Consider the following 115343-nt stretch of genomic DNA (forward strand, 5'->3'; position numbering starts at 1 on the left):
GCCACCAGCGCGAGCGCGTGACCGGCGCGGTCGCCGGGATCGCAGGCGAGGTCGGCCGCGAGATCGTCACCGCGGTGCAGGACCAGCAGCTCGGGACCGGCGACGCGGTGCGCTGCGGGCTCGGCCCGCTGCCCGCCGACCTCGACGGCACAGTGCTGGTCACCTACGGCGACGTCCCGCTGCTCGACACCGCCACGCTGACCGGCCTGGTCGAGTCGCACGAGGACGCCGACGCCGCCGTCACGCTGCTGACCTGCGAGGTCGACGACCCCACCGGGTACGGCCGGATCGTGCGGCAGGACGGCGCGGTCACCGCGATCGTCGAGCACAAGGACGCGACCCCCGGGCAGCGCGCGATCACCGAGGTGAACTCCGGGGTCTACGCGTTCGACGCGCGGTTCCTGCGGGAGGGCCTCGGCCGGCTCTCGACCGACAACGAGCAGGGCGAGCTGTACCTGACCGACCTGATCGGGATCGCCGTCGCCGACGGCCGCACGACCCTCGCCGTGGTGTGCGACGACGAGATGGTGCTGCGCGGGGTGAACGACCGGGTGCAGCTCGCGGAGCTGCGGGGCGAGCTGAACCGGCGGGTGCTGCGGCGCGCGATGCTCGCCGGCGTCACCGTCGTCGACCCCGGCACGACGTGGGTGGACGTCCAGGTGGAGCTGGGCCGCGACGTCGTCCTGCACCCCGGTACCCAGCTGCACGACGCCTGCACGGTCGCCGACGGCGCCGAGATCGGCCCGGACACCACGCTGAGCGCCTGCACGGTCGGTGCGGGCGCCCGGGTCGTCCGCACGCACGGCGCGGGCGCGGAGATCGGTGAGAACGCCTCGGTCGGCCCGTACGCCTACCTGCGCCCGGGCGCCCGGCTCGGCACCGGCGGGAAGATCGGCACCTTCGTCGAGGTCAAGAACTCCGACATCGGGGCGGGCAGCAAGGTGCCGCACCTGACCTACGTCGGCGACGCGACGATCGGCGAGATGAGCAACATCGGCGCCTCGTCGGTGTTCGTCAACTACGACGGCGTCCGCAAGCAGCGCACGACCGTCGGTTCGCACGTGCGCACCGGATCCGACACCATGTTCATCGCACCCGTCACGGTCGGGGACGGCGCCTACACCGGGGCCGGGACCGTGCTGCGGTCCGACGTCCCGCCGGGGGCGCTGGCGGTGTCGGGTGGGACACAGCGCACGATCGAGGGCTGGGTGACCCGCAAGCGTCCGGGCACCCCGGCCGCCGAGGCGGCCGAACGGGCGGGCACCACCCCGCCCGACACCACCCCCGCGGGTTCCGCCGGCAACGGCACCGACCCGCACCAGCGCCGGTCCTCCGGACCGGCCGAGGACCTCAGCCGAGGAGGCACCGCACGGTGAGCGCGATCGCAGGCACGCCGAAGAAGAACATGATGATCTTCTCCGGACGCGCCAACCCGGAGCTGGCCGACCAGGTCGCCAAGGAGCTCGACGTCACGGTCACGCCGCAGTCGGCGTACTCGTTCGCCAACGGCGAGATCTTCTGCCGCTTCGAGGAGTCGGTGCGCGGCAGCGACGCGTTCGTCATCCAGTCGCACTCCGCGCCGATCAACGATGCGATCATGGAGCAGCTGATCATGGTCGACGCGCTCAAGCGCGGGTCGGCCAAGCGGATCACCGCCGTGATGCCGTTCTGGGGCTACGCCCGCCAGGACAAGAAGCACCGCGGTCGCGAGCCCATCTCGGCGCGGCTGGTCGCGGACATGTTCAAGACCGCCGGGGCCGACCGGATCCTGACCGTGGACCTGCACACCTCGCAGATCCAGGGCTTCTTCGACGGACCGGTGGACCACCTGTTCGCGCTGCCGGTGCTCTCCCGGCACATCAAGGACACCCGGCCGGATGCCGACTTCGCCGTCGTCTCCCCCGACTCCGGCCGCGTGCGGCTCGCCGAGCGCTGGGCCGAGACCCTGGGCGGGACGCCGCTGGCGTTCATCCACAAGACGCGTGACCCGCGCAAGCCGAACGAGGCCGTCGCGAACCGGGTGGTCGGTGACGTCGAGGGCCGCTGCTGCGTGGTCATCGACGACATGATCGACACCGGTGGCACCGTGGCGAAGGCGGTCGAGGTCCTGCTCTCCGAGGGCGCGACCGAGGTGCTGGTCGCCGCCACGCACGGCGTGCTCTCCGGCCCGGCCACCGAGCGGCTGTCGAACTGCGGCGCCTCGGAGGTCATCTTCACCGACTCGCTGCCGATCCCGGACGAGAAGCGCTTCGACAAGATGACCGTGCTGCCGATCGCCCCACTGCTGGCCGAGGCGATCCACCAGGTCTTCGAGGACGGGTCGGTCACCAGCCTGTTCGACGGCAACGCCTGACACTCCTGCACCTCCGTGAACGGCGCCCCGCATCCCTGCAGGGGCGCCGTTCCCGCGTCCGGGCCCGGATGATCCCTCTCAGTGGAGCCCGGGTGCCGGCGCAGGGGCACCCCGGCTCCACGGAGAAGGATCATGAGAGGTTGCGGCGCGGTCGTCCGGAACGTCCGCCGTCACGACCGCGGACCCGTTGACACCGCTGCACCCCGCTCGTAGCTTCGAGCGACACCCCCTCGTGATCACGGACGGCGCACCACCGGCCCAGGGAGTCGCGCGATGGCCCGTTACGCGTACCGCTGCGACACCGACGGACCGGTCGAGGTGGTCCGTCCGATCGGCACCGCACCCGCGACCGTCGACTGCCCGTCCTGCGGCGCGACCGCGTCGCGGGTGTTCACCGCACCGATGCTCGGCCTGGCCGACCGCGGGCGGATGGGACTGATCGACCGCACCACCGCCTCGGCGCACGAACCGCAGGTGGTCTCCGCGCCGCCGCCGCGTCCGCTGCGCCGCGACGCGCCCGCCCCGCACCCGGCGACCCGGCGCCTCCCCCGGCCCTGAGCGGGCCGAGCTCCCCCACCGACCCGCACGCGCACCGTGACCGGAGGAGAGTTCGATGCCCAGGCCCGTGTTCCCGCTCGACAGCAGCCGATCGTTCACCGACCAGCAGATCGTCGGCCACAACCGCTGGCATCCGGACATCCCGGCCCAGGTGCACGTCAAGCCCGGCGACAGCTTCCGGGTCGACTGCCGGGAGTGGTTCGACGGCGCCATCCGCAACGACGACTCCGCCGACGACATCCTGAACGCCCCGCTCGCCGGAGTGCACGTGCTGTCCGGCCCGATCGCCGTCTCCGGTGCCGAGCCGGGCGACCTGCTGATCGTCGACATCCTCGACGTCGGCCCGATCCCGCAGGAGGACTCGGGCCCGCTGGCCGGGCAGGGCTGGGGCTACACGGGGGTGTTCGCCACCCGCAACGGCGGCGGCTTCCTCACCGAGCAGTTCCCGGACGCCTACAAGGTGATCTGGGACTTCCAAGGCGGGACGGCGACCTCCCGGCACGTCCCCGGGGTGGCCTTCACCGGGATCGTCCACCCCGGACTGATGGGCACCGCGCCGTCGCACGAGCTTCTCGGGCGGTGGAACGCCCGGGAGCAGGCGCTGATCGACACCGACCCGCAGCGGGTCCCGCCGCTGGCGCTGCCTCCGCTGCCGGACTCGGCGATCCTCGGCTCGCTGTCCGGCGCCGACTTCGACCGGGTGGCCGGGGAGGCCGCGCGGACCGCCCCGCCCCGGGAGAACGGCGGCAACCAGGACATCAAGAACCTCACGAAGGGCAGCCGGGTCTTCTACCCGGTGTTCGTCGACGGCGCGCACCTCTCGATGGGCGACCTGCACTTCTCCCAGGGCGACGGCGAGATCACCTTCTGCGGCGCGATCGAGATGGGCGGGTTCATGGACCTGCACGTCGACCTGATCAAGGGCGGGATGCAGACCTACGGCGTGACCGAGAACGCGATCTTCATGCCGGGCAACACCGACCCGCAGTACAGCCAGTGGCTCGCGTTCTCCGGGACCTCGGTGACGCTCGACGGCGAGCAGCGCTACCTCGACTCGCACCTGTCCTACCAGCGGGCGTGCCTGCACGCGATCGACTACCTGACGACGTTCGGCTACTCCGCCATCCAGGCCTACATGATCCTCGGGGCGGCGCCGATCGAGGGCCGGCTGTCCGGCGTCGTCGACATCCCGAACTCGTGCTCGACGGTCTACCTCCCGACCGCGATCTTCGACTTCGACGTCACGCCCGGGCCGGGCGGGCCGCACCAGGTCGATCCCGGGCAGGGGGTGCCGAAGGCGAGCGCCTGACCCGGGTTCCGCGCTCCTGCCGGCCGGCTCGTGGCCCGCGGACGGGCCGGAGGGGCCGCGGCTCGCGACCACTCGATGCGGGCGCGATCAGCCGTTGCGGACGCCGCGCTGCCCGTGTAGAGGGCCCGTCCCGGCGACACCCGGGCGTCACGTAGACTTCCGGCCATCTCCGCGGCGAGGGCGGGTGCACGCAGACCCGCCGTGATCGACGTGGCCGACTTCGGTCGGCTCCTCGCCGCGCGCCTGACGCCGAAAGATCTTCCCGAGGAGCAGTTCCCGTGGCCCAGACCCGCATTCCCGCCGAGAACCGGACCGAGTTCGGCAAGGGCGCCGCCCGCCGTACCCGCCGCGCGGGCAAGATCCCCGCCGTCCTCTACGGGCACGGCACCGACCCGGTGCACCTGTCGCTGCCGTCGCTGGAGTTCGCCGCCGTCGTCCGTGAGCAGGGCCGCAACGCCGTGCTCGAGCTCGACGTCGACGGCAGCAAGCCGCAGCTCGCGCTGACCAAGACCGTGGTCGTGCACCCGCTGCGCCCCTACATCGAGCACGTCGACCTGCTCGTGATCAAGCGCGGCGAGAAGGTCTCGGTCGAGCTGGACGTCGTCGTGACCGGCGACGCCGCCCCGGGCACCCTGGTCACCCAGGACCTCAACACCGTGCTGGTCGAGGCCGACGCGCTGAACATCCCGGAGAACATCGAGATCTCCGTCGAGGACGCCGAGATCGGCACCCAGTACTTCGCGAAGGACCTGCGCCTGCCCGGCGGCGTCGAGCTGCAGACCGACGCGGAGTACCTCGTCGTGCAGGTCATCGCGGCGCCGACCGAGGAGGACCTCGAGGCCGAGATCGACACCGAGGGTGCCGGCGTGGTCGAGGAGCCCTCCGACGAGGAGGAGGCCGCCGAGTCCGCCGAGGGCGAGGGCGAGGGCGAGTCCGCCTCCGACGAGTCCGGCTCCGACGACAAGTGAGTTCCCTGCCGGGCCCCGCTCTGGTGGTCGGGCTCGGCAACCCGGGCCCGGACTACGCCGAGACCCGGCACAACGTCGGTGTCCGCGTCGCCGCACTGCTGGCGGCGCGGGCCGGCGCGGGCCGGTTCTCGGCGCACAAGCGGTCGAACTCCGACGTGGCCCAGGGCCGGCTGGCCGGCCGGCCGGTGACCGTGGCCGTCCCGCGGACGTACATGAACCTCTCGGGCGGCCCGGTCGCCGGGCTGGTGCAGTACTTCTCGGTGCCGCCGGCCGAGCTGATCGTGATCCACGACGAGCTGGACCTCGACTTCGGCGTCGTCCGCCTCAAGCGCGGTGGCGGCGAGGGCGGGCACAACGGCCTGCGTTCGATCAGCCGCTCGCTGGGCACGAAGGACTACCTGCGGGTGCGGTTCGGGATCGGGCGGCCGCCGGGTCGCCAGGACCCGGCCGACTACGTGCTCAAGCGCTTCTCGGGTACCGAGAAGAAGGAGCTCGACCTCGGCATCGACCTCGCGGCCGACGCCGCCGAGGCACTGCTCACCGACGGCCTGGAGCCGGCCCAGAACCGCTTCCACCCGCTCTCGGGCTGAGCGGACGCCCCGGTCCCGCGCGGACCGGGGCGTCCGCGTGTCCGGGCCCGCTCACACTGCAGGGTCCCGGGCACCGCACCGCACCGCACCGCACCGCACCGCACCGCACCGCACCGCACCGCACCGCACCGAGCATCGCTCCGCCCGAGCCTCGCCCCGCGCCGAGATGCCGCTCAGGGCGATTTGTCGATCTTCACGCAGCCCTGAGCTGCACCTCGGCGCGGGACCGCCCGGCCGGGAGCGGCCCCCGGGTCAGCGGGCGGCGGTGAGCAGGTCCGCGGTGGCGGCCCGGCGCAGCTTGCCGCTCGGGGTCTTCGGCAGGCTCCCGGGAGCGAGCACCGCCACCTCGGCCGGGCGCACCCCGACGGCGCTGACGACCCGTCGCACGACGTCGGCCTTGATCGCCTTCACCGCGTCGTCGGTGTCGGCGTTCTTCGCCTCGACCGCGACCGCGAACGACTCGCGGTGCCGCCCCTCGCCGGCGGCCATCCGGACCGCGACGACGTTCCCGGCCCGCACCCCGTCGGCAGCCCCGGCGGCCCGCTCGATGTCGGTCGGGTAGATGTTGCGGCCACCCATGATGATCACGTCCTTGGTGCGGCCGCAGACGACGACCGCGCCCTCGGGGGTCAGGTAGCCCTCGTCGCCGGTGTCGAACCAGCCGTCCCGATCCTGTGTGGACACCGGACCGGCGACCGTGAGGTAACCCGGCGTCACGGCCTCCCCGCGCAGCTGCAGGGAGCCGACCTCGCGCGTGCCGAGCACCGCGCCACCGGCGACGACCCGTACCTCGATCCCCGGCAGCGGCGGGCCGAGCTCGGGGAACGCGCGCACGTCGCCGTCGCCGGCGGGGGTCGCGCGGCGGTCCGCCTCCAGCGCCACGGCGTCCACCCGGTCCACGATCAGTCCGGTGTGGACCGGCGCGAAGGAGACGCCGAGCGCGGTCTCGGCCATCCCGTAGGCGCACAGCACCGACTCGGGCCGCAGGCCGAAGCGCGCGCCCGCGTCGGTGAAGGCCGCGACCGCCGCCGGATCGACCGGCTCCGCGCCGTTCAGCGCGATCCGCAGGCTGGACAGGTCCAGCTCGCCGTCGTCGACCCGGGCGAGCTGGCGGGCCAGCACCGCGTAGGCGAAGTTCGGCGCGGCGGTCACCGTGCCGCCGTGGCGGGAGATCAGCTCGGCCCACAGCCGGGGCCGGGAGAGGAAGTCGGCCGGGGTGACGGTGACCAGCTCCAGCCCGACCGTCATCGGGACGGTCAGGAACCCGACCATGCCCATGTCGTGGAACAGCGGCAGCCACGACACCATCCGGTCGGTGCCGACGTCCAGTTCGGACGCGGTCACCATCGCGCCGATGTTCGCGTGCAGGTTCCCGTGGGTGATCCGTACCGCCTTCGGCGCCGCCGTCGAGCCGCTGGTGAGCTGCAGCAGCGCGGTGTCGTCCTCGCCGGCGACGCCGGCCGAGGCGGTGAACGCCGCCGCGTCGCCGTCGAGCGACTCGAGGGTGCGGAACGGGACGCCCTGCTCGGTCAGCACCGGGGCGAGCGCGTCGAACGGCGGGCCCAGCAGCACGGTCGTCGCGTCGATCATCTTCAGCGTGGTGACCGTGTCCGCGGCCCACTCCGCGAGGTCGGTGCGCGCGGTCGGCTGGTGCAGCATCGTCACGCTGCCGCCGCACAGCCACACCGCCTGCGCCGCGGGCGCGATCGTCGCCGGCTCCCCGGCGAGCACCCCGACCGCCCCGCCGAACGGCAGAGCCGGCTCCCCCGCGGCTCCCGGTCGCCGCAGCGCGTCCGCGACGGACCGCGCCGCGTGGTGCACCTCGGCCCAGCTCCGCCGGACGGGTTCGCGCGGCTCCCCTGTGGTCATGCCGCGGGCGTCCGCATCCGGACCGGTCGCGGATCCCAGCAACGTTGCGAGGAATCTGGACATGCACCCGACCCTAGCCTCGTGAGCGGTTGTCGTGGCCCTGGCCACGACAACCACTCACGAGTGCGGAGCGCCTACGATCGCCGGATGCCTACGCCTCCCGCGGAACTGTCCGACGCCGTGCGTGCGGTGCTGCCCGGCGCGCGCACCGACCTCGAGGCCCTGGTCCGCATCCCGAGCATCTGGGCCGACCCGGCCCACGCCGAGGACACCCGCCGCTCCGCCGACGCCGTCGCCGCGCTGGCCCGCGACGCGGGCGCCGCCGACGTGCAGGTCGTCGCCGCCGAGGGTGGCGCACCGGCCGTCGTCGCGCACTGGCCGGCGCCGGCGGGCACGCCCACGGTGATGCTCTACGCCCACCACGACGTCCAGCCGACCGGCGGCGACGAGGAGTGGACCAGCCCGCCGTTCGAGCCCACCGAGCGCGACGGCCGGCTCTACGGCCGCGGCGCCGCCGACGACAAGGCCGGCGTGATGACCCACCTCGCGGTGCTGCGCGCTTACGACGGGAAGCCCCCGGTCGGCGTCACGCTGTTCGTCGAGGGCGAGGAGGAGTCCGGCTCCCCCACGCTGACCGCGCTGCTCGAGCAGCACCACGAGTCGCTCGCCGCGGACGTCATCGTGATCGCCGACGCAGCCAACCCGGCTGTCGACGTCCCCGCGTTGACCACCAGCCTGCGCGGGCTGGTCGACGTCGTGGTCGAGGTGTCGATGCTGGAACGCCCGGTGCACTCCGGGATCTACGGCGGCCCGGTCGGTGACGCGCTCACCGCGCTGTGCCGCACGCTGGCGACCCTGCACGACGACAAAGGCGAGGTCGCCGTCGCCGGCCTGGTGCACGGCAGCTCGGACGCCCCCGACCCGGACGAGGCGGTCTACCGTTCCGACGCCGGCCTGCTCGACGGCGTCGAGCTGCTCGGGTCGGGCAGCATCCCCGACCGGGTCAACCACTCCCCCGCGGTCGCGGTCCTCGGGATCGACGCGCCGAAGGTCGCCGAGGCGTCCAACGTGCTGCTCCCGCGTGCCCGGGCCATGGTCAGCATGCGGCTCGCGCCCGGTCAGGACGCGCTGCAGGCGCGGCAGGCACTGACCGAGCACCTGGAACGCCACACGCCCTGGGGCGCGCATGTGAGCGTCGAGCCCGGGCACGGCGTCGCCGAGCCGTTCAGCCTGTCGGCCACCGGCGAGGTCTACGACCACGCCCGCGCCGCGTTCGCCGACGCCTACGGCAACTCGGCCGTGGAGACCGGCATCGGCGGCTCGATCCCCTTCATCGCCGAGTTCGCCCGCACCTTCCCCGGTGCGGCCGTGCTGGTCACCGGGGTCGGCGACCCGGCCAGCCGCTGGCACGGCATCGACGAGAGCCTGCACCTGGAGATGTTCGGCCGCGGCGTGCTCGCCGAGGCCCTGCTGCTGCGCCGGCTGTCCGGTTCGTAGGCTCCGGTCAGGACAGCACCTGCACCGTGTCCCCGACCTTCAGGTCGGCGAAGAACTTCTGCGCCGACGCCCGGGACAGCCGCAGGCAGCCGGCCGAGGAGCTTCCGAGGTCACCCTGGTGGAAGGCGATGCCCGGCTGGAAGAACACCGAGTACGGCATCGGGGCGTCGAACTGGCGCGACCAGTAGTCGACGACCTTGTGCGAGACCGAGAACGTGCCCACCGGGGTCGGCCACGCAGCCGTCCCGCCGGACACCGACACCGGGCCGTAGGTCACGGTCCCGGCACCGTCGGTGAGCCAGGCCTGACCGCTGGACAGCCGGACGCAGGCCCGCGCCGAGGTCGCACAGGGAGTGCCCTGGGCGGCGGAGGCCGCGGACGTCCGCTCCGCGGCGGTCGCGGCACCGGTCGTCGCCAGCAGGGACGCGAGCAGGAGCGGAACCACGAACAGGACGGTCCGCAGGGACGGGACACGGAATCGGGACACGGGATCCACCTCCGGTTGATGTGGATTCGTGGGATACCCCGCCGGCAATATCGTCATCCGCCCGCAAACGGGCGAGGACCGGTAGTCACCCGGCCGAGTGCGCGTGTCGCCCGCGGGGTACCCGGCGGCATGAAGTTCGGCATCGCCACATTCGTCACCGATGAGGGAATTCGCCCGGCTCCGCTCGGCCGCGCGCTGGAGGAGCGCGGGTTCGACTCGGTGTTCCTCGCCGAGCACTCGCACATCCCGGTCAGCCGGGAGACCCCCTACCCCGGCGGCGGCGACCTCCCGCACGTCTACTACCGGACCCTGGACCCCTTCGTCGCGTTGACCGCGATGGCGGCGACCACCACCGACCTGCTGCTCGGTACCGGCATCGTGCTGCTGCCGCAGCGCGACATCATCCACACCGCGAAGGAGACCGCCAGCCTCGACCTGCTCTCCCGCGGCCGGCTGCTGTTCGGGGTCGGGGCGGGCTGGAACCGGGAGGAGATGCGCAACCACGGTGTCGACCCGACGACCCGGGGCCCGCTGATGACCGAGCAGCTGCGCGCCCTGAAGGAGCTGTGGACGGCGGAGCAGGCCGAGTTCCACGGTGAGCACGTCGGCTTCGACCCCGTGTACCTGTGGCCGAAGCCGGACCGTGACCCGCACCCGCCGATCTACCTCGGCGGCGAGAGCGAGGCCGCGCTGACCCGGCTCGTCGAGGTCGGCGACGGCTGGCTGCCCCGCGGGCACCTCTCGTTCGACGAGATCCGCCGGGTCCGCGCCGACCTCGCCGAGCGGGGCAGGCCGGACGTGCCGACGACGGTGTTCGCGGCGAAGGCCGACCCCGACGTCGTCGCCGGTTACGCCGAGGCCGGGGTCGAACGGGTCACGTTCATGCTGCCGACGCTGCCGGAGTCCGGGACGCTGGCGAAACTCGACGAGCTCGCGGCGGTCATGCAGAAGGCGGGCTGAACGCCGGTGGATCCGCCGCCGTCCCCCGACGGCGGCGGCGGATCCACCGATCCCCCCACGACCTCGCTCCCCAGCAGGCCGTGTGCTCTCCACGGTAATCGAATCCGGGGGGCGTGCGGATCGGTCGAATTACCGATGTTCGAAGGTCCCGCGTCTCCACCTCTGGTAGGAGACGCCTACCCCTCGGCGCGCTCGGCGGCGTCGAGCCACTCGATCTCGACGGCCTCGCGCTCGGCGACGACGCCGGTCAGCTCCCGGTTCAGCTCCATCAGCCGCACCGGGTCGGTGGCGGCCTCCGCGAGCTGGGCGTGCAGCTTCTCCTCGCGCGTGGTGAGCTGCTCCATCTTGCGCTCCAGGCGCTGCGCGTCCTTGCGGGCGGCGCGCTGGGTGGCGGCGTCGACCCGGCGCTCCGCGGGAGCGGGTGCCCCGGCCCTCGGCGCGGTCGGTGCCGCCCCGGCCGGGCCCCATCCTGCAGCCGATCGGCGCTGCAGGTACTCACCGATCCCGCCGGGCAGGTGGGTCAGCGTCCCGTCCCCGAACAGCGCCAGCACCTGGTCACAGACCCGCTCGGTGAGGTACCGGTCGTGGCTGACGACGACGAGCGTGCCCGGCCAGCCGTCGAGCAGGTCCTCCAGCCCGGCGAGGGTGTCGACGTCCAGGTCGTTGGTCGGCTCGTCGAGCAGCAGCACGTTCGGCTCGTCCATCAGCAGCCGGGTCAGCTGCAGCCGTCGCCGCTCGCCGCCGGAGAGCCGGCCGACCGGCGTCCACTGCCGCGACGCGGGGAACCCGAGCCGCTCCAGCACCTGGGACGCGGTCATCTCCTGCTTGCCGAACCGCACGTACTTGGCGACGGCCTCGGTCGCCTCCAGCACCCGCATCTCGGCGGGCAGGTCGACGAGCTCCTGGCTCAGCTGCGCCATCCGCACGGTCGTGCCCTGCACCCGCCGCCCGGAGTCCAGGTCGCGCTCGCCGGACAGCGCCCGGAGCAGCGTCGTCTTGCCCGAGCCGTTGACGCCGACGATTCCGACCCGGTCACCGGGGCCGAGCCGCCAGGTGACGCCGTCGAGGATCGCGCGATCTCCGATGTGGACGGTCGCGTCCTCCAGCTCCAGCACGGTGCGCCCGAGCCGGTTGGTGGCGAACTGCATCAGCTCGACGGTGTTGCGCGGGGCGGGGACGTCGGCGATCAGTGCCTCGGCGGACTCGATCCGGTAGCGCGGCTTCGACGTCCGTGCGGGCGGCCCCCGGCGCAGCCAGGCCAGCTCCTTGCGGGCGAGGTTGCGGCGGCGCTGCTCGGCGGCGTCGGCCTGGCGGGAGCGCTCGGCGCGGGCGTAGACCCAGTCCGCGTAGCCGCCCTGGTAGGACTCGACGCTGCCGTTCGCCACCTCCCAGGTGCGGGTGCAGACGGTGTCGAGGAACCAGCGGTCGTGGGTGACGACGACGAGCGCGACCCGCCGGTCGATCAGGTGCCGGGCCAGCCAGGTGATGCCCTCGACGTCGAGGTGGTTGGTGGGCTCGTCGAGCACGACGACGTCCAGCTCGCCGACCAGCGCGGCGGCGAGGGCGACCCGGCGCTTCTCCCCGCCGGACAGGCCCGCGGTGGGCCGCTCGACGGCTGTACCGATGCCCGCTCCCGCTCCGCTCCGCGGGGCGATGCCGAGCCCGTCCAGCACGTCGCGCACCCGCGGGTCCGACGCCCACTCGTGGTCGGCGTCGTAGTGCTGCAGCACGATGTCGCGGACCGTCGACCCGGCCGGGAAGCGGTCGTGCTGGGCCAGGTGCGCCATCCGCAGGCCGCCGACCCGGCTGACCCGGCCGCCCTCGACCGGGCGCTCCCCGGTGATCACGTCCAGCAGGGTGGACTTGCCGCCGCCGTTGAGCCCGACGACACCGATCCGGTCGCCGCGCTCGACGCCCAGCGAGACGGCGTCGAGCAGCACGCGGGAGGCGTCCCCGGGGACGTGCGCGGTGACGTTCTCGAGATTGAGCAGGTTCTCCGCCATCAGGCACGCACCGGGGGCCAGGCACCGGACCCGGTCGGCCCGCCGCCGTCGTCCCGCGAGGTCCGCCGGGTCCCCGGCCGGGAGGGTGGGCGACCCGGCGGTCCGGCGTCGGGCGGGGGTTCGTGGTCGTCGACGACCCGGGCGCCGCCGACCGGGCCGTGCGCCACCCGCACCGTGCGGCACACCCCCATCCCGGCCAGCTCGGTCGCGACCTCGACGGCGGCGTCGCCGTCGGCGCAGAGGAACGCGCACGTCGGACCGGAGCCGGACACGAGCCCGGCGAGCGCGCCGGCGTTGACCCCGGCGCGCAGCGTGCGGCGCAGGTCCGGGGCCATCGACACCGCCGCGGCCTGCAGGTCGTTGCCCAGGTTCAGCGCGAGCTGGCGCGGGTCACCACCGGTCAGGGCCTCCAGGACCGGCTCGACCGGACGGTCCGGGGCGCCGTCGTCGCCGCGGAGCCGGTCCAGCTCGCCGAACACCGCCGGGGTGGACAGGCCACCGCGGGCCAGCGCGATCACCCAGTGCAGCCGGTGCCGGGCCAGCACCGGGATGACCTGCTCGCCGCGCCCGGTACCCAGCGCCGTGCCACCGTGCAGCCCGAACGTGACGTCCGAGCCGAGCTCGGCGGCCAGCTCGGACAGCTCGTCGCGGCCCAGCTCCATCCGCCACAGCGTGGACAGCGCGACCAGGGCGCCGGCGGCGTCGGCCGATCCGCCGGCCATCCCGCCGGCGACCGGGATGCCCTTGCGCAGGGTGACCCGGACGTCCGGGGCCCGGCCGGCCCGCTGCGCCAGCAGCTCGACGGCCCGCCAGGCGAGGTTGGTCGCGTCCAGCGGGACCTCGGCGACGCCGTCGCCGTGCACCTCGAGCGCGGGTTCCTCGGCGGGCTCCACCGACACCTCGTCGAACAGGCTCACGGCGTGGAACACGGTCACGAGGTCGTGATAACCGTCCGGCCGCACCGCGCCGACGGCGAGATGCAGGTTGATCTTCGCGGGCACCCGGACGGTGACCGGACGCGGTACGGCGGACAGCACCGTTCAACCCTACGGGCCGTGCCCGGCCCGGCGCCGCCGACCTTGGTCCGGGTGGCCGGAGTCACCGACGCCGGTGATCGACGTGCGGGCGATCACCGGGGCGCCACGGGGCTGTCACCGGGTGAGCGGTTCCCCGGGCTGCGGGGTGCCGGACTGTGGGGTATCGGATTGCGGGGCACCACCGGCCGCGCGGCGCGCCAGCAGGTGCCGGGGCGTCGCGAAGCAGGCGACCGCGACGAACCCGATCACCAGGACACCGGCCGGGAGCAGCACCGCCTGTGCCATGGCCTGGGCGAACGGGTCACGCACCTCGTCGGCCAGCGGGCCGACGGCCACGGCCGCCTCGGGCGAGCCGGCACCGGCCGCGACGCCGGGTACCAGGGCGGTGATCCGCCACTCCATCAGCGCCGCGATGCCCGCGCTGCCCAGCACCGCGCCGACCTGCCGGGTCGTGTTGTAGACCCCGGAACCGGAGCCCGCCTGCTCCATCGGCAGGTTCCGGGTGGCGCTGGTCGAGATCGGCGCCCACACGCACGAGTTCGACACGCCCAGCAGCGCGATCGGCAGCAGCAGCTGCCAGACCGGGGTCTCCGGCCCCATCACGGCGGCGAGCCAGAGCAGGCCGATCACGAAGGTCGCCATCCCGAACCCGCCGATCAGCCGCGGGTGGACCCGGTCGGTGAGCCGTCCGGTCCACGGCGCGAGGCCGCCGGAGAGGATCGCCAGCGGGGCCAGCAGCAGGGCGGCCTCGGTCGGCGTGAACCCGCGCACGCTCTGCGCGTAGATCATCAGCGGGAATCCCTGCGCGGTGACGGCGAACCCGACCGTGCAGATCGCGACGTTGGCCAGCGAGAAGTTCCGGTCGCGGAACAGGCGCAGCGCCACCAGCGGCTCCGCGCGGGTCCGGCCCTGCCACCAGACGAACACGGCGAGCAGGACCGCGCCGGCGACGACCAGCGCCCACACCGGCACCGGCCCGACGATCGGCCCCCAGTCGTACTTCTGGCCCTCCTGGATGCCGAAGACGAGCAGGAACATCCCGGCCGCGGACAACACGACCCCGAGCAGGTCGAACCGGCGGCGGGAGGTCGGCAGCGACGGCACCAGCCACCACACTGCCACGAAGGCGAGCACCCCGAACGGCACGTTGACGAAGAAGATCCACTCCCAGCCGAGGCCGCCGACGAGCACCCCGCCGAGGATCGGGCCGCACAGCGTCGCGACACCGGCGACCGCGCCCCACAGGCTCATCGCCCGCCCGCGGCGGGACGCCGGGAAGGTCCGGGTGATCACGGCCATCGTCTGCGGGGTCATCAGCGCCGCCCCGAGGCCCTGCACCACCCGGGCACCGACGAGCTCGCCGACCGAGGAGGTCAGCCCGCACCACAGCGAGGCGAGCGTGAACACCGCGAGCCCGGTCAGATAGACGTGCTTGGGCCCGAACCGGTCGCCGAGCCGGCCGCTGACCAGCAGCGGGACGACGTAGGCCAACAGGTAGGCGCTGGTCACCCAGAGCACCGAGTTGACATCGGCGTCGAAGGCCACCAGCAGCGCGGGCGTGGCGACGGTGACGATCGTGGCGTCGACCAGGATCATGAAGAACCCGATCACGAGCGCCCAGAGCGCCGGCCACGGACTCGGCCCGTCGTCCCGCTCCTGCGTCACCCGACCATGATGCGCTGCCGCGCCTGTGAGTGCTTTTCGTGGTCAGGACCACGAAAAGCACTCACAGGCGCGCAGCGCCGATCCGGGCGAAGGTGTGCACGTCGAGGCGTTCGGCGCGGGTCATCGGGTCGACGCCGGCGGCGCGCAGGGCGGTCTCGGCCGCGGCGGCGGAACCGGCCCACCCGGCCAGGGCGCCGCGCAGCGCCTTGCGCCGCTGGGCGAAGGCCGCCTCGATCACGGCGAAGGTCGCGGCCCGGTCCGCGCCGGCGGGCGGATCCTGGCGGGTGAAGGCGAGCAGGCCGGAGTCGACGCCGGGCACCGGCCAGAACACCGCGCGCGGCACCGGGCCGGCGCGGCGGGCGTCGGCGTACCAGGCGAGCTTCGCCGACGGGGCGCCGTACTCCTTCGACCCGGGGCGGGCCGCGAGCCGGTCGGCGACCTCGGCCTGCACCATCACCAGGCCGCGCTCGATACCGGGCAGCTCGGCGAGCAGGTGCAGCAGCACCGGGACGGCGACGTTGTAGGGCAGGTTCGCGACGATCGCCGTCGGCGCGGTCTGACCGGGGCCGGCGTCGGCGGCCAGCTCGGCGGCGGTGACCCGCATGGCGTCCGCGCCGGTCACGGTGAGCCGGCCGGCCTGCTCCGGGGCCCGCTCGGCGACGGTCGACGGCAGCAGCCCGGCGAGCACCGGGTCGATCTCCACCGCGTGCACCCGCGCCACGGCGGGCAGCAGGGCCAGGGTCAGCGAGCCGAGACCGGGGCCCACCTCGAGCACCACGTCGTCGGCACCCACCCCGGCGGCCTTGACGATGCGGCGGACGGTGTTGCCGTCGTGCACGAAGTTCTGGCCGAGCTTCTTGGTCGGTCGCAGGCCGAGCCGCTCGGCCAGCACCCGCACGTCCGCCGCGCCCAGCAGGCGGGCGGTGCCGTCATCACCCACAGCTGTTCTCACTCACGCGACCATTGTCGCGGGCGGCGGATCCGGGGATCAGCTCAGGCCGAGCTTGCGGGAGCAGGCCGGCCAGGCGCCGTAGCCGCCGCGGTCCGCACGCACCTTCTCGGCGGTGGCGATCTGCTGCTCGCGGCTGGCCTGGTCCGCGGTCGGCGCGTACTGGCCGCCGCCGTAGGCCTGCCAGGTCTGCCGGTTGAACTGCAGGCCGCCGTGGTAGCCGTTACCGGTGTTGATCGACCAGTTGCCGCCGGACTCGCAGTTGGCGAGCCGGTCCCAGGTCGCGCCGTTGGACACCGCGGGGGCGTCGGCCGAGTAGGTCTCGACCTCCTCGGCCTTCTTCGTCCCGACCTTCACGACCCGCGGCGTGGCCGGGGTGTCCGCGCCGGCGGCGATCCGCTCGCGGGACACCTCCTCACCCTTGTCGTAGGTGACCCGCCAGATCTCGCTGCGCTCGCCCTCGCTGCCCGGCTCGACGACGGTGCGGGTCCCCTCCTCGAGGGTCGGGTCCTGCACCTCCTGCTCGGGCATCGGCAGGGTCCGGGTCTCGACGACCTGGGCGTGCACGATGTCCGCGCCGGTCGCCGGCACGCCCGCCACCGGGGCGAAGGACGCCGGGGCGGAGGTGTTCAGGGACATCGTGGCCCCGGCGAGGTCGCTCGCGCCGGACGCGAGATCGGTCCGCAGGTCCTGCGGGTCCGGCCCGGTGTCGGGGAGCATCACCGCGGCGGCGAGACCACCGGTCGGCAGCGAGAACAGCGCGGCCGCCGCGGCGGTGCGGACGCCCGGTCGACGGCGCGCGCCGACGCGGTGCCGGCCGCCGAGCTGCACGTACCCGGTGGCGGAGAGACCGGCCGGGGCGACGACGGGAAGCCGGGTCGTCGCCGTGTCGTCCTCGTCACTGCCGAAAGGCACATGCACACTGCGCTCGAACATGACTTCCCGGGGACTCGGCAGTCCGGGCAGGAAACATGACCTGCAGGACGACGACCGACGCGGTGCCGGGGAGCGGAACCGATGCTGGGGAGCGGACGGTCGTCGTCCCGCACGGTCGGGGAGCGTTCCCATCCCGGCGGTACGGCGAGCGACGTTAGCGGACCGTGACCCGCCAGGGCGATCCGGACACGCCGTCGGCGGCGAACGGCAGGTGATCGACGGCGAATGACCGCAACCCCCGTTGCCAGCTCGACGGACGGCGTTATCGGGTTGCGCCCGTCCGAAAGATCCGCTCGGCGTTGTGTCGTGTCGTCTCGGCGACGCGCTCTTCCGTCTCGCCCCGGGCGGCCGCGACACCGCGGACGGTCCACGGCAGTACGTAGGGCTCGTTCGCGCGGCCGCGGTGCGGGTGCGGGGTGAGGAACGGCGCGTCGGTCTCCACGAGGTACTGCGCGTCCGGGACCAGCGCGGCGGCGGCGCGCAGCTCGTGGTTCTTCGTGAAGGTGACCGGCCCGGCGAAGGAGAGCACGTACCCGGCGTCGGCGCACTCGCGGGCCATCGCCGCGTCGCCGGAGAAGCAGTGGAACACCACCGTCTCCGGCGCGCCCTCCTCGCGCAGGATCCGCAGCACGTCGTCGTGCGCGTCCCGGTCGTGGATCATCAGCGGCTTGCCGGTGCGCTTCGCGAGATCGATGTGCCAGCGGAACGCCTCCTGCTGCGGCGCCGGCGGCGAGTGGTCCCAGTAGTAGTCCAGGCCGGTCTCGCCGATCGCGACCACGCGGTCGTCGGCGGCCAGCTTCTCGATCTCGGCGAGGTCGTCGGCGGTGACCGACGCCGTGCGGGTGGGGTGCAGTGCGACCGCCGCCCATACCCGCGGGTCCGCGTGCGCGGCGCCGACCGCCCAGCGCGCGGCGGCCAGGTCGTCGGCGATCGTCACCGCCCCGGCGACGCCGGTCGCCGCCGCCCGGTCCATGGCGGCGACGACGTCGGCGTCGGTCTCGCAGCCGCACGCGTCGAGGTGGGTGTGGCTGTCGAACGTCGGCACGCCCAGGGGCTCGGGCGGCTCGGGACGGGGGCGGCGGCCGTGCGCCGTCACGGGGTGACCGGGGCCCACTCCGGGCCCGTCTCCCCCAGCTCCGGCGCGAGCTTGGCGAAGATCGGCGACGGCTTGGCCAGCGGGCGCCCCACCTCGATCGGGGTGGAGCCCCAGTGCGCCTGCTCGCCGGCGTAGTCACCGGTCAGGATCGAGTAGTCCGGGCCGTCGCCCAGGTCCTCCACGGTCCGCTTCTCCGGCTGCGCCGCCCACACCCCGGACCCGCCCAGCGCGTCGTGCACCTGCTGCGCGGCGTGCGGCAGGAACGGGGTGAGCAGGGTGTTCGCGTCCTGCACCACCTGCAGCGCGGTGTGCAGGATCGTGTCCCGGCGCTCCGGCTCGTCCTTGCGCTTCCACGGCTCCTGGTCGGACAGGTACCGGTTGGCCGCGGTGACCACCCGCATCGCCTCGCCGGCGGCCTGCTTGAACCGGTTGCGGGCGAGCAGCCCGCCGACGGTGTCGAACCCGGCCTTCGAGTAGGCGAGCAGCTCGGCGTCGGCCTGCTGCGGCGCCGTCGGCCGCGGGATCGCACCGACGTTCTTGTGCGCCATCGAGATCGACCGGTTGACCAGGTTGCCCCACTCGTTGGCGAGCTCGTTGTTGATCCGGCGGGTGAACTCGTCCCAGGTGAAGTCGACGTCCTGGTTCTCCGGCCCGGCGACGGCGATGTGGTAGCGCAGCGCGTCCGGCCCGAACTCGCGCAGGAAGTCGCCGACGTAGATCACGGTGCCGCGGCTGGTGGAGAACTTCGACCCGAGCATCGTCAGGTACTCCGACGACACGACCTCGCTGGGCAGGTCCAGCGTGCCGTACGGGCCGGGCTCGCCGCCGCGGTCACCGGCGCCGTTCTGCCCGAGCAGGATCGCCGGCCACATCACCGAGTGGAAGGTGATGTTGTCCTTGCCCATGAAGTAGTAGGCCTGGGCGGCCGGGTCGGTCCACCACTGCTTCCAGGCGTCCGGGTCCGGGCCGCGGCGGGCCCACTCGACCGACGCGGACAGGTAGCCGATCACCGCGTCGAACCAGACGTAGATCTTCTTGAGCGGGTTGTCCGACCAGCCGTCCAGCGGGACCGGGACGCCCCACTCCAGGTCGCGGGTGATCGCCCGCGGCTTGAGGTTCTCCACCAGGTTGGCGGAGAACTTGAGCACGTTCGGCCGCCAGTCGGTGCGGGTGGACAGCCACGAGCCGAGCGCCTCGGAGAACGCCGGTAGGTCGAGGAAGAAGTGCTCGGTCTCGACGAACTTCGGGACCTCGCCGTTGATCCGCGAGCGCGGGTTCTTGAGGTCGGCCGGGTCGAGCTGGTTGCCGCAGTTGTCGCACTGGTCGCCGCGGGCGCCGTCGTAGCCGCAGATCGGGCAGGTGCCCTCGATGTAGCGGTCCGGCAGGGTGCGCCCGGTGGACGGGCTGATCGCGCCCAGCTGGGTCTTCGGGACCACGTAGCCGTTCTTGTACAGCGACGTGAACATGTCCTGCACGACGCTGTAGTGGTTCGACGTCGTCGTGCGGGTGAACAGGTCGTAGCTCAGCCCGAGACCCTGCAGGTCGTCGGTGATGACGCCGTTGTACTTGTCGGCGAGCTGGCGGGGGGTGAGGCCCTCGGCGTCGGCCTGCACCTGGATCGGCGTGCCGTGCTCGTCGGTGCCGGAGACCATCAGCACCCGGTCCCCCGCCATCCGCCGGTAGCGGGCGAAGACGTCGGAGGGCACACCGAAGCCGGAGACGTGGCCGATGTGCCGGGGACCGTTGGCGTAGGGCCACGCCACGGCGGTCAGCACGGCATTACTCATGTGTCCAGCGTATGCACCGTGGCGAACGGGTTGTGCGGCGCCCGGTCCACGGACCGTGTTCCGGCGCGCACGGCGCGCCGCGGGCCCGGTGCGCTGCCATCATGACCTCATGGACCGGGCCGAGCAGGATCGCGAGGCGCTCCTCGACGCGGCCCTCCAGCAGTGGTCCGACGGCGGCTGGTCGGCGGTCGACCCGGCGGCGGCCGCCACGCTGGCCGGTCTCGGACCCGGCGCCGCGGACGAGTTCACCTCCGGCGTCGACCTGGCCGCCGCGGTGTTCGACCACATCGTCGACGAGCGGGCGGCCACGACGATGTCCGCGGTCGCGCAGGCTCCGCCCGACATGGTCGCCCGGATCCGGGCGGCGCTGACCGCGTATCTCGACGACATCGGACGTGACCCCCGCCGGGTGGTCGCGCTGATCGACGCGGTCGGCTGCCCGGACCTGGTCGCCCGACGTCGCAGCGCCAACCGCGGCTTCGCCGAGCTGATCGTCGACGGCGGCGCGGAGTCGGCCGAGAACCGGGTCGAGCCCGACGACCTTCGGGTGGCCGGGCACTTCTGCCTCGGTGGACTCGGCGAGATCATCCTGGCCTGGCTGGACCCGCGGAGCCCGGTGACCAGGGAACAGGCGTTGGCCCACGGGGTGCGGCTGTGGGAAGCGAGCCTGTCCACCCGCTAGAGCCGCGCCGGACCCGGATCCGGGCCGCACCTAGATCTGAGCCGAACCGCCGTCCCAGCTCAGGTGCAGCGCGCCGCCCTCGGTGCGGAGCTCGACGCCGAGCGTCCCGAGGCCGAGCATCCCGCCGGCCGCCGCCTGCACCGGGAGGAGCTGGTTCCCGACGGCCCGGTAGACCTCGACCCGCCGATCCCCCGGGTGCACCACGAGCATCTCCCGGACCCCGGCCGCCGCATAGAACTCGACCTTGTCGTAGGTCTCGTCCCCGGGCGAGCAGAACTCGACGACCAGATCGGCTCCTTCGACTCCACGCTCGGAGAGGTGCTCGGGGCGGCAGTAGAGCTGGTCCGGCACGCGGTAGTCGTCGGTCGCGCGGAACAGCCCGGTCTCCATGTGCGGGACCAGACCACGCCGCTTCGCCAGTTCGCCCAGTGCAAGCATCAGGTCGGTGCTTCCGCGTTGATGCGGGCCTCCCGGCGGCGGAACCATGTGCAGCACCCCGTCCCACATCTCGTCCCGGCCGTCCAGCCCCAGCCGGCGACGCTCGTCGAGCATCGCCTGCGGCGGGTCGAGCATGAGGACCTTCATGGCCCGGAGTATCCCGGTCAGCCCAGGGCCCGGTCCAGGTTGATCGCCGAGCTGATCAGCGACAGGTGGGTGAAGGCCTGCGGGAAGTTCCCCAGCTGCTCGCCGTGCAGCCCGATCTCCTCGGCGTACAGCCCGAGGTGGTTGCCGTAGGAGAACATCTTCTCCAGCGCGATCCGGGCGTGCTCTTTCCGCCCGGCCCGGGTCATCGCCTCGACGTTCCAGAACGAGCACATCGAGAACGTGCCCTCCTCGCCGTCCAGCCCGTCCGGCGAGTCCTCCACGTCGTAGCGGAAGACCAGGGTGTCGACGACGAGGTCGTCGTTGATCGCGTCCAGCGTCGCGAGGAACCGCGGCTCGGTCGGCGCACAGAACTTCACCATCGGCATGAGCAGCACCGACGCGTCGAGGGTGCGGGCGCCGTAGCGCTGCACGAACGACCCACGCGGGCCGACGTCCGGGTCCCAGCCGCGGTCCATGATCTGGTGGTAGATCTCGTCCCGGGTCCGGGTCCAGGCCGCGACGTCGCCGGGCAGGCCGCGCCGGCGGGCCATCCGGATCATCCGCTCGACCGCGACCCAGCACATCAGCCGGGAGAACACGTGGTCCTGGCGGCCGGCCCGGGTCTCCCAGATGCCCTCGTCGGGCTGGTCCCAGTGCGTGCGCAGCCAGTCCAGGATGGCGCTCAGGTTCGTCCAGTCCGAGTGCGAGACGCCCGCGCCGTACTTGTCGTACAGGTAGATGGAGTCGATGATCTCGCCGTAGATGTCGAGCTGGAGCTGGCCGGACGCGTCGTTGCCGGCCAGCACCGGGCGGGACCCGCGGTAGCCCTCCAGGTGGTCGAGCTCGACCTCGGCCGGGGTCTCGTCGCCGTCGATCGTGTACATCACCCGCAGCGGGCCCTGCGCGCCGTCCGGGCAGTCGACGAAGCGGTTCGTCAGCCAGCCGATGAAGGCCCCGGCCTCCTCGGTGAACCCCAGTCGGAGCAGGGCGTAGAGGGTGAAGGCGGCGTCGCGCATCCAGACGTAGCGGTAGTCCCAGTTCCGCTCCCCGCCGAGCTGCTCGGGCAGGCCCATCGTCGGGGCGGCGACGACCGCGCCGGTCGGTTCGTGGGTGAGCATCTTGAGGGTGAGCGCGGAGCGGTGCACCCGCTCCCGCCAGCGTCCGGTGTAGACCGAACCGGACAGCCAGTGCTGCCAGAACGCGACGGTGCCCTCGAAGAGCTCGTCGACGTCGAGGTCGGCGCCGGTGTCCTGGTCACCGCTGGGGTCGACCTCCAGGACGAACACCTCCGAGCGCCCCTCGGCGGTGGCGAACTCGGCGTGCGCGGCGTGGTCGACCACCTCCAGGTCCACCGTGGAGGTCAGCGCCAGGGTCACCCCGGTGCCGGTGAACCGGATCCCGGTCCCGGCCTCGGAGACGTCCGGGGTCTCCCGGGCGTAGTCCGGGCGGGGCACGACGTCGACCGCCATCGGCACCGAGCCGCGCACCCCGGTGACCCGGCGGACCAGCCGCTGCCGGTGCTCCGGGTCGCGCGGGCGCAGCAGCGCCAGGAAGTCCTGCACCTCGACGATGCCGTCCGAGGTCAGGAACCGGGTGATCAGGATGTTCGAGTCCGGGTAGTAGAACTGCTGCTGGGCGGTCACCTCGGTGTCGCCGGTCCGCGGCGCCAGTGCCCAGTGGCCGCCGCTGTCGGCGTCGAGCAGCGCGGCGAACACGCTGGGCGCGTCGAACCGGCCGGGACAGAACCAGTCGACGGTGCCGTTCGTGCCGACAAGCGCGGCCGTGCGCAGGTCACCGATGATCCCGTGCTCGGCGATCGGCAGGTAGCGGTCGGCGCTCACTCGGGCACCCGCCAGCCGCGCGGGCCGGGCAGCTCGAGCGCGTCCTGCGGGCCCCAGGACCCCTGCGCGTACTCCTGTACCTCCGGCGGGTCGGTGAGCACCGGCTCGCAGAGCTCCCAGAGCCGCTCGACCTCCTCGGTGGAGGTGAACAGCGTGCGGTCGCCGCGCAGCACGTCGAGCAGCAGGCGCTCGTAGGCCTCGAGCGGCTCGTCGTCGGACGAGCCGGGGACCTCGAGGCGCATCCGGCCGCGGCCCAGCCGCAGTTCGGGGCCGGGGATCTTCGCGCGGACGTCGAGCTCGGCGGTGACCGTGTCGGCCAGCTCCAGCACGAGCTCGGTGGCGTGGTCGGTGCCGTTCGCGGGGAACATCGACAGCACCGGTTCGTCGAACCCGATCGTCACCGTCCGGCGGGTCGCACCCAGCGCCTTGCCGGTGCGCAGGAAGAACGGCACCCCGAACCAGCGCCAGTTGTCCACACGTGCCTCCAGCGCGACGAACGTCTCGGCGGAGGAGTCGTCGGCGACGCCGTCCTCGTCGCGGTACCCGGCGTACTGGCCGAACACGACGCGCGCCGGGTCCAGCTCGCGGACCGAGCGGAACAGCTTCGCCTTCTCCGCGTGCAGCGCGTCCGGGGACAGGTCCGGTGGTGGTTCGAGAGCCACGAACCCGAGGATCTGGAACAGGTGCGTGGAGATCATGTCCCGGAAGGTGCCGGTGGACTCCATGAACGACGCCCGGCCCTCGATCCCGATCTCCTCCGGGACGTCGATCTGCACGTAGCGGATGTGCTGGCGGTTCCAGACGGGTTCGAACAGCCCGTTGGCGAAGCGCAGCGCGAGGACGTTCTGCAGCGACTCCTTGCCGAGGAAGTGGTCGATCCGGAAGATGTCCTGCTCCCGGTAGACCTCGCGCAGTCCGGCGTCGAGCTCGCGGGCCGAGGCGAGGTCGGTGCCGAAGGGCTTCTCCACGACGAGCCGGGACCGCTCGGCGATGCCGGTCCCGCCGAGCATCCGGGCCATCGGTGCCATCACCCCGGGCGGGACGGACAGATAGACGAGCCGGCGGACGTCACCGGAACCCAGGTCCTCCTCGGCGTCCCGGACGGCGTGCGCCAGGTCGGCACCGTCCGAGTCGTCCGAGACCACGAAGCGCAACAGCGGGGCGAACTCCTCCCAGCCGGCCGGGTCGTCGAGGGCGTCGCGGACCTGGTCGCGGAACTCGTCGTCGGTGCCGGGCGAGTGCCGGCCGGAGCCGATGACCCGGACGTCGGGCAGCAGCCCGGCACGGTGCAGGTGCAGCAGGCCGGGGAACAGCTTGCGACGCGCCAGGTCACCGGTGGCGCCGAACAGCACGATCACGTGCGGGGGCAGGGCGTCTCGCATGATCGCCAGGTACCCGCCACGGCGCGGCCGAACCGGCCGGGTCAGCCCCGGACGGTGTGCAGCTCGCGGGAGCCGCGGAACATCCAGCCGACCGGGTCCGGCGGGCGCTGCGGGTCGAGCCGGATCCCCGGGGCGGCCCGGAACAGCTCCTCCAGCGCGATCCGGGCGACCTGTGGCGCGTAGGCGCTGCCGATGCAGGCGTGCCGGCCCAGGCCGAAGGCCAGGTTCGGGTGCCGCGCCCGGTCCAGGTCGTAGGTCAGCGGGTCGTCGAACTCACCCTCGTCGGCGTTGGCCGAGCCGTAGATCAGCCAGATGTGGTCCCCGCCGCGGATCTGCTGCCCGCCCAGCGTCGTGTCGGTCACCGCGGTGCGCGAGGCGCCGCCGTAGAGCGGGCTCATCCAGCGCAGCCCCTCGACGACGGCCCGGCCGAGCAGCGACGGGTCGTCCTTCACCCGCGCCATCTGCTCGGGCCGGGTGGAGAGCCCGTGGAACGTCACCCCGCAGGCGTGCCCGGGCTCCTGCAGGCCGCCGAGGAAGACCAGCAGCTGGGAGGGCAGGAGGTACTCGACGTCGCGCAGCTCGCCGTCCGGCATCCCGCCGCGGAACAGCGTCGCCACCGGGCCGTCGGACGGGGTGCGGAGCTCCGCGTCGCGCAGCCGGGTGAGCATCGCGCGCACCTCCTCCCGGACACCGTCGACGGCGTCGAAGCCGGGGCCGGCGAACCCGCCGGCCCCGTCCGGGACGTTCGTCGCGCCGAGGGCCGACGAGCTGGCCGCGTTCCTGGACGGGGTGCTGGTGGAGCAGCCGCGGCGCTGAGTCCGGCCCCCGCACCGGGCGTTCGAGGACGCGCGCCCGGGCCGTCGGGGGGCCGGCCCGGACGCGCGAGCCTGGTGGGGAGCGCGGGGAGCGGACATCCATCGAACCGGAGAGCGGCGGGTCGACCAGGGTGCGCGGCGACGCTGTCCCGCTCTCGGATGGAACAAGCGTAGGGAACCGTGGGGCCCGAAACCAGGCATGTCATTCTGCACCGAAGAAAAGCGCGGGGCAATCTCAGCGACCGGGGACGACGACCGAGGAGAGGCCCCGGGCGATCCGGTCCGCGGTCGTCGCGAGCTCCCCGCCCCACTCCTGCAGGCGTTCCCGCCGGTACCGGACCGTCGGCATCGCCAGGGTGACCGCGACGCCGGGATGCCCCGGGACCGCGCACCCGACCGTGGTCATGCCCGGTTCCGTCTGCCGGTCGTTCACCGCGAACCCCAGCCTGCGGACCCGATGCAGGTCCCGCAGCAGCGCCGGGACGTCGCCGACCTCGGACTCGCGACCGGCGTACAGCGCCCGGACCTCGGCGTCGCTGCGGGTAGCCAGCACGGCGCGGCCCGCGGAGGTCAGGTGCGCCGGGCGCACCCGCCCCTCGCGGTCACCGATCCGCAGCGCCTGACCGCATTCGACGGTGACCACGAACCGGGCCTGGTCGTCCACCACCAGCAGCACGTTGGCGGTCTCGTCCGTGCGGTCGACCAGATCCTGCAGGTGCGGCACGGCGACCCGGCGCAGGTCGGCCACCGGCTCCGGGGCCGCGGGCAGGCGCAGGATCGGGCCCGCCGCGTACCGCCGGTCGTCGTCGCGCTCGGCGAAGTCGCGATAGACGAGCATCGCCAGCAGCCGGTGCGCCGTCGACGGCGCGACACCGAGGCGGAGCGCCGCGTCGGTCACCCGCAGCGGCCCCTCCTGCTTCAGGATCGTGGCGAGGGCCAGCGCGTGGTCGACCGACTCGATCCCGTAGGCCGGCCTATTTTTCATCATGCAATGGTAGACGCCGGTCAGAGAGGTTTCCACCGAGCAGAATGTCTGCCGGGCGGCGTCCGTCGGGGGACGACATGGCTCCGTTGCCTCGTCGTGGGCGGGCGGCCGGGGCCCACGGGTTCAGTCGGGGGGAGCGAGCTCGCAGCGGTCCGCCAGCCAGCCGGCGATCTCCGCGGCGGCGAGCTCGTTGCCGGTCGGTTCGCCGTCGGCGACGGCGCCGCCGAAGTGCAGGCCGCGGACGGCCGTGGAGGTCAGGTCGGCCGCGCCGAGGGCGTCGACCATCCGGCGGGAGTCGGCCGGGAACGCGGCCTGGTCCCCGGTGAGCTCGACGAACAGCGTCGGCGCGGTAACCCCGGGCGCACAGCGGACGAAGTCCGCGTTCGTGCTCAGGCCGGACCAGGTCGACAGCCACGCCTCGGGCGTGGACAGCCGGCCGAAACCGACCTGGCCGTAGTCGATGAGGTCGGGGCGCCGGCCGAACAGCGACCCGTAGGGCCGGTCGCTCGGGTCCAGCGAGAGGTCGACGGTGCGCGGGTCCGCGTCGGTGCGGAACACGGTGATGATCTTTGGAGCGAGCGAGCGCCGCCGGTCCGCGGCGCGGCCGCCGGTCTTGAAGGCGGTACGGGCGGCACCGGTGCGGGCCAGGTGCTCGCGCGCGACGGCGTCGATCCGGGCGACCCGGTCGCGTTGCGCGGCGCGGTAGCGCTCCAGGAACTCCGGCGCGTACGACGAGCTCGCAGGCGGTTCGGCGAACCCGTTCGCCGGGTCGAACGGGTCGAGCTCGGGTACCACCGAGAGCGGGTCGCTCTCGTCGGCGACCGACGGGTCGATGCAGCCGAGCAGCAGCCGTCCCTGGCCGGGGTGCGGGGCCAGGAAGACCGCCCCGTCCGGGACCGGCATGGCGGCCTCGGCGAGCGCGATCGGGCGGCCGCCGGGAGTCGTGGCGATCCGCTGTCCCGGAGGTAGCCCGGCCTGCTCGTGGTAGAAGGCGTAGAGGGTGCCGCCGCCGGAGTGCCCGAGCGTCGCGACCGTCTCGAAGCCCTGCTCGCGCAGGAACACCATCCCGGCGGCGACGTCGAGCAGCGTCTGCTCGTGCACCAGGGTCAGGTCGTTGTTCGGCGAGCGGCTCTGCTGGGTCCACACCGCGACCCCGGTCTGCAGCAGCAGCGGGACCAGCGGGTGGTGGGTGAGGTCCTGGCGCGGGTGCATCAGGCAGACCACGGTGCGGGCGCCGGGCACGGTGGCCAGCACGCCGCGCACGGTCGCGCCGTCGTGCGTGGTGAGCTCGTGCACCGAGGTGATCACGGCGTCCGGACGACGGCCCGAAACCAGGTACCGGCCCGCCCCGAGCCCGGTGGTTCCCGCGGTCATGCGGGAGACACCCGCAGTGCGTCCTTGTCGTGCTGGGTGATCCGGCTGCCGGCCGGGACCCCGGCGACGCAGGAGTACCAGACCGCGTGCCGGCAGCCGGTCGTCCGGCGGTCGATCACGATCTCGGCGTCGGCCCGGATCTCGAAGTAGGGCCCGACCTTGTCGACGACGACGTCCGGGTCCTCCGCCGCGACCTTGGCCACCGACGTGTTCTCCGGTACGTCGAGGACGTAGAGCGTGGTCATCGGACGACCGTCTCCCAGCCGGCCGCCCGCTCGACGATCAGCTCGGCCTTGCGGGCCAGCAGCTTGCCGAACGTGGGCTCGGGCGCGGTGACGACGTCGATCAGCGCGTCGATCGTGAGGTTGGCGTCGAGGTCCTCCTGCGGCGTCACCGGGCGCAGCGCGCGGGTGATCTCGAACATGTAGCCGTTCGGGTCGTGGGTGTAGATCGACTCGATGGTCTCGTGCTGGACCTGCATCTCGACCGGCCAGTCGCTGGCGTCGAGCCGGCGCCGGTACTCCATCAGGTCGTCCTCGCTGTCGACGTGGATCGCGAGGTGCCGGGAGCGGACGAAGAAGTCGGGCACCTCGGCGCCGAACCGGGCGTAGACGTCGCCCTTCGCCCCCTCGCCGCCGGCGACCGAGGCATCGGTGCCGAAGTAGTAGAAGAACGCGATCCGGTCCTCGTTGCCGATGTCGAAGAAGAAGTGGATGAAGTCCGGGTGGTCCTCGGGACCCCAGCCGGCCGCGCAGATCGAGTGCACCACCGGGAACCCGAGGACGTCGCGGTAGAAGCGCACCGTCGCGGCCGGGTCGAACGTCGGGAACGCGACGTGGTCGACACCCCGCACGCGATGGTCCTGCTCGGTCATGTCCAGCCTCCGTCGAACAGCGTCGGTCGTACCGACGACGCTACGCGGAGGTCGACGGACGGGTCAATAGTTTGACGGCAGCGATGAACCCCTCAGCCGTCGAGCAGTCGCTCCAGGTGGTCGAGGTCCTGGCGCAGCAGCTTCAGCGCGGCGGCCGGACCGTCGCCGTCGGGGACGCGGTCGTCGGCCCGCACCAGCGCCCCCACCGCCATGTCGGCGATCCCGTCGGCGACCGCGGCGGCGTCGTCCCGCCCGCCGGGGTGGAACCACCAGGCCACCCAGTTGCACATGCCGAGCACGCCGAGCGCGGCGATCCGGGGGTCGACCGGCCGGAACCGGCCGGTCCGGACGCCCTCGTCGACCACCGTGACCACCGCCTTGAGCACCGCGCGGCGGCTGGCGGCGTAGGCCTCGGTCAGCTCCGCGGGCAGCTCGGCCTCGGACCTGATGAGCAGCCGGAACCGCTCGGGCTGGCTGGTCTGGCGCCCGACGAACACCTCGACCATCCCGCGCAGCTTCTGCACCGGGTCGAGGTCCGGTGCGTCGACGAAGCGGTTGATCTCGACGAGCGGGCCCTCGGTGACCTCGATGACGAGCTTCGCCAGCAGCTCGTCCTTGCTGCGGACGTAGTAGTACAGCGCCGGCCGGGTGATCCCGAGGGCGTCCGCGATGTCCTGCAGGCTGGTGCCGGCGAACCCGCGCTCGGCGAACAGGCGCGTGGCGTGCTCGTAGATCTCGTTCTCCACGAGCTCACGACGGGCGGTGTTCGCCCGGGTCCCGCCCTTCCGCGGTGTGCCGGCAGTCATGGCGCCCGATGGTAGGACCGCGGGCTCATCCCGCCGCCGGCACCGCGCCGGTCAGCAGCGACCCGGCGTCGGGCAGCCGCGCGTCCAGCTCCAGCGCGCGCAGCAGCGAGTACGCACCCGCCGTCGCCGCGGACAGCACCGGCAGCCCGAACTCCCGCTCGGCCGGCCCGACCAGGTCCAGCGAGGGCATCTGCACGCAGGCCGAGATCACCAGCGCGTCGGCGGTGCTCCGGTCCAGCCCGCGGGCCGCCTCGAGCACCCGGTCACCGGGGATGCAGCCGACCTCGGCGTTGTCCCCGACCTCCAGCGCGGCGTAGTCGGCCACCTCGAATCCCTCGGACTCCAGGTAGCCGACGACCTTCTCCGCCAGCGGACGCAGGTACGGGGTCACCAGCGCGATCCGCCGGGCCCCGAGCGCCTGGAGCCCCTCGACCAGGGCACCCGCGCTGGACCGGACCGCGGGAGCGCTCCCGGCGGCGGCCAGCTGGTCGACGACGGCGTTCTCCACCCGGGTGTGCTCGCCCGGCCCCTGCGCCATCAGGGCGACCAGGCAGGCGTAGAGCAGGGCGTCGACCCCGGCGTCGGCGAGCTCGTCGACGCACCGCTCCCGCTGGGCGTTCATCGCCCGCAGCGCCTCGGGGGAGACCTGGTGCATCCGCATCCGGCTGGAGTGGAACGAGAACCGGGCGCCGGGATGCCGGGCGAGCAGCGCCGGGATCTCGGTCTCCACGGTGACGTTCGAGCTCGGGACGACGAGTCCGATGCGGTGCGTGACGGTCATGCGGGACCACCTCCGGGTCCGGTCGGGGCGGGACCGGCGGGGACCGGGCCCCCGCCGGCGCCCTGCTCGGCGGCGAGGGTCTCCGAGATCCGCGCCTGCAGCCGTTTCTTGTCGATCTTGTTGACCAGCGTGCGTGGCAGCTCGGACAGGTGCTCGACCCGCTCCGGCCACTTGAACTTGGCGACGTCGAGCCCGGCGAAGTGCCGCTGCACCTGCTCCAGGGTCAACCGCTCCCCGTCGACGACGACGAACGCGCAGGTCCGCTCGCCGAGCCGCCGGTCGGGCATCGCGACGACGGCGGCCGCGCTCACCCGGGGATGGCGCAGCAGGAGGAGCTCGACCTCCTCCGCATTGATCTTCTCGCCGCCGCGGTTGATCAGGTCCTTGATCCGGCCCTCGATCGAGACGTAGCGCTCGCCCTCGATCAGCCGCAACGCGGCGAGATCACCGGTGCGGTAGAAGCCGTCCGAGGTGAAGGCCCGCGCGTTGTGCTCGGGCGCGGCGAAGTAGCCGGGCAGCGTGTACGGCCCGCGGCAGCACAGCTCGCCGACCTCGCCGTCGGGCACCGGGGTCTCCGCGCCGGGCTCGAGGACGCGGACCTCGTCGTGCGCCGACAGCACGGTGCCGACGGTCTCGGCGCGCGCGGTGCGCGGGGCGCCGGGGCGGGTGGTGAGGAACAGACCCTCCCCCATCCCGAACAGCTGCCCGGACCAGGTCCCGCGACGCTCGAAGAAGTCGAACAACCGCGGCGGGATCTTCGCCCCGGACAGCACGACCTGGGTCAGCGCGGCGACCGCGCCGTCGAACCGGGGGTGGTCGACGGCGCCGAAGTGCCCCTGCCCGATCAGCGCGTGGGTGACCCCCTCGGCGGCCATCAGCGGCAGGGACACGTCCAGGTCGGGCGTGCCGAGCACCAGGGCGCCACCCACGCTGTGCGGGGCGTGCAGCGCACAGACCACCCCGGCGTTGTGGACGATCGGGATGAGGTGCGCGACCCGGGTGTCCGGCGTCCACCCCCAGGACGACGCGTAGGCCGCGGCGTTGTACCAGTACTCCGCGTGCAGCCGGGGGATCACCTTGGGGACCCCGGTGGTGCCGCCGGAGAGCTGGAAGACGGCGACGTCGTCGGGGTCGATCCCGGCCTGGATCACCGCGACCCGCTCCCGGGCACGCGGCGGGTCGGCACCGGCGGCGAGGGCGTCGAGCCCGACCCCGCGCGGGTCGTCGCCGACCACGAGCACGTGCCGCAGCGTGGGGTGGTCGCGGGCCTGGTCGACGGCGAATCCGACCAGGTCGAACTTCCCCCCGGTCTCGACCAGGTGCGCGACGGCGCCGACCTGCCGGCTGATCGCGGAGACCTCGTGCCCGCGGTGCGCGGCCAGCGTCGCGACCGGCACCAGACCGGCCTTGAGCACCCCGTACCAGGCCACGACGGCGGCGAGGGTGTTCGAGACCTGGAACAGCACCGGGTCACCGGGCCGCAGGCCGAGCCCGGCCAGACCGGCGGCGAGCGCGTCGGTGCGCTGGTCGAGCTCCCGGTAGGTCGCCCGCCCGTCGACCACGACGACCGCGTCCCGATCCGGGTGCGCCCGCGCGACCCGGTGGAGCTCGTCGGCGATCGTCGCGGTGCCCCACAGCCCGGCGGCCCGGTAGGCGTGCGCCCGCCCGGCCGGGTACCGGACCAGCGCGTCGCCCCATCGCGTCGTGCTCATCGCGCCTCCTCGAGCAATGTCACCAGATCCGTGCGGCCGGCGACCAGCCCGGCCGCGAGGTCCTCGCGCAGCCCCGCGGGCGCCTCGACGACGACCGGTCCCCCGACCTCGAGTCGCACCCGCTCGGCCAGGTCGAGGCGGGTCAGCACCGACGGCCGGTCACCGGGACCGGTGAACCGGAAGCCCGGGGCACCGGCGTCGCGGGCCGCGCGGGCCCGGTCGACGACCGCGTCCCCGTCGGCGTCCCACGGGTCGGCCAGCACGTCGCCGACCACCACCAGCCCGGGCGGGTCGCCGGGTGAGACCGGGCGCCGGGCGGCGTCGGTGAGCTCGTGGTGCAGCGGCTGGGCCAGCGCCCGGTCCGCGACGGTGCGACCCGCGGCCGCCGGGTGCCCGGACTCGGCGACGTAGGCCTCCATCGCGCCGGCGACGACGTCCGGTGCGGTCTCGGCGAAGCGGTCCAGCGGCACGTTCCCGGCCCGGGTCATGTAGGCGACCATCAGCCGGGACACCGGCAGGTGGGTCCGGGACGGGAACGACTCCCACCACAGCTGGCTGCGCCGGGCGAGCTCCTGCAGCCGCTCCACCGCGGGCCGGCGGACGGCCTCGTAGCGCGCGAACGCCGACGGCAGGTCCGGTTCCCCGCCGAGCGCCTCGACCAGGCCGATCGCGTCCTCCATCGCGAGCTTGGTGCCCGACCCGATGGAGAAGTGCGCGGTGTGCGCCGCGTCGCCGAGCAGGGCCGTCCGGCCCGCGGTCCAGCGGGCGCAGCGCACCGTGCGGAAGCGCAGCCAGCGGGTCCGGTTGCCGATCAGGCTCCGGCCCTGCAACTGGTCGGCGAAGACCTCCTCGAGGTACCGCAGCGAGGTCTCGTCGGACCCGTCGAGCGGCCCGGCCTCGGTGGCCTCGGTGGTGGCGTCGAACCCGGCCCGGCGCCAGGTGGCCTCGTCGGTCTCGACCAGGAAGGTGCTGCGCCCGCCCGAGTACGGGTAGGCGTGCGTCACGAAGGTGCCGTGCGCGGTGTCCACCGGGGAGAACACCGCGTCCGGCAGCGGGAACTCGGTCCCGGCCCAGAGGTAGAGGCCGCGGCCGACCTCGAGGTCCTCGCCGAAGGGCCCCTCCCGGCGGGTCGCGCTGTTCACCCCGTCCGCGGCGACGACGAGGTCGGCGTCGAGCTCGCCGGCGGTCCGGCGGCTGCCGTGCTCGAGGACGACGCCGGCCTTCTCGGCGTGCCGTTGCAGGATCGCGAGGAGCTCGGTGCGGGCGATCCCGACGAGCCGGTCGTTGCGCACCCGGACCGTCGCGCCGCCCACCTGCATCGTCATGTCGTGCGGGTGACCGGCGGAGACGATGTCGTGCAGCGTGTCCGGGTCCGCGGCCGCGAGGTTGCGCTGGGTCCCGGCGGCGAGCCCGACTCCGAACCCGAAGGTCGCGTCCGCCGGGCCCTGCTCGTGCACCACGACCTCGCACCGGGGGAACACCAGCTTCACCAGCCGTGCGGTGTAGAGCCCACCGGGCCCTCCACCCAGCACGGCCACTCGGCGCAGCTGCATCACGACCTCCCGGACCGGCGTCGGCGACGTCGATTGACTATCGCGTCGAGTATTCGACGGCAATGACGGGCGAATCGTCAAGTGCGGATCGCCGACCTTGACGGCCTTCATCGACGTTGAATAGTCTACGCCACCGTCAGCCCCTCCACGCGAAGGAGCGTGAGTCATGGCCTACGTCATCGGTGTGGACGTGGGCGGCACGTTCACCGATGCCGTCCTCGACGACGACGCCGGGACCGTGCTCGCCGCGAAGTCCCCCTCCACCCCACCGGACTACTCCCGCGGGGTGATGGACGTACTGCAGCTGCTGGCCGAGCAGCTGGGACGCCCGCTGCCCGAGATGCTCGCCGACACCCACCACATCGCGCACGGGACGACGTCGTCGCTGAACGCGCTGGTCACGCGCAACGTGCCGCCGGTCGGGTTCCTCACCACCCGCGGCCACCGCGACTCCATCTACATCATGAACGTGGAGGGCCGGTACCTCGGGCGCTCCCCGCACGAGCTCCAGCACGTCATGGGCCAGGCCAAGGACCACCACCTCGTCCCCAAGCGGCACGCGCTGGAGGTGACCGAGCGGGTCGACCGGGACGGCACCGTCGTCGTCGCGCTGGACACCGACGCCGCCCGGGCCGCGATCCGCGCACTGCTCGACGACGGCGTGCGCGCGATCGCGGTGTCGCTGCTGTGGTCGTTCCGCAACCCGGTGCACGAGCAGCGGTTGCGCGAGCTGATCGCCGAGATCGACCCGGAGGTGTTCGTCGCGCTGTCGTCCGAGGTGAGCCCCCGGATCCGGGAGTTCGCCCGCAACGCGACCACGATCATGAGCACCCAGGTCGGACCGGGCCTGCGCGACTACCTGTCCACACTGGAGTCCGATCTGCGGGGCAGCGGGCTGACCGGGCCGCTGCTGGTCATGCAGAGCAACGGCGGCGCGGTCGAGGCCTCCGAGGCCCCCGCCTCGGCGATCAGCACCGTCGGCTCGGTGCTCACCGGCGGCGTGGTCGGCGCACAGGCGCTGGGCCGCCAGCTCGGCCACCGCAACATCATCACCACCGACGTCGGCGGGACCACGTTCCTGGCCGGCCTGATCGTCGACGGCGAACCGGTCCGGGACACCACGACGATCATCAACCACCACCCGGTCAACGTGCCGACGCTGCGGGTGGACGCCATCGGTTCCGGCGGCGGCGCGATCGCCTGGCTCGACGCCGGGCAGAACCTGCGGATCGGCCCGCACAGCGCGCAGGCCGTCCCGGGTCCCGCGTGCTACGGCAACGGGGGCACCGAGCCGACCAACACCGACGCCAACCTGGTGCTCGGCATCCTCCCGGAGCGCGGCCTGCTGGGCGGGGGCATGCCGCTGTCGCTGGAGCTCGCCCGGCAGGCCATCGAGACCCGGATCGCCAAGCCGCTCGGGCTGAGCGTGGAGGAGGCCGCCGCCGCGATCTACACCGTGCAGAACGCGCAGACCGGCGACCTGCTGCGCAAGACCGTCGTCGAGGCCGGGCACGACCCGCGCGACTTCGTGCTCTACGCCTTCGGCGGGGCCGGGCCCGCGCACTGTGCCGGCTACGCGGCCGAGGTCGGCGCGGGCGAGGTCGTCGTCCCGCTCGGTCCGGTCGCCTCGGCGTTCTCGGCGTTCGGGCTCGCGTCCTCGGACATCGTGCTCGCCGCCGAGCTGTCCGACCCGACCACCGTGCCGTTCGACCCGGCCCGCGCCGAGCGCGACTTCGCCGAGCTGGAGGCGAAGGTGCGCGACGGCCTGGACCGCCAGGGCGTGACCTTCGAGCGGGTCGAGCTGTACCGCGAGGTCGACATGCGCTACACGATGCAGCTCGCCGAGGTCACCGCCCCGGTCGCCGCCGGCCCGCTGGACGCGGCCGCGATCGAGGCCGCGGTGACCGCGTTCGAGGACCGGTACGCGGCCCTCTACGGCAAGGACGCCGGGTTCCGCGAGGCCGGCATCCAGGCGATCACCTTCCGGGTCCGTGCGGTCGGCGTACTGCCGTTCACCCCGGCGCTGCCGGAGGTCGGGTCCGCCGGCTCGTCCGACCCGGCCGGGGCCCGCACCGGCAGCCGCCCGGTGCAGCTCGACGCCCGCCTCGGCTACGTCGACACCGACGTCTACGACTACCGGTTGCTGCGCGCCGGTCACGTCCTGACCGGGCCGGCGATCGTCGAGGTCCCGACCACCACCGTCGTCGTCCCGGACGGGGCCACCGGCACCGTCGACCACCTCGGCAACCTGTCGATCCGTACGGAGGGTCTGCGATGACCATGGCCGTCCCCGGCTCGGAGATCTTCTCGAGCCGCCCCGTCGACCCGGACGAGCTGGCCCGCTCGCTGCCCACGGTGCTCGAGACGCACACCGTGAGCCAGGAGCAGATCGACGCGCTCGACCCGCTCACCTACGAGGTGATCCGGCACCGGCTCTGGTCGGTCACCGACGAGATGGGCGAGGCGCTCAAGCGCATGTCCGGCTCGCCGATCGTCACCGACGCGAACGACTTCGACTTCGCGATCTCCGACGAGCTCGGCCAGGAGGTCCAGGTCGGGCTCTACAACACGATGCTGGTCGGCGCCGTCGACCTGGCGATCTACTGGACGCTTCGCCATCGTGCCGAGAACCCGGGGATCTCACCCGGCGACATGTTCCTGTGCAACGACCCGTGGGTCGGCGGCGGGCTGCACCAGAACGACGTGATCGTCTTCCAGCCGGTGTTCCACGAGGGGAAGCTGTTCGCCTGGACCAGCGCCATCGCCCACCAGCCCGACCTGGGCGGCGCGGGCCTCGGATCCTTCTCCCCGGCCGCGCAGGACGTGTTCTCCGAGGCGGTGCCCACCCCGCCGGTGAAGATCGTCCGCGGCGGGACGCTGCAGCGCGACGTCGCCGATGTCTGGGTCCGCCGGTCCCGGGTGCCGATGCTGATCGGGCTGGACCTGCGGGCCAAGATCGGCGCGAACAACGTGGGCGCCGAACGGCTGCAGGCACTGATCGCGCAGTACGGCGCGGACACCGTCAAGGCCGTGATGAAGCGGATGATGTCGGACGCCGAGTCCCGGCTGCGCGGCAAGCTCGCCGGCCTGCCCGACGGCTCCTGGACGGCCACCGGCTACCAGGACCAGTCGCACGAGGGCGACCGCAACCTGCACAAGATCACGGTCACCACCACCAAGACCGGCGACCACCTCAGCTTCGACTTCACCGGCACCGATCCGCAGGCCGGTGTCATCAACTGCACCTACGCCGGCATGCGCGGCGGGGTGATGCTGGCGCTGCTGCCGATCCTGGCCGGGGACATCCCGTGGTCCGCGGGCGGGCTGATGCGCTGCTTCGACCTGGTCTCCGAGGAGGGGACGATCAACAACGCGGCGTTCCCGGCCGCCGTCGGGCGCGGGCCGATCGGCCCGGCCTGGCTGACCGGTTCGCTCGTCGCCGAGTGCCTGTCCCAGATGCTCGACCGCGACCTCGAGCTCGGGAAGAACGTCCAGGCCACCTGCTGCGGGACCTGGGACACCGCGGTCATCGCCGGGCTGGACGAGCGCGGCGAGCAGCCGTCGCCGTTCCTGTCGATCCTCATGGAGCCGATGGCCGGTGGCTACGGCGCCCGCCCGCACGCCGACGGGATGGACACCGGCGGGCTGTTCTGCATCCCGATGGGCCGGATCCCGGACGTCGAGATGACCGAGTTCCTCTACCCGGTCCTGACCCTGTGGCGGCGCGAGGAACCCGACTCCGGCGGGCCGGGCCGGCACCGCGGCGGCGTCGGCGCCTCGGTGGCGATCACCCCGCACGGCACCAGCCTGCCGATGGGCCTCGTGCTGGCCTCCGGCGGCAAGGCGGTGGCGCAGAACGTCGGGCTCGCCGGCGGGCACCCGGGCAACAGCGGACTCGACGTCGTCGCCCGGGGCGGGTCGGTCGCCGACCTGCTCGCCGCGGGCACGATGCCGACCGCGCTGTCCGAGGTCAGCGACAACCTGGAGGCCGCGCAGAACTACGCCTCCAGCTACCTCGCCCCCGGTGAGGTCCTGGCGCTGACCTGGCAGGGCGGTGGGGGCTACGGCGACCCGCTCACCCGGGACCCGGCCGCGGTGGCGCGGGACCTGCGCGAGCTGCGGGTCACCGCCGACGGCGCCCGGGCGGTGTACGGCGTGGTGTTCTCCTCCGCAGAGGGTGCGGTGGACGAGGCCGCCACCGCCGCCGAGCGCGACCGGCGACGGGGCGAGCGCCGGGACCGGTCCCGGATCGAGGGGGAACCGGGCGGGAAGGTCGACATCGAGAACGCGCGCCGTCTCGACGACAACCTCGTCGAGACACCGGACGGGACGATCGTCTGCGAGAAGTGCTCCGAGTCGCTCGGCTCCACCGCCGGTGCCGGTCTGCTCGCCGTCGGCGTGCACGAGGGCCCCAGCACCGGCGCCGGGCCGCAGATGATCGCCGACCCGGTCGACTACGTCGACGCCGAGGTGGTGTTCCGGCAGTACTGCTGCCCGTCCTGCTGGACGGCGCTGTACTCGGCGGTCGTCCCGGCCGACCACCCGGACGCCCGGGTCACCCTCGGGCGTGCCACGGTGGCCACCGGGTGAGAGCAACCGGGCGGGCGGGCCGATGCCCTGGTCCCCCGGCCCGCCCGCCCGGGTCCAGACAGTCCCCTCGACCGCACGGAGTTCCGCACCAGATGACCATCGACTTCACCGGCCGCGTCGCGATCGTCAGCGGCGCCGGCGGCGGGCTCGGCCGCGCGCACGCACTCGCCCTCGCCGAGCGGGGCGCCGCCGTCGTCGTCAACGACGTCGGCGGCGGTGTGCGCGGCACGGGTGCCGACACCGGCCCCGCCGAGCGGGTCGCCCGGGAGATCGTCGACGCCGGCGGCGACGCGATCGCCGACACCGCCGACGTCACCTCGCGGGAGGCCGTCGACGCGATGGTCGCGGCCGCCGTCGAGCGCTGGGGCCGGGTCGACATCGTGATCAACAACGCCGGGATCCTGCGGGACCGGACCTTCGCCAAGCTCGACGTCGCCGACTTCCGCACGGTGCTCGAGGTGCACCTGATGGGCAGCGTCAACGTCACCCAGGCCGCCTGGGGACACATGGCCGCGCAGGGCTACGGCCGGGTGCTGATGACGACGTCGGTGTCGGGCATCTACGGCAACTTCGGCCAGTCCAACTACGGCGCCGCCAAGAGCGCCCTGGTCGGGCTGACCAACGTGCTGGCCATCGAGGGCGAGCGCAGCGGCATCCGGGTCAACGCGCTCGCCCCGACCGCCGCGACCCGGATGACCGAGGGGCTGGTCGAGGACGACCTGCTCGCCCGGATCACCCCGGAGACGATCACCCCGGGCGCGCTGTACCTGGTCAGCGAGCAGGCTCCGACCAAGGCGATCCTCGGCGCCGGGGCCGGGGTCTTCGCGGTGTCGAAGATGCAGGAGGCCACCGGGGTACACCTGAGCGGCGACGACCTGTCCCCGGAGGGCGTCGCCGCGCACTGGGACCGGATCAGCGATCTGTCCGAGCCGCAGGACATCGCCTCGGCCTTCGAGCAGACCCGCCGCTACGTCGCGATGGCCACCGCCGCCCTACCCGCCTGAGCCCACCGCCCCGCTGCCCCGTGTCCGCGCGCAGATGCAGGCTCGGTGGCGGATCTGCCACTCGCGTTCGCCGGCGCAACCGGGCACTTCACGCCCACCGACCTCACTTCACACCTGCTGCGGCGGGTGTGGAGGGAGGCAACGGGGTGTGAAGCGGCGGCGTCAGTCCTCCCGGGCCGCCAGCGAGGCGTTGTACAGCTCCCGCTTCGGCACCCCGGCCGCCTCGGCGACGGCGGCGACGGCGTCCTTGAGCCGCTCGCCGTCGTCGGTGCGCTCCCGCACCGCCCCGACCAGCGACTCCACCGGCGGCGCCGCCGAGGGCTCGGCCCCGGCCAGCACCACGGTCACCTCGCCGAGCACGTCGCCGGAGATCGCCCACTCGTGCAGTTCGGCCAGGGTCCCGCGCACGACCTGCTCGTGGGTCTTGGTCAGCTCCCGGCAGACCGCGGCGCGCCGGTCGGCCCCCAGCACCGCGACGGCGTCGGCGAGGGTGTCCGCGGTGCGCCGCGGCGACTCGAAGAACACCACCGCGCGTCGCTCGTCGCGCAGCGCGGCGAACCAGCGCTGCCGCTCGCCGGAGCGCCGCGGCGGGAAGCCGTCGAAGCAGAACCGCTCGCAGGGCAGCCCGGACAGCACCAGCGCCGTCGTCACCGCGGACGGGCCGGGCGCGCAGGTCACCGGCAGGTCCTCGGCGGCGGCCGCGGCCACCAGCCGGTAACCGGGGTCGGAGACGGCGGGCATCCCGGCGTCGGAGACGACCAGCACCGTCGCCCCGTCCCGGACCGCGGCCAGCAGGCCGGGCAGCCGCTCGACCTCGACGGCGTCGTAGTGGCTGATGATCTTGCCGACGTAGGTGACCTCCAGCGCGGCGGCGAGGGTCCGGAACCGGCGGGTGTCCTCGGCCGCGATCAGGTCCGCGGTGCCGATCAGCTCCCGCAGCCGGGGCGAGGCGTCCCGGGGGTCGCCGAGCGGGGTGGCAGCGAGCACGAGTACGCCGGGAGCATCGGACACGGTCGCCACCCTACGATCGGGTCCGTGGCCACCTCGACCGCCGACCCCGGGAGCCGGGTCGCCGGAGCGGCCCCGGAACCGGGCGTGACGCCCCGCGGCACCCCTCCGCCGCTGCGTCGTGCCGATCCCGGCCCGTCCGCGCGGCTCGGCGCCCCGCCGCCGTCCGACCGGCTGCGGGGCTGGCTGGTGACCGCCGCCGTCGTGCTGATCGCCGGCCTGGTCCGGCTGATCGACCTGGGCGAGCCGACCGATCGCGGCACCCCGGTCTTCGACGAGAAGCACTACGTGCCGCAGGCCTGGGAGATGGTCCGCAACGGCGGCGTCGAGGACAACCCGGGCTACGAGAAGATCGTCCACCCGCCACTGGGCAAGCAGCTGATCTCCCTCGGCCAGCTGGTGTTCGGCTACGACGGCGTCGGCTGGCGGATCGCGGCCGCGCTGGCCGGGGTGCTGACCGTCCTGCTGGTCGTGCGCGCCGGACGCCGGCTCACCCGGTCCACCGCGCTCGGTGGGCTGGCCGGGGTGCTGCTGATCGCCGACGGCCTGTCGCACGTGCAGTCCCGGATGGGGATGCTCGACGTGTTCGGCGCGCTGTTCGTCGTCGCCGCGTTCGCCGCGCTGCTCTGCGACCGCGACGACGTGCGCGCCCGGATGGCCCGGGTCGTCGCCGAGGGACGGGTCGGTGACACGCCGTTCGGGCCCCGCTGGGGGGTGCGGTGGTGGCGGCTGGTCGCCGGGGTCTGCCTGGGGCTGGCCTGCGCGGTGAAGTGGAACGGCTCCTACTACGTCGCCGCGTTCGGCCTGCTCTGCGTGCTGTGGGACGTCTCGCTGCGCCATCGCGCCGGCGTCGAACGGCCCTGGGTCGGGACGATCGTGCGGGACCTGGCACCGGCGCTCTGGGCGCTCGCGCTCGTCCCCGTCGTCACCTACGTCGCGTCCTGGTGGGCGTGGTTCGGCAGCGAGACCGGCATCGACCGGCACGCCGTCGGGCAGCAGATCGGCACCGGCGGCCCGTGGTCCTGGCTGCCGGACCCGGTGCGGTCGCTGTGGTACTACCACGGCCAGGCGCTGAGCTTCCACGAGAACCTCACGACCGGCTCGGCCGGCGCACACCCGTGGGAGTCGAAGCCGTGGACCTGGCCGATGGGCCTGCGCCCGATGCTCTACCGCTACTCGAACGACGCAGGAGGCTGCGGCGAGTCGGAGTGCGTGTCGGCGGTGATGCTGATCGGCACCCCCGCGCTGTGGTGGGCGGCGATCCCGGTACTGGCCTGGGGGCTGTGGCGGGCGGCGACCCGGGTCGACTGGCGCTGGACGGCGGTGCTGGTCGGCTACGGCGCCGGGTTCCTGCCGTGGTTCCTGAACCTGGACCGGCAGATGTACTTCTTCTACATGATGCCGGTGGTGCCGTTCCTGGTGCTGGCCGTCGTCCTGGTGATGGGGCAGCTGCTGGGGCGGGCCGCGGACAGCGAGCGTCGACGCCGGGTCGGGCTGCTGGTCGTGTCGGCCTGGGTGACGCTGATCCTGGTCAACTTCGTGTGGCTGTGGCCGATCCTCAACGGTGACCCGATCACCGAGGCGCACTGGCAGGCCGAGCTCTGGCTACCGTCGTGGAGATGAACATCGACCGGACGACACTGCGGTGAGGACCGACGCCGTCGTCGTCGGGGCGGGCCCGAACGGGCTCGCCGCCGCGATCACCCTGGCCCGCGCCGGGCTCGGGGTGCGGGTGTACGAGGCCGCGGACACCCCGGGCGGCGGGCTGCGCAGCGTGACCCGGGACGGCTGGACGCACGACGTCTGCTCCACCGTCCAGTCCCTCGCGATGGTCTCGCCGTTCTTCCGGACCCTCGACCTGGACGCGCTCGGCGTGCGGATGCGCTACCCGCCGATCGCGTTCGCGCACCCGCTCGACGGCGGCCGCGCCGCGCTCGGGCACCGCTCGGTCGCCGGGACCGCGGCCGGCCTGGACGCGGTGCACGACGGCGACGGCCGCGCCTGGGCCCGCCTGCTCGGCCCGCTGGTCGAGAAGCACACCGAGCTGTGGCCGGAGATGCTGGGCACGCTGCGCCGGGTCCCCCGGCACCCGGTGACCCTGGCCCGGTTCGGGCTGCCCGGGATGCTGCCGGTCGAGACGCTGGCCCGCACCGCGTTCCGCTCCGAGGAGGCCCGCGCGCTGTTCGCCGGCGCCGGGGCGCACGCGATCCGCCGGCTCGACGCGCCGCTGACCTCCGCCTTCGCGCTGGCCCTGCTCGTCGCGGCGCACGCGGCGGACTGGCCGGTGGTCGAGGGCGGGTCCGCGGTGCTGAGCGCGGCACTGGTGCGCGAGCTGGAACGGCTCGGAGGGGAGGTGGTGTGCGGGCACCGGGTCTCCTCGCTCGCCGACCTGCCGCCCTCGCGGCTGCGGCTGCTCGACGTCACCCCGTTCCAGCTGCGGGAGATCGCCGGGGACGCGCTGCCGCCGTCGTACGACCGGGCGCTGGCCCGGCACCACTACGGCCCGGGCGTCTGCAAGGTCGACTACGAGCTGTCCGGGCCGGTGCCCTGGACGAACCCGGACTGCCACCGCGCCGGGACGCTGCACCTCGGCGGCACGCTCGAGCAGATCGCCCGCTCCGAGGCCGAGACCGAGGGCGGACGGCACCCGGACGCGCCCTACGTGCTCGCCGTGCAGGCCGGCGTCGCGGACCCGACCCGGGCGCCGGACGGCGGCCACACGCTGTGGGCCTACTGCCACGTGCCGCACGGGTCGGACCGGGACGTGAGCGCGGCGATCGAGCGGCAGGTCGAGCGGTTCGCGCCCGGGTTCGGCGACCTGGTGCTGTCCCGCAGCGTCCGCACCGCCACCGATCACCAGCGGTACGACGAGAACTACGTCGGCGGCGCCATCAACGGCGGCATGGCCGGGCTGTACTCCGCGCTGCTCGGGCCGGTGCCGCGCTGGTCCCGGTACGCCACGCCGCTGCCCGGCACCTACCTGTGCTCGGCGGCGACCCCGCCCGGCGGCGGGGTGCACGGCATGTCCGGGTACCTGGCCGCCTCCGAGGCGCTCCGGCGCCTCGGGTGATCGTGCGCACGCGCCGGGAACCGGACACGCCTCGCGGACGACCACTCCCGACGTGAACTCGCACCACCCGCTCGTCACCACGGCCCGGCGGATCGTCGTCGTGCTGCTCGCCGGCACGGTCGCCCTGCTGCTCGGTGCGGCGCCCGCCTGGGCGCACACCGAGCTCGAGTCCAGCTCCCCGGCCGAGGGCGCGCAGCTCGCACAGGCCCCGCCGGAGGTGACGCTGACCTTCAACGAGGACGTCGCCGCCGACACGGCGACCGTCACCGTGACCGGCCCGGACGGCGCCGACGCCGTCGCCGGCCCGGCCACCGCCGAGGCCGGGACCCTCACGGTTCCGCTGCGCCCGCTGGGACCGGCGGGCGACTACACCGTCGACTACCGGGTGATCTCCGACGACGGGCACCCGGTGGAGGGCACCGTGCCCTTCACCCTCACCTCGCCCGGTGCGGCCGCGGCCCCGGACGCTCCGGCTACCCCGGCCGCACCCGCGCAGGCCCCGACGGAGCAGGCCGCCACGACCCCCGACGACGGCGGCGCCCCGGTCTGGCCCTGGATCCTCGGCGCGGTGGTCGTGGTCGGCGGAGGCGCGGCGCTCGCACTGCGCCGCGGCCGGGCCTGAGCCCGCCGGGCGGCTCGCCGGCCGTGGGCGCGGCGCCGGTCGCCGCACCGGCCGGGTGGACCACGGTGGTCGTCGGTGCCGCCGTGCTCGCGGCCGGTGCGACCGGCGGGCTCGGCCCGGACGGCATCCCGGTCGACCTCGCCGCCACCGTCGTCCGGGCCACCGCCGACCTGGTCGCCGTGCTCGCGGCGGGTGCCGCGCTGTCCGCGGTGCTGGTGCCCGGGCGGGTCCCCGGCGCCGACCGGGTGCTGACCGTCGCGGCGGCCGCCTGGTTCTGCGTGCTGCTGGTCGAGGCGGCCGTCCGCGGCGCGCTGCTGTCCGGGCGCCCGCTCTCCGCGGTCCGTGCGGACGACGTCGTCGCCTACCTGACCGGCCCGACGGCCGGGGCCGGGCTGCTCGCGGCCGGGGCGACCGTCGCGTTGCTGGCCGGCTGCGCCCTGTCCGGGCCCGCCGCGCCGGGCCGGGGCGCCGGCCCGCCGGCCCTGGCGCTGGTGATCGTGCTGGCGGGCGCGGCCGCGCCCGCGGCGACCGGGCACGCGGCCGCGTCGGGGAACGCGGTCGTCGCCGTGCCCGGGGTGGTGCTGCACGTGGCGGCGGCGCTGGTGTGGACGGGCGGGCTCGGGGCGATGCTGGTCCTGGCACATCGCGACGACCTGCTCACGACCGCGCTGCCCCGGTTCTCCCGGGCGGCCGGGTGGGCGCTCGCGGTGCTCGCGTCGTCCGGGCTGCTCGCCGCCACGGCCCGGCTGGGCTCGCCGGTCGAGCTGGTCACCACCGCCTACGGGGCGCTGGTGCTGACCAAGATCGTCCTGTTGGCCGGTGCGGCCGCGCTCGGCGGGCTGACCCGGCGGGCGCTGCGGGCCGGGCGAGTGCCGGTGCTCGCCTGGGCGGCCGTGGAGATCCTCGTCCTGGCCGCCGCCGTCGGGGTCGCGGCGACCCTGACCCGGACCGCATAGGCGCTCAGCCGTCCGCTGTCTCAGCCGTCCTGCGTCCGCACCCGGACCTCCGCGGGCCCGGCGCCGTACACGTCGCGCAACGCGCCCAGCAGCTGCTCGACGAGCTCGGCGTCCGGGGCCGCGTCGTGCCGCGCGAAGTTCGGCCCGGTGTTCGCCCCGCGGCGCGGCGGGATCCAGCCGCGTTCGGACAGCGCGTCGCGCTGGTCGCGCGGGAGCCGGTCGCGGAACCGGCCGCCGCCGTCGGCCTCGACGTGCAGCACGCCCTGCCCGGCGGCGACGGCCTGCAGGTAGCGACCAGTACTCGTCGCTTCGACGAGTACAATCGTCCCCTCCGACGCGGCCGCGGTCCGCAGCGTCTCGTCCAGCCGGCCGGCCACGTCGCCCCAGCTCGCGAATCCTGTCATCGGCCCATCCTGGCCGTCCGCGCCGCTACGCCGGGAGGCGGGGTGATCACGATCCGTCGTCGATCTCGAGGGTCAGCAGGTGGTAGGACAGCGTCTTGCCGTGCCCGTCGAGGGTCAGCGAACCGGTGACGCCGCCGGCCAGCACCCCGGGGATCCGGAACAGCAGCGCCGGGAGCCCGGGCAGCTCGTGCCGGTCCACCGGGCCGGTCACCGCGGGCCCGAAGTGCCGCCCGACCGCGTCGGCGGTGAGCCGTTCCCGCAGGACCGTCCACGCCTCGTCGCCGCGCGGGACGACGGCCAGCATCAGGTGGTCGCCCTTGTCGCCGGCGCGGACGTCGGCCAGGTCGTCGACCCGCATCAGCGCACCTCCTCCACCGTCGTCACCGGGTGCACCAGGTCCCGGTCCAGCGCACACGACCGGACGACGACCTGCTCGGTCACCGAGTGGCGCGCGCCGCCGCCCCCGGCGGGACCGTTGGTGTAGAGCGACTCGACCTCCCAGCCGACCAGCTCGGCCCACGCCCGGTCCGGCACCCGGGCGGCGACCCGCAGCCGGACCTCGGCCGGGTCCCCGGGGTCGGCCAGCCCCCGGTGCGCGGCGCCGGCGCCGAGGAACTCGGCCTCCACGTCGTCGTCGCACAGGCCGTGGACCGTCGCCAGCCGCTCCCGGACGATGTCCGCGGCCAGCCGCGCCCGGTCCAGGGCGCGCGGTCCGGCGTAGCTGATCTGCCCCTCCCCGACCCAGCCGCCGGGGTAGCCGAGGGTGACCTTGAGGGTGTCCGGGCGGGCGCGGCCGGTGGCGCCCTCGGCGCGGACCGCGTCCGGCCCGGTCTCGTGGAAGGTGACACCGGAGAAGTCCGCGGTGACGTCCGGGGTCAGGTAGGCGGTCGGGTCGCCGACCTCGTAGAGCAGCTGCTCGATGCAGGTCCGGCGGTCGAGCAGGCCGCCGTCGGAGGCGAGCTTGCCCAGGACGACGCGGCCGTCGGCGGTGACGTCGGCGAACGGGAAGCCGAGCCGGGCCATGTCCGGCACCGGTTTGGTGCCGGGGTCGGCGAAGTAGCCGCCCGTCAGCTGGCCCGCGCACTCCAGCAGGTGGCCGACCATCGTGCCGACGCCGGTCAGGTGCGGGTCCTGCGCGTCCCAGCCCAGCTCGTACCGCAGCGCCCCGACGTAGAGGGCGGGGTCGGCGACCCGGCCGGTGAGCACGACGTGGGCGCCGGCGTCGAGCGCCTCGGTGATCGGCTCGGCACCGAGGTAGGCGTGCGCGGACACCGGTTCGGGGCCCGCGGACACCGGGAGGCCGGTCTCCCAGACGACCGGGTCGGCCCGGCGGACGGCGTCGAGCACGTCGTCGCCGGTCACCACCGCGACCCGGGTGGGACCGACCCCGGTCCGGGCCACCGTCCGCCCGGCGAGCTCGCCCGCGGCGACCGGGTTCGCCGAGCCCGAGTTCGTGATCAGCGTGGTGCCCCGCGACCGGCACGCGGGCAGCACGGCGGTGAGCCGGGCCGCCAGCAGCGGGTCGTACCCGGCGGCCGGGTCACCGAGCCGGCGCAGCGTGCCCGCCGCGACCGTCCGTTCACCCAGACACTCGAACACGATGTGGTCCAGCCCGGCCTGTTCGACCAGCCGCAGGGCCGGGTCGATCCGGTCGCCGGCGAACCCGGCTCCCGCCCCGACCCGCGTGCTGCGTGTCCCCGTCATCGACTCTCCTTACAGTGTGATCGCGCCGGTGAGGATCGCGACGGCGAGCATCACGAGGCTGATCAGCCAGACCCAGCCGAACAGCGCCCGGATGTGCCGTCCGATGTCGACCCCCGCGAGGCCGACGAGCAGGTAGAACGACCCGGTCAGCGGGCTGATCGGGAAGCCGACGGTCTCCTGGCCGACGATCGACGCCCGGGCCAGGTCGACCGGGGCGACGCCGAACTCCGCGCCGACGCCGGTCAGTACCGGCAGTACGCCGAAGTAGTAGGCGTCCGGGCCGAACAGCAGGCTGAGCGGCACCCCGAGGATGCCCACGACCAGTGGCATCGCCGTCCCGAGCGTCGTGGGGATCGCCGAGGCGACCGCGACGCCCATGCCCTCGATCATGCCGCTGCCCTCGAGGATCCCGAGGAAGGCGCCGGCGGCGAGCAGCGTGGAGGCCATCAGCATCGCGCCGCGGGCCTGGGCGTTGATCCGCTCGGTCTGCTGCTCCAGCCCCGGGTAGTTGACGACCAGGGCGATGATCGATGCGACCAGGAAGACCATCTCCAGCGGCACGGCGCCGCTGATCAGTACGCCGACGGTGGCCGCCGTCAGCGCGGCGTTCACCCAGAGCAGGCGGGGCCGACGCAGGTCCGGCTCGGTCGCGGTGACGGTGCCCCCACCGGCGGTCCCGGCGTCCGTGCCGACGGCCGTGCGGTCGTCACCGGTGTCCGGCCCCGCTCCACCGGGGTCCGCGGCGGACCCGGTCCCGTCCGCGTCCGGACCCGCACGACCGGCGGTCGGCGGCGCGCCGGCTCCGGGACCGGTCGCTGCGGGGTCGGCGGCGCGGGCCCGCTCGCCGTCCTCCAGTACTGCGCGGACGGCCTCGCGCACCTCCGGGCGCCGCGACTCCCGCCGCCCGAGGAACCACGCGATGCCGAGGGCCAGCAGGATCCCGGCGATCTGGGCGGGGATCAGCGGCACCCACAGCTCGTTCGCGTCCACCCCGACGGTCGTCGCCGCGCGGGCGGTGGGGCCGCCCCAGGGCAGCAGGTTCATCACCCCGGCGCCCATCCCGACGCACACGGTCAGCGTCAGCCGGCTCATCCCGAGCCGGTCGAACAGCGGCAGCATCGCCGGGATCGTGATCAGGAACGTGGTCGCCCCGGCGCCGTCGAGGTGCGCGGCGGTCGCCAGCGCCGTCGTCGCCAGGCACACCGTGGTCGGAGCGTTGCCCGCCAGCGCGACCAGCTTGCGGATCACCGGGTCGAACAGCCCGGCGTCCCGCATCACTCCGAAGTAGACGATCGCGAAGACGAACATCGCGGTCACGCCGACGACACCGGCGAGACCGTCGGAGACGAACCCGCCGACCTCGGCCGGTGAGAAGCCCGCGATGAACGCGGTCACCACCGGCACTCCGGCGAGTGCGACGACGGCGCTGACCCGTCGGGTCAGCAGGAGGGTGAGGATCACCCCGATGGTCAGGAAGCCCAGGACGGTCACCATTGTCTGTCCTCTCGTGGCCAGGCCGGATCACTCTGGCCGCGAGATCGATTGCCTGTCCACCATCAATTCGGGATAGATTGATGTATGCCGAGCATGGATCTGGAGATCCGGCAGCTCCGCGCCGTGGTCGCCGTCGCCGACGCGGCCAGCTTCTCCGATGCGGCGGCCGCGCTCGGCCTGGCGCAGTCCTCGCTGTCCCGGACGGTGCAGGCGGTCGAGCGCCGGGTCGGCGTCGCGCTGTTCCGGCGCACCACCCGGTCCGTGCAGACGACCACGGAGGGCGCCGAGGTCGTCGCGCTCGCCCGGCACGTGCTCGCCGAGCACGGCGCCGCGATGGCGCACCTGACCGGATACCTCGCGGGGGTGCGCGGCCACGTCACGATCGCGGCGCTGCCGTCGCTCGCGGCGGGTCTGCTCCCGCCGGCCCTCGCGGCCTACCGGGAGAACCACCGGGGCGTCACCGTGACCGTGCACGACGGTCTGTCCACCGAGGTCCTCGACCGGGTGCGTGACGGCACCGCGGACCTGGGGCTGACCGTCCTCACCGGACCGCCGGCCGGGCTGCACGTGACCCGGCTGGTCCGGGACACGTTCCACCTCGTCACCCGCGACGACGATCCGCTGGCGGCCCGCGGCTCGGTGGCCTGGGCGGATCTGCGGGACCGGGCGTTCGTCGCGTTCGACCCGAGCAGCAGCATCCGCGCGCACACCGACCGGGTGCTCGCCGAGCAGGGCATCGGCCTCGGCCCGGTCACCGGGGCGCGCAACATCCTCGCCGTCGGCGGGCTGGTCGCGGCCGGGCTCGGGGTGTCCGCGGTGCCGGGCCTGGTCCTGCCGCTGCTGGGCTTCGCGAACCTGGCCCGGGTCCCGCTGCGCGATCCGGAGGTCCGGCGGGACGTGTGCATGATCCACAACCCACGCCGGCCGTTCTCGCCCGCCGCGTCGGCACTGCTCCGGCTGCTGCACACCCTCGGCGCGGGCGGCGTCGCCCTACCCCCCGGCGTGGAGCGCACAGCCCGGGTGGAGTGGGCGGCCGGGACGGAGCGCGCAGCCGGGGTCGCGCGGGCGGCCGACCCGAGCTGACGAGCCGCGCCGCGCCCGCCCGAGCTCTGCCCCGCGTCGTCGTGCGGCGCCCCGTAGGTGTGCGTGGCGCGCGCTGCGGCGTCAGGCGGCGGTGGTGCGGTGGGCGGCGGAGGCGAAGCCGAGCCAGGTGTGCCGGTTGTTCCACCAGCACCAGCCGACCTTCGGGGCGTCCCGGCGGTCCCGGCCGTCCCGCCCGGTGCCGTTCGAGATCCACACCGCCGGGGTGCGGGCGTCGAGGCGTCCGGTGGGCTTGCGCAGCCGGGACCCGATCGTCATGAAGCAGCGGTTGCGTTCCAGCACCTCGGGTACCTGCAGTACCCACTGGATTCCTTCGGTGAGCAGCAGCGGGGTCCGGCCGCCGCCGTCGAACACGACCTGCGCCTCGGCCGGCGACGCGTTCGCGAGATCGTCGCCCCGGTCCGGGTCCTCCAGCAGCCACACCGGCGCGTCGGGGACCTCGACCACCGGGACGAAGTCGTCGACATCGGTCATGTCCTCGACCACGAACCCGGGCCGGCCGGCACGCCGGAGCAGCGGTGCGAGGTCCGACGGGCGGGCACCGCCGACGACGAGCAGGCCGGGCCGGTCCGGGAGCGCTGCGGCCTCCTTGCGCAGGACGTCCGGGCCCAGCGGCCCGGTCGCGCCGAGCGCGATCAGTCGTTCGGCCTGGTCGGACGGGGACGGCAGGACGGGCACGGGACCTCCGGGGCGGGAACGGGACGGGCCGCAGCGCCAACGCGAGGCGGCGCCTCCGTGTTCCCGGCCCGGCCGAGTCCACGATCACCGTCCGGGTTCCGGCAGGTGCCGCCGACGGCACCGACCGGACCCCGGTCGACGATCACCCGGGCCGCGAGGCGCCCGGGCGGGCGCTCAGTTCTTCCGGCCGACGGCGCCGACGATGCATCCGGGGACGAGGCCGGGGAACGTGGAGCCCGGGCCGTCCGGCCACCACTGCGGCTGGGGCACGAGGCCGGTGGTGTCGTCGGGGTTGCCGGGCAGCAGCTCCAGACCGGGCAGGAACTCGAGGATCTGCTCGCGGCTGCGGAAGTACGCGCCGTCCATCCCGAGGGTGAGCATGACCTCGCGGATGCGGTGCACCAGCTTCCCGGCCTCGCCGCCCGGGTCCCAGAAGTGGCTGAGCACCACGAAGGACCCCGGCGCGAGTGCGTCCACATAGGTGCGCATGAGCTCGGGCAGACCCTCGTCCGGCTGGTGGTGCAGGGTCGCGCTGTGGTAGAGCACGATCGGCTCGGTCAGGTCGAGGTGGGTGCTGGTGACCGGGTCGGCGAGGATCTCGGTCGGCTTGGTGAGGTCACCCTCGACGTACCGCACGAGGTTGTTGTCGTCGAGCAGTGCGCGACCGTGCGCGACGGCCGACGGGTCGTTGTCGACGTAGACGATCCGCGCGTCCGGGAGGCTGCGGTGCACGACCTCGTGGGTGTTCTCCACCGTCGGCAGCCCCGCGCCGAGATCGAGGTGCTGGGTGATCCCCGCCTGGGTGGCGACGAACCGGGTCGCGCGGATGTGCCACGCACGGTTCACCCGGGCGAGGACGGCGGCCTCGGGGACGTGTTCCTCGATGACGGCCATGGCCGCCCGGTCGATCTCGAAGTTGTCCTTGCCACCGAGCGAGAAGTCGTAACAGCGCGCGATGGTGGGAGCGGAGTGATCGATCACGGGACGGGAGAGTGGATCCTCGGTCACCCGTCACACCCTAGCCATTCGGGATCACCACCGGTACACGCGGCGTCACTCCCGGGAAAGAGAAAGGGCCGCCCTCCTCGAACGGAAAGCGGCCCATCGGTGACGTGGTGGACCTGACGGAGGCGCTCTCAAGCATGTCGCCGCCGGTCAGGAGCCTGTGCGGCATGGCCACGGTCTGGCTCGACTCACCGGCACCTCGTCCTGGTTCACCACGAGCCCTCCGCCCTCGCGCGCAACAGTCCATCCGCATCTTGCTCGGCGAGGCCGGCATCGCGCGGATGATCGAGGACTACCGCAACGGTGCCGAGGCGAAGGAGCTTGCCTCGTGCTACGGCTTTGGGCTGACCACAGTCAAGCGGGTGCTGCGCGAGGAGGGTGCGCGGAAGCGACGGCCCCGAACTAGATAGCCGTCAACACTGGCTACTCTTCCCGAAGCAGGGAGGCCGATACAAAATCGTAAGGCTTATCCAAATTGCCCTGCACCACCCGCTGAATGAACTCCTTCTGCCTGCGAGAAGTTCGTTCCTGGCCATTTGGATCCCATTCGAATGGGTCGGCACCCAGCGCCACTACAGGATGCGGATCAAGCAACTGGTCGTAAGACATCATGAAACGTGGCAAATCAGGCATTTGTCGGCGGAACGCCGCAGCCGCCGTACACTCGGACGCTGGCTGTGTTATCGCAAACGCATCCCATGACGACCCAAGGCGATCACGGAGCGTGTCCATGAGCTCAATTGCCTCGGCACCCAAGCCACGTACTGTCCGCTTCACCTCAAGCGGAACGAGGCTTCCATCGGAAAATAGAAGCGCAACATCGGCTTCGCCGATATCTCGCTTACTGGCTCGGTCCTTGAAGGTCACCCCCGGGTGGCCACCTACTAGCGTCCCTCTTCCGCCGAATACTCTCCAAAACCAGTGGAGCGCGAACAAGTGACCTAGACAATCCATTTCAAGCACGCGACGGAGCGACTCACCCAACCTGTAGGTGAACTTGAGCAGATCTGCACCATAGGGCTGATCGATCTCTCGGCCGCAACCCACGCAACCAACTGGTGGCGGCAACGATGACATAGGCAGCCAGGTACTAGCCTTGCAGTCAGGACACTTCACGGTCGTGCCACGAACTAGAAGATGTTTGCGCTCGGCCCACGCTACCCAGTGCTTGGCCGCTTCTGGTCGTCCCGCAAGTGCTGCTTTAAATTTGTCGAAACCAATCTCTCGGCCCTCACCTGACGGTGCGATCGCTAAATCGTCGCGACCATGGGTAAGCGCAACTGCTTCGAGGTCAGCCTCGGCGACCCCGCGCGATCTAAGCGCGGCCTCCGCCTTCCTCCATCGATCCTTCCAGTACGCCATACCGCTGCGCTCAGCAATACGGTAGAAGAGATCAATGAGAGGCTCATGTAGCAGCCATCGAATTTGGTCGATACCGCCGAGCGAATGAACAATAGAGAGTGCCGCCGTGCCAGGATCTGACGACGACACCGAAAGCCCGCGAGTTCGCGCGACTGCTTCTAGAGAAGTCCACGCCGATGGCCACGCTACATCGACTGTCTCTTTCCGGCGTAGTTCGTGCACCCTGACCTGTGCCGCCCCGCCTCTGAACGTCGGCCCGAACTCCACGCCTCGCATCGTCTCGTCGCTTGGTAGCGGATACTCGCTCAGTCGGACGTCAAGCGTCAGAGTTCCACCCCTAAAGGATCCCGCAACCGCACTCAGCACATCACCCTCTGCTTCGAGGAGAGGCATCAGCGAGGTGCGCCCGCTCGACCAAAAGGTAATCTGACTGCCGTGCCTCCCAGCTGAGGGACCGAAAGTAAACAGCTCTCTCGGTTCGACGAACGGGTTGGACTGCCGGGGAACCCGCTTTAAGACAGCCTCGCTAGGTAGAGACCATGAAGTCAAGTGGATCTTGCCACCCGCAAATCCAAACATTGCGGCGCGACCAGGCTCCTGCAAGAAGCTGATTGCATCTTCTGACAGCAATTCGAATGGAATCCCTATTGGCATGGTGTAGTGATCGCCGTGGGCAGCGCGCAAATTCCACAAGTAGGCTAGGTCGTCGACAGATCCCGGACCAAGGACAACAACAATGTTGGGGCCGACCGCGCGCCTGATTGCGTGCCGCGACGGAAACGTCGGAGCGGCCCCCAAGTACGAGGTGTCGGGTTTCATGCCATGAGCGAGGTAGAGCGTACTAAGCTGCCTGGGCGTCAGCCTGTTGCGGGCCTGCAACCGATCGACCAGGTCACCTAACGAGCCTTGAGCCTCAACTCGCTCGATCGGGATGAACTGATCGTAACTCAAGCCCTCAAGTAAGTCATACTGATCCACAAATCTTGGCTCGGGCTGCTCAGGCAAATTTCCTAACACCGCAAGATATGCCTGCCTCCAGGGGTCGTCTAAGGCAAGATTCACGACCTCGACGTGTCGCCCATACTGGTCTCGAGGCTTACTCGACAACGGATACACAATTGGTGTAGCCCGCTCATGCGCCTGCTTTATTCGACGAAGCCCCTCAACTGCATGGTCGTTGCGGAGGTAGTCGACCTCATCGACCTTCAAGCATTCTGCGTAGACGTCTGGGATTTTGTCGTCATGCACGGGCAACATTGGCCAACTTGAGCCTGCCCAAAATTGGCATAGCTCGGCAACTTTGCGTTCAAAATCTAGAGTCCCAGCCTCTGGAATGATCGGCACTCCGTAGCGGCTCGGCCGAATTTTTGTCGTCACCTCATACGGGCCACTCACAAGCTCTGTATCGAGAAGTCCTTGCACATCGCCTCCAGCATATGCTCTACGCTATTAAACTTTGTACCGACTCTTCAAGCAGTAACAGCGAGCCGACACAAATGCTAGTCTATTTTACTCATCCAGTTAAGACAATGCTTCGGCATCTCGGCCGGTTCGCGACCTCTTGCCAGGCAGCAGCGTGCCGGTGCAATTGCGGGGAAGGCCAGTCATCGTGATCAGCAACCGCAGCGCTGTCGTTGAAGGCCATCGGCCCGCCGGGTTGCTCACCTGTTTGCGACCTAGATCCGGCCAAGTTGATTATTCAGCAACATCTGGAGTTGCAACAAACTTTCATCAACCAATCCAGCAAACTCGTCAAATCCCATACCGCCTAGGCAGGCGCCCGGCAATCCGTAAAGCCTTCGCGAGAGGTCGAGGTTCTCTGCGCTGATCCGCGAGTCCAAACCATAATGCATTAACGTATTCCGGAGGGGCCTAGCATCCTCCGAAATGACTTCCCTAAATGGCCAGGAGCTTATCGTCTTGAGGGCCAGCGGCCGCCACTTGGAGTCAATGTCCGAGAACCGAGAGTCGTTCAGAACAATCTCTAAGCTCCGAGCAACTTGATACAACGTCAGATAGCGAAGCTTCATAACGGTGTTTACTGAACTACTATCTCGATCCAGGCGGAGGACCTCTCTCATCAAGTTGACGACGCATGCATGATTTATCAAAAAAGCTGTGGCGTTCGGCTCAAACGAGGCGAACGCACGGCCATACACTTTCTCACTCCTCCGGTCGTGAGATTTAAGCAGCGCAGGGTCCATTTCGGTGGCGAACGAACGGGCCGCATTATCGAACGTTGCGCCGATGCGCGAGAAGTACTCGCCTTGAGCCGTAGCGACCTCGACAACTCGTTCCCTTACACCGCCGACAATCTCAATGACCGTCAGGCCCATCGACATCGAAATGCCATGCGTATTGGCAATCGGAAGCCCGTTGTAGCTGTAGATCCCTAAATCACTCTCGAAACGACGAGCCCATGGGAGCCATGCATTGCCGAGAAACTTCTCTCGATGCGCCGGCACAACCACCTCGTCCATATATGCCAGCAGCTCGGCAACCGACTTCTTACTGTCGTCAAAGTACTTGAGCGAATGCCGCGATTCCTTCACTATATTGGCAACCTCTTGCGTCAGCTCGACGAAATTACTGCCTTCGATGCTCCTCAGCTTAGCTGCGGATTCATGCACGAATAGCGAGAGGAAAGGAGCGATCGCCGGCATGATGATGCCAGCCACCTTCTTCGCTCGACCCACCCCAACGGAGCTAACTAGCCGACCGACGAACTGTGCATCTCTGTCAATCGCGTCGAGCGTCAACTCTCTGATAAATTTATTCATACAGCAAACTCATTCTCCTGAATCAAAGTAGCTGCAGTCAAGAGCTGCGTGTGCCTGTCCACCATCAACCGGCACCCCGCTTTATCGGCCATAAGGCGACGTACGTACTATTGGGATCCTGCTCGAACAAGGCCACTCCGATCGTCGGTCGGCACCGTACTGGGGGCCACCGACAGTTTCCACGGAACAGGATGGGCCTCAGCCGCCACGGCTCATCAGGGTTGATGATCTCGACGGTCGTCCTGCGGTCGGCGCGCACGGGGCAGAGCAGGTCGGACCAGCGACTGCCCGCGGTTGCCCGCCTCGTCGTCACCTGCTCCGCTCGCCGCCATCAGGCTGAAGCGGGTTAGCTGACGGGGTGAGCAGTCCCGAGCCGGCCGTCGGTGAGCGCTGGGCGTACCGCGCCCGGGCCATCGACCGGGTCACTGAAGTCGAAGTACTCAAGATTGGCACCAACCGTCCGCCTCGGGTACGAGTGCGTTTCGTCGACGAAGCGCAGGAAGGGCGTGAGGAGTGGGTGCCACCGGCCCGGCTCAAGGTGCCATGGGCACAGGGTGCGGAGTGGCAACAGCTGCAAGATCGGTGGGAGGCTGCCCGCGTCGCCAGTGGCAGCATTCGTGACAGCATCGAGGAGCGGGCCGCGTGGAACGTCGAAGAGTCCCTTCCGGACTGGCCAGCAGCTGAACTGGGCTACAACAACGACGCCGGACTGATGTTCATCCGTGACGTCGACGCGGTCTGCCAAGAGCTCGGTTTGGATCGGGTGGACCTAGAGCACCCGGCCTCCTTCCAGACGGCCAGCCAGCTGGTCGTTCCTTGGCCAGTGACCGAGACCGTCCTGCAGCGCCGCGCCATGGCCAACGCGGATGTGCTGCTCACTGAGCTGCACCGACAGCAGCAGCAGGCGGAACGCGGCATGCGCTGGGGCCGCAGTACCGGTTACGGCGGCTACTACGAACCGGAGATGTGCGCCGAGTTCGAGGTACGCGACCGGCCAGCCCGTGAACTCGTCCGGCGATGGTGTGGTGCCGACGCAGTCGCCCGGGCCGACGAGCTGGCGGCGCTGCGAGAAGAAGTCCGGCGCATTGGCCGGATCACCGAAGAAGCCATCACCGCGCTGCGCGACCACGACGCCAAGCTGGCCGGAAGACTCGAACGCGAGCTCGGCGTACCGCTCGAGGACATCCGCGCCAATCGTCAGCGTTCCGAATAGCGTCGTTTGGGCCATCCTATTGTAAGATTCGAAAGCATCACAGCGTCGATACATCACGAAAGAGCTCACGGAGATGCATATCCGACATGTCGATGATTGGTTCGTACATGAAGGAGTTGACATGGATATTCTCAGGAGTCATTAGCACAACAGAGTCGAGGACTCGGCGCGACTCATCGTCGCCAAGCCCATCCGCGCGATATCTAGCATATAGCGCCTGAGTCTGATGTGCGTCGATGCCTGCGAGCACCGTCGGGTCGGCGATTGCAGCTACCATGTGTTGCTCAGCGACAAGACGTATGGCGATAGATAGAACGATCTTGTTCTCAAAGTTGATGCCTTCATCGGCCGTAAGTGCGGCTGCGGCTTGGGCTAGAATTAGATCGAAGACAGGCTCCTCGTTGCTACCCCAGGAACCTGCATTACCGAAGACCCTCTGAAACGTCTCGTCGAGATCCATCTGCTTGATTGAGCCGGTATCCGATTTCCAGTGCAGCAAAGAAGTTAGCCTCAAGTAGTCTGCGTCGGTCTCTCCCTTCGTGTACTCCAAGATGTTGCGAATAAACGGGATGCACGCGATTCGCTTCATTGGATGGTCGTAGAACTCACCCTTGAAGTCCTTGATGAACGGGTTCTTGATGCCAGATGCCGGAGCGACGGTGACACCATCACTGTTGCGCTGGGCTGTCAGGCAATTACTGTAGCCCACAACGTTACGACTCTCGACGGTACGGAAGAAATCGAAGTTGTGCGTCAAGATCATGAGTCGGAAGTTGGGCTGCCCAGCCATCTCCTTCAAATACTGGATGATGGCGTACTTGTTCTTGTAGTCAAAGGAGTCGGCAATGTCGTCAATCACGAAGAGCGTGTCGCGTTCTGAATTTCGGCGCGCCTCGACCTCAAATAAAACATTGAGGATGTAGAGTGCCTTTTTCTCGCCATTGCTCAGAACTTGAAGCAGGTCCTGACGCTCGACCACCCGCCGCTCGACTCCGTCGTCAAACTCGAACCCTAGCTTGAGGATCGGTTCTTGACCAAGGACTACCTGATCGCGGTTGTGAGCGTTCAAGTGGAATGGGACAAAGAACCGCTTGTTAAATAGATCAATTACGTGCTCCCACTGGGTCTGCTCTCTCGCGGCTTGCGCTTCGATCTCACGCTTTCGATCTTCTGCGTTCCGATAACACTGGACTACCCGCACGTACAGCTCTTCGTGGCTCTTGATGTAGGACTTCCAAACGCGCTCACGGAAAAGCGCGACGTTCGAAAGTTCCGAAAGTAGTTCTGGGTGCTCGGCTATGTAGCGCTGAAACGCACGCACATCGACATTTTTGTTGAGAGCCTTTTCAATGGCTTCCATTTTCTTACGAAGCGTGCCGTCGTCGGCAATCTTCTTCTTCTCATCGCCGATAAGCTGCTCAAGCTGTGCCTTGTCGGTCACCTCGACAGCCTCGCCATCTCCGTCACGCAAGAGCAGTGCATGCTGGGCCGCGAAAAATCCGTTGTCGGCAAGGCTCTTGGTAACGGTAGTGGCGTTATAATAGCTGAACGTCTCGCGGTCAAAATACCTAGACTCATCGAGAAGATCGTTCAAACGGTTGATGTAGTCGGCCAGCGCAGTCTGAAACTCCGGCTTATCAAGAAGAGGTAAGACCTTTTCGTTGAAGACAACGTCGTACGGCACTTCGGCATATGGCGCCCCGGTCTGGGCTGCCACTTCGTCATGGATTCGAGCGAGAGCATGAAAGAATCCATCTGTCTCCGCTGTAAACGTTGCTGCAACTTCATGAACGACGTCTCGACGGGTGCCCGCCTGCGTGGTTAGTGCCGCCGCAAGCTCATCACGGGCCTCAATCAGTTCTCTATGTAGCACTTCATATTCGCGACGCAGGTCAGCGTTCACCAGTAGCGTTGATGTCGCCTCGGTCGGACCAAGATCTTCGTCATATGACAAGATTACCACTACATCAGACGGTTCAATAGCATTATCGTCTTGGTCCTTTATCTCCCGGCGAGTTACGCGATCGGGGAACATATTGTCACGCGTGTCTTCATTTGTTGCGAGATCTTGAAATGTTCGCGCGAACGACGTCTTCATTGTTCCGTTGGGCGCATATATGGCCGCCGACCTAGACTTCCTGTAGCTGATAACTGTTTTAAGTGAGCGGATACCGTGGCAGTTTTCGAGAACAATACTTAGCTTCTTCATTTTCCCTCACTATATCATTTTTCACGGAGGACGGTTCACTCACGGAAATCATTGGGTTCGTCCGGAACCTGCTCCACAGCTCTCTGCTTGTGACCACCCTGGGCAGCCGGCCTGGAGAAGTAAATTCTCTCCGATCGTCAGTGTCACTGTACGGCACCAAGAGTCTGCGCCACGCAAGGACGACAGGCCGGCTCGTAGATCATCAATATCGATGATCGTGCGGTGCGGAACGCCGCAGGTCCGCCGACACAAAGGGCCCTTCTCTAGACACCGCTGGTTTGCGAGGCTGATCAGTGCTCGTCGTCTTATAATGCTTGCTGGCTAGTAAGGTGCCAGCCACGGCACCGGTGGCATCGGTAAGCGCGGCGCTCAGTCTTAACTCGGTCGGCTCGATGTCGATTAGTTGCGGACGCTAACGCCAGAAGAGCGGCGATGCGGTCTCGGTACCGGATCTTCCTACACCTAGCCACGGCTGCCTCCTATCCATCGCAGACCGCAAGCTACGGACACACCCCGACAGTTCCGGCGGTACGGCCGCTGACCAGCCGATCGGGATCATCACTTCTGATGATCGCCAGGGGTCCATCGTGGTCAGACCGAGGTCAGCGCCGGTGAGGTCCCGCACTCTTCTTCTGCCAGGCAGCAGGGTGGTGTGGGCCGCTAGATAGCCTTCGCGCGTGTCAGAGACCGCGCGCGTCGTGCCCTTCTCCGATCTGGCAACGGCTGACTTGGTCATCGATCAGCTGTACGACGGTGGCGGCAGCGGCACAGCGGCCGACGACCCGATCGCCAGACTTGTCCCAGTCGGCAACCAGGGTGGCTTCCGGTACTCGGGTTCGCCGAAGCGTGGCGAGGTCAGGCTGGTTGTCCTTTACACCACCGGCGCTGAGATCGACTGGCCAGATGTGCTTGATCCGCAGACCGGGGTCTTCACCTACTACGGAGACAACCGCACACCTGGTCACGAGCTCCACGACACGCGACGCCTCGGCAACGTGCTGCTCCGCGATGCCTTCGAGTGGAGTCACGGATCGGTCCAAACGCGTCGACGGGTGCCGCCCTTCTTGCTCTTTCAGAAGACAGGTCCCGGCCGGCGGATCAGGTTCCGGGGGTTGCTGGTGCCGGGCGCAGCCGGACTGACAGCCGACGACGAGCTCCAGGCCATCTGGCGCAGCACTGCCGGGCTCCGCTTCCAGAACTACCGGGCCCACTTCACAGTCCTCACCGCGGCGACAGTGACTCGCACGTGGCTCGACGACGTCCTCGACGGCAACGGCGTGGACAGCCCGTCATGCCCGGAGGCCTGGTCTTCCTGGGTGGCGGGGCGGCGCTTTCAGCCGCTGCTCGCGCCCACGACCTCTACCGTGCGGACGCCCGAGGAGCAGATGCCCGGTGCGGCGCACCAGCGCCAGGTCTTGACCCTGATCCGCGAGACGTTCCGAGACCGAGAGCACGACTTCGAGGCCTGTGCGGTGGAGCTGTGGAGGCTCATCGCACCTTCTACCGGCAAGTGCGACGTGACCCAGCCAAGCCGCGATGGCGGGCGGGACGCCGTCGGCGAGTACGTCCTGGGGCCGAAGTCGGATCCGATCACGATCGACTTTGCCCTTGAAGCGAAGTGCTATAGCGCCAGTACTCCGGTGGGGGTCCGTGACGTCGCGCGGCTCATCTCCCGGCTGCGGCACCGGCACTTTGGCGTCTTCGTCACGACGTCGTACTTCCATCGGCAGGTGTATACCGAGGTCAGGTCCGACCAGCACCCGATTGCCCTGATCAGCGGCGCAGACATCGTGGACGCTCTGCGCTCAGCGGGGCTGGTCACGAAGGATGCGGTGGCGAACTGGCTGCGGCAGTTCATCAGCGACTAGCTCTGAGGCACACCTGTCGAGCGTCCGCGCAAAGTCCTCATCGGAGAGTTAGTCATAGCGTCGCGGGCGATAGTGCATCTCGATCGGTTCCGGTATACGCCGCATGAACTTTTCTAACTGGTACAGCGGCAGGTCCGGCGCTTCCGGCCAGCCAGGCAAGTCCGTCAGCGGATCAACGTACGCTGCTCGCTCCTCGATCCAAGCCAGCCACCGCCGGGCCTCTGCGATGGCCCTGTCATCGGCTGTCGGCGATCCCTCTGCTGCTTCGATCCGTGCCTCAAGGTCTGCTGCGAACGCCCGTAGCTCACGTCCGTCTCGCCATCGCTCCAACTGCCTGTCTAACAACTCCTTCCGGTGCGACTCTGCCGCACGCTCACGGGCCCGCACCCGTTCCTGCTCGACAGCCTCCTGGTGGGCAACTTCTGCTTGCGCACGGGCCGCGCGTTTCGCACCGAGCTCGTCGATACGGACCGCGACCTCGCGGAGGGCTTCCGGGAGCTTTTCCTCGAGCGACCAGCGCTTCCTATCGGCCCAGAACGACTGACGTTCGGTGCCGTGCAGACCGCCAACGTCGAGTCGAAGCCTGTCGCTCGGGACCGTGTCATGCGTGGGTATGCGCGTCCAGCTGTACCGCTGCTTCTCTGCAAGCTCCCGAGCAGTCGGGACGTGCTCGACCCGGTCGTTCTCTTGGCTCAGCCCGAGGGGGACGGTCTCACCGTCCAACATCAGCAACAGGTCCCACACCTCATGTCTGCTGCGCAGGTCACGATCCGACCGGAGCGCGTACGCCGTCACCTCGTAGCCACGGTGCTCCGCTTCAACCGCGATCGCGTGCAGGATGCGCCAACGTCGAGCCGCAACGACGCCGGAAGGATGCTTCTGATCCCCACGAAGCTGCCTGACCGCTGGGTGGTACCGACGGACTTGTCCCGGTACCGGCACAGGCTGGAGAGGCGCCTCCCGGCTCTCCGGTCCCTGCTCGAAGAAGAGGATGTACCGAACAGGGGTACGCCAGTCCAAGCCTGGGGGACGGATCCGCTCTAGCTGTAGCCGCTGACCGTCGGGAGCCTTGCTGAACCGGTTGACGTGTCGCACCAGCTCGGTCAGCTTGTAGATCGGCTGCGCTCGGTCCTTATCGCCAAACTCCAACCGGCCGCCCGCGGCTACGACCTCAGCAACCAACGCCTCAGTGGGCGGAACACGGGGCTGCCGAGCAGCCGACACCGGACTTTCAACGATCGCAGACGTCGCGGTGGAGCTGCCGGCAACAGGACGGGGATTCGCCGATCCGTCGGCCGGCGATACGGGACGCGCCCGCGGGTTGCGAGCGGGCGACGCGACGGCTGCCGGATACGTACCGTGCTCCAGGTAGTACAAGCCACGGTCGGTCGTTGTAGCGACCCATCCCCCGCCACGCCTGTCGATCTTGACGAGACGCCGGTCTTGTAGGGCCGCGGCTGTCCGCTTGTAAGAGGTTCCTGTCATCCGACCTGCTGGGCAGCCATCAGCGATCCAGCGCAGGATCCTGGTCTGGACATCATTAAGCGGGTCGCTCAGCCTCATCACCAAGCAGTTCAGACCACTTGACCCGCCAAGGCAAGACTGTTCGTGCTCTCAGTGCTGGCTTACCGCGCCAGCCTGCGGCGAGATCGCGGCCTGGCCCTCACGCAAAGTTGGACGCGGTACGGCCACTGCTTGCTCTGCGGTGCGATCCACGCCAGAACCACGTCATCCCATCACTGAGTGCGACCTGACCGAACTGCCGTGGATACCGCATTTCGGACCACATCCGCGACCAAAGAAGGAATTGAACCCCGTCGAAACGACCCGCCTTGCATCCGGTAAGATTCTCGGGAAGCGAGGGGCAATCGACGGGAGCAACAATGACCTCAGCGTATGCTGCGGATCCTGTGTTCGAGGCCAATGGCAAACAGATTAGCTACCTACTGCAGCGAATTCACGATCGCGAGCTCGCTGTCCCCGATTTTCAACGAGATTTCGTCTGGGACAGCAAGTCAACCGTCGAGCTACTGCGTAGCATAATGTCAAGATATCCCGCCGGCACCTTGCTGTTCTGGAAGCAAGGTGACGACAACGCCGCGTTCGCGGCCAGAGCAGTCGATGGCGCCCCGCAACTCGGCAGCAAATCTGCCGACGAGCTAATTCTTGACGGTCAGCAGCGACTGACTTCACTCTTTCGCGCCCTGACAGGCGTAGCGGAGGAGACGTACTTTCTTAGGTTGAGAAAGTTCTTATCCCAGGCCGGCGATGTCCATCCAGTGCACGAAGTTGACTTTGACGAAGCCATCGTGGTCGTTGAGGGGTCCACCAAGGACATCGACCCCAGCGACCGAGGCTGGCAGTACGCCGAGGGACTGTTCCCGCTACAACGGCTCGATGACTTCCACGAATGGCTAGACGGCTTCGCACGAGCCGCAGCACCTGATGCCGACCAAGAATACGCGCTCAAGCGCCAGCTACGTGCAGTTTACGACGCGTACTTAGTTCCGCTTAGAAGCTACGGTTTCCCGGTCGTTACACTCCCTGCGAAGACTGCACTTGAAGCCGTCTGCAACATTTTCGAGACGCTAAACCGGACCGGCAAGCCCCTCGGAGCGTCCGACCTTGTCACCGCCCGTCTGTATCCGAGTGGCGTGAATCTGCGTGAGCTCTCAGAGGAGGCGCGCGAACGAGACAGCATTCTCGATGACTTTGATGTCGAGACTTATCCGCTCTTGCAAGCAGTATCACTTCGCGTACGGCGATCCGCGCAGCGAGCAGACGTTCTTCGGAGTCTTACCGCCGACGATATTCGGGAGCATTGGACGCCGGTCGCTTCGGGCGCCGCGGCCGTCCTCGACCTGTTGCAGAATGACTACGGCGTACTTGGCAAGCGCTGGCTGCCGTACGGCATGTTGATCGTCACCATGGCGGCGGCATGGCCTGAAGTGCGCGCAATGAAACCACTCGAACGAAGTGGCGCTCTCGAACGGCTCAGCCAGTACTTCTGGTGCACCACCTTCATGGCGAACTTCGATCAGGGTGCCAACAGCCAGGCCGGTGCCGACTACTCCCGGCTTTCCAAGTGGCTGGCAGACCCGGAGGCAGAAGCACCAGAAGCTGTTGCTTCATTCTCCTTTAGCGAGTCAACGCTGCGCGCTGCTAACGTCCGCCGCAAAGCACTCCATGCCGGAGTTATGGCGCTAACAATACGCATGGGCGCAAAGGATTTCCACTCGGCACAGCGATTGACCGCGCTCAAGGTCAAAGAGAAAAGGATCGACTCTCACCACATATTCCCAAAGGGCTTCCTGCCCAAGGGAGTGCCGAGCGAGCTCCTACTCAACCGGGCGCTTATCGACGCCGAGACCAATAAGATCATCGGCAAGCGCCCACCGAGTCAGTACCTTGATCAGATGGAGAAGACCTACGGAGCTGAGAAGCTGCTGGATGTGCTCGATTCTCACGCTATCCAGCAGGGTCCCGACTCTGGACTGAGCTCAGACGACTACGAGCAGTTCCTCTCACAGCGGCTTACTGCCGTTGTAGATCTGATTGAGCGGGTCACTGGCCACGCCGTTACGAAGGACGTGACCGGTGGAGACGCCTAACCCGATCAGTGGGTCTAGCGTCGCCGACCGAGCACAAGCCGGCCGCCACGACACTAGATTTCCTTCGCGGTGGCGTGCGATTGCCTCCTGCTCGGCGCGTCAGCTTGGCAAGGTGACGCACGAGGCGGAGGGTCTACCCATGCACGTCCTGGAAGGCAACCCACGGCACCATGGCAAGCTGGGTGGGGACCACGCGACGGAGGATTCGGTCAAAGCTCGCGATCAGAATGCATCGGCCTCGGAGTCTGGTGCGCTAGCACCCCCGAAGCCGCGCAACGTCGATCTTGTCGCTACGAACGGATCGGTCGCGTCATGACCGGCGTCCATCAACACGCGCTCTTTGAGACGCCTTCCAGTCAGCATGAAGGTCCAAGCACAGGGAAAGCAAAGTTTCGGAAGAGGCGACTGAAAGTAGTTGACCTATTTGCCGGAGCTGGAGGTCTATCACAGGGATTCCACCAAGCCGGCTTCCAGATAATCGGCGGTTCAGACCACGATCCTGATGCGTGTGCCACATACGCAGGCAACTTTCCTCAGGCCAGAACTATCGTCGGGGACATCCGCACAAAAGCGACCCGAGATGAAATTCTCGATGTGGCACGTCGAGCCGATGTCATTGTCGGCGGTCCGCCTTGCCAAGCATTCTCGCAAGTACGGAACCATAGCCGGTTGATCGACGACCCGCGGAACTCTCTCTACCGTGAGTTTGTCCAAACAGTCGATTCCGCACGTCCAGCAGCTTTCATTATGGAGAACGTCCCGGGCATGGCTCAGATGGGCGTCCTTGAGCAAGTGAAACAGGATCTTTCAATAAGTGGCGCTTACGATCTGAACGCACAGGTGTTAGACGCTGCAAATTTCGGCGTTCCGCAGACGCGTAAGCGCCTCATCTTCTTCGGCGTCCGGCGCGATCTCGAAGTTTCCCCCCTTATGCCAACCGGAAGTGGCGCTACCAGCAGACTCGGCCTGCGCCGCGACGCACAAAGCTATAGCGTCGTCTCACGTAGCGTAGAAGACTTGACGATACTTGACCACTTACGCGATACGAATGATCTGAGTGTGGTAACTGCCGCTCAGGCAATCTCGGACTTGGAAGTGCTTGAAAGCGGCCGGCGGGCAGAGAGCATTGAGATTGCAGAGCTGGCGGAGCCACAGTCGGCCTACCAAGAGCTAATGCGCCGTGGCCTCAGTGACGAGTTGATGAATGTCAGTGTTCCTCGAATGAACGCAGACACAGTCCAGCGTCTGAACGCTGTTCCAGCTGGCGGAAACCATCGTGACTTGACTGATGAGCTCCGGGTCCGGTATCTAAGCGACCAGAGATGGGGCCCCGCCAACGGCAGCGGCCAGCTTGGCCGCGCCCACTACTACGCGTACCGGCGATTGCACCCAGGCATGTGGGGCTGGACCCTTAACACCAAGGCTGACTCCGTCTACCATTACGCAACAGCACGTTCGTTGACGGTCCGCGAGTTTGCACGGCTTCAGTCGTTCCCCGACCACTTCGTCGTGACGACTGACCCTCGTCGCGGCGAGTTGACCGGGCGCATCAGCGGCGGGGCTGCGCACTCACGCTATCGCCAGATCGGCAACGCTGTGCCACCATTGCTAGCTATGGCGATTGCACGTGAAGTATCGAAGGTAGTCAACTCGGCGCTGCATCGAGCTGCCGATCAGTGACAGGCAGCCTGCCGCTGCCTGGCTTCGACGTGCCCGCGTCCGTTCCATCAGCCGAGGCACCTCCGGTCAAGCGAGCGTTCGGTGTTGAGAACCGTGCACGACTGCTGAACCAGTACTTCAGCGAAGCCGGCGACGTCGACGCTAAGAATGCCTGGCAACACGTCTACCGTTTACTACTGTCGATCGATCAGACTATCGGCCTGGCTCATTGTTATGAGAGTGACAAGTGCCAACCTGGCCGTCCCTGGTACGAACGCTCACTCCGCTTCCATGACCGCATATCACGGTCATTTGATGTCCCACCAAAGGATGTTGCCCTCCACATCGACTGGTTGTTCACTCAAGCTAGCGTCGATCTGGCGGCCGTAATCGCCAGCCAGGATCAACCCTCGAAGGTGCAAGCGCAGCGGGCCCCATATGCCGACCGAGACTTTCCGCTCCCCGGCGAGGACCCTGAGCTCGTCTCTGTAGTCCTGGACGTTCTCAAAGACTACCTAACCGGAGATGTGCCCGAGGAAGTGGCACAGAATCTTGTCCGCCGAGTTCAGTCGCATTTGTCGAAGGAAAACAAGCGTAAGAACATGGTCGGCGAGGGATTCGAGGATACCCTTGCCGCCGTTCTGCACCGGGTACCTAGCATCGCATCCCGATATGAAATTAGCACTCGGAAGAACCTACACGACTTACCCGGTTTTAACGCCTCAACTGGAACTAAAACGCGACAGGTCGACCTGGCGCTAGTCCGACACGCCGATCAGTATCGAATACTCATTACGGCGAAATGGAGTATTCGCAGCGATCGCGAGGAGCAGTTTCCATCCGACTTCAACGATTATGTCCGACTGGAGTCTACGAGTAAGGACTTCGCGTACGTTCTCATCACCAACGAGTTTGACGCAGCTCGGCTTGTGGCGGCGTGCGACGCACGCCGGCAAAACGCGCCGCTCTTCAACAACGTGGTTCACGTTGACGCCGGAGCACCGGTTGAGGCGTACGGACCGCAGGCCAAACACTCGGCTACGAAGCTCCGTGAGCGAGTGAGTAGCGGCCGGCTTCAGTCCCTTGCCCAGTGGATCAATGAGCTGTAGCCCAGTCGCCGTGACTAGTCAGCCTCCGCCATCCCCGTGACCTACACCACGACACCAGGCCGTCGCCGGAACATGCAGGCCATCCGCCGGAAGGACACCAAGCCTGAGGTCAGGCTGCGCTCGGCCCTGCACCGCCTTGGCTACCGCTTCCGCAAGGACTACCGCATCGACTTGCCCGAGTGTCGGGTACGTCCAGACATCGTCTTCACGCGGGCCAAGCTGGCCGTGTTTGTCGACGGCTGCTTCTGGCATGCCTGCCCAGAGCATGGCACCCAACCGAAGCAGAACGTCGACTACTGGAACCCAAAGCTGCGGACGAACGTGCTGCGAGACCAGCGGAACAACCATGCTCTTGAGACAGCGGGGTGGACCGTCGTCCGGATCTGGGAGCACTGTGCCATCGACGACGCGACCGGAGCCGTAAGAGAGGCGTTGAGCAACGAGGCAGGCGAACGAGATCCGTCACCCGGCAGGCTGTGAGGATAGGGACCCTCCGCGCTCACCGGTAGACCCGAACCGCATCAACGGTCATATGCCACTGCTCGCCCGCACGTGCGTAGGCGTCGAAACTAAAGCCAGTCAGCGGTCCTGGCACGTTCGCTCTCGCGACCACAATATCGCGCACATACACCCGAAGCTCAGTGCCCTCGTGCATGACCTTGACCGGTACGACTTCGCCGAAGCCGTACTGCTGAGCCTCGGTAGGCGGTGCTGGCGGCACGTAGTCGTCGTACTGCGTACAAGAGGATCGTGCGCAGGCCAGCAGTTCGATCGACAGTGGGATCGGCCCCGGGCTGACGCCAAAGAGGATCATATGCGTCCGACCACTTTGCTCAGTCAGGATGAGACTGCCGCCGCCCGACCCCGGGTTGGGCGCTTCCAGCACACTCGTCACGAAGTCGACCTCACGGAACGTCCCGAGGTCCTGAGCCACCAGGTCGACGCTGACGACCTCGCCCGCGTCGCTCGAGCCCAGCATGTTCAGCACATTGTTCTGAGGGAAGAGGTGCGCCGGATCGCCCGGTGCCCGCCAACGTTGCAGGTTGACCTGACTGCCTTCGAAGTCCTCGCTGAAGATCGGCTGTTCGGTCGCCGACGGCAGACGACTCGCATCATCGGACGGCCTCGACGGCCAGAGAAGCAACCCGACAGCCACCGCAACGACGGCCGCGATGGTCAGCCCGACCGCCAGCCGGAGTCCCCGCCAACCACCGGTCCGCTGCTCCGCGATCGCCGGTGCGGTCCCATCGGCCTCAGCATCGGCCGCGTCGATACCGGCGCTCGGCATCTCCTCTCCGTCCATCCGGACCGCTTCCCATCGGGCCCGCCATGCCTCGACATCGCCACCGCAGTCGCGCACGTAATGCTCGACGGTCCGCCAACGGGGTAGCCGCTCACCGGTCGCGGCCTTGGCCAGCGCCGCTCGTGAGACGCCCGTACGCCGGGACATCGCCTCGTACGTCGGGCGGCCAGCATCGTCTCGGAGCTGACGCAGATCGATCGCGAACTGACCTAGGTCCCCGTCGGGCTGCTCGATCGGCCGCTCAGGTCGTCCCACAGTTCCGGCCCCCTGCGTCTGCGTCACGCCTCGTCAGCGGCTTGTCCGTTCTGCCCCGTTGTCTATCAAGCAAAGAGACAACCGGCAACCGACGTTTTCCCAGGCCACGGGCCTGACCGCTGGGCTACATCTAGGACCGGAGCGCCGCCTCGGGAACGGTCGCTTCCGATCTCATCCTTCTCGCCCCAGCCCTTCGGAGGTATCTCCATGCGTCAGCACCTTGGCCGAGCCGCGGCGCTTGCCGTCACGGCACTCAGCCTGGTCGGACTCGCCATCACGACCGCGCCGGCTGCCTACGCCGGCGGTCCCGAGACCAACAACCTGCAGCAGAACGAGCAACTCAACCCCGGCCAGCGACTCGTCACCGGCAACAACATCGCCCTCGTCATGCAGAGCGACGGCAACCTCGTCGAGTACGCACCCGGCAACCGGGCGGTCTGGGCCAGCGGCACCAACCGCGCCGGCTCGGTGCTGAAGATGCAGAGCGACGGCAACCTGGTGATCATCGCGCCCGGTAACGTCCCGGTCTGGGCAACTGGCACCGGCGGCAACCCTGGCGCGGGTCTCGAGCTCCAGACCGACGGTAACGCCGTCGTCTACGCCCAGGGCCACGTCGCCAAGTGGGCCAACGGCGTCAACCTGAACAGCACACCGGCTCGCGACCTGGCCAACACCATCCTCAACAACCGCAACATCGCCCTGCAGACCGTCCACGTCAGCGGGGTGCGCGACAACGCCACCGCCCGGCAGAACGTCGTCGACACCGCCGAGGGCAGGCAGGCGGCCCGCTCGGCATACGGCGGGGCACCGGGCGGCAGCGTCGCCCTCGACACCCGCATGCTGAGTGCGCTGCAGCAGATCGGCAGCGAGGGTGGCCTGCGGGTCAGCGAGATCGCCGGAGGCAGCCACAGCGCGGGCAGCAAGCACTACGACGGCCGTGCCTTCGATCTCGACCAGTACGGCGGACGCAGCACGACGACCATCGTGAACCGCTGCAAGCAGCTCGGAGCCAGCTACGCCGCGTTCGAGAACGGCAACCACGTCCACTGCCAGTGGTGATGCTCTGACCGAACAGACCGGCTCCCTGGCTGACACGGGAGCCGGTCTGTTTGCATGCACCGCGGCTCAAGCCAACGGCTAGCTATAAACGGCCCCCAGATAGTCCGCAGCATCTCTTGTGATGTGATGAGCGAAGCATGCCTCACTGGGCAGCTGCCGCTGTCTGCACCACTGCAATGCGTCCTCGCTACTGTCGAACCGCGTCGGGGCGAGCACCGTCCAGCGACCGGTTAGCATTCCTGCAAACGAGTCACTTGATACCACGAGCGCGCCGTACTGTTCGCGCAGTCGCGAATAGTCCTCGAATGCCCGAGCGTCATTTTCCTCGCTCCCACCCGCATCCGAAGCTAGTTGCGCCGCCCAGCTGCCTGCGATCGTCGCGTCGACGACTGCCTCGTCCTGCGCCGCCGCACTCTGCACGTCGACCGCTGCCGGCAGACTGGGGTCATTCGCAAAGTACTGCTCTAGCATGTGCGCCACACCAGCCACGATCGCCATGCAAACGAACAGGGCCAGGATCGGCACAAGCGGATTGTCAAGGCGCGAGCGCCGGTCGCGCTTGGAGGACCGCCGCCGCGTGGTCGGCGGCGCCTCTGGCGGCAGTACATGGTTGCCGCTGCGCGGTCGGGGCATAGCCGGTCGCGAGCTCCCAGCGGGCCTCCCTGCAGGAGCCGGTGTCCTAAAGTTCTCTGCGTCCGCTGGCGGCTCCTGGCTGCGGATCGGACCACCGCCAGGCCTCATTGCGGCAGGTGGAGGTGGCGGTCCTGGTAGGCCTGGCCTGATCGGAGCAGCAGCTCCGTCGGCGGAAGCTCGCTCGGTGACACGCGGTTCCGCAGACGTAACGCGACGCTGCCGCTCCGGCTCGTCGGCCAGCTTTGCGCTTTCCTGGACCTGCCTGACCTGCAGGACTTGACTTCGTTGGTACAGCGTCCAAACGGCGTCGCGCCATGCCACGCCTGGCTCCAGCGCGACGAGTGAATCACGGAGACGCTTGGAGATACACGACTTCGAGCTGAGGGAACAGGTCTCCTCGGACTTGATGTCAAAGCGGACATCTGCACGCAGCTCTACTACGTCGTGCTGGATCCGGCCACGCTTCGCCTTTTCAATAGCGAAAGAGATGCTTGCGGGTCCGTCCTTTAATTTGACGTCGACCCGTTGACCCGGAGTTTCACTTACTGCGCTAGCCAGAATGTTGTGCGGCACATTGAACGTCTGCCACAGTAAGCCATTAGACAGCGGAACAGGCACTCGCACCTCACCGTGCTCACCCCGCCCGGCCCCTTCCGCCTCAAATGCGGCCGCCTTGGACTTATACGACCGTGCCGAAACGATCGCTTCGTTGCTGCGGCCGGCACCTGTTTTCGACCGGGAACCGTTCCTAAGCTGCTCGCGGATGTGGCCGACCAAAGACACCGCGCGGGTGGCGGCCGGCCCTGGCATCACCTCACCATGCAGACGTAAGCCAGGCTTCAAGTCACGGATTAATTGCGCATCGCCACGACATGCACTCAGCGAGTATTGGTAGGTCGTGGCCGACGATTTCGAATCAAAGTTGCCCACCAAGAAGCGACCGCGACCGTCGGCCCGATGTAAGAACTGGAAGCTGCGGCCAGCGACGTCGACGACATCCCCGGCGACAATCTCGACGGTACTGCCCAGTTCAAGGTCAGCGTTGACTGCCGGATCACCGCTGAACGCTGCATTGAGCACGGTCCAGTCGAGAAGCACGTCGACGCCCCGCGCATGTACGTTATAGCCGACTACTTCGTACGAGTCGGGCTGCAGGCCTGATGGCAGCGCACCGCGATCCATCCGGAGATTGACCTTATCGAGCACGTGCGCTTGCCGCTCACGAGCGACCGCCATCATATCTTCGGTGCCGTCGGCGGTGGCCGATGGTGACAGGTTGGCTTCACTACCGACGACCACGCCCGTTGACGGATCGATGTCACTCGCGGCGGTGTCGACGGGCTCGCCTGATCGGTCCTCGCCGGCCGCTATCGTCCGCCCGACCGGCCACGAGTCGTCTTGCGTGGAGGTTATGGTTGCCCAAACTGAGCTGGCCGACTCCGGCACCTGCGACACCGCAGGACTCTGCGGCGGCCGGCACAGCACGACCGAATCGACCGCGCTCGACGGAAACGTGCGCTCGTCGGCCCCCTCCGGATGGTCCAGTCGCAGCCGCGCGCCGACCGGGTACTGCATGATCGCAGCGGCCAGCACCTGCTCTTGAACGGCTTGTTGCTCGACGGCTGCCCGGTCCTCTGCTTCGATCGCCCGCAGCAGTAGCTCGAATGATTTAGACCGGGCAGGATCGGGATTCGTCGCCACATCAAGCGCCCATGGAACAACAGCGACAGGACTTGAGATGTACGTCGTAGCCGCTCGGCCCGTTGAAGTCGAGGCCGCTTTGCGCCCGAGCGGAATGATGTGACCTGCGATATCCTTTAGATCATACCGCTTGTCAAGCACGTACGTGATAGCCGAATCTGCATCAGACGCATATGTGCGCGCTTGGACCCGGCTACAAGTCCGCTGACTGTAACCGACTGAGATAGCGGCCCGCACCCGGTGCGCAAGCGCTGGATTTGTTGGTCTACGCACCTCCTCCTTCATCGCCGCCGACAGCATGGCGAGGACTGACCGCCGCAGCTCTGCTAACTGCAGCAGCATGTCGTGGTTCAGCCAGAACTCAGACGCAAACGCTTGGCGATAGGCCGAGTCTTGCCAGGGCAGCGCGGATGGGTCGGCCTGCTCCCAGGCCGCAACGACCCGCAGCACCCATGCAATGTCATCGTCGCCGGCCGCGAAGGCGGCGCGCCGCCGCTCCAGCTGTAAAGCCCACTCTGTGGCTACCGTCGGCAGTTTCGGTAACCGCAGAAATAGGTTATCCAGCTTAACTTGCTCGAAGCCGCGCGGCGAATGGGCCGTGTCGAGCAGCGCCAGTGCAGTAGCAACTTCCGGCGCACACGCCAACTGGTCGGCACACATGACCGCTAGCCCGAACGACGTGCCGTGCGCGCCGAACCGGCCAGTCTCCTTGCCGAAGCGTGTGAGCTGCTCACGCTCGTTTACCACGCCGTTTTGCCGGAGCATTTTGTCGGCCCGCACCAGTTCGGCACGGAACGTCTTTGCCGCACTTCGAGCGTCGTCATCGAGATGGCCATGGTCGTGCAACGCGGGCCAGCTCAACGAGGCGAGATCGTCGATTCCAGCCGCCTTGACTTTGACCACCAGCTGTTCAAGATTGCTGGTAGTGGACCCCGACCGGGTATTCTCTGGCAGCTTCTTAAAGTCGACGTATGAATACAGCGGGAATACCCAGCCGGGCGCGTCCCGGCCGACCCTGCCCCACCGCTGCCGCAGACCTGCCTGGCTATGCGGGCCGGTCTCGAAATCCGCCATTGCCGTTTCAGCGTCGTACAGCGGCTTGACCGCCAGGCCACTGTCGACGACGAAGCGCACGCCGCTCACGGTGAGCGAGGTTTCGGCCAAGCTGGTTGCGATGACGACCTTCCGCTTATCCCCAGCCTTCCGCGGCGCGAGTGCAGCTTCTTTGTGGCTCAACGGTGCCGCCTGCACCAGGCCAAAGAGGTCGGTCCGCGTCGGATCCATGCGCGATTCGATGTGTTCAATGGCCGTGCGCATCAATTTCTGGGACGGAAGGAAGGCCAGCACGTCGCCGTGGATGCGGTGGTCGTCGAGATGCCGGACAAGTTCCAGCACGTGTGTGGCGACCGAGTCGGCCATAGAGGTGCGCCACGCAGCCCCCGGCTGCGGATCCGAGAAGCGAAGCGCCGAGAGGCTGTCCGTCACCGCACGGAGATCCTCGCCGTTAACGGGAGCGTTGGGCCAGTGCTGGTCACGCCAAGCTTCGTATGACTCCAACGGCGGGTGGGCGGGCCGCTCGCTGCCGTCCGCTTCCCGCACCGGCTCGCAGCTGCACGAGAATTCTTGCGGACCGTTGGTCGAAGCGAAGAACGGTGCGCCGTAGCCAAAGCTCTTCTCGGCAGGCACCTCGTCGGTATGGACGCGCTCCTCGCCAAAGTAGCTCGCGAAGAAGCTGACATCGAATGTTGCGGAGGTGACGATGACGCGTAGGTGTGGGTAACGGTCGAGCTCGCGGTTCAGGTAAGCGAGGATGAAGTCGATATTAACATTGCGCTCATGCGCCTCATCGACGATGACCGTGCCAATACCGTGCAGCCGACCCTCGGTGATCCAGTTGACCATCGTGCCATCAGTGACATAGACGAGCTGGCATGCTGGATCGTGGTGCTTCTTCTCCGATACCTGGTAGCCGACCTGGTAGCCGGGACCGATGTGCCGCGCGCAGTCGGACACCACGCAGCTCGCGAGCTTCGGACCGGGATGATCACCGACGTGCGGCCGGTCGCAAGCCACCGGATCGTCGCAGCTCTCGCCGCTCGCCCCGTCGGGGCCGTCCGGGTGGGCCGCCGGGTTAAAGCTGCCGTGGTCGGGGTCGTTGCACTCTTTGAGTGGGCAACCGATGACCAGCTTCTCGCCGACGAAGCGGGCGACGCCAGTCGCGGCCTGGATCCGGGGCTCCGTGACGACGATCGGGCCGTAGTCGGTCAGCCGCAGGTCGTCGGCGTTCGGTGGTGACATCAGCCGGAAGGGCGCGAATGTCGACTTCCCAGTCCCGGTACCAGCTTTCAGGATCAGAACCCGCCGCTCCTTGAGCTTCCGCAGCATGCGGCTGATGTCGACGTCGGTCATGCCGACCTGAAAGTCGTTTAGGGCGACGTGGCTGCTCACGGGGCGATGAATCGACGGCAGCGGCCCCAGCCCGCCCAGAGGACCGAGCGGTCCGTCGCTGCCGTCATGTCCTACGGCCGGTCCGAGCGTCCGGAGGTCGACGTACGGCACGGCGAGCGCGCGGATGGCTTGGGTATGGAGCTGGCGGTGTCGGCTACAGCGATCCGTCCGGCTACCGCCGCGCTCGACTAACCGCTGCGCCCAGTTCTCGTTGTAGGCGAACTCCTGGCTCGCCAGCTCGGCGGCCGAAGGGGAATCGTCGGACCCGGCCGTCTCTCGGATGCAGTCTTTACAGCGGACGATCCGCGTTGTCGAACTGGCGAATCCACGCTTCGGAGTAGTCAAGCCCACCACACCTCGCCCGGCGTGAAGTTCGCCGTCTCAATGTGCGTTGTTTCCTGCGCTGTCGTCGGCCGGGGAGCAACGTAGAACATCGGCACCACAGCCAACCTGCCGGGCTGGTCGAGCATCCGCTGCGTCGCAGCCCGGTAAACGCCAAGTACTGCTGCTTCCAGACCGGTCTGGTACATGTACACGACCGCGGGCCGGTCTCTGGTCAGCCGCGCGAATTGCTCGAGCGACTGCTCATAGGCCAGGATGTCGGTCTCGCCGATAGGCCGCGGTTGCGAGATGTCAGCGTTGCGGAGCCAGGCACCCTGCACTACAGCGTCCATCTCTGTATGCCGGATCGAGAGCATGGCAAAGCGGTACTGGAGCCACTCAATCGGCGGCGTGCCACCACGCAGCGGCAGACACCGCAGCGGGAAGTCCGGACCACGGGAACCATCGCGGTACACCACGGGCAGTCGCCGCTGAGGCTGGCCGGTCCGCTCCACATACTTCCGCAGGCCGTCGGTCAGCACCCGGTTGTTAATCCCGCTCGGTCGGATGACTGCCTCGGGATCGTCGCCGTCGAGTGCCGTCTCAATCTGCCGGTGGAACCGCTTCTCGACAGCTCGGCTTCCGGTCAGCTCGACACCACGAGGGCCGATGGCACGCCAGACCTTGGCCGGCTGACGGAGGTTGGCTTGCGGACTCGCTGCTGTCGCTCCGGGGCCGAACGGGCGGCGGATTTCCACCGCAATATCGCCGCTGCGGAACCAAGGTCGGGCGGCGGCCAGGGCGGACGACGGCGGTTCGTCATTGGCACCGCGGTAGAACACCCGGGCGGTTGGAGCCTGCGGCAGATCTGGCTCCTGCACAGCCTCCGCGCCCGAGGTCAACGCCACCAAGGCGCGTCGCTCAAGCTCGGTAGCCAGCTTCTCGAAGCGGATCACGTCCGTACGGTCGCCCGGCAGTGCCAGCGGCACGCGGGCCGCGGCGGCCTCGATGTCCAGTAACAGCTGCTCGAGCCCGGCACCGGGGAGCCGTACCAGCCACGCTTCTTCCCGGCTCATGCGCGTGAGATCCGCGCGGTGAGCAGCTTGCGCTCGATCGCCTGGTCCAGTTCGGCCAGCCGGTCCGGACAGTGCAACACGCCGAGACCGCCGGCCTCGGCCCGAGCGAGCGCGTCTTGCAGGACGTCACGCGGTACCAGTAAGGCTGCGCGCTGGCCAGCCGGCGCATCGTGTTGCTGCACGGTGCGCCAGTCCTCCTCGGTCGGATGAGTACGCGGGACGACCACCAGGTCCTCACCGGGTTGGAGGCGCAGCGGTGCCGCCCGACCGGATTGCCATGGCACCGGGCCAGCAGCCACGCCGGTGAAGCGGACGGCCGCCGTCTCCGGTGAGACCTGCCAGGCGACGCCCACACGGTCGTCTTCGAAAACCCTGACGTCGGACGCGGCAGCAGCGCTGTCGACGTGGTCGAGGCGATCGCGCAGCATGCCGGCCATCAGCGCTGCTCGGCATAGCTCGGACTCGGCTTGCCGGGCTGGCCGGTCACGCCAGTCGGCACCGCCACAGAGGATCGAGCCCACTCGTGGCGTGGTGGCCAGCAGGAAGTCGAGCTCGATCGCCCGCCACACCGGCATCATGAGCGTGAAGCACAGCCGCTCCGGTGTGGTCAATCCGACCTGGACTGCGGCGTCGACGCGCTGACGGAGTTCATCCGGCATCGGGGTGACGGCCAAGAACAGCTCACGAGCCTCGGTGGGCGAGATCGCCGCCGGGTCTTCGACACCGAGCCCGACACCGACCGTGCGCCCATAGCGGCGCAAGCTGGCCGGTACCTGCCCTTCCGGGTGGCCGTCGTACTTGGCGTCGACGTCGACGACTTCACCCGTTGACGTTGTGCCCTTCGCTCGGACCGACGCAGGACGGTCGAAGCGAATTTCCATCGTGCCGCCACTCTGGAAGGTGTCGCAGAGCATCTGGGCCGCCAGCGCCCTGGTGCCCTCGTGCGCGGCAACGTGGGGGACCTCGCAGGTCTGCCAGGCGGGCACGGCCATGCCGTCGATGGCGGCGTCGTGCTGGAAGGCCGCGTAGGCAATGACCACGTTCTGGCAGGCGATGCGGGTCGGGCGGAGGACGAAGTCACGTGGCCGCTTGCCGGCGTCGACGTACTGCAGCCGGTAGGCCGGGCTGATCTCGTTAAGCATGCGCTCGATTCCGGGACCACGGGCTTCGAGCTCGTCGGCAACCGACTCGGCATACAGCAGGCAGTCGGTGTCGAGCACCGCTGCCTGGTCGGCCGCCCGTGTGTGGTCCAGCGTCAGGTGCCAACGGACGACGGCACCCTCGCCCGGTAGGCGCGGACCATCTGCGCTCGACAGCACTACGCAGGCGAAGGATCGTTCGTCGAGGATCAGCAGCGGGAGCAGGTTGGGGTGAAGCGGTGTCCCTGTCGAGTCGGACACCCGCTCGGCCCAGCCCATAGTCAATCGGCCATCGCCAGTCGGCGACAGCAGCGCTCCGGCCAGCCGGTCGGGCAAGGCACTGTCGAAGATGGCCGCCAGTGATGGGGTCAAGGCGAGGTCGCGAGTAGCCGCGTAGGCGGAGAGTGCATCTTCGGTCTGAACTTCAGGCAAGACGGGAACCTTGTCTACCAACGTATCCAGCACAAATGATCTTGACCTGGGGAGCCAGCGTTTCAGACAGAGAGCCACCCTCCTTGACGGACTCTGACAGGACCGGCAACGTTCTCGGCACCAGACCTGTCGGTCTAGCGGCCAGAAGGGTTACAGACGTGGCTTGTGGTGGACCGCCGGAGGAGTTTGTCCGGTTCGGCGAGCGCGTGACGATTACCGGGCAGTTCGACGCCAGGGACGCACTTGCGAGTATCGAACGGTCACTCAACGAACTGAAGCAATCAAGTGCTCTCGACTCAATTCGTCGCGATTTGCGCCAGCAGGAATCGGAGCTGATCGAACAGCGTCGAAACGGTGCTAAGGTGACTGCACTGCGCGAGACCGAAAAACGCGTCGGTAAACTGCGGCGAAGGCTTCGGGCCGTAGCCTCCGCCACAACGTCGCCCGATCATTCGGACTTTCTGCGTGGAGTTCAGCACGAGTTTGCCGAAATGGCCGACAGACGGCAGAATCCGCTCGCCGGTGACGTTACGGAAGCACCCGTAATCGCAACGTACGATACAGCCGCGAGGCTGGGGATGATAGTGGTGGCCGCGGCCCAATCTAAGCAGGAGATCGACTCAAGTCACATCTTCGAACCTCAGCTCGACGCAGACAGAAAGACATTTTACGGACTCCATTATTGCGAGGATTTACCAGCAAGTTTCCGATCGGTCGGCCAGACAACTTTGCAAGAAGTTACCGGCGACACCAAGGTTCGAAACATCGAATGGTCGAAGGATGGCGTGATCTATTCGAAGATAGTTACTTCACTATTCAGCCCCACGATGTCGCCACTCGAAGTACTGAGCGAGATTCGCACAGCCTTCACTAACCGCGATCCCGAGCAAGATCATTTCCGTAAAGGTCCACCACCATTGATTCACTGGACCGGAACATCACGCAGCGGCCGCACAATCCTTGGATTTTGTACGCCTGATCGAAGCTATATTGTTTCAGGTTACCCTGACATCCCGAAAAGATCTATTGATTCTGAGTAAACAGAGGGCTATAGTTAACGACTGATGACTTTTAAGTTAACTTACACTCTAGAAGACCCGAATGACCCAGCCACTCTTCGCGTAGATACTGGCGAGCAGCTTCTCGATCACATGTTTGCTGAAATTCGTGACGACTTCGACACCTGCCGAGACTTGGCGGAAGTGATTTCAGGACCGAGACTTATCGTCGCAGTATGCGAATCGTTTCGCATAGACCTCCGCGATTCTAGCGTGGCGATCGTATCTGGAATCTGGCCTGGCACTGGCAGAGATGGAGGTCAGTCGCTATCTATTCCCAGATCCGACCTGGCCGCCCTTATCAGTCGATACCTGACTGACGCTCACAGGATGCGAAATTCCTCAAACATCAGATACTAATCTTACGCAGCTGCTGCCTACGTGCCACTTTGGCCATCAAGGATATCTAGGACTTTCGCAGCCGTCACGCCAAGCGGCCGCAAGACCTGGCGCAGCTCAATCACATCAAGCCGCCGCTCCCCCGACTCATACTTGCTGACGAACGACTGCGGTTCATCGAGCGCTTCAGCCAGCTGCACCTGAGTGAGCCCCGCTTCGAGCCGCAACTGCTTCAGCACGGCGCAGAGCTTGCGGTACTCGGCGGAGTAGATCGACTTGTCCACGGAGACCACCGCAGTGGCGGTCTTGGCAATATCCCAAAATCGGATACTCTCCGGACGTCGCCGACCTCGGCGGCCGGGCCACCGGTCCGGTCCACGGCGGCATCCCCCGGGCAGCCGAGGAGGTGGATCATGACCAAGACCGTCGGCAGCGGTGGTGGCGGCGGCTGACCTCTCGGGTCAGCTCCCCCAGATGGACGGACTCCCCGCAGCGTGGATTGGACGCTGCGGGGAGTTCCGCATTTCGAACGTTAGCAGTTTAGAGATCGAATTCTGCTATACTTGATCTCGATACATGCGCGACAGCCTGCAACGTCTCTACGAAACCAAGCTCGCCTTTCTGGCGACGGTTTTCACGTTGCTCGGGGCCGGGCTACTCGTCCTCGGACACCTCGACTCGCAGGTTGAAGCACTGTCCTGGCTCCGGTCGCTCCCCGTCACCGATCTCGGCTCGGCGCTCTTTACCACTGGCCTGATCGCCGTCGTCTTCGAGTATCTCGATAGCAAGGACAGTGAACAGCGGGCCACCGTCCGGCTGCGCCGAGTTCTCGAGGAGCAGGCGCCGGCCATGCGTGACGCGGTCATCGCCGGTTTCGCGTTCGACGCCAGCGATCTCAAGCGCGTGTCTTCGCCGGAGGTACTCGACCGGGTCACCCGGAACAGCCTGGCCATCCAGCTCGGCGACCAGCCGTTCGCCGATGCGGTCTACGAGAACCTGAAGGCTCAGGCCCTGCGGGCTGGCGAGCGCTGGCACGACCTACGGGTCACCATCGACCTGTCCCCGTGGAATGGGCGTGGCCGCAAGGGCAGCACACCGCTGTACGTCGCGACCATGCGCTGGGAATACTCCGTCGTGCCGAGCACTAACGTCCGGCGCTTCGCCTGCGTCGAGGGTGGCCGCGAGTACCGCGACCTGCTCCAGGAACCGGCCAGCACCTTCGCGTGGCGCTTCACACCAGTCAACGGACTGCGCGCCGACCAGCCAGAGGCCTTCGAGCTGGTCCAGTTCAGTGTCGATGGCGACGAGCGTCCGATCCGCCGCACCGCCCGCGAGGGCAGCCAGCTGTACAGCGTCAGTATCGGCAAGGCGGCCGTCGAAGCCAACGCTCGGGTGCGGCTGTCGTACACCTACCGCACGCTGCTGCGTAGCGACGGTCATCTGCTCTATTTCAGCCTCAGCCAGCCGACCGAGGACGCCCGCATCGACCTCCGGTACGGCGACACCAACATCACGGCAGTCCGCGTCCTGGACTTCTTCGGCGGCTCGAAGACCAGTGTGCTCCGCGCGCCCGAAACGCTGCCGGAGCCGAGCGTGGCGGTTGAGCTCGACGGCTGGGCGTTGCCCGGCAGCGGGCTGGCGTTCGTGTGGGACGAGTCCAAGTAGGGCGATTGGACAGCATCCGCCATCTGCGATGGAGCGCGCTCAATCAGTCAGCCGGACAGTCGGGCACTGCGGGGTCGGTGTTGGTCGGTGCCCTGCCGTCACTCGGTATCGGGTCGCCGTTCTGGAAGCTGTTGGCAACGGCGTAGTACCGCCCGAACCATGGGGCACCTTCCAGGCGATAGAAGTAGCCGTCCGGGTACGCCGACGCGAACGGCACGGCGTAGACCTTGCAGCTGACCTCCACGCGCTGTAGCGGCCCCACTGGCGGACCGTCGGCAGCGCCACCGAGCGGGTTCGAGTAGGTGGGTGTGCCGAGGCTGCCCTGCTGTTCGGCGAAACGCTGCCCGGTCGAGCCACTCGGTAGGCCTGGTGCTGCCGCGCCAGCCTCCTGCTGTGCCGAGGGTGACGCGTTGTGGACGACGGCGAGGGCGATGCCGCCGCCGATCAGAAGCGCCGCAAGGACACAGCTGCCGACGACCAGGTGCCGTGGCCGCACCCGCCGATGCTCCGCCAACGGTTGAGCGACAGAATCGTCTGGCTCGGTTGCCCCTGTCGCCGCAGTTCGTACATCCGACGTCTCTGCTTCCGGCCGTCCGCCGGTCGCAACTGCCCGGTGCCACAGCAGCGCAGCAAGCGCCTCCAGCGCGCGGTCTTCCCTGCCGTCCTTCCGTTTGAAACTTTCAGGTGTCACGCCGAGATGTTTGGCCGCGATGAGCCGCAGCGCGGACGGCGTCTCCTTGTCGTAGTCGTCAGATAGGCCGTAGATGATGATCAGCACCTTGCGGTGCTGGACTGCGTCCAGCTGGTCGATACCCGTGCGCAGCAGACGTGCGATTCGGAGTGACCGGCTCTCACCGACCTCACATGTCGGCAGTGCCGCTGCGAGCTCATCGAGACGCTCCGTCACGACCGGCTTGTTCGCTGAGCTGTCGAGATTCGCCGGACCACGCTCACGTACCGACTTCAATTCTCTGAAGACTTCCCGCACTTGGCGAGCGTGCTCGTTCATATGCTCAGACACTAGCGTGGGAGACGGTCCTGTCTAGTCGATCTTGACCAAAATGCAAATCTATGCGAAGCTAATTTTCATATTATGAGCAGCGAGCACTATCCGGGAATTCCAGAGGAAATTGGACCACAGCCTGATCACGGCCGGGAACCGTACGCCGACCAGATGTTTCCGTACCCTGGCGAGCTGCCAATCGGGGTCAGCCATGAGCGCTTTGGCGATCGCGCCGAAGAGATCGGCTACCTGGTACAGCTGGCGAACTTTATCGACGAACTTGTCAATGACCCCGTCCATGGTCGGCAACAAGGGGTCGACTCGGCGACCGACCTGCTCGGTTGGTACGGCCGACAAGTAGCCATCAACGACCCAGCCCATGCGCGCAACGTGATCGAGGCGCTGGAGTGGCACGGCAACCGCCAGGCCGCCTTCTACGTTGCCCGCGACATCCGTGTACAGCTGGGACTGCCGCCCCTGGACCTCGACGACCGCGGCTTCGCCGGATGATCACCCGGACGGCCTAACTACCGCTTTTGCAGCCCTCTGATCTGCGGTGATGTAGGGGTGGTGTGTCGTTCATGCGCCCCCGCTGTGGCACTTCGGTGGCGACATTTGCACGGTCACGTCGTTGTTTCGGCCTCGGCAACCCGGTCAGCGTCGGTGTGGCAAGCAGCAGCCCACCGGAAGGACCGAAGCGATCATGTTCCGTCTCCCCCGCCGCCTCGACGAGGTGGCACCCGCCGGCCGTGACGCCGTCGCGCGTCGCCTGTCCGGCAGCCCCCAGGTGCCCGCCCGCATCGGCCGGGCCGTCAGCGAGGGCGTGGCCGTCGAGCACGGCCGTGGCCTCATCCAGGCCGCCCGGGTACGCGCCCTGGAGTACGTCGGCAACGAGGCCCTGCACGCCACTGCCACGCTGACCGACCTGGAGGCGCTGTACTTGCAGCGCAACCCGCTCGGTGAGGCCCGCTACCGGGCGATCGCCGACAGCGCGGCTATCGGGCTGGCGCGCATCGTGACCGAGACCGGGCAGTCGTGATGGCCGCCCTACTGGTGGCGGTGGTCATCGGCGCGATCGTCGGGCTGGTCGCCTGGGGCGGCTGGTGGCTGGCGATAGCGCTGCTGCGCCGGGAGCGCGAACGGCTCATGGTGGAGCGTGCCGAGCTCGATCTGGGCTGGCAGACGCTCGATCGGACCGCCCGAATACGGCAGACGTTCCTGGCCGCTCATCAGGCCCTGCGCCATGAAGCACAGCGCCAGTACCGCGGTGGCGATCAGTGAGCCGGGATGGTGCCGAGTCGCTGCGGCGGGCGGTGACAACTCGGCGAGCTGAGCTGACCCAGCGCGCACAGCGAGCAGCCGACATCGTGACCGTCCGGCGGGCGATCCAGGGCGTCAGCTTGTGGGAGCAGATGCGCGGCGAGATCCAAGCTCAGGGTGCCGACGACGGTCCGGTTCACGGCCGCTAATCGCCCCCCTATCCGGCACGTGGTGCCGGGCCACAACCTCCCGACGGGCGTGGCCCGGCCCACCCGGAACCGAAACGACTGCACCGGATCGGGCGTCACGTTGGGTGCACGTGGGCAGCAGCAGACTCTTGGAGCCAGTTGATATGGGCAGATCACACACGCCACTGACCGGCCGGATCGTCGGCTATGCCGTTCTGGTGATGGTTGTCGCGGTGGCCGCGCGCACGACCTACGAACTGCTGGCCCCGCTGCTGCCGTGGCTGAGTGGCCTCGTAGTGCTCGGCGCGATTGGCTACTGGGTGCAATCGCGGCGCTTCTAAAGTAATACAAAAATGGCCTGGCTATCAGATGCCAGGCCATACCGTTCGGTGTTGTCAAATATGTGAAGATGCTTGCAAAAATATAGCGTTGTTCGCATAGTTAGTCCGGAGCCCTCAGAGGTGCCACAACATAAGCGGTATCAACTTGCAAGTATGACCGCTTCTACGATTAGACACGACTGAGAGGCTCGCGGTAGTAACCTAACCGCTCCCCCGAAGTGAGGGAACACCGAATCATTTAACACCCAGTCGACCTATTCGTCAAGGGTAGTTATTGCAATGATTCGCGTCGGCGACCTCTGTTCTCGATGTGAGCGGAGAGAGGCAATTATTAAAAATGTCTGAACCCAGCATCTCGCGAGCGATTCCCGTGCGAGCTGAGCCGCACGAGCAGCCGGCCATCCGTCGGCTGGCGCGGGCCTGTATTGCCCTGGCCCGCTGGCGACGCGAACAGCCCGACGCCGTGGCACTGGACGCTGACGAGTCGCCGGACACGTCCCGGCAGGACGCCTCGTGAACGGCTTGACCTGGTTCGCTGCCCACCCGCCGCGCGGCCTGAGCCATGACGACGTCACCCGGCTGGTCCGGACCTTGGCTGGTCGGCCCCGACGCGGCGTCGTCCAGCGACTCGTCCCCATCGTTGTCTTCTAGCTGCGTCTGGCCCGCGCGGAGGTCCGCTGGCTGGTGGCGACCGATGACTGGATGGCCGCCTCCATGCTGGCCGAGCTGCGCGCCCAGGTCCCTGGGCTGACGCTGACCCGCACCACACAGCCGGAGCGCCCGGTCATGACCAGCGCCCGAGAACTGCGCTTCCGTGGTCTGGCCTACCCGCTGCGGCTCGACACCGCCGCGGCCGTCGCCAGCGGCCTCTACCAGCTGGCCGGTCGCCTGACGAAGCAGGAGCGGGCGGTCGTGCAGTGGATTATCGGGCCGAGCAACGACCGTCGTGTCCAGCCGCCGGAAGTCCTCGACCCCCTGACGGCGCTCGGTTTCAAGGAGCCGCTGACCCCAGCCGGTGAGGCGCAGCTGTGGAAGGCCAAGATCGCTGAACCGCTGTTCGGGGTACGTGGCCGCATCGGCGTCGAGGTAGACGATCCAGCTCGGGCGGACACCCTGCTGCGCGGCTTACAGACCGGGCTCTGGCTGGCGGCCGGACCGCACTCGCCACTGACGCACAGCCGCCAATCGGCCCGCACCGCACGGCGGCTGCATCTGGTGGCCGGGCGGGGCCGCAGCTGGTCGAGCCTGGTCAACGCCGCCGAATTGGCGGTGCTGCTGGGATGGCCGGTCGACGGTGCCCTGCCGCCGAACCAGGCGCTCGGTCTGGCCGCTCCGCCGACGGGTCTGCTGTCGGATGACGACCAACCGGACGCCCGCGCGTTGGGCCGGGCGCTGCATCCCAGCGCAGCGGGCCGGTCGGTAACGCTGCCCGTCAACGCCGCGCTCAGTCACAGCCACGTCATCGGACCGACCGGAGCCGGTAAGAGCACGTTGCTGACCCAGCTGATCCTGGCCGACGCTGCCGCCGGCCGGAGCGTGCTGCTGGTCGAGCCGAAGGGCGATTTGGTGCGCGACGTGCTGGCGCGGCTACCCGAGGATCGGCACGACGACGTGGTGGTCATCGAGCCGGGTGAGCAGTCGGCCGTGGTCGGCCTCAACCCGCTGGCCGGTCCGGCCATCGAGGCCGAGCGCCGGGCCGACGAGCTGCTCGGGCTGTTCCGGGAGCTGTTCGGATCTGCCATCGGGCCACGCAGTGCCGACGTGCTGCTGCACGCCCTCATCACCGCCGCCCGGCTGGACGGCGGCACGCTCATCGACGTCCCGGCGCTGCTGACCCGGGCTGATTTCCGCCGCCGCGTCCTGCCCGGGGTCAGCGACCCGTTGGTGCTGGCCCCGTTCTGGGCCGGCTTCGAGGCGTACTCCGACACCCAGCGTCAGACGGTCATCGCCCCGATCCAGAACAAGCTGCGCGCCATCACCGCCCGATCCGCGCTGCGACGGATGCTCGGCCAGCCGGTGCCAGCCTTCGCCCTCGACGAGTTGTTCGCCCGCCCGCACATCGTGCTGATCAACCTCAACAAGGGGCTCATCGGGCCGGAGACCACCCGGCTGCTTGGTGCGCTGGTGCTTCAGCAGCTCTGGCGGACCATCCAGCGCCGCGCCGCGACTCCCGCGAAGGACCGGGCACCGGTCATGGTGGTCGTCGACGAGTGGCAGGACTTCGTGGCCGCGCTCGACTTCGCCGACGTGCTGTCCACATCCCGGGGTCTCGGTGTCGGCTGGACCTTGGCCCACCAACACCTCGGCCAGCTCAGTAGCGACCTGCGTGCGGCGGTGCTGGCCAACGCCCGTAACCGTGTCGCCTTCCGTCCGGCCCAGGCCGACCAGCGTGACCTGGCCGCCGTGCTCGGCAGCGGCGTTGGCACGGCTGAGCTCGACGAGCTGGCCGCCTATCAGGCCGTCGCCCGGGTGCAGGTTGGCGGCGCGCTCAGCGATGCCTTCGCGGTGCAGACGGTGCCGCCGCCCGCGCCGCGCTTCAGCCCCGTCCGTCTGAGCCGCGCCAGCTTGGCCCGCTACGGCGTGGCCGGGGCCGACGTCGACGATCAGATCCAGGCCCGCTGGCAACCACCGAAGTCCACCACCGACTCCCCCATTGGCAGCCGCCGGAGGCCGTCATGACCAACATCTATCCCTTCCCTCATTCCGCCGACCGCCCGTCCGATCGCAACGACGCCGGCAGCGCCCCGACCAGCGGACACGTCCGCGATCCCGCTGCGACAGTTCCGCTCCGACGGAGCGGAAACCCCCGGCCGGCCCGGGCGCGCACCCTCGCCCGCCATCTGACGGATCGCGACCGCCAGATCCTGCGTTCGTTAGCCGACTTCCGCCTCATGACCGGCCAGCAGCTCGGACAGCTGCATGTCGATGGACAGACCCCGGCCACCGCCGCCCGGCGTCGTCGTAGCGTCCTGCAGCGCCTCGCCGACTGCGGTGCCATCCAGCGGCTGGAACGGCGCATCGGCGGCATCCGGGCTGGCTCCGACGGCCAGCTGTTCGCCCTCACCCCGCTCGGGCTTACGGCGCTGCGTCTGCACGATCCCGAAGTCCCGAACCACCGGGTACGGCTCATCGGCGACACCGCGCCCGGCTTCCAAGACCATCTGCTGGCCATCACCGAGCTGTATGTCCAGCTCCGCGAAGCCGACGACGGGCACCACATCGAGCTGCTGGACTTCCAGACCGAACCGGCCGCCTGGCGACGCTTCACCGGCCCGGCCGGGGAGACCATCCCCCTCAAACCCGACGCCTACCTCAGCCTCGGACTCGGCGAGCTGGAGCAGCGCAGCTTCGTCGAGGTCGACCTGGCCACCGAGAGCCTGAACGTCGTCGCCCGCAAGTGCCGCCGCTACCTCGAGTACTGGCAGACCGGCACTGAACAGGCAGCGCACGGCGTCTTCCCGCGCGTCTGGTGGCTCGTCCCGCATACCCGCCGCGAGCTGCGGCTGCGCGAGCTCGTCGCCGGCTTTGCGCCCATCGAACAGGCCCTGTTCGCCGTCGGCCAACTCGACGACGCCGCCGCGCTGCTGACCACTCCCGTCACCAGCTTCAGCACGGAGGAGCCATCATGAACGACCATCAGCATGACCAGCCGTTCACCGAGCTGCCCCGCCGTCAGATCCTTATCGGCGACGCCCGCAGCCAGCTGCAACGGCTACCTGGCGACTCCATCGACTGCGTCGTCACCAGCCCGCCCTACTTCGGTCTGCGCGATTACGGCCACCCCGAGCAGCTCGGCTCCGAACCGGACATCCAGGCCTGGGTGAAGAACCTCGTCGCCGTCGCCGGTGAGCTGCGGCGGGTGCTGCGCCCGGACGGCACGGTCTGGCTCAACGTCGGCGACGGCTTCAGCCGCCATCCCCGCGAGGGCACCACGAAGAAGGGCCTGCTGCTCGGCCCGCAGCGCCTCGCCCTGGCGCTCCAAGACGACGGCTGGCTCGTTCGCAACTACATCATCTGGGCCAAGCGCAACCCAATGCCCAGCAGCATGACCGACCGGCTGACCTGCGGCCACGAGACCGTCCTGCTGCTGACGAAGCGTCCCCACTACTACTTCGACCTCGATGCCATCCGCGTCCCGGCCACCACCAGCGCCGTCCCTCCGAATCGGGCCAGCACGGCGGCCCGGCCGCACTACCCGCCGATGGACGCCGTGCCGCACCACGGCCGCAGCCCACGGGTCGACCTCAACCGTGGATTGGCCAGCCTGAAGGCAGCCGGGTTGCAGCACCACCCGCTCGGCCGCAACCCGGGCGACGTCTGGCAGTTCTCAACCGCCAGCTACCGCGGGGCACACTTCGCCGTCTTCCCCGCCGACCTGGCCCGCCGCCCCGTTCTGGCTGGCACTCCGGAGCGCCGCTGCACCAGCTGCGCCACGCCGTGGCGACGTGCCCCGCAGCGCCGTGGCACCCGGCTCCTGGCCGTCGGTCCGCTGCGGCCCGTCTGCACCTGCCGAAGCCCCTGGCAACCCGGCGTGGTGCTCGATCCCTTCATGGGCACCGGCACGGTCGCCACCGTCGCCGAAGCGGCAGACCGGGACTGGCTCGGCATCGAGCTGAATCCCACGTACGGCGCACTGGCCTGGTCGCGCATTGCCGCCGCTCGCGGCCAGCCACGCAACGGCGCCGACGCCAGCGGACCGATCGCATAACAACCTGACGCCCTGAGAGGAGGAGCCACTATGGAACGACCACCCCACAACCAGCACGAGCCGGATCCGGAGCTGCCGGCCGACGACGAAGCCCGCATCACCCGCGGTATCGCCGAAGCCATGGCCAGCAGCGGCCTGATCGACGACGCCACCGCCCGGCGCATCGCCGCCCGGCTGCACGGTGGCCAGGACACCGCCCTGTGCACGCTGGCCAGCAGCGGTGCGCTTGAAGACGACCTGGCTATCGAGATTGCCGACGCCACCGGCGCACTCCCGATGACCTACGAGACCTGGGGCGACGCCCTGCTCGACTACGTCCACGACCGGACCCGAGCCCATGACCGTGGACCCCGCCAGGCCTGGGACCTGCTGACCTCCGACGACCCCACCGAAGCCGCCCAGGCTGCCGACAACAACCAGCAGCAGCACCGCCGAGCGCTGTTCGAGCGCTACGTCAGCCTCGGCATCAACCCCGAGGACGCCATCAGCGCCATCGAGGCCGACGACCTGCTGCACGCCGACTGGCCGGACGCCCAATCCAATGCTCCGCCCGAGGGCGATACCGAGCAGCACCCCGAGAACTGAATAAGCAGGAGACCCTCGCCATGGAACGACACCACACCCCCGAAGGAGGTGAACATGACTACGACACCCCGCGCTTCGACTTCACCGGCGAGCAGCCAACCGACGAGCTGCCCCGCCTCGATCCTGAAGACAACGACCGGCTAGATCCGCCGCGCATTCGTCTGGTTGACGCTAGCGCTGGCGTGCCGGAGGACGAACCACCAGTCAGCATCTGGCTCGACGCCGACACTAACCGCGAGGATCTGGAGGAGGCCGTCCACGACTTACTCCGCGCCTCGCCGAGTGACGGCCCGCACGGTTACCGCATTGCCGAGACCCGCGGGTTCGAGGGCTTCACCATCACCGAGCACGAGGACCTTGGCACCGTCGCCAGGGTCGCTCGCGGCATCGCCCGCCACGGGCGCGCCTTCGTCGCCTACCTGGACTATGTCGGGGCCGTGACGCCTGAGGCTGTCGACGCCTTTCCCGGCTACTACGCCGGCAGCTATCCCGATGTCGGAGCCTGGGCACGGACCGTCGCCGACGAACTCGGCTGGACCACGCAGCTCGACGAGACCGTCCAGCAGCCGCTCCGCGACTACCTGGCCATCGACTACCAGCGTTTCGGCCGTGACCTGACGTACGACCACCACGTCGTTGAAGACGGGGAAGCCCGGGCCATCTACGTCTTCCGGCTCCATGTCTGAGCCTCGCCCGTTCCTGCCACCACGTGCCTCGTCGGTGGCCTGCGGCCGATCCCAAGCGCATCCACCCGGAGGATCGCCGGCCGCACCACACCGAGGAGGTGACGGGGTCATGACCGATCCCACCAAAACCAGCGTCAAGACGCTGGGAGTCCGTCTGCCCGATGACTTGCACGCCCAGTTCGTGCTCGTCGCCGGACTGGATGGCCTGAGCCTCGGCGACGCCGTCAAGCGCGCCGTCGAGCTCTACGTCACCAGCAAGCAGAACGAGGACGGCTTCGCCGAGCGCGCCACCGCCGTGCTCGAGGACATCGAGCGCGAGGCCGCCGCCCGCCGCGCCGCCATCCAGGGCCTGTTCGGCACCCCGCCGACCAACACCAGCGATGACGGCACCAAGCCGGCCACCGGCCGCACCCGCGGACCCGCCAACGCCCGGAAGGACGGACCCACCGCCAGCTGAAGCCTCAGCTAGAGCGGACAACCACCCCTCAACCCGGCGGGGAGTTCTCTTGCAGTCGGCTCACGCCGATTCGAGAACTCCCTGCCGGAACACCAAGTCAATAGCGACGATCAGGCATCTCGGTACCGGTCCGAGTCCTCCATGGCGATGATTTCGGCCAGCTCCTTCTCGTGCATGGCCGCGACGTCCTCGCCCTTGAGTGCGTCAAGCAGCAAGCGCAGGTAGCGCTCGTCGCCGATCTGAGCCAGCAGCTTGCGGTTGGCCTCGATCCACTGCTGCTCAGTGACCGTGGCCAGGTGCGGCTCCGCCAGCTTTGGCGCGATGTTGATTGCGTAATACGGGTTGACGACCAAAGCCTCAGCGAAGGCGCGTGATGTTGCGGATGAGTTGATCTGCATACCTCTCGAATTATGCTCCGGTCGTACCAATCATGCAAATGCCCGCCATGCATTTCTTGGCATCACGCCAGCGTCCTGAGAAAATTGGAACGGCCGCAATTATGCAACTTAGGAAAGGAGATCCTATGGACATCCCCGACAACTACGAATCCGAGCGAGTCGACAAGCGACGGCATGACCGTCGGCGAGTCATCGACGAGATGCGCGAACCCCGCTCCCCTGCGCAGCACGCCGCCGCCTCGGTCGAGCCCAGTTCGCCGCGCCGCCGGCCTATCGCCGCGAAGACACGACACGGCGGCACCGCCGTTGTCTACGTGCGAGTCAGTACCCGGGAACAGGCCCGCACTGGCGGTGGCGAGGAGGGTTACTCAATCCCGGCGCAGCGGACGGCATGCATCGAGAAGGCTCACCAGCTCGGGGCCGAAGTAGTCGGCGTCTACGTCGATGCCGGCGAGTCAGCCAAGACCGCCCGGCGACCCCAGCTGCAGCAGATGCTCCGCGACGTCGACGAGCTGCACCCGGACTACGTCATCGTCCACAAGATCGACCGACTCGCCCGGAACCGGGCTGACGACATCGCCATCAACATGGCGCTGCGCAAGGCGGGGTCCGAGCTGGTGTCGTGCATGGAGAACATCTCCGACACTCCGTCGGGCAAGTTCCTCTACAACATCATGGCCGACATGGCGCAGTTCTACTCGGACAACCTGGCGCAGGAGGTCAAGAAGGGGCTGGTCGCGAAGGCCGTCGACGGCGGCACACCGTTCAAGTCTCCACTGGGCTACCTGCACCGGCGCGACTACCGCGACGGTGTACAGGTGTCCTGGGTGGAAGCCGATCCGGACCGGGGCCCACTCGTGACGTGGGGATTCACGCAGTACGCCACCGGCGAGTGGACCGCGAAGCGACTGCTGGCGGCCTTGCAGGAGAAGGGCCTGACGACGCGGAAGACGGCCCAGCGACCCGAGCGAGAGCTAACCCTGACCTCGCTGCTGAACATGTTGCGCAACCCGTACTACATGGGCGTCGTCAGCTACCAAGGCATCACCTACGAAGGCAAGCACGCGGCGCTCGTCAAGCCCGACGTCTGGCTTCGTGTGCAGGACGTTCTCGCCGCCCACGCTCACGCTGGAGAGAAGGACCGCGTCCACACCCACTACCTGCGTGGCACAATCTTCTGCGGCCAGTGCGGCAAGCGACTGATCTTCACCCGCAACGTCGGCCGGCGTGGCATCGCCTACGACTACTTCATGTGTCCTAAGCGGCACAACGACAAGGTGCACTGCCCTCAGCGCCTGGTCCGGGTGGAACGCATCGAGGCTGGCGTTGAGGTGCTCTACGAGCGCATCCAGCTGCCCGCTGAGACCGCCGACAGCATCCGTCTCGGCATCCAGGCTGAGATGAGCGCTGAGACCGGCGAGGCCCACCGGCAGGCAGAGCAGGCGGCCAAGGACCTGGACAAGCTGGGACGCGAACGCACAGCCCTCATGCGGGCCCACTACGACGGTGCCGTACCGACCGAACTGCTGAAGGCCGAGATGGACCGGCTCACCCGAGCCATGGCCCGAGCGCAGCGCGGCGTCGATTCAAGCAAGCGGCACCTGGACGAGGTCGAAGGACTGGTCGACCAGGCGCTGGCCATCGCCGCGCAGGTCCATAACCAGTACGTCGCTGCACCTGAACAGATCCGGCGACGGATCAACCAGGGCTTCTTCCACAGGCTGTGGATCGACGAGGAAGGGCACGTGGCCCGCTACGAGCTGACCGAGCCGTTCAAGGCCCTACTCGAACACGGTCATGGCGGCATGATCAGGACCGACGGGCCAGGGCGACCGGACGGCCGACCGGACGGAGGGGCCGGGCCGGATGACGCAGGACAGCCTGACCTGGGCACAAATGACAACACCCCGACCTCTGTTGGAGGTCGGGGTGTGAAAAAGACATATATGGTGGAGCTGAGGGGAATCGAACCCCTGACCTTCTCGATGCGAACGAGACGCGCTACCAACTGCGCTACAGCCCCGCGGTCAGCCCTCGCGGGCTGACCTGGAGAACACTAACAGACCCCTACGCGCCCACCGCAGGGCGGTGGGGTGGCAGCGCGTCGAGATCGTCGGGCTCCTCCTCGGCGTCCACGTCGACCAGCGACGTCCCGGCCGGCACGGGCGGCGGCGGCGCCGCCACGAGCTTCGGCAGGGACGACTCGTGGGCCGCGTCGACCTTGCCGTCGACGGTGCGCCGGTAGGCCGGCAGGACGCCGAGCGGCTCCCCGGTCCCGCGGACCCGGGTGGGCTCGCCGTCGTCGGCGGTCCAGTCCGTGTCGTCGTCGGGCTCCGCGGTCGCGACGTCCGGGACCGCCGTGCCGACGAGGTCCGTGCCGGCGTCCTCGCGGTCGAGCCGCTCCTCGTCCGCCTCGCGGTCGGTGCCGGCCCGGCGCCGGGTGCCGGCGAGCCGGGCGGCCCGGCGGGCCCGGATCGACTCCTCGATCCGCACCTGCCGGCGCAGGTAGGTGAGGTAGCCGACCAGCAGGGCGCCGAGCCCGCCGGTCACCCACCAGAACACGGGCGCGACGAGGAACCCGGCCACGCCGCTCGCCACCAGCAGGAGGAGCAGCCCCAGGACGACGCGCTGGCGGAACGCGTACTTGGCGTGCGCGTGCGCGGCCGCGGCTTCGGGGTCGTAGCCGCCGCGGCCGGGGCGGTAGCGCACCGGGGCGGGCTCCCACTCCTCGTCGTCGGCGAGGTCGTCGGCGAGGTCGTCGGACCGGCCGGTGTCCGCCCCGGCTGCGCGGGACCCGGTGCCGTGCTCGTCCGCGTGGTCCGCGGCGTCGTGCCGGTCGTCGTCGGCCCGGTCGTTCTCGTACCGGTCGCCCTCGTACCGGTCGTCGAGATCGGCGTCGTCGAACCCGGCGGGGTCGTGATCGGACCCGCCACCCCGGGTGCCGGTGTCGTACCCGGCGACGTCGGCGCGGACCGCCCCGGCGAACCGGGGGTCGCGCTCCCGGCCGCTCGGGACGTCGCCGTAGCCGTCGAGGCCGTGGACATGACCGTCGTCGTCGATCTCGGCGTCGTCGGTGCAGCGGACGTCGTGGTCGTGGTCGAACCGGTCGTCCCGGCTCTCGACCAGCTCGCCCACCGTGCTCGGTCCGGACCGTTCCATCACAGGTACCTCCGGGAATCGATGCCGCATCGGACGTTCGAGCACCCGCCCGGACAGCAGCGCCGGACTCAGCCGGGCCACCTCCTGCTGGCGCCGCGCGACGGTCGGTACCAGGATCAGCAGCCACAGCACGACCAGCCCCACGAAGATCAGTGAGCTGGGCAACGGGCTGCCTCCTCCCCCGACCGGCGCAGTCCTGGAGTGAGCAGGCCCCGATCCCGCTCACCGAGGATCACCGTAATCGGCGAACGGCGTAGCACCGCGCCGCGACGCGCCGCAGTCCCCCGGACGGACGGTGCGAATACAGGGACGAACGGGACCGCTGTGACTCCGGTGAGTCATGATCGGAGTCACCTCGTCACCCTCCGCGCACGCCCACTCCACCCCGTCCCAGCCCACCACTCCCAGCCCCGACTCATGACGCTTTGGTTCGGCGATACCGAGCTAAAGCGTCATGAGTCGGCTCTTGTGGCGGGGGGCGGGGCGGGGGCGGGGGAGCGGCGGGGTCAGGTGCGGGAGGCGCGGCCGTCGCGGATCAGGCGGGCGGCGAAGCCGCCGGGCGGGACCTCCTCGGCGGTCACGGCGAAGCTGTAGTGGTCCCGCCAGGCCCCGTCGACGTCGAGGTAGCGGCGCAGCAGGCCCTCCCGCCGGAAGCCCAGCTTCCCCAGCACCGCGACGCTGGCCGCGTTCTCCGGCCGGACCGTCGCCTCCACCCGGTGCAGCCGCACCGGTCCGAAGCAGTGGTCGAGCACGAGGGCGACGGCCGCCGTCGTCACCCCTCGGCCGGCGAGCCCGGAGTCGACCCAGTACCCGACGTAGGCCGACAGCAGCGGCTCCCGCACGACGTTGCCGATCATCACGTGCCCGCCGAACGCACCGTCCACAGTGATCACGAACGGCAGCGACTGCCCCCGGCGGGCCGACGAGCGCAGCAGCCACCAGCGCCCCGGCCACTCCGCGGACGAGTTCCGGCGCGCCCAGCCGCCGTGCGTGGTCGGCTCCCACGGGCGCAGGTACGTCTCGTCGCGCCGCCGGATCCGGGCCCAGTCGCTGCCGTCCCGCAGCCGGACGGGACGCAACCGCACCTCGAGACCGGCGACGCGCAGCGGGCCGAGCCGGGCCGGCCATCCCGGACGGAGGCCGGCCGGCTCCGGGACCGGTGGGGGCACTCAGCCGCGCCCGCGGGGCACGAGCTCGATCTCCTGACCGACAGTGAGTTCGGTGATCTCCTCCGGCACGACGGCGAGCGCGTTGACCTGGGCGAGCACCGCCAGCAGGTGCGCCCCGGAGTTCCCCAGCGGCTGGGCGAGCAGGTCGCCCCCGTCGTCCTCGCGCAGCAGCCGCGCCGGGACGTAGGACCGGCGCCCGGCCGGCGACACCACCGGCGAGGTGAGCCGGGCCGTCCAGGTCCGCCGCAGCGGGTCCTGGCCGAGCGCGAGCCGCACCAGCGGCCGCACGAACACCTCGAACAGCACCAGCGCGGTGGCCGGGTGCGACGGGAACAGGAACACCGGCACCGCGTCCGGCCCGAGCCGTCCGTACGCCTGGGCCGAGCCCGGGTGCATGGCGATCCGGGTGTCGTCGATCCCACCGAGGTCGGCGAGCCCGCTGCGCGCCTCCGCGGCGGCGGCACCACCCCCGGCACCGCAGACGACGACGATCTCGCTGGCCGGCAACAGGTCCTCGACCGCGCCGCGGATCTCCGCCGCGCTGCCGCCCACGGTGCGCGACCGGTTCGTCTCCGCCCCGGCCTCCCGGGCCGCGGCCGTCACCGCGTGCGAGCAGACGTCGGCGACCTGACCGGACGACGCCGAGCGGCTCACCTCGACCAGCTCGTCGCCGACCGACACCACCGACACCCGCGGGCGCGGGTGCACCAGCAGCTTGTCCCGCCCGGCCGCGGCGAGCATCGCGACCTGCGCCGACCCGACGACGTCGCCCTCCCGGACGGCGACGTCCCCGGACTGCACGTCCTCGCCGACCCGGCGCACGAACCCTGCCGACGGCACTCCACGGTGGACGGTGATGCGGGCGGCTCCGGCGTCGGTCCAGCCGACGGGGGCGACGGCGTCGGCCAGCGTGGGCAGCGGCGCCCCGGCCGCGACCCGCACGGCCTGGCCGGGCTGCAGGCGCAGCGGCTGCCGGGACCCGGCCGCGATCTCGCCGACCACCGGGACGGTGACCGGGCTGCTCTCGGTGGCACCGGCGACGTCGACGCTGCGGACCGCGTAACCGTCGATCGCGGCCTGGTCGAACACCGGCAGCGGGCGGGCGGCGACGACCTCCTCGGCGCTGCGCAGCCCCTGGGCGTCGGTGATCGCGACGCGAACCGGCGCCGGCCGCACCGCCACGTCCAGGATCCGGGAGAGGTGCTCTCCGACCGTGCGCACGCGTCAGTCCTTCAGGCGGTCGGTCAGCCAGCCGCGCAGGTCCTCGCCGTACTCCGGGTGCTGCAGCATGAAGTCCACATAGGCCCGGGCGTAACCCGCGGGGTTACCCAGGTCGTGCCGTCCGCCGGAGTGCACGACCACGTGCACCGGGTGGCCCTCGGAGATCAGCAGCGCGACCGCGTCGGTCAGCTGCAGCTCGCCACCGGAACCGGGGGTGATCCGGTCCAGCGCGTCGAAGATCGCGCGGTCGAGCAGGTACCGCCCGGCGGCGGCGAAGGTCGACGGGGCGTCCTCGGCGTCCGGCTTCTCGACCATCCCGTGCACCTGCTTGACGTCGTCGTCGCCGGTGTCGGACACGTCGAAGACGCCGTAGGCCGAGATCTGCTCCCGCGGGATGTCGAAGGCGCAGAGCACGCTACCGCCGTGCGTCGCGCGCACCTCCGCCATCCGGGCGAGGACGCCGGAGTCGCCGCCACCCGAGCCGAGCACCAGGTCGTCGGGCAGCAGCACGGCGACGGCCTGCTCGTCGTCGGCCAGCGCCGGGCCGGCCTGGGCGACGGCGTGCCCGAGCCCCTTGGGCTCGTACTGGTAGACCGAGTCGACGGCGAGCAGGCCGGGGGCGCGGCGGATCTTCTCCGCCAGCGCGCCCTTGCCGCGGGCCTCGAGGGTCTCGACCAGCTCGGAGTCGTCGCGGAAGTAGGCCGCGACGGACTCCTTGCCCGGCGAGGTGACGATCAGCAGCCGATCCGCGCCCGCCGCGGCGGCCTCGGCCGCCACGAGCTCGATACCCGGGGTGTCGACGACGGGGAGCAGTTCCTTCGGCACGGCCTTGGTCGTGGGCAGGAACCGCGTGCCGAGTCCGGCCGCAGGGACGACCGCGGTGCGGAATGCCCCGGCCGTGCTGGAGGTCTGCGCGCTCATGGTCGGCGAGCCTATCGACCGCACTAGCCTGGAGCCGTGACGGCTCGCGCGGAGGAGACCGACGGATCGTCGCCTGATCAGGGCAGGCGGCTCCGTGACGCCAAACGGACGCTGCGCCGCCGCCTGCTGGACGCACGCGCCGCCCGCACCCCCGACGACCGGGCCGCGGCGACGGCCGCGCTCGCCCGGCACGCCGTCGCGCTCGCGTCCGGCTGCACCGGCCCGGTCGCCTGCTACCTGCCGATCGGCGGGGAACCGGGCGCGGCCGGCTCCGCGACGACGACGCTGCCCGACGCCCTGCGCGACGCCGGGCACGAGGTGCTCGCCCCGGTCGTCCCGGACGAGCCGGGCCCGCTCGACTGGACCCGCTACACCGGGCCCGCCGACCTGGTCGCCGGACCGCTCGGGGTGCGCGAGCCGGGCGGCCCCCGGCTGGGCCCCGGCACGCTGTCCGGCGCGGGGCTGGTGCTGGTCCCCGCCCTCGCGGTGGACCGGCGCGGGCGCCGGCTCGGCCGCGGCGGCGGCTTCTACGACCGCACGCTGGGCCTGGTCGCGCCGGGCGCGGCCGTGGTCGTCGTGCTGCACGACGGCGAGCTGATCGACGAGGTCCCGGCCGAGGCGCACGACCTGCCGGTCCCGGCGGTGCTGCTGCCCACCAGCGGGGTGGTGGAGGTCTCGGTCCGCTGACCTCTCCCTTCCGGCGGAGGCATCGGAGCCTGCGCACGGCAGGGGTATGCTGGCACTCGCACTACCGGAGTGCCAACCGTCGTCCCCGGAGGATCTCGTGCCGACCTACCAGTACGCGTGCACCGCGTGTGACCACCGCTTCGAGGCGGTGCAGGCGTTCTCCGACGACTCCCTCACCACGTGCCCCGAGTGCGGCGGCGCGCTGCGCAAGGTCTTCTCCTCGGTCGGGATCGTGTTCAAGGGCAGCGGCTTCTACCGCACCGACTCCCGTTCGGGCTCGGTCAACGGCGGTTCCTCCTCGGAGTCGAAGTCGGACCCGAAGTCGGAGAGCTCCTCGTCGTCGTCCGGGTCCTCGGACTCGTCGTCGTCCTCGTCCGGCGCCAAGGACTCGTCGTCGAGCAGCTCGTCGAGCTCGTCGTCCACCTCGGCATCCACCTCGTCGTCGAAGACCTCGTCGTCGAAGGCCGCCGCCTCCTGACCTGATCCGTCCACAGCCCCGTCCGGCTGTCCACAGGCCCGCGATCGGGCCCGGCACGGCCGCTCTCCCGCCCTAACGTCGAGCACGACGACGGCGGAGGGCGGCGGGATGGACCGGGACGAGGGCAGCGGCCGGGGCCGCTGGTGGGAACGGTGGCGGCACGGCCCCGGCTGGGCCCGCGCGCTCCTGCTCCGCCGCGTCGCGGCGGCGCTGCTCGCGGCGGCCGCGGTGGTGGTCGCCCTGCTCCCGGCCCCGGGCGACGAGCGGGTCGGCGTCCTCGTCGCGACCCGCGATCTCCTCCCGGGCGCCGCGCTCGCCCCGGACGACGTCGCCGTCGTGGGCTGGCCGGCCGCGCTGGTCCCGGGCGGGGTACTGCGCACTGCCGACGACGCCGGCGGGCGCGTGCTCGCCGGCCCGCTGCGGGCCGGGGAGCCGGTCACCGACCTGCGGCTCGTCGGTTCCGAGATCGCCGTGCGGACCGCGGGTCCCGGTGCGTCGACGGTGCCCCTGCGCCCGGCCGACCCGGCGGTCGCGGCGCTGCTCTCCCCGGGTGCGCGGGTCGACGTCGTCGCGGGCGGGCCGGACGGGCCGCGGGTGCTCGCCGCCCGGGCCGCGGTGGTCGCGGTGTTCCCGGCCGCCGGAACCGGGACCGCGACGGGCTCCGATCCCGGCCCGCTGGTGCTGGTCGCGCTGCCCGCGCCGGAGGCCACCGCGGTCGCCGCGGCGACCCTCGCCGACCAGGTGACGGTGACGCTGAGGTGAGGGTCCGATCAGTCGCCGTGGTGCGGGGGGCGGTTCTCGGTGTACCAGCGGTCCCGGTCGGCGTCCTCGCCCGCGTCCGGGGCGCCGCCGTCGGCCCGCTCGTCGGCGGAGGTCACCGGGTCGTCCCCGAAGATCTCCTGGATCCGCCTGCGCATCCGCTCGGCCGGGTCGGTCATGCCCCCATGGTGCCCTGCCGGACGGCGCGCGAGCGCGTCACCCGGTACGGAGCGCAGCGGAATCGTGTGTGTACCGATCCCGTCTCGGCGTGTCGGTTCCACTGCGTCACGACCCCACGACCGGCCGTCCAACTGCCACCATGGGGGTGACCGAGGAGCACACACACCGTCCGCGACCGTGGACGCCGACGAGGAGGGGGAGAAGGCGATGGGGTTCCTGGACAAGGCTCGGGAGGCCGCGGAGAGCGCCCTGGAGAAGGCGGCTCCGCATCTCGAGAAGGCCAAGGAGAAGGCCGGTCCGCACCTGGACAAGGCCAAGGAGAAGGCCGGCCCGCTGGTCGAGAAGGCTGCGACCCAGGTCGACAAGGCCACCGGCGGGAAGTACTCCGAGCAGATCGACGGGGTGAAGGGGAAGGTCGAGGGCGCGCTCGGCCACTCCGCACCGGACGCCCCGGGGGCCGGCACGCACACGGCACCGGGCGACGTCCCGCCGGTGCCGCCCGCCCCGCCCGGCGGGGACGCGCTGAAGCCGGACGGCAACCCGGCGCGGACGCCGAAGAACGACGACGACGGCGGCGTCCCGCCGGTGCCGCCCGCACGCTGATCGGGGGAACGTGCGAGGGCCCCGGCGGAGACGTCTCCGCCGGGGCCCTCGTCCGTCGGTGGGTCCGGGTCGGACGTCAGGAGTCCAGACCGGACAGTTCCGAGATCACGTGCGGGACGAGCGGGGTCACCGTGGCCATGCCGTCGCGCACCGCGGCCCGCGAGGCGGCGAGGTTCACCACGAGCGTGCTGCCGGAGACCCCGACCACGCCGCGGGACACCCCGGCGTCCACCGCGCCGGCCGCCAGACCGGACGCCCGGATCGCCTCGGCGATGCCCGGCACCGGGCGGTCCAGTACGCCGGTGGTGGCGTCCGGTGTGACGTCGCGCGGGGACACGCCGGTCCCGCCGACGGTCACGACCAGGTCGACCCCGCCGATCACGGCGGTGTTCAGTGCGCTGCGGATCGCGACGACGTCGCCCGGCGCGGAGACCACGCCGTCGACCACGAAGTGCGCCTCCTCGAGCAGCTCGGTGACGAGCGGGCCCGTGCCGTCGGACCGCTCACCGGCACTGACCCGGTCGTCGACGATCACCACGAGGGCACGGCCGATCTGCGGATCCGGGATCTCCATGCTCCTCACCCTATCGTCGCCGGTGCGTGCCCTGAGGGAGGGAGGCCGTGCCGGTGCGGGGAGGGGGACCCGCACCGGCACGGCGCTCTCGTGCGTACCCGGCGGGGCACCACCGAACACGATCACCAGCCCACCACGGAGATCTTTCACCCGTCAACAAGCCGGGGCGCGCTCCACCCGGCCGGACCCTCCGTCGATCACTGCTCGCCGAGCGTCACCTGCACCGTCCGGTCGGTGAGCTGCAGCTCGACCGACGCGTCCGGCGGCTGGGACCGCACGGCGGCCTGAAGATCGGTGCCGGTGGCGATGAGCTGATCACCCAGTCGGACGACGACGTCGCCGGGACGCAACCCGGCCCGTTCGGCCGCACCACCGGGGACGACGGTCTCGACCCGCGCACCGGTCTGCTGCGGCGCGTCGGTGACCTCGACCCCGAGCACCGCGTGCGTGGCCGGGCCGCCGCCCCGCAGCTGGTCGGCGATCCGCCGGGCCTGGTTCACCGGGATCGAGAACCCGACGCCGATGGAACCGCCGCCGGGACCGGCCGTCGCGATCGCCGAGTTGATCCCGACCACCCGGCCCTCCATGTCGACCAGCGGCCCGCCGGAGTTGCCGGGGTTGATCGCCGCGTCGGTCTGGATCGCGTTCAGCACGGTCGAGTCGTTCGCCGTCTCGCCGCCGACGCTCACGGCGCGGTCCAGTGCGGACACGATCCCGGTGGTGACCGAGCCGCCGAGGCCCAGCGGTGAACCGATGGCCGTCACCTGCTGGCCGACCCGGAGCGCGTCGGAGTTGCCGAGCTCGACCGGGGTCAGGTCGGTGAGCTCGACCCGGATCAGCGCGACGTCGGACTGCGGGTCCTGCCCGACGATCTGTGCGGGCGCGACGCGACCGTCCTGCAGCACCGCGCGCATCGTCCCGCCGGTCCCGGCGGGGGCCACGACGTGGTTGTTGGTCAGGACCAGCCCGTCGGCGCTGAGCACCATGCCGGACCCCTCGCCCTGCGCACCACCGTTGCCCGTGCCGCCCTCGACGCGGATCTGGACGACGCTGGGCAGCACCCGCTCGGCGACCGCTTCGACCGGGGTGACCGGCAGGTCGGAGTCCGCCGAGGGTGACGGCGCCGACAGCGCGCCGCCCCCGCCGGCCGACATCGACGAGCGCGCGACATCGGCCCCGACCGCACCGCCGATCCCGCCCGCGACCAGCGCGAGCACCGCGGCACCGGCGAGGAGCGCGATGGTGCGCCGGGAACCCGACCGCGCGGTCCCGGGCCGGTCGGGGGTGCTCCGCGGCGGGTACGGCGAGCTGCCCGGGGTCGCGGGGGCCTCACCGGCGTGCGCCGCACCGGCGGGTTCCTCGGCACGTGCGTGCCGGCCCTCCGACGGGCCGGCGGGCGGCGCCGCGGCCGGGCCGGCCCCGGGGCGGGCCCACGGGCTGACCGGCACCTCCCAGCGGTCGGTCGGCGGGTCCGTGTCGTGGTCCCGCGCGGCGATCGGGTCGGCGTCCGGGCCGTCGTCACCTGTGGTGGCGCCGGTGGTGGCGGATGCCCGCTCGCCGGCCGCGCCGGTCCCCGCCGGCTCACCGGCGGGGTCGCTCCTCGCCGGCTCACCGGCGGTGCTCCCTGCCGACTCGCCGGTGGTGTCATTCCCTACCGGCCCTGCGGCGGTGTCACTCCCAACCGGCTCGCCGGCGGTGTCGCTCTCCGCCGGTTCGCCCGGTTCGCCCGGTCCGGCAGCGTCGGCGGTTACCTGCCCGGTCGGGTCTCCCGCCGGTCCCTCCGCGCCCTCGTGCGCGGCGCCGGTCCCCGTCGCGCCGTCGTCCCGGACGGCGCCGTGGCCGGCCTCCGTCCCGCCCGGGTGCCCGGTCGTGCCCGGGCCGGAACCGCCGGACTCCGCCGCGTCGGGAACCTTCCCCTCGCCGGGCGGGTTGTCCTGGGCCATGCGTCCACCGTCCGTCACGTCGCCTGAACGGGTCACCAGCGGGCCCGCACCGCCCAGGCTATGGGGTGCCGGCCTCCGGCACCGCCCGGCCCGGCAGCGCCATCGACAGCAGCGCGCCACCCTCCGGCGCCCGGCCGGCCCGGACCTCGCCACCGTGCCGCGCCGCGGCCTGCGCCACGATCGACAGCCCGAGCCCGGAGCCGGGCATCGTCCGGGACGTGTCGGCCCGGTAGAAGCGGTCGAACACGTGCGGCAGGTCCTCGGGCGCGATGCCGTCGCCCGCGTCGGCGACCTCGACGACCAGCCAGTCCGGCGAGATCGGCACCATCGACAGCCGCACCCGGCTACCGGGCGGGCTCCACTTCACCGCGTTGTCGAGCAGGTTGAGCACCGCCCGCTCCAGTGCGTCGGCGTCGCCGTCGAGGATCCACGGCGTGCGCTGGATCTCGAACTCGATCTCGCCGGCCCGCCGGCGGACCCGGGCCAGTGCGCGGTCGACGACCTCGCCGAGGTCCAGCGCCTCGGTGGTCATCGTCGGCGCGTCGTCGCGGGCCAGCTCCACCAGGTCCCCGACCAGCTGGGACAGCTCCTCGACCTGGGCCCGGACGTCGGCGAGCAGTTCCGCGCGGTCCTCGGCGGGCAGGTCGGGGGCGTCCGGCCGGTCGGCCGCGGCCAGCAGCTCCAGGTTGGTGCGCAACGACGTCAGCGGCGTGCGCAGCTCGTGCCCGGCGTCGGCGACCAGCCGGCGCTGCTGTTCCCGGGAGGCGGCGAACCCGCCGAGCATCGCGTTGAAGCTCAGCGTCAGCCGGGCGAGCTCGTCGGACCCGGAGACCGGGATCGGTCGCAGGTCACCGGTGGTGGCGACCCGCTCGGTCGCCGCCGTCAGCCGCGCCACCGGCCGCAGCCCGGTCCGGGCGACCGCGACCCCGGCCAGCGCGGCGAGGACGACCCCGCCGAGACCGACCAGCGGCAGGGCGGTGCCCATCCGGCTCACCACCCGGGTGATCGTGTCGAGCTGCTGGGCGATCACCAGCGCGCGTCCCTCACCGGCGGGCACGGCGACCACCCGGAACGGGACGCCGTCGAGCACCGCGGTCCGGCCGGGCTGGGTGACCCCGTCCTGGGCGACCTCGAGCTCCGGCTCACCCAGCGGTGGGAGCGAGGCCGCGTCGGCCGAGGTGACCAGACCCGACGAGTACACCAGCGCGATGTGCAGGTCGGCCGCGCCGAGCACGGCCGGCGGCAGCGACGCCAGCAGCTGCGGGTTGATCAGGTCGCTCTGTGCCGCCGCGGCGGCACGCAGCCGCAACGTCTCGTCCAGCGAGCTGGTGAGGTTCTGGCGCACGACCAGGAACGCCGCCGCGGACACGATCAGCACCATGGCGGCCGCCACCAGCGCGGCGAGCACCCCGATCCGGGCGCGCAGGGTGAACCGCTCGCGGTCGGCGTCGCGGTCGGTGCCGAGAGCCCGGCCCGTACCGAGAGCCCTGCCCGTGCCGAGAGCCCTGCGCCACCACGGCTCGGGCCGCTCGTCGTCCCGGGGTGCCCCGGCCGGCCCGCCGCCGGGGTCGGTCCGCGTCACGGCGGTGACTCGCGCAGCACGTAGCCGACGCCGCGCACGGTGTGGATCAGGCGCGGCTCGCCGTCGGCCTCGGTCTTGCGGCGCAGATAGCCGACGTACACCTCGAGGGCGTTGCCGCTGGTCGGGAAGTCGTAGCCCCACACCTGCTCGAGGATCTGGGCCCGGGTCAGCACCCGTCGCGGGTGTTCGAGCAGCAGCTCCAGCAGGGAGAACTCGGTGCGGGTCAGGCTGATCGCGCGCCCGCCGCGGGACACCTCGCGGGTGTCCGGGTGCAGCGACAGGTCGGCGAAACTCAGCGCGGCGTCCGCGTCACCGGCCGGGTCGGTCTCGCTCGTGCGCCGCCGCAGCAGCGCCCGCAGCCGGGCCAGCAGCTCCTCCAGCGCGAACGGCTTGGGCAGGTAGTCGTCGGCACCGGCGTCCAGCCCGGCGACCCGGTCGGAGACGGCGTCGCGGGCGGTGAGCACCAGGATCGGCAGCGCGTCGCCCGCGCTGCGCAGCCGCCGGCACACCTCCAGGCCGTCGACCCGGGGCATCATCACGTCGAGCACGAGCGCGTCCGGCCGCTCGGTGAGCATCTTGTCCAGCGCGACCTGGCCGTCCTCGGCGAGGTCGACCTGGTAGCCGTTGAAGGCCAGCGAGCGGCGCAGCGAGTCCCGGACCGCCTTGTCGTCGTCGACCACCAGAATGCGCATGGGTGCCAGTCTCACCCAGTCGCCTGAGAAGCGTCTGAGCGGCCGCCCGGACGGGCTACGACGCCGTGTAGGCCGCGGCCATGTCGTCGCCGCCGTGCCCGCGCACCGACGCCCGCCGCAGCCGTTCCCGGACGGCCGCGGCGACGTCGAGCTGCAGGCCGGCCTCCCGGGCGGCGTCCACGATCAGCCCGGCGTCCTTGGCCGCGTTGTCGACGGTGAAGTTCGGCGCCCAGTCGGCGTCGAGGACGGCCGCGGCCTTGGCCTGCATGTAGGGCAGGTCCAGCGGGCCGCCGGAGACGGCGTCGAGGAACGCCCGCGGGTCCACCCCGAGGCCCTCGGCGAGCGCGATCGACTCGCCGGTGGCGGCGGTGACGGCCAGCACCCAGCTGTTGACGACGAGCTTGAGCCGGCTCGCCGCCGCGCCGGCCTCGGTATCGGCGACCCAGACGGTCGTGCTCCCGACCGCGTCGAGCACCGGGTCCACGGTCGGGCGGGCCGCCGGGTCACCGGCCACGAGGACCACGAGGTCACCGGACTCGGCGGGCGCCCGGGTGCCGAGCACCGGCGCGTCGAGCAGGGTGAGCCCGTGCCGCGTCGCGATCGGGCGGAGCGCCTCGAACCCGGCGACGCCGACGGTGGTGGTCTGCAGCCAGACCTGCCCGGACGTCAGACCGTCGCCGGCCTGCTCCATCACGGCGCGGACGTCGTCGGCGTCGCCGAGCATGGTGATCACGACGTCCGCTCCGCGGGCCGCCTCGGCCGGGTCCGTGGCGAGGTGTGCACCCGCGTCGGCCAGCGGCTCCGCCTTGACCGCCGTGCGGTTCCACACCCGCAGCTCCGGACCCGCGGCCAGGATGTTGTGCCCCATCCCGGCGCCCATGATCCCGGTCCCCAGCAACGCGATCGTGGCCACTCGTCGCCCCCGTCCGTCGGTGAACCCGCCCCGGTCCGGGTACCCGGTGCGGATGAGCGACGAACTCGAGTTCTTCTTCGACCCGATCTGCCCGTTCGCCTGGGTCACCTCCCGCTGGGTGGTGGAGGTGGGACGGCAGCACGAGCTCGCCGTGTCCTGGCGGCCGCTGCCGCTGGCGATGCTCAACGAGGGCATCTCCTACGCCGAGCGCATGAAGGTCTCCGAGTCCTATCCGGACTCCCACCGGCGCGGGCTGGAGATGCTGCGGGTGATCCGGGCGGCACAGGACAAGCACGGGCCCGAGGTCGTCGGGGACCTCTACACCGGATTCGGGGAGCTGGTGTGGGACTCCCCCGCCCCGGACGGCGACGGGTTCGATCCGGTGATGCGGGTGATGGCGCAGCGGCGCGACCTGCGCCCGGTGCTGGAGGGCCTGGGCCTGTCCCCCGCCCTCGCCGACGCCGCGGACGACGACTCGCACGATGCCGAGCTGCGTGCCGCGGTCGCCGACGTCCGCGCCCGGTGCGGTGACGACGTCGGCACCCCGGTGCTGTCGTTCTCCCCGCCGGACGGCCCGGCACTGTTCGGTCCGGTGATCGACTCGGTGCCGTTCGGCGAGGACGCGATCCGGTTGTGGGACGCCGTCTACACCCTTGCGTCGTGGCCGGGGTTCGCCGAGCTCAAGCGGAGCATCCGGTCGTTCCCGGACACCCCGCTGACCGCGCGGATCGCGGGCGGGGAGACGACCGTGCGATGACCGCGACGCCGACACGGCACGGTCACACGATTCTGCTTCACTGGATCTCGTGACCGACCCCGGCGACCTGCGCTTCGCCAACCGGACCGGCCGCCCGCCGGGGCGGTGGATCACGCTGGCCGGGCGGGTCCTGCCCGGCATCCGGCGGGTGCAGCAGCAGATCGAGCCCTTCGCCGCGTTCTGGGAGGAGCGCAACCGGGACGAGCTGGCGCGGTCCGGCCCGCTGTGCGTCGCCCTCGGCGACTCGATGGCCCAGGGCATCGGGGCGACGACCCCGGAGGGCGGCTGGGTCGGCCGTCTCCTCCCGGTCCTGCCGGGGTGGCGGGTGGTGAACCTGGCGCAGTACGGCGCGCGGGTCGACGACGTCGTCGGCACCCAGCTGCCCGCCGCGCGGCGGCTGCGCCCCGACCTCGTCCTGTGCCTGATCGGCTCGAACGACCTGATGAACCCCCGTCACCAGGACGGTGTCGGTGACCGGTACGTGTCCCTGCTCGACGCGCTGCCGCGCGGAACGGTGATCGGCAACCAGCCCGGGACGTTCGCGGCGGCGCTGCAGGTCAACGGCTTGATCGACGACGCGGCACGCACCCGTGGGCTGGTGCCGGCCGAGCTGCGGGACCCGCGGACGCGGCACTGGCGGGGCAAGCTGTCCTCCGACCGGTTCCACCCCAACGACGCCGGCTACGCGGCCATCGCCGAGGTCTTCACCGAGGCGCTGCGCAGGATCCGGCTCGCGGGCTGACCGGGACGCCCGGGTTCTGCCAGGATTTCCCCTATGGCCGACTCCCGGAAGCTCCCACGCAAGGTCTACGACTCCGAGCTGCTGCGCATGCAGGGCGAGCTGGTCCGGATGCAGGAGTGGGTCAAGGCGACCGGCGCGCGGATCGTCGTCGTCTTCGAGGGCCGGGACGCCGCCGGCAAGGGCGGCGCGATCCAGCGGGTCAGCCAGTACCTCAACCCGCGGTTCTGCCGGATCGTGGCGCTGCCCGCCCCGACCGAGCGGCAGCAGGGCCAGTGGTACTTCCAGCGCTACGTCGAGCACCTCCCGGCCGCCGGGGAGATCGTGCTGCTCGACCGTTCCTGGTACAACCGCGCCGGCGTCGAGCGGGTGATGGGGTTCTGCACCGAGGCGCAGTACCGGCTGTTCCTGCGGCAGGCCCCGACGTTCGAGCAGATGCTCGTCGACGACGGCATCCTGCTGCGCAAGTACTGGTTCTCGGTCAGCGCCGAGGAGCAGGCGAAGCGGTTCGCCGAGCGGCTGGACAACCCGCTCAAGCAGTGGAAGCTCTCGCCGATGGACCTCGAGTCGGTGACCCGGTGGGACGACTACTCCAAGGCCCGCGACGACATGCTGCTGCACACCGACACCGAGCACGCCCCGTGGTGGATCGTCGAGGCCGAGCAGAAGCGCAACGCGCGGATCAACATGATCCACCACCTGCTGTCGTCGGTCCCGTGGGAACCGGTGCCGCAGCCGGTGCTGTCGCTGCCGGAGCGGCCGCCGGGCACGGGCTACGAGCGCCCGCCCCGCGAGGTGCAGCGGGACGTGCCGGACCACGCGGCGTCGCTGCTGTAGGCCGGCGAGCCGGCTCGTGAGTGGTGGTCGTGGCTCCGGGCACGACGACCACTCACGAGCCTACGGGCCGGGCGCCGGTCGCGTCGTCGGTCAGCCCCGCGGTCCGCGTCTCGTGCGACCACCACAGCGCGGCGACGGTCACCAGTGCCGCGGCCGCGGTGTAGACGGCGACGGCCTGCCCGGTGCCGCAGATGGCCAGCAGGCTGACCCCGATCAGCGGGGCGACGCTGCCGCCGACGATCCCGGCGAGCTGGTAGCCCATCGACGTCCCGGTGTAGCGGATCGCGGTCGGGAAGAGCTCGGCGATATAGGCCGCCATCGGCCCGAACATGATCGCCTGGAAGAACAGCCCCACGGTGACGGCGACGATCGCCGCGAGCGGCGACCCGGTGTCGACGAGCGGGAAGAAGGCGAAGCCCCACGCGCCGACGCCGAGCGCCCCGACCAGGTAGACCGGGCGCCGGCCGACCCGGTCCGACAGCGCCCCGAAGTAGGGGATCGCGAACAGCTGCACGATCGAGGCGACGATGACGCCGTTGAGCACGATCGAGCGTGGCAGCTCCAGCTGCTGGGTGACGTAGGTGATCGAGAACAGCGCGAAGGTGTAGTACGAGACGTCCGAGGCGATCCGGATCCCGATGGTCACCAGCAGCGGCTTGCGGTGGGACCGGAAGATGTCCCGCACCGGCGTCCGGGTGGTCTCCCGCTCGGACGAGGTGAACAGCGGCGACTCCTCGACCGTCGCCCGGATCCACAGGCTCACCAGGATCAGCACCGCGCTGAACAGGAACGGCAGCCGCCAGCCCCACGAGGTGAAGGCCTCGTCGGACAGCACCGCGCTGCACACCGCGAGTGCGACGACCGCCAGCAGGTTCCCGGCCGGCACGCCGACCTGCGGCCAGCTGGCGTAGAAGCCACGACGGTGCGCCCCGCCGGCGGCCTCGCCGTGCTCGGCGACGAGCGCGACGGCCCCGCCCCACTCCCCGCCGAGCCCGAGGCCCTGGCAGAACCGGAGGAACACCAGGATCAGCGGGGCCGCGATACCGATCGTCTCGTAGCCGGGCAGCAGGCCCATCAGGAAGGTCGCACAGCCCATCAGCATCAGCGTCGTGATGAGGATGGACTTGCGGCCGTAGCGGTCGCCGAGCACGCCGAAGATCACGCCGCCGAGCGGGCGGGCGATGAAGGCCACCGAGTAGGTGGCGAAGGCCAGCAGGGTGCCGGTGAGCGGGTCGAAGGTCGGGAAGAAGACCTGGTTGAACACCAGCGCCGCGGCCGAGCCGTAGAGGAAGAAGTCGTACCACTCGATGGAGGTGCCGACGAAGCTGCCGGCGATGACCTTGCGCAGCGACCGCCGGTCGGTGGTCCCGGCGATGCCGGTCGTCCCGCTCATGACCGGCCCACCACCGTCAGCTCGTGCGGGAGGGTGTGCAGCAGCTCGTGCCCGTCCCGGGTGACCAGCACCAGGTCCTCGATCATGATCGCTCCGGTGTCGGAGGAGTAGGCCGGTGTCTCGACGGCGAGCACCATGCCGGGCAGCAGCGGCCGGTCCTCGTCCGCGCTGATGTAGGGCGGCTCCTCGTGGAAGGTGTCGATGCCGAGCGAGTGCCCGTAGTGGCCGCGGGTGAAGGCCGGGTAGCCGTGCGTCCGGATGTGGGTCTGGGCGGCGTCGAAGATCTCCTTGATCGCGACCCCGGGGGCGATCACCGCGCGCGCCCGCTCGTGGGCCTCGGCGAGCACGCCGTAGAGCCGCTCGGCGGCCGGCGGCACGCTGCGGAAGGCGAAGGTCCGGCCGCCGTCGCCGCGGTACCCGCCGACGGTGGTGCCGCAGTCGAACTTGATGAGGTCGCCGTCGCCGAGCGGGTGCGACCGCTCGGAGTCGACGCCGATCTTCGTGCCGGACCCGACGGCGGGCAGCACCCAGTGGTCGGAGTAGCCGGCGTAGCGCTCGTCGGACATGGCGCGCTCGACGACGCCCTGCACGTAGAGGTGCCGCATGTCGAGCGCGGTCATCCCGGCCGCGGCGCCGTGCGCGGCGTGCAGCATCCCGGCCTCGGACAGCTCGGTGGCCCGGCGGAGCCGGTCGACCTCGAAGTCGTACTTCACCGCGCGCAGCTCGTAGAGCTCGTCGGTCATGTCGTGCCAGCTCAGGTCCGGCGCGAAGGCCGCGACCCGCTGCACGGTGTCGTGCAGGACGAAGCGCAGGTCGGTGCCGATCCGACCGCCGAGCAGGCCGCGGTCGGCCAGGATCCCGCGCAGCAGCGCGTCCTGCTCGGCCCGGTCGAACTGGGCGGGCCGGACGCCGCACGCGTCGTGCGCGGTCGTGCCGAGCGACTCGGCGTCGCGCAGCTCCACCCACACCTGGTAGTCGCGGACGTCGTCGAACCCGGACACCGCGCGGGCCTGGCCGGCCTCGAAGTCGCTCACCAGCAGGGCCGGCGGCTGCGCGGGATCGGCGGGCACCAGGGCCAGCACCGTGCCCTGCATGCGCCACCACTCCATGTGGAAGAAGCTCTGGAAGCCGGTCACGTAGAACACGTTCGACGGCGTGTAGGCGAGGTAGGCGTCCAGGCCGCGCTCCTGGCAGCGCTTCCTGATCGCGTCGATGATCTCGGTCCGCATGGGCACCTTCATGACGTGCGACGACGGGGGTGGTGCACACCATCACCGCATTCCCATGCACGGTCCAATATCGGTACGGCGACCACTGATACGCTGCGCTTATCGCCGACGTCCTGGAAGCCCGCCGGCTCCGGTACTTCGTCGTGCTCGCCGACGAGCTCCACTTCGGACGCGCCGCGGCCCGGCTGCACATCGCCCAGCCCGCGCTCAGCCAGCAGATCAAGGCACTGGAACGGCGGCTGGGGTTCGCGTTGTTCGACCGCGACCGGCGCCGGGTCGCGCTCACCCGGGAGGGCCGCGCGCTGCTCCCCGCCGCGGTGCAGACCTCGACCCAGGAACAGCGCCTGATGGTCGAGGCGGCCCGGATCCGCGACGGCGAGGCCGGCGAGGTCCGGGTCGCGTTCGTCGGGTCGGCGCTCTACGGGATGCTGCCCGACCTGCTGCGCCACATCCGGTCGGCCGCGCCGGGCCTGCGGCTGTCGGTGCGCGAGATGGAGTCCGACGCCCAGCTCGAGGCGCTGCGCGCCGACGACGTCGACATCGGGCTGGTCCGGCCGCCGCTGCGGCACGAGCCACTGGACATGCTGCGCCTGGCCGAGGAGGAGCTCGTCGCGGCGGTCCCGTACGACCACCCGCTGGCCGGCTACGAGGTGATCGCCCCGTCGTCGCTGGCCGACGAGCCGTTCGTGCTGTTCCGCCCGGAGATCGGCACCGGCTTCTGGACGACGGTGGTGCAGCTGTGCGGGGAGGCCGGGTTCGCGCCGCGGGTCGAGCACTACGCCGAGCACGTGCACACGATGATCGGGATGGTGGCGTCCGGGCTGGGGATCACGGTCGTGCCCGCGTCGGTACGCAGCCTGGCGCTGGCCGGGGTGCGCTACGTCGGACTCTCGCCCACCGCGGCCCGGCTCGGGCTCGCCGCGGTGTGGGACCCGACGCACGGGTTCCCGGCGAAGCGGCGGGTGATCCGGATGGCGGGCGAGGTCGCCGGGCTCTGAGCTACCGGGCGCGCAGGATCTCGACGCCCGGCCCGGTCAGCCGGTCGAGAACGGCGGCCCTCCCGCAGGCGGCCGCGAGGATGTCGATCGCCCGCCCCGTGACCTCCGCACCGGCTCCGGCGGCGAACCCGACGTCGTCGGCCACGAGCCGCAGGCCGGCCAGACGGCCGCGGGCGACGAACGCGGTCGCCCGCCCGGCCGTCACGAACTCCAGGGCTGCGCGCAGCCCGTCCGGTCCGGCGTCGTACTCCAGCCCCAGCGGTTGCGCGACGTCGACGGTGTGCACCAGGACGTCGGTCAGCGGCCCGCGCGGCCCGACCTCCGGCATGGCGAACCGGCTGCCGGCGTTCGCCCGGATCGTCGCGGCGAGCTCGGCGACCGGCCGGGTCCCCGCGTCGCGGGAGAGCCGGTCCATCGCCCGGTCGTAGCTCCCGCCCGCGCGCAGGACGGCCCACAGCAGCGCGGGTAGCGAGGGCGCCGAAGCGATCGACAGGTGCCCGGCGACGTCCCGGACGGCCCATCCGGCGCACAGGCTCGGTGTCCCCAGCCGGTCGTCGTCGATCGAGTCGATCAGGTCCGCGAACCGCAGCCGCACCCTCGCGATCGCCGCGAACACCGCCTGGTCGTCCACACAACCCCCTCCACCTCCGGCTCGTGAGTGGTTGTGAGAGATCATCGCAAGGAGCGCCCGGCACCGTCCGACGGCCGCCGCGTCCCGCCCGGCTTTTCCTGCCCGCGAACGCCGTCCGGGCCGGGCGCTGGGTAGCGTCGTCGGAACGATGACCGCTCATCCCGACGCCCGTTCCCCCGTCGCCCCGCACAGCCGGACCCGGGCCGACCCGCCCGCCGGACCGGTACTCGGGACGACCGTCGAGCACGGCGTCCGCCGCTTCCTCGGCATCCCCTACGCCGAACCTCCGGTCGGTGACCGGCGCTTCCGGCCCCCGCACTTCCATCCACGGTGGACCGAGCCCCGCGACGCGTCCCGGCACGGCGCGACCGCGCCCCAGGCGGCACCCGTCGGCCCGCTCGCGAACACCATCCCCACCCTGCGGACCCCCGGCGACGACCACCTCGTCCTGAACGTCTGGTCCCCGCCGGACGGCGAGCGGCTGCCGGTGATGGTGTTCGTCCACGGTGGATCGTTCACCAGCGGATCGGGCTCGATCGGCGGCTACGACGGCACGAGCTTCGCCCGCGACGGCGTGGTGCTGGTGACGATCAACTACCGGCTCGGCGCCGAGGGCTTCGCCTGGTTCGGCGACGGCGAGGCGAACCTCGGGCTGCGCGACCAGATCGCCGCGCTGGAGTGGGTCCGGGACAACATCGGCGCGTTCGGCGGGAACCCGGACGCGGTGACGGTGTTCGGCGAGTCGGCCGGGGGCATGAGCATCGGCGCGCTGCTCGCGATGTCGGCCGCGCGCGGCCTGTTCCGCCGGGCGATCATGCAGTCGGGCAGCACCTTCCACGCCGTCGACGCCGCCACGGCCCGGCTGGTCGCGCGTCGCCTGGCCGGCGGGCTGGGCGTCGCGCCGTCGCACGAGGGCCTGGCCGGGGTGCCGGTGTCCGACGTCGTGGAAGCCCAGACCCGGATGGAGGCCGCCGTCTTCGCGCGCCCGTTCCGTCGGCTGTGGGGCGACGTCGCGACCAACCTGATGCCGTTCGAGCCGGTCGTCGACGGCGTGACGCTCCCGCAGCGCCCGCTCGCCGCGCTGCAGGCCGGGTGCGCCGACGACGTCGAGCTGATGGTGGGCTGGAACGCCGAGGAGGCCCGGCTCTTCCTCCCGGCCGTCGGACCGACCGGCACCCGGCGCTGGGTGCTGCCCCTGGCGGCCGCGCACACCGGGCTGCCCCCGCTCCGCGGCGCCCGCGCCTACCTCGACGCCTACGGCCGCGAGCCCGGCGCCGCGCTGGCCGGGATGGTGGGCGACTGGCTCTACCGGGTCCCCGCGCTGCGCACCGCCGCGGCCCACCCGCGGACCCACGTCTACGAGTTCGGCTGGCCCTCCCCCGCGTTCGACGGCCGGCTCGGCGCCTGCCACGCCGTCGAGCTGCCGTTCGTGTTCGACAACCTCGACCACCCCGACTGGCTTCCACTGGTCGGCGAGTCGCCCCCTCCCGACCTCGCCGCCGAGGTCCACGCGGCCTGGATCGCCTTCGCCCGCACCGGGGATCCGGGCTGGGCCGCGCACTCCGCCGCGGCACCGGTGATCGGGCGGTTCGGCGACGTCGTCGCACCGAGCGGGCACCTGGGGATCTGGGACGGGCGCCGCGAGGGTCACGGAACGGCGGCCCGCTCCGGCCGCCGTCCGGTCCGGTAGGTCAGGTACCGGATGAGCGCCTCGGCCGGCCCGCGCCGCCCCGCTCGCCCGAGTGCATCGGCGACGACGACGGTCACCAGCCACGTGGCGACCCCGATCCCGGCGGCCGCCGCGGCCCCGACCTGTCCGCCCAGGCCGAGCAACGCGGGCTCGGTCGCGACCAGCCACACCGGCGACTGCGCGATGTAGAACGTCATCGACCTGCGGCCGAGCGCCACCAGCGCCGTCGTCGCGGGACCGCGCCGGTCACCGAGCCGCAGCGCGACGAGCGCGATCACCGCCGCGTACCCGAGCCCACCCGCGAGACCGGTCACCGAGAACAGCACGAACCCGGCCGACCCCACGACCGGCGACGCCGGGGTCCACGCACCCACAGCCTGCAGCGTCACCGGCAGTGCCCCGAGCACCGCCACCGGAAGACCGACCAGCGCCACCGCGCGCAGGAGCGACCGGTAGCGGTCGGGCTGTTCCAGCAGCCGCATCCGCCCTGCCCAGATGCCGATCAGCACCGGCCCGGCCATGGCCAGCGCACTGATCGGCAGCACCGGCAGCCCGGACGCCCGCAGCGCCGCGCTGCCCAGCAGCGTCGGCGCCACCGCCAGCGACACCCCGGTGGTCTGGGCGGCGAGCTGGGTCGCGGCGACCATCGCACCGCCGGCCACGAGGGTGACCGCGGCGACCGCCCAGAGCCGGCGCCCCGGCCAGGACACCGCCCCGGCCAGGGCCAGGGCGAACACTCCGTAGGCCGCGATGACGTCCCCGCTGTAGAGCAGGACGATGTGCGCGACGCCGAACACGACCAGCCAGGCCCCGCGACGCCGGATCAGTCGCCGCCCCTCCGCCGGGTCCTGCCCGGCCTCGAACCGGCGCCGGGTCATCTGCACCAGGCCGTAGCCGAACAGCAGCCCGAACAGCGGAGCGGCCCGACCATCCACGAAGGACGTCAGCACGGCCTGGACCACGACGTCGAGCGGGCCGCCGCCGGCGGGCGCGGCGAACGAGTTCCCGCCCGCGTGCAGCATCCGGGAGTGGGCCAGCGCGATGAGCAGCAGCATCACCCCGCGGGCCAGGTCCGGGGCCAGCAGGCGCTGCGTCTCCGGCGTCGGCGCGACCGACCCGTACGGGAGTGATCGGGACATGGCCTCGACGCTAGGAACGCCACCCGGCACCCGGCATCGGTCGAGCGGCTGGTCTGCACCGACCGAAGTCGGGCATCCCCTCCCTCTTCGGAACGAGCGGGTCCTACGGGAGGAAGACGGCCGGGTAGAGGGGGTGCGGGGCGAGGAGCTCGTCGGCCTGCTCGGCCACCTTCGTCGCCAGGGCGGGATCCAGCTGGTAGCGGGCGCGCGAGGCGCCGCCCCGCGAGTCGGTGCCGGGCTCCGTCGCGGTCAGGACGGTGTCGATGAGCTCGGCGATCCGGTCCATGTCCGCCGTCGTGAGACCCCGGGTGGTGAGCGCGGGCGTGCCGACGCGGATGCCGGAGGTGTACCAGGGCCCGTTCGGGTCCTGCGGGATCGAGTTCCGGTTGGTGACGATGCCGGCGTCGAGCAGCGCCTTCTCGGCCTGCCGCCCGGTGATCCCGTAGCCGCCGACGTCGATGAGGACCAGGTGGTTCTCGGTGCCCCCGGTGACCAGCCTGGCGCCGCGCCGCTGCAGACCCGACGCGAGCGCCTCCGCGTTCTCCAGCACCCGTCGGGCGTAGTCGCGGAACTCCGGCCGACGCGCCTCGGCGAGAGCGACGGCCTTGGCCGCCATCACGTGCGGCATGGGACCGCCGAGCACGAGCGGGCAGCCCCGGTCGACGTACGGCGCCAGCTCCGACCGGCACAGCACCATCCCGCCGCGCGGACCGCGCAGCGACTTGTGGGTGGTCGTCGTGACGATGTCGGCGTGCGCGACCGGGTCGAAGTCGCCGCTGAAGTGACCGCCGGCGACCAGCCCGGCGAAGTGCGCCATGTCGACCATCAGCGTGGCGCCGACCTCGTCGGCGATCTCCCGCATGATCCGGAAGTTCACCTTGCGGGGGTAGGCGGAATACCCACCGAGGATGATCAGCGGCCGGAACTCGTGCGCGGTGCGGCGGAGCGCGTCGTAGTCGACGAGACCGGTCTCCGGGTCGGTGCCGTAGCTGCGCAGGTCGAACAGCTTGCCGGAGACGTTCGACCGGGCGCCGTGGGTCAGGTGGCCACCGGCGTCGAGCGACATCCCGAGCAGGCGCTGGTTGCCGAGCGC

General features: G+C 70.3%; 102 protein-coding genes, 1 tRNA gene and 1 pseudogene (2 of these 104 running past the window's edge). 48 read left to right on the forward strand and 56 right to left on the reverse strand.

Annotated features, from left to right (window positions below; translation table 11 throughout):
- The 6 genes from glmU to pth all read left to right on the forward strand — a co-directional run.
- Positions 1-1376 carry the 3' portion of a bifunctional UDP-N-acetylglucosamine diphosphorylase/glucosamine-1-phosphate N-acetyltransferase GlmU gene (gene glmU / locus WIS52_RS14625; protein ID WP_349298776.1) on the forward strand. Its footprint begins 202 nt before the window's first position, so 1376 of the gene's 1578 nt are visible here — the last part of the coding sequence; its start codon lies beyond the left edge, outside the window; the stop codon is at positions 1374-1376.
- Positions 1373-2353 carry a ribose-phosphate diphosphokinase gene (locus WIS52_RS14630; RefSeq protein WP_349298777.1) on the forward strand — a complete coding sequence of 327 codons (981 nt, stop codon included), beginning with the start codon at positions 1373-1375 and terminating at the stop codon, positions 2351-2353. Before glmU ends, WIS52_RS14630 begins: the two co-directional genes overlap by 4 nt.
- 273 nt (positions 2354-2626) lie before the next feature.
- A complete protein-coding gene (locus tag WIS52_RS14635; RefSeq protein WP_349298778.1) occupies positions 2627-2911 on the forward strand; it encodes an FmdB family zinc ribbon protein in 285 nt (94 codons plus the stop codon).
- 55 nt (positions 2912-2966) lie between these two features.
- On the forward strand, positions 2967-4220 hold the full coding sequence (fmdA, locus tag WIS52_RS14640) for a formamidase (RefSeq protein WP_349298779.1): 1254 nt from the start codon (positions 2967-2969) through the stop codon (positions 4218-4220).
- Positions 4221-4498: 278 nt separating this feature from the next.
- Complete coding sequence (locus WIS52_RS14645; protein WP_349298780.1) at positions 4499-5188, forward strand: 50S ribosomal protein L25/general stress protein Ctc; 690 nt, start codon at positions 4499-4501, stop codon at positions 5186-5188.
- On the forward strand, positions 5185-5778 hold the full coding sequence (gene pth / locus WIS52_RS14650) for an aminoacyl-tRNA hydrolase (RefSeq protein ID WP_349298781.1): 594 nt from the start codon (positions 5185-5187) through the stop codon (positions 5776-5778). The genes WIS52_RS14645 and pth overlap by 4 nt, the downstream gene beginning before the upstream one ends.
- Before the next feature lie 252 nt (positions 5779-6030).
- Here the strand turns inward: pth and WIS52_RS14655 are convergent, their stop codons facing one another.
- Positions 6031-7710 carry a fatty acyl-AMP ligase gene (locus WIS52_RS14655; protein ID WP_349298782.1) on the reverse strand — a complete coding sequence of 560 codons (1680 nt, stop codon included), beginning with the start codon at positions 7708-7710 and terminating at the stop codon, positions 6031-6033.
- Between the two features lie 84 nt (positions 7711-7794).
- Between WIS52_RS14655 and WIS52_RS14660 the strand changes: the two genes are divergently transcribed.
- Complete coding sequence (locus WIS52_RS14660) at positions 7795-9144, forward strand: dipeptidase (protein ID WP_349298783.1); 1350 nt, start codon at positions 7795-7797, stop codon at positions 9142-9144.
- A 7-nt stretch (positions 9145-9151) separates the two neighbouring features.
- On the opposite strand, the gene WIS52_RS14665 is transcribed toward WIS52_RS14660, so the two are convergent.
- Entirely contained in the window at positions 9152-9631 is a 480-nt protein-coding gene (locus tag WIS52_RS14665; protein ID WP_349298784.1) for a L,D-transpeptidase, read from the reverse strand.
- Between the two features lie 129 nt (positions 9632-9760).
- On the opposite strand from WIS52_RS14665, the gene WIS52_RS14670 reads away from it, so the two are divergent.
- Complete coding sequence (locus tag WIS52_RS14670) at positions 9761-10591, forward strand: LLM class F420-dependent oxidoreductase (RefSeq protein WP_349298785.1); 831 nt, start codon at positions 9761-9763, stop codon at positions 10589-10591.
- Positions 10592-10767: 176 nt separating this feature from the next.
- Here the strand turns inward: WIS52_RS14670 and WIS52_RS14675 are convergent, their stop codons facing one another.
- The 7 genes from WIS52_RS14675 to metG all read right to left on the reverse strand — a co-directional run bounded on the left by WIS52_RS14675 (position 10768) and on the right by metG (position 20064).
- Positions 10768-12594, reverse strand: coding sequence for an ABC-F family ATP-binding cassette domain-containing protein (locus tag WIS52_RS14675; protein WP_349298786.1), 1827 nt, complete (start codon positions 12592-12594; stop codon positions 10768-10770).
- Positions 12594-13631: a 4-(cytidine 5'-diphospho)-2-C-methyl-D-erythritol kinase gene (locus WIS52_RS14680; protein ID WP_349298787.1), complete on the reverse strand. Its 1038-nt coding sequence runs from the start codon at positions 13629-13631 to the stop codon at positions 12594-12596. The genes WIS52_RS14675 and WIS52_RS14680 overlap by 1 nt, the downstream gene beginning before the upstream one ends.
- Positions 13632-13745: 114 nt before the next feature.
- The gene (locus tag WIS52_RS14685) at positions 13746-15296 is read right to left on the reverse strand and encodes a DHA2 family efflux MFS transporter permease subunit (protein WP_349298788.1); all 1551 of its coding nucleotides are present in this window, start codon (positions 15294-15296) and stop codon (positions 13746-13748) included.
- Between the two features lie 61 nt (positions 15297-15357).
- A complete protein-coding gene (gene rsmA / locus WIS52_RS14690) occupies positions 15358-16248 on the reverse strand; it encodes a 16S rRNA (adenine(1518)-N(6)/adenine(1519)-N(6))-dimethyltransferase RsmA (RefSeq protein ID WP_349298789.1) in 891 nt (296 codons plus the stop codon).
- 36 nt (positions 16249-16284) lie between these two features.
- A complete protein-coding gene (locus tag WIS52_RS14695; protein ID WP_349298790.1) occupies positions 16285-17160 on the reverse strand; it encodes a resuscitation-promoting factor in 876 nt (291 codons plus the stop codon).
- A 283-nt stretch (positions 17161-17443) separates the two neighbouring features.
- Positions 17444-18277: a TatD family hydrolase gene (locus WIS52_RS14700; RefSeq protein WP_379610788.1), complete on the reverse strand. Its 834-nt coding sequence runs from the start codon at positions 18275-18277 to the stop codon at positions 17444-17446.
- Positions 18274-20064: a methionine--tRNA ligase gene (metG, locus tag WIS52_RS14705; RefSeq protein WP_349298791.1), complete on the reverse strand. Its 1791-nt coding sequence runs from the start codon at positions 20062-20064 to the stop codon at positions 18274-18276. The genes WIS52_RS14700 and metG overlap by 4 nt, the downstream gene beginning before the upstream one ends.
- Before the next feature lie 109 nt (positions 20065-20173).
- On the opposite strand from metG, the gene WIS52_RS14710 reads away from it, so the two are divergent.
- Positions 20174-20746 (forward strand): hypothetical protein, encoded by a 573-nt coding sequence (locus tag WIS52_RS14710; RefSeq protein WP_349298792.1) that lies wholly within the window; start codon positions 20174-20176, stop codon positions 20744-20746.
- A 30-nt stretch (positions 20747-20776) separates the two neighbouring features.
- On the opposite strand, the gene WIS52_RS14715 is transcribed toward WIS52_RS14710, so the two are convergent.
- Genes WIS52_RS14715 through WIS52_RS14730 form a run of 4 tightly spaced genes read right to left on the reverse strand, consistent with a single transcriptional unit; the run spans position 20777 to position 25222 of the window.
- On the reverse strand, positions 20777-21331 hold the full coding sequence (locus WIS52_RS14715) for a Uma2 family endonuclease (RefSeq protein WP_349298793.1): 555 nt from the start codon (positions 21329-21331) through the stop codon (positions 20777-20779).
- Between the two features lie 17 nt (positions 21332-21348).
- Positions 21349-23172 carry a glycoside hydrolase family 15 protein gene (locus WIS52_RS14720; RefSeq protein WP_349298794.1) on the reverse strand — a complete coding sequence of 608 codons (1824 nt, stop codon included), beginning with the start codon at positions 23170-23172 and terminating at the stop codon, positions 21349-21351.
- Positions 23169-24554 carry a glucose-6-phosphate dehydrogenase gene (zwf, locus tag WIS52_RS14725; RefSeq protein WP_349298795.1) on the reverse strand — a complete coding sequence of 462 codons (1386 nt, stop codon included), beginning with the start codon at positions 24552-24554 and terminating at the stop codon, positions 23169-23171. The genes WIS52_RS14720 and zwf overlap by 4 nt, the downstream gene beginning before the upstream one ends.
- A 41-nt stretch (positions 24555-24595) precedes the next feature.
- Positions 24596-25222, reverse strand: coding sequence for a cytochrome P450 (locus WIS52_RS14730; protein ID WP_349298796.1), 627 nt, complete (start codon positions 25220-25222; stop codon positions 24596-24598).
- On the opposite strand from WIS52_RS14730, the gene WIS52_RS14735 reads away from it, so the two are divergent.
- Positions 25215-25370 (forward strand): hypothetical protein, encoded by a 156-nt coding sequence (locus WIS52_RS14735; protein WP_349298797.1) that lies wholly within the window; start codon positions 25215-25217, stop codon positions 25368-25370. The genes WIS52_RS14730 and WIS52_RS14735 overlap by 8 nt on opposite strands.
- A 234-nt stretch (positions 25371-25604) precedes the next feature.
- Here WIS52_RS14735 and WIS52_RS14740 read toward each other — a convergent pair whose 3' ends face one another.
- The 8 genes from WIS52_RS14740 to WIS52_RS14775 form a co-directional block, all read right to left on the reverse strand.
- The gene (locus WIS52_RS14740; RefSeq protein WP_349298798.1) at positions 25605-26390 is read right to left on the reverse strand and encodes an IclR family transcriptional regulator; all 786 of its coding nucleotides are present in this window, start codon (positions 26388-26390) and stop codon (positions 25605-25607) included.
- 87 nt (positions 26391-26477) lie between these two features.
- Positions 26478-27728 (reverse strand): alpha/beta hydrolase, encoded by a 1251-nt coding sequence (locus WIS52_RS14745; protein WP_349298799.1) that lies wholly within the window; start codon positions 27726-27728, stop codon positions 26478-26480.
- Positions 27725-27973 (reverse strand): hypothetical protein, encoded by a 249-nt coding sequence (locus WIS52_RS14750; protein WP_349298800.1) that lies wholly within the window; start codon positions 27971-27973, stop codon positions 27725-27727. The genes WIS52_RS14745 and WIS52_RS14750 overlap by 4 nt, the downstream gene beginning before the upstream one ends.
- Entirely contained in the window at positions 27970-28602 is a 633-nt protein-coding gene (locus WIS52_RS14755) for a VOC family protein (protein ID WP_349298801.1), read from the reverse strand. Before WIS52_RS14755 ends, WIS52_RS14750 begins: the two co-directional genes overlap by 4 nt.
- A gap of 92 nt (positions 28603-28694) precedes the next feature.
- Positions 28695-29408 carry a TetR/AcrR family transcriptional regulator gene (locus WIS52_RS14760; protein ID WP_349298802.1) on the reverse strand — a complete coding sequence of 238 codons (714 nt, stop codon included), beginning with the start codon at positions 29406-29408 and terminating at the stop codon, positions 28695-28697.
- 25 nt (positions 29409-29433) lie between these two features.
- Positions 29434-30189 carry a maleate cis-trans isomerase family protein gene (locus WIS52_RS14765; RefSeq protein ID WP_349298803.1) on the reverse strand — a complete coding sequence of 252 codons (756 nt, stop codon included), beginning with the start codon at positions 30187-30189 and terminating at the stop codon, positions 29434-29436.
- Complete coding sequence (locus WIS52_RS14770) at positions 30186-31901, reverse strand: (2,3-dihydroxybenzoyl)adenylate synthase (RefSeq protein ID WP_349298804.1); 1716 nt, start codon at positions 31899-31901, stop codon at positions 30186-30188. Before WIS52_RS14770 ends, WIS52_RS14765 begins: the two co-directional genes overlap by 4 nt.
- The gene (locus WIS52_RS14775; protein WP_349298805.1) at positions 31898-33454 is read right to left on the reverse strand and encodes an FAD-dependent monooxygenase; all 1557 of its coding nucleotides are present in this window, start codon (positions 33452-33454) and stop codon (positions 31898-31900) included. Before WIS52_RS14775 ends, WIS52_RS14770 begins: the two co-directional genes overlap by 4 nt.
- A gap of 166 nt (positions 33455-33620) precedes the next feature.
- Here WIS52_RS14775 and WIS52_RS14780 point away from each other — a divergent pair, with 166 nt between their 5' ends.
- The 3 genes from WIS52_RS14780 to WIS52_RS14790 all read left to right on the forward strand — a co-directional run bounded on the left by WIS52_RS14780 (position 33621) and on the right by WIS52_RS14790 (position 39048).
- Complete coding sequence (locus WIS52_RS14780) at positions 33621-35732, forward strand: hydantoinase/oxoprolinase family protein (protein ID WP_349298806.1); 2112 nt, start codon at positions 33621-33623, stop codon at positions 35730-35732.
- Positions 35729-38044, forward strand: coding sequence for a hydantoinase B/oxoprolinase family protein (locus WIS52_RS14785; protein WP_349298807.1), 2316 nt, complete (start codon positions 35729-35731; stop codon positions 38042-38044). Before WIS52_RS14780 ends, WIS52_RS14785 begins: the two co-directional genes overlap by 4 nt.
- Before the next feature lie 92 nt (positions 38045-38136).
- A complete protein-coding gene (locus tag WIS52_RS14790; protein WP_349298808.1) occupies positions 38137-39048 on the forward strand; it encodes an SDR family NAD(P)-dependent oxidoreductase in 912 nt (303 codons plus the stop codon).
- 162 nt (positions 39049-39210) lie between these two features.
- Here the strand turns inward: WIS52_RS14790 and rsmI are convergent, their stop codons facing one another.
- On the reverse strand, positions 39211-40059 hold the full coding sequence (gene rsmI, locus WIS52_RS14795; protein WP_349298809.1) for a 16S rRNA (cytidine(1402)-2'-O)-methyltransferase: 849 nt from the start codon (positions 40057-40059) through the stop codon (positions 39211-39213).
- Positions 40060-40083: 24 nt separating this feature from the next.
- On the opposite strand from rsmI, the gene WIS52_RS14800 reads away from it, so the two are divergent.
- The 4 genes from WIS52_RS14800 to WIS52_RS14815 are packed head-to-tail and all read left to right on the forward strand — an operon-like array spanning position 40084 to position 44704.
- Positions 40084-41679, forward strand: coding sequence for a dolichyl-phosphate-mannose--protein mannosyltransferase (locus tag WIS52_RS14800; RefSeq protein WP_349298810.1), 1596 nt, complete (start codon positions 40084-40086; stop codon positions 41677-41679).
- 22 nt (positions 41680-41701) lie between these two features.
- A complete protein-coding gene (locus tag WIS52_RS14805) occupies positions 41702-43126 on the forward strand; it encodes a phytoene desaturase family protein (protein ID WP_349298811.1) in 1425 nt (474 codons plus the stop codon).
- Positions 43127-43178: 52 nt separating this feature from the next.
- Positions 43179-43748, forward strand: a complete 570-nt coding sequence (locus WIS52_RS14810) for a copper resistance CopC family protein (protein WP_349298812.1) — start codon at positions 43179-43181, stop codon at positions 43746-43748.
- A gap of 23 nt (positions 43749-43771) precedes the next feature.
- Positions 43772-44704 carry a CopD family protein gene (locus tag WIS52_RS14815; RefSeq protein ID WP_349298813.1) on the forward strand — a complete coding sequence of 311 codons (933 nt, stop codon included), beginning with the start codon at positions 43772-43774 and terminating at the stop codon, positions 44702-44704.
- Between the two features lie 20 nt (positions 44705-44724).
- Here WIS52_RS14815 and WIS52_RS14820 read toward each other — a convergent pair whose 3' ends face one another.
- From WIS52_RS14820 to WIS52_RS14835, 4 genes are read right to left on the reverse strand one after another with little or no spacing between them, the layout of a single operon-like run.
- Positions 44725-45108 (reverse strand): TY-Chap domain-containing protein, encoded by a 384-nt coding sequence (locus WIS52_RS14820; protein WP_349298814.1) that lies wholly within the window; start codon positions 45106-45108, stop codon positions 44725-44727.
- Positions 45109-45154: 46 nt separating this feature from the next.
- The gene (locus WIS52_RS14825) at positions 45155-45466 is read right to left on the reverse strand and encodes an AtuA-related protein (RefSeq protein ID WP_349298815.1); all 312 of its coding nucleotides are present in this window, start codon (positions 45464-45466) and stop codon (positions 45155-45157) included.
- Positions 45466-46812, reverse strand: coding sequence for an acyclic terpene utilization AtuA family protein (locus WIS52_RS14830; RefSeq protein WP_349298816.1), 1347 nt, complete (start codon positions 46810-46812; stop codon positions 45466-45468). The genes WIS52_RS14825 and WIS52_RS14830 overlap by 1 nt, the downstream gene beginning before the upstream one ends.
- A gap of 9 nt (positions 46813-46821) precedes the next feature.
- Entirely contained in the window at positions 46822-48306 is a 1485-nt protein-coding gene (locus WIS52_RS14835; RefSeq protein WP_349298817.1) for a CitMHS family transporter, read from the reverse strand.
- Between the two features lie 84 nt (positions 48307-48390).
- Between WIS52_RS14835 and WIS52_RS14840 the strand changes: the two genes are divergently transcribed.
- Entirely contained in the window at positions 48391-49389 is a 999-nt protein-coding gene (locus WIS52_RS14840) for a LysR family transcriptional regulator (RefSeq protein WP_349298818.1), read from the forward strand.
- An 81-nt stretch (positions 49390-49470) separates the two neighbouring features.
- On the opposite strand, the gene WIS52_RS14845 is transcribed toward WIS52_RS14840, so the two are convergent.
- Both WIS52_RS14845 and WIS52_RS14850 read right to left on the reverse strand, forming a co-directional pair.
- Positions 49471-50085 (reverse strand): DUF5701 family protein, encoded by a 615-nt coding sequence (locus tag WIS52_RS14845; RefSeq protein WP_349298819.1) that lies wholly within the window; start codon positions 50083-50085, stop codon positions 49471-49473.
- A gap of 174 nt (positions 50086-50259) precedes the next feature.
- A complete protein-coding gene (locus WIS52_RS14850) occupies positions 50260-51093 on the reverse strand; it encodes an SAM-dependent methyltransferase (protein ID WP_349298820.1) in 834 nt (277 codons plus the stop codon).
- 104 nt (positions 51094-51197) lie between these two features.
- On the opposite strand from WIS52_RS14850, the gene WIS52_RS14855 reads away from it, so the two are divergent.
- Positions 51198-51500, forward strand: a complete 303-nt coding sequence (locus WIS52_RS14855; RefSeq protein WP_349298821.1) for a hypothetical protein — start codon at positions 51198-51200, stop codon at positions 51498-51500.
- Between the two features lie 13 nt (positions 51501-51513).
- On the opposite strand, the gene WIS52_RS14860 is transcribed toward WIS52_RS14855, so the two are convergent.
- Both WIS52_RS14860 and WIS52_RS14865 read right to left on the reverse strand, forming a co-directional pair.
- Positions 51514-53700 (reverse strand): hypothetical protein, encoded by a 2187-nt coding sequence (locus WIS52_RS14860; protein WP_349298822.1) that lies wholly within the window; start codon positions 53698-53700, stop codon positions 51514-51516.
- A 428-nt stretch (positions 53701-54128) separates the two neighbouring features.
- A complete protein-coding gene (locus WIS52_RS14865; protein ID WP_349298823.1) occupies positions 54129-55130 on the reverse strand; it encodes a hypothetical protein in 1002 nt (333 codons plus the stop codon).
- Between the two features lie 460 nt (positions 55131-55590).
- Between WIS52_RS14865 and WIS52_RS14870 the strand changes: the two genes are divergently transcribed.
- Positions 55591-56445 carry a hypothetical protein gene (locus WIS52_RS14870; protein WP_349298824.1) on the forward strand — a complete coding sequence of 285 codons (855 nt, stop codon included), beginning with the start codon at positions 55591-55593 and terminating at the stop codon, positions 56443-56445.
- Between the two features lie 37 nt (positions 56446-56482).
- Here the strand turns inward: WIS52_RS14870 and WIS52_RS14875 are convergent, their stop codons facing one another.
- Positions 56483-58654 (reverse strand): AAA family ATPase, encoded by a 2172-nt coding sequence (locus WIS52_RS14875; RefSeq protein WP_349298825.1) that lies wholly within the window; start codon positions 58652-58654, stop codon positions 56483-56485.
- A gap of 677 nt (positions 58655-59331) precedes the next feature.
- Here WIS52_RS14875 and WIS52_RS14880 point away from each other — a divergent pair.
- Positions 59332-60522 carry a restriction endonuclease gene (locus WIS52_RS14880; protein WP_349298826.1) on the forward strand — a complete coding sequence of 397 codons (1191 nt, stop codon included), beginning with the start codon at positions 59332-59334 and terminating at the stop codon, positions 60520-60522.
- Between the two features lie 48 nt (positions 60523-60570).
- Here WIS52_RS14880 and WIS52_RS14885 read toward each other — a convergent pair whose 3' ends face one another.
- Positions 60571-61704, reverse strand: a complete 1134-nt coding sequence (locus WIS52_RS14885; protein ID WP_349298827.1) for a hypothetical protein — start codon at positions 61702-61704, stop codon at positions 60571-60573.
- Between the two features lie 728 nt (positions 61705-62432).
- Here WIS52_RS14885 and WIS52_RS14890 point away from each other — a divergent pair.
- The 4 genes from WIS52_RS14890 to WIS52_RS14905 all read left to right on the forward strand — a co-directional run bounded on the left by WIS52_RS14890 (position 62433) and on the right by WIS52_RS14905 (position 67381).
- On the forward strand, positions 62433-64133 hold the full coding sequence (locus WIS52_RS14890; RefSeq protein ID WP_349298828.1) for a GmrSD restriction endonuclease domain-containing protein: 1701 nt from the start codon (positions 62433-62435) through the stop codon (positions 64131-64133).
- Between the two features lie 312 nt (positions 64134-64445).
- Positions 64446-65813, forward strand: coding sequence for a DNA cytosine methyltransferase (locus WIS52_RS14895; RefSeq protein WP_349298829.1), 1368 nt, complete (start codon positions 64446-64448; stop codon positions 65811-65813).
- On the forward strand, positions 65810-66901 hold the full coding sequence (locus WIS52_RS14900) for a hypothetical protein (RefSeq protein ID WP_349298830.1): 1092 nt from the start codon (positions 65810-65812) through the stop codon (positions 66899-66901). The genes WIS52_RS14895 and WIS52_RS14900 overlap by 4 nt, the downstream gene beginning before the upstream one ends.
- Before the next feature lie 36 nt (positions 66902-66937).
- Positions 66938-67381 carry a very short patch repair endonuclease gene (locus tag WIS52_RS14905; protein WP_349298831.1) on the forward strand — a complete coding sequence of 148 codons (444 nt, stop codon included), beginning with the start codon at positions 66938-66940 and terminating at the stop codon, positions 67379-67381.
- A gap of 19 nt (positions 67382-67400) precedes the next feature.
- Here WIS52_RS14905 and WIS52_RS14910 read toward each other — a convergent pair whose 3' ends face one another.
- A complete protein-coding gene (locus WIS52_RS14910; RefSeq protein ID WP_349298832.1) occupies positions 67401-68486 on the reverse strand; it encodes a helix-turn-helix domain-containing protein in 1086 nt (361 codons plus the stop codon).
- 180 nt (positions 68487-68666) lie between these two features.
- Between WIS52_RS14910 and WIS52_RS14915 the strand changes: the two genes are divergently transcribed.
- On the forward strand, positions 68667-69518 hold the full coding sequence (locus tag WIS52_RS14915; protein WP_349298833.1) for a hypothetical protein: 852 nt from the start codon (positions 68667-68669) through the stop codon (positions 69516-69518).
- A gap of 78 nt (positions 69519-69596) precedes the next feature.
- On the opposite strand, the gene WIS52_RS14920 is transcribed toward WIS52_RS14915, so the two are convergent.
- The 3 genes from WIS52_RS14920 to WIS52_RS14930 all read right to left on the reverse strand — a co-directional run bounded on the left by WIS52_RS14920 (position 69597) and on the right by WIS52_RS14930 (position 77301).
- Entirely contained in the window at positions 69597-74300 is a 4704-nt protein-coding gene (locus WIS52_RS14920) for a helicase-related protein (RefSeq protein ID WP_349298834.1), read from the reverse strand.
- A gap of 341 nt (positions 74301-74641) precedes the next feature.
- Entirely contained in the window at positions 74642-75697 is a 1056-nt protein-coding gene (locus tag WIS52_RS14925; RefSeq protein ID WP_349298835.1) for a hypothetical protein, read from the reverse strand.
- Positions 75694-77301 carry a hypothetical protein gene (locus WIS52_RS14930; RefSeq protein WP_349298836.1) on the reverse strand — a complete coding sequence of 536 codons (1608 nt, stop codon included), beginning with the start codon at positions 77299-77301 and terminating at the stop codon, positions 75694-75696. The genes WIS52_RS14925 and WIS52_RS14930 overlap by 4 nt, the downstream gene beginning before the upstream one ends.
- Before the next feature lie 2 nt (positions 77302-77303).
- On the opposite strand from WIS52_RS14930, the gene WIS52_RS14935 reads away from it, so the two are divergent.
- Positions 77304-78308 carry a hypothetical protein gene (locus tag WIS52_RS14935; RefSeq protein ID WP_349298837.1) on the forward strand — a complete coding sequence of 335 codons (1005 nt, stop codon included), beginning with the start codon at positions 77304-77306 and terminating at the stop codon, positions 78306-78308.
- 395 nt (positions 78309-78703) lie between these two features.
- Here WIS52_RS14935 and WIS52_RS14940 read toward each other — a convergent pair whose 3' ends face one another.
- On the reverse strand, positions 78704-78949 hold the full coding sequence (locus tag WIS52_RS14940) for a helix-turn-helix domain-containing protein (protein ID WP_349298838.1): 246 nt from the start codon (positions 78947-78949) through the stop codon (positions 78704-78706).
- A gap of 292 nt (positions 78950-79241) precedes the next feature.
- Between WIS52_RS14940 and WIS52_RS14945 the strand changes: the two genes are divergently transcribed.
- A complete protein-coding gene (locus WIS52_RS14945; RefSeq protein ID WP_349298839.1) occupies positions 79242-80330 on the forward strand; it encodes a hypothetical protein in 1089 nt (362 codons plus the stop codon).
- 43 nt (positions 80331-80373) lie between these two features.
- On the opposite strand, the gene WIS52_RS14950 is transcribed toward WIS52_RS14945, so the two are convergent.
- Positions 80374-81339: a hypothetical protein gene (locus tag WIS52_RS14950; RefSeq protein ID WP_349298840.1), complete on the reverse strand. Its 966-nt coding sequence runs from the start codon at positions 81337-81339 to the stop codon at positions 80374-80376.
- Positions 81340-81423: 84 nt separating this feature from the next.
- Between WIS52_RS14950 and WIS52_RS14955 the strand changes: the two genes are divergently transcribed.
- The 10 genes from WIS52_RS14955 (at position 81424) to WIS52_RS15000 (ending at position 89558) form a co-directional block, all read left to right on the forward strand.
- Positions 81424-81843: a hypothetical protein gene (locus tag WIS52_RS14955; RefSeq protein WP_349298841.1), complete on the forward strand. Its 420-nt coding sequence runs from the start codon at positions 81424-81426 to the stop codon at positions 81841-81843.
- A gap of 193 nt (positions 81844-82036) precedes the next feature.
- Positions 82037-82372, forward strand: coding sequence for a hypothetical protein (locus tag WIS52_RS14960; protein ID WP_349298842.1), 336 nt, complete (start codon positions 82037-82039; stop codon positions 82370-82372).
- Positions 82372-82614 carry a hypothetical protein gene (locus WIS52_RS14965; RefSeq protein WP_349298843.1) on the forward strand — a complete coding sequence of 81 codons (243 nt, stop codon included), beginning with the start codon at positions 82372-82374 and terminating at the stop codon, positions 82612-82614. The genes WIS52_RS14960 and WIS52_RS14965 overlap by 1 nt, the downstream gene beginning before the upstream one ends.
- A 298-nt stretch (positions 82615-82912) precedes the next feature.
- Entirely contained in the window at positions 82913-83122 is a 210-nt protein-coding gene (locus WIS52_RS14970) for a hypothetical protein (RefSeq protein ID WP_349298844.1), read from the forward strand.
- A gap of 684 nt (positions 83123-83806) precedes the next feature.
- Positions 83807-85801: a type IV secretory system conjugative DNA transfer family protein gene (locus tag WIS52_RS14975; protein ID WP_349298845.1), complete on the forward strand. Its 1995-nt coding sequence runs from the start codon at positions 83807-83809 to the stop codon at positions 85799-85801.
- Positions 85798-86751 carry a replication-relaxation family protein gene (locus tag WIS52_RS14980; protein WP_349298846.1) on the forward strand — a complete coding sequence of 318 codons (954 nt, stop codon included), beginning with the start codon at positions 85798-85800 and terminating at the stop codon, positions 86749-86751. The genes WIS52_RS14975 and WIS52_RS14980 overlap by 4 nt, the downstream gene beginning before the upstream one ends.
- Complete coding sequence (locus WIS52_RS14985; RefSeq protein WP_349298847.1) at positions 86748-87830, forward strand: DNA-methyltransferase; 1083 nt, start codon at positions 86748-86750, stop codon at positions 87828-87830. Before WIS52_RS14980 ends, WIS52_RS14985 begins: the two co-directional genes overlap by 4 nt.
- Positions 87831-87860: 30 nt before the next feature.
- Positions 87861-88415, forward strand: coding sequence for a hypothetical protein (locus tag WIS52_RS14990; protein WP_349298848.1), 555 nt, complete (start codon positions 87861-87863; stop codon positions 88413-88415).
- 20 nt (positions 88416-88435) lie between these two features.
- Positions 88436-89101, forward strand: a complete 666-nt coding sequence (locus WIS52_RS14995) for an antirestriction protein ArdA (RefSeq protein ID WP_349298849.1) — start codon at positions 88436-88438, stop codon at positions 89099-89101.
- A gap of 109 nt (positions 89102-89210) precedes the next feature.
- Positions 89211-89558 (forward strand): hypothetical protein, encoded by a 348-nt coding sequence (locus WIS52_RS15000; RefSeq protein WP_349298850.1) that lies wholly within the window; start codon positions 89211-89213, stop codon positions 89556-89558.
- 110 nt (positions 89559-89668) lie between these two features.
- On the opposite strand, the gene WIS52_RS15005 is transcribed toward WIS52_RS15000, so the two are convergent.
- Entirely contained in the window at positions 89669-89956 is a 288-nt protein-coding gene (locus tag WIS52_RS15005; protein WP_349298851.1) for a hypothetical protein, read from the reverse strand.
- A 200-nt stretch (positions 89957-90156) separates the two neighbouring features.
- Between WIS52_RS15005 and WIS52_RS31705 the strand changes: the two are divergent.
- A pseudogene (locus tag WIS52_RS31705) lies at positions 90157-91224 on the forward strand (recombinase family protein); the annotation flags it as partial.
- 318 nt (positions 91225-91542) lie between these two features.
- On the opposite strand, the gene WIS52_RS15015 reads toward WIS52_RS31705, so the two are convergent.
- The 6 genes from WIS52_RS15015 to WIS52_RS15040 form a co-directional block, all read right to left on the reverse strand.
- The gene (locus WIS52_RS15015) at positions 91543-91701 is read right to left on the reverse strand and encodes a hypothetical protein (protein ID WP_349298853.1); all 159 of its coding nucleotides are present in this window, start codon (positions 91699-91701) and stop codon (positions 91543-91545) included.
- 202 nt (positions 91702-91903) lie between these two features.
- Positions 91904-91979 (reverse strand) — tRNA-Ala (locus tag WIS52_RS15020).
- 44 nt (positions 91980-92023) lie between these two features.
- Positions 92024-93280, reverse strand: a complete 1257-nt coding sequence (gene sepX, locus WIS52_RS15025) for a divisome protein SepX/GlpR (protein ID WP_349298854.1) — start codon at positions 93278-93280, stop codon at positions 92024-92026.
- Positions 93281-93621: 341 nt separating this feature from the next.
- A complete protein-coding gene (locus WIS52_RS15030) occupies positions 93622-94284 on the reverse strand; it encodes a GNAT family N-acetyltransferase (RefSeq protein ID WP_349298855.1) in 663 nt (220 codons plus the stop codon).
- On the reverse strand, positions 94285-95505 hold the full coding sequence (glp, locus tag WIS52_RS15035; RefSeq protein ID WP_349298856.1) for a molybdotransferase-like divisome protein Glp: 1221 nt from the start codon (positions 95503-95505) through the stop codon (positions 94285-94287).
- Between the two features lie 3 nt (positions 95506-95508).
- Positions 95509-96426: a UTP--glucose-1-phosphate uridylyltransferase gene (locus tag WIS52_RS15040; RefSeq protein ID WP_349298857.1), complete on the reverse strand. Its 918-nt coding sequence runs from the start codon at positions 96424-96426 to the stop codon at positions 95509-95511.
- Between the two features lie 36 nt (positions 96427-96462).
- Here WIS52_RS15040 and WIS52_RS15045 point away from each other — a divergent pair, with 36 nt between their 5' ends.
- From WIS52_RS15045 to WIS52_RS15055, 3 genes are all read left to right on the forward strand, one after another.
- The gene (locus WIS52_RS15045; RefSeq protein ID WP_349298858.1) at positions 96463-97113 is read left to right on the forward strand and encodes a 5-formyltetrahydrofolate cyclo-ligase; all 651 of its coding nucleotides are present in this window, start codon (positions 96463-96465) and stop codon (positions 97111-97113) included.
- A gap of 97 nt (positions 97114-97210) precedes the next feature.
- A complete protein-coding gene (locus tag WIS52_RS15050) occupies positions 97211-97591 on the forward strand; it encodes an FmdB family zinc ribbon protein (protein WP_349298859.1) in 381 nt (126 codons plus the stop codon).
- Between the two features lie 108 nt (positions 97592-97699).
- Positions 97700-98353: an SAF domain-containing protein gene (locus WIS52_RS15055; protein ID WP_349298860.1), complete on the forward strand. Its 654-nt coding sequence runs from the start codon at positions 97700-97702 to the stop codon at positions 98351-98353.
- 8 nt (positions 98354-98361) lie between these two features.
- Here WIS52_RS15055 and WIS52_RS15060 read toward each other — a convergent pair whose 3' ends face one another.
- On the reverse strand, positions 98362-98529 hold the full coding sequence (locus WIS52_RS15060; RefSeq protein WP_349298861.1) for a hypothetical protein: 168 nt from the start codon (positions 98527-98529) through the stop codon (positions 98362-98364).
- A 178-nt stretch (positions 98530-98707) separates the two neighbouring features.
- Between WIS52_RS15060 and WIS52_RS15065 the strand changes: the two genes are divergently transcribed.
- The gene (locus WIS52_RS15065; RefSeq protein WP_349298862.1) at positions 98708-99133 is read left to right on the forward strand and encodes an antitoxin; all 426 of its coding nucleotides are present in this window, start codon (positions 98708-98710) and stop codon (positions 99131-99133) included.
- 76 nt (positions 99134-99209) lie between these two features.
- Here WIS52_RS15065 and WIS52_RS15070 read toward each other — a convergent pair whose 3' ends face one another.
- The 5 genes from WIS52_RS15070 to WIS52_RS15090 form a co-directional block, all read right to left on the reverse strand.
- Positions 99210-99707 carry a MogA/MoaB family molybdenum cofactor biosynthesis protein gene (locus tag WIS52_RS15070; protein ID WP_349298863.1) on the reverse strand — a complete coding sequence of 166 codons (498 nt, stop codon included), beginning with the start codon at positions 99705-99707 and terminating at the stop codon, positions 99210-99212.
- A gap of 197 nt (positions 99708-99904) precedes the next feature.
- Complete coding sequence (locus tag WIS52_RS15075) at positions 99905-101650, reverse strand: trypsin-like peptidase domain-containing protein (RefSeq protein ID WP_349298864.1); 1746 nt, start codon at positions 101648-101650, stop codon at positions 99905-99907.
- A 58-nt stretch (positions 101651-101708) separates the two neighbouring features.
- Positions 101709-103232 (reverse strand): sensor histidine kinase, encoded by a 1524-nt coding sequence (locus tag WIS52_RS15080; protein ID WP_379610813.1) that lies wholly within the window; start codon positions 103230-103232, stop codon positions 101709-101711.
- Positions 103229-103924 carry a response regulator transcription factor gene (locus WIS52_RS15085; RefSeq protein ID WP_349298865.1) on the reverse strand — a complete coding sequence of 232 codons (696 nt, stop codon included), beginning with the start codon at positions 103922-103924 and terminating at the stop codon, positions 103229-103231. The genes WIS52_RS15080 and WIS52_RS15085 overlap by 4 nt, the downstream gene beginning before the upstream one ends.
- Positions 103925-103979: 55 nt before the next feature.
- On the reverse strand, positions 103980-104828 hold the full coding sequence (locus WIS52_RS15090; RefSeq protein ID WP_349298914.1) for an NAD(P)-dependent oxidoreductase: 849 nt from the start codon (positions 104826-104828) through the stop codon (positions 103980-103982).
- Between the two features lie 61 nt (positions 104829-104889).
- Here WIS52_RS15090 and WIS52_RS15095 point away from each other — a divergent pair, with 61 nt between their 5' ends.
- The 3 genes from WIS52_RS15095 to ppk2 are packed head-to-tail and all read left to right on the forward strand — an operon-like array spanning position 104890 to position 107170.
- A complete protein-coding gene (locus tag WIS52_RS15095; protein ID WP_349298866.1) occupies positions 104890-105594 on the forward strand; it encodes a DsbA family protein in 705 nt (234 codons plus the stop codon).
- 49 nt (positions 105595-105643) lie between these two features.
- Positions 105644-106336 carry an SGNH/GDSL hydrolase family protein gene (locus WIS52_RS15100; protein ID WP_349298867.1) on the forward strand — a complete coding sequence of 231 codons (693 nt, stop codon included), beginning with the start codon at positions 105644-105646 and terminating at the stop codon, positions 106334-106336.
- A gap of 33 nt (positions 106337-106369) precedes the next feature.
- A complete protein-coding gene (ppk2, locus tag WIS52_RS15105; protein WP_349298868.1) occupies positions 106370-107170 on the forward strand; it encodes a polyphosphate kinase 2 in 801 nt (266 codons plus the stop codon).
- A gap of 52 nt (positions 107171-107222) precedes the next feature.
- Here ppk2 and WIS52_RS15110 read toward each other — a convergent pair whose 3' ends face one another.
- Both WIS52_RS15110 and WIS52_RS15115 read right to left on the reverse strand, forming a co-directional pair.
- A complete protein-coding gene (locus WIS52_RS15110; protein WP_349298869.1) occupies positions 107223-108563 on the reverse strand; it encodes an MFS transporter in 1341 nt (446 codons plus the stop codon).
- Positions 108560-109792, reverse strand: a complete 1233-nt coding sequence (locus tag WIS52_RS15115; protein WP_349298870.1) for a Xaa-Pro peptidase family protein — start codon at positions 109790-109792, stop codon at positions 108560-108562. Before WIS52_RS15115 ends, WIS52_RS15110 begins: the two co-directional genes overlap by 4 nt.
- Positions 109793-109905: 113 nt before the next feature.
- Here WIS52_RS15115 and WIS52_RS15120 point away from each other — a divergent pair, with 113 nt between their 5' ends.
- Entirely contained in the window at positions 109906-110790 is an 885-nt protein-coding gene (locus WIS52_RS15120; protein ID WP_349298915.1) for a LysR family transcriptional regulator, read from the forward strand.
- A 1-nt stretch (position 110791) separates the two neighbouring features.
- Here the strand turns inward: WIS52_RS15120 and WIS52_RS15125 are convergent, their stop codons facing one another.
- Positions 110792-111421, reverse strand: coding sequence for a maleylpyruvate isomerase family mycothiol-dependent enzyme (locus tag WIS52_RS15125; RefSeq protein WP_349298871.1), 630 nt, complete (start codon positions 111419-111421; stop codon positions 110792-110794).
- A 148-nt stretch (positions 111422-111569) separates the two neighbouring features.
- Here WIS52_RS15125 and WIS52_RS15130 point away from each other — a divergent pair, with 148 nt between their 5' ends.
- The gene (locus WIS52_RS15130; RefSeq protein ID WP_349298872.1) at positions 111570-113111 is read left to right on the forward strand and encodes a carboxylesterase/lipase family protein; all 1542 of its coding nucleotides are present in this window, start codon (positions 111570-111572) and stop codon (positions 113109-113111) included.
- Here WIS52_RS15130 and WIS52_RS15135 read toward each other — a convergent pair.
- Together WIS52_RS15135 and WIS52_RS15140 are read right to left on the reverse strand one after the other, a co-directional pair.
- On the reverse strand, positions 113069-114250 hold the full coding sequence (locus tag WIS52_RS15135) for a DUF418 domain-containing protein (protein WP_349298873.1): 1182 nt from the start codon (positions 114248-114250) through the stop codon (positions 113069-113071). The genes WIS52_RS15130 and WIS52_RS15135 overlap by 43 nt on opposite strands.
- Before the next feature lie 103 nt (positions 114251-114353).
- Positions 114354-115343, reverse strand: partial view of a glycine hydroxymethyltransferase gene (locus WIS52_RS15140; protein ID WP_349298874.1) — the 3' portion only. It continues 447 nt past the right edge of the window; 990 of the gene's 1437 nt are visible here — the last part of the coding sequence; its start codon lies beyond the right edge, outside the window; the stop codon is at positions 114354-114356.

The organism is Pseudonocardia nematodicida, assembly GCF_040105385.1.
Lineage (GTDB): Bacteria > Actinomycetota > Actinomycetes > Mycobacteriales > Pseudonocardiaceae > Pseudonocardia > Pseudonocardia nematodicida.

Bases quoted from the DNA above. Each gene is read 5' to 3' on its own strand.
- WIS52_RS14635 (WP_349298778.1), top strand. From the start codon at position 2,627: ATGGCCCGTTACGCGTACCGCTGCGACACCGACGGACCGGTCGAGGTG.
- fmdA (WP_349298779.1), top strand. From the start codon at position 2,967: ATGCCCAGGCCCGTGTTCCCGCTCGACAGCAGCCGATCGTTCACCGAC.
- WIS52_RS14655 (WP_349298782.1), bottom strand. From the start codon at position 7,710: ATGTCCAGATTCCTCGCAACGTTGCTGGGATCCGCGACCGGTCCGGAT.
- WIS52_RS14660 (WP_349298783.1), top strand. From the start codon at position 7,795: ATGCCTACGCCTCCCGCGGAACTGTCCGACGCCGTGCGTGCGGTGCTG.
- WIS52_RS14670 (WP_349298785.1), top strand. From the start codon at position 9,761: ATGAAGTTCGGCATCGCCACATTCGTCACCGATGAGGGAATTCGCCCG.
- WIS52_RS14675 (WP_349298786.1), bottom strand. From the start codon at position 12,594: ATGGCGGAGAACCTGCTCAATCTCGAGAACGTCACCGCGCACGTCCCC.
- metG (WP_349298791.1), bottom strand. From the start codon at position 20,064: ATGAGTAATGCCGTGCTGACCGCCGTGGCGTGGCCCTACGCCAACGGT.
- WIS52_RS14710 (WP_349298792.1), top strand. From the start codon at position 20,174: ATGGACCGGGCCGAGCAGGATCGCGAGGCGCTCCTCGACGCGGCCCTC.
- WIS52_RS14715 (WP_349298793.1), bottom strand. From the start codon at position 21,331: ATGAAGGTCCTCATGCTCGACCCGCCGCAGGCGATGCTCGACGAGCGT.
- zwf (WP_349298795.1), bottom strand. From the start codon at position 24,554: ATGCGAGACGCCCTGCCCCCGCACGTGATCGTGCTGTTCGGCGCCACC.
- WIS52_RS14730 (WP_349298796.1), bottom strand. From the start codon at position 25,222: ATGCTCACCCGGCTGCGCGACGCGGAGCTCCGCACCCCGTCCGACGGC.
- WIS52_RS14745 (WP_349298799.1), bottom strand. From the start codon at position 27,728: ATGACCGCGGGAACCACCGGGCTCGGGGCGGGCCGGTACCTGGTTTCG.
- WIS52_RS14750 (WP_349298800.1), bottom strand. From the start codon at position 27,973: ATGACCACGCTCTACGTCCTCGACGTACCGGAGAACACGTCGGTGGCC.
- WIS52_RS14755 (WP_349298801.1), bottom strand. From the start codon at position 28,602: ATGACCGAGCAGGACCATCGCGTGCGGGGTGTCGACCACGTCGCGTTC.
- WIS52_RS14760 (WP_349298802.1), bottom strand. From the start codon at position 29,408: ATGACTGCCGGCACACCGCGGAAGGGCGGGACCCGGGCGAACACCGCC.
- WIS52_RS14765 (WP_349298803.1), bottom strand. From the start codon at position 30,189: ATGACCGTCACGCACCGCATCGGACTCGTCGTCCCGAGCTCGAACGTC.
- WIS52_RS14770 (WP_349298804.1), bottom strand. From the start codon at position 31,901: ATGAGCACGACGCGATGGGGCGACGCGCTGGTCCGGTACCCGGCCGGG.
- WIS52_RS14775 (WP_349298805.1), bottom strand. From the start codon at position 33,454: ATGCAGCTGCGCCGAGTGGCCGTGCTGGGTGGAGGGCCCGGTGGGCTC.
- WIS52_RS14780 (WP_349298806.1), top strand. From the start codon at position 33,621: ATGGCCTACGTCATCGGTGTGGACGTGGGCGGCACGTTCACCGATGCC.
- WIS52_RS14785 (WP_349298807.1), top strand. From the start codon at position 35,729: ATGACCATGGCCGTCCCCGGCTCGGAGATCTTCTCGAGCCGCCCCGTC.
- WIS52_RS14790 (WP_349298808.1), top strand. From the start codon at position 38,137: ATGACCATCGACTTCACCGGCCGCGTCGCGATCGTCAGCGGCGCCGGC.
- WIS52_RS14820 (WP_349298814.1), bottom strand. From the start codon at position 45,108: ATGACAGGATTCGCGAGCTGGGGCGACGTGGCCGGCCGGCTGGACGAG.
- WIS52_RS14825 (WP_349298815.1), bottom strand. From the start codon at position 45,466: ATGCGGGTCGACGACCTGGCCGACGTCCGCGCCGGCGACAAGGGCGAC.
- WIS52_RS14830 (WP_349298816.1), bottom strand. From the start codon at position 46,812: ATGACGGGGACACGCAGCACGCGGGTCGGGGCGGGAGCCGGGTTCGCC.
- WIS52_RS14835 (WP_349298817.1), bottom strand. From the start codon at position 48,306: ATGGTGACCGTCCTGGGCTTCCTGACCATCGGGGTGATCCTCACCCTC.
- WIS52_RS14840 (WP_349298818.1), top strand. From the start codon at position 48,391: ATGCCGAGCATGGATCTGGAGATCCGGCAGCTCCGCGCCGTGGTCGCC.
- WIS52_RS14875 (WP_349298825.1), bottom strand. From the start codon at position 58,654: ATGAAGAAGCTAAGTATTGTTCTCGAAAACTGCCACGGTATCCGCTCA.
- WIS52_RS14895 (WP_349298829.1), top strand. From the start codon at position 64,446: ATGACCGGCGTCCATCAACACGCGCTCTTTGAGACGCCTTCCAGTCAG.
- WIS52_RS14915 (WP_349298833.1), top strand. From the start codon at position 68,667: ATGCGTCAGCACCTTGGCCGAGCCGCGGCGCTTGCCGTCACGGCACTC.
- WIS52_RS14925 (WP_349298835.1), bottom strand. From the start codon at position 75,697: ATGAGCCGGGAAGAAGCGTGGCTGGTACGGCTCCCCGGTGCCGGGCTC.
- WIS52_RS14935 (WP_349298837.1), top strand. From the start codon at position 77,304: ATGATCTTGACCTGGGGAGCCAGCGTTTCAGACAGAGAGCCACCCTCC.
- WIS52_RS14945 (WP_349298839.1), top strand. From the start codon at position 79,242: ATGCGCGACAGCCTGCAACGTCTCTACGAAACCAAGCTCGCCTTTCTG.
- WIS52_RS14950 (WP_349298840.1), bottom strand. From the start codon at position 81,339: ATGAACGAGCACGCTCGCCAAGTGCGGGAAGTCTTCAGAGAATTGAAG.
- WIS52_RS14955 (WP_349298841.1), top strand. From the start codon at position 81,424: ATGAGCAGCGAGCACTATCCGGGAATTCCAGAGGAAATTGGACCACAG.
- WIS52_RS14960 (WP_349298842.1), top strand. From the start codon at position 82,037: ATGTTCCGTCTCCCCCGCCGCCTCGACGAGGTGGCACCCGCCGGCCGT.
- WIS52_RS14965 (WP_349298843.1), top strand. From the start codon at position 82,372: ATGGCCGCCCTACTGGTGGCGGTGGTCATCGGCGCGATCGTCGGGCTG.
- WIS52_RS14980 (WP_349298846.1), top strand. From the start codon at position 85,798: ATGACCAACATCTATCCCTTCCCTCATTCCGCCGACCGCCCGTCCGAT.
- WIS52_RS14985 (WP_349298847.1), top strand. From the start codon at position 86,748: ATGAACGACCATCAGCATGACCAGCCGTTCACCGAGCTGCCCCGCCGT.
- WIS52_RS14990 (WP_349298848.1), top strand. From the start codon at position 87,861: ATGGAACGACCACCCCACAACCAGCACGAGCCGGATCCGGAGCTGCCG.
- WIS52_RS14995 (WP_349298849.1), top strand. From the start codon at position 88,436: ATGGAACGACACCACACCCCCGAAGGAGGTGAACATGACTACGACACC.
- WIS52_RS15000 (WP_349298850.1), top strand. From the start codon at position 89,211: ATGACCGATCCCACCAAAACCAGCGTCAAGACGCTGGGAGTCCGTCTG.
- WIS52_RS15005 (WP_349298851.1), bottom strand. From the start codon at position 89,956: ATGCAGATCAACTCATCCGCAACATCACGCGCCTTCGCTGAGGCTTTG.
- WIS52_RS15040 (WP_349298857.1), bottom strand. From the start codon at position 96,426: ATGAGCGCGCAGACCTCCAGCACGGCCGGGGCATTCCGCACCGCGGTC.
- WIS52_RS15055 (WP_349298860.1), top strand. From the start codon at position 97,700: ATGGACCGGGACGAGGGCAGCGGCCGGGGCCGCTGGTGGGAACGGTGG.
- WIS52_RS15060 (WP_349298861.1), bottom strand. From the start codon at position 98,529: ATGACCGACCCGGCCGAGCGGATGCGCAGGCGGATCCAGGAGATCTTC.
- WIS52_RS15070 (WP_349298863.1), bottom strand. From the start codon at position 99,707: ATGGAGATCCCGGATCCGCAGATCGGCCGTGCCCTCGTGGTGATCGTC.
- WIS52_RS15075 (WP_349298864.1), bottom strand. From the start codon at position 101,650: ATGGCCCAGGACAACCCGCCCGGCGAGGGGAAGGTTCCCGACGCGGCG.
- WIS52_RS15085 (WP_349298865.1), bottom strand. From the start codon at position 103,924: ATGCGCATTCTGGTGGTCGACGACGACAAGGCGGTCCGGGACTCGCTG.
- WIS52_RS15095 (WP_349298866.1), top strand. From the start codon at position 104,890: ATGAGCGACGAACTCGAGTTCTTCTTCGACCCGATCTGCCCGTTCGCC.
- ppk2 (WP_349298868.1), top strand. From the start codon at position 106,370: ATGGCCGACTCCCGGAAGCTCCCACGCAAGGTCTACGACTCCGAGCTG.
- WIS52_RS15110 (WP_349298869.1), bottom strand. From the start codon at position 108,563: ATGAGCGGGACGACCGGCATCGCCGGGACCACCGACCGGCGGTCGCTG.
- WIS52_RS15115 (WP_349298870.1), bottom strand. From the start codon at position 109,792: ATGCGGACCGAGATCATCGACGCGATCAGGAAGCGCTGCCAGGAGCGC.
- WIS52_RS15130 (WP_349298872.1), top strand. From the start codon at position 111,570: ATGACCGCTCATCCCGACGCCCGTTCCCCCGTCGCCCCGCACAGCCGG.
- WIS52_RS15135 (WP_349298873.1), bottom strand. From the start codon at position 114,250: ATGTCCCGATCACTCCCGTACGGGTCGGTCGCGCCGACGCCGGAGACG.